General features: G+C 60.2%; 115 protein-coding genes, 1 tRNA gene and 1 riboswitch (1 of these 117 only partly in view). Of the genes, 56 read left to right on the top strand and 60 right to left on the bottom strand.

The features are described 5' to 3' along the window. The 15 genes from urtC to ureG form a co-directional block, all read left to right on the top strand. Positions 1-836, top strand: partial view of an urea ABC transporter permease subunit UrtC gene (urtC, locus tag A6U86_RS34040; protein ID WP_068401489.1) — the 3' portion only. Its footprint begins 325 nt before the window's first position; only the last 836 of its 1161 coding nucleotides appear in the window; its start codon lies off the left edge, out of view; the stop codon is at positions 834-836. Positions 837-840: 4 nt separating this feature from the next. After that, positions 841-1596, top strand: a complete 756-nt coding sequence (gene urtD / locus A6U86_RS34035; RefSeq protein ID WP_068401487.1) for an urea ABC transporter ATP-binding protein UrtD — start codon at positions 841-843, stop codon at positions 1594-1596. An 80-nt stretch (positions 1597-1676) separates the two neighbouring features. Then, the gene (locus tag A6U86_RS34030; RefSeq protein ID WP_068401486.1) at positions 1677-2195 is read left to right on the top strand and encodes a hypothetical protein; all 519 of its coding nucleotides are present in this window, start codon (positions 1677-1679) and stop codon (positions 2193-2195) included. A 15-nt stretch (positions 2196-2210) separates the two neighbouring features. Continuing rightward, positions 2211-2906, top strand: coding sequence for an urea ABC transporter ATP-binding subunit UrtE (gene urtE, locus A6U86_RS34025; protein ID WP_068401485.1), 696 nt, complete (start codon positions 2211-2213; stop codon positions 2904-2906). 163 nt (positions 2907-3069) lie between these two features. Further along, the gene (locus tag A6U86_RS34020; protein ID WP_068401483.1) at positions 3070-3891 is read left to right on the top strand and encodes an urease accessory protein UreD; all 822 of its coding nucleotides are present in this window, start codon (positions 3070-3072) and stop codon (positions 3889-3891) included. A 142-nt stretch (positions 3892-4033) separates the two neighbouring features. Beyond that, the gene (locus A6U86_RS34015) at positions 4034-4336 is read left to right on the top strand and encodes an urease subunit gamma (RefSeq protein WP_068401481.1); all 303 of its coding nucleotides are present in this window, start codon (positions 4034-4036) and stop codon (positions 4334-4336) included. A gap of 7 nt (positions 4337-4343) precedes the next feature. Then, complete coding sequence (locus A6U86_RS34010) at positions 4344-4598, top strand: DUF1272 domain-containing protein (RefSeq protein WP_068401479.1); 255 nt, start codon at positions 4344-4346, stop codon at positions 4596-4598. An 11-nt stretch (positions 4599-4609) separates the two neighbouring features. After that, entirely contained in the window at positions 4610-4915 is a 306-nt protein-coding gene (locus tag A6U86_RS34005) for an urease subunit beta (protein WP_068401478.1), read from the top strand. Positions 4916-4980: 65 nt separating this feature from the next. Next, complete coding sequence (locus A6U86_RS34000) at positions 4981-5370, top strand: lysozyme inhibitor LprI family protein (protein WP_244510156.1); 390 nt, start codon at positions 4981-4983, stop codon at positions 5368-5370. Between the two features lie 17 nt (positions 5371-5387). Next, the gene (locus A6U86_RS33995; protein ID WP_068401476.1) at positions 5388-6011 is read left to right on the top strand and encodes a Urease operon accessory protein; all 624 of its coding nucleotides are present in this window, start codon (positions 5388-5390) and stop codon (positions 6009-6011) included. Between the two features lie 3 nt (positions 6012-6014). Next, positions 6015-7727: an urease subunit alpha gene (gene ureC, locus A6U86_RS33990; protein WP_068401475.1), complete on the top strand. Its 1713-nt coding sequence runs from the start codon at positions 6015-6017 to the stop codon at positions 7725-7727. Between the two features lie 349 nt (positions 7728-8076). Next, the gene (locus tag A6U86_RS33985) at positions 8077-8859 is read left to right on the top strand and encodes a GGDEF domain-containing protein (protein WP_244510153.1); all 783 of its coding nucleotides are present in this window, start codon (positions 8077-8079) and stop codon (positions 8857-8859) included. 79 nt (positions 8860-8938) lie between these two features. After that, positions 8939-9442 carry an urease accessory protein UreE gene (ureE, locus tag A6U86_RS33980; protein WP_068401473.1) on the top strand — a complete coding sequence of 168 codons (504 nt, stop codon included), beginning with the start codon at positions 8939-8941 and terminating at the stop codon, positions 9440-9442. A gap of 60 nt (positions 9443-9502) precedes the next feature. Continuing rightward, entirely contained in the window at positions 9503-10135 is a 633-nt protein-coding gene (locus A6U86_RS33975; RefSeq protein WP_068401774.1) for an urease accessory protein UreF, read from the top strand. Between the two features lie 105 nt (positions 10136-10240). Then, the gene (gene ureG / locus A6U86_RS33970) at positions 10241-10852 is read left to right on the top strand and encodes an urease accessory protein UreG (RefSeq protein WP_068401472.1); all 612 of its coding nucleotides are present in this window, start codon (positions 10241-10243) and stop codon (positions 10850-10852) included. A 62-nt stretch (positions 10853-10914) separates the two neighbouring features. Here ureG and A6U86_RS33965 read toward each other — a convergent pair whose 3' ends face one another. The 7 genes from A6U86_RS33965 to A6U86_RS33935 all read right to left on the bottom strand — a co-directional run bounded on the left by A6U86_RS33965 (position 10915) and on the right by A6U86_RS33935 (position 20034). Next, positions 10915-14262: an efflux RND transporter permease subunit gene (locus A6U86_RS33965; protein WP_068401471.1), complete on the bottom strand. Its 3348-nt coding sequence runs from the start codon at positions 14260-14262 to the stop codon at positions 10915-10917. A gap of 14 nt (positions 14263-14276) precedes the next feature. Further along, positions 14277-15467: an efflux RND transporter periplasmic adaptor subunit gene (locus A6U86_RS33960; protein ID WP_068401469.1), complete on the bottom strand. Its 1191-nt coding sequence runs from the start codon at positions 15465-15467 to the stop codon at positions 14277-14279. A 389-nt stretch (positions 15468-15856) separates the two neighbouring features. Next, entirely contained in the window at positions 15857-16825 is a 969-nt protein-coding gene (locus tag A6U86_RS33955) for an ABC transporter substrate-binding protein (protein WP_068401468.1), read from the bottom strand. Between the two features lie 54 nt (positions 16826-16879). Then, complete coding sequence (locus A6U86_RS33950) at positions 16880-18013, bottom strand: ABC transporter permease (protein ID WP_068401467.1); 1134 nt, start codon at positions 18011-18013, stop codon at positions 16880-16882. Beyond that, positions 18010-18897 (bottom strand): ABC transporter permease, encoded by an 888-nt coding sequence (locus A6U86_RS33945; protein ID WP_068401466.1) that lies wholly within the window; start codon positions 18895-18897, stop codon positions 18010-18012. Before A6U86_RS33945 ends, A6U86_RS33950 begins: the two co-directional genes overlap by 4 nt. Before the next feature lie 2 nt (positions 18898-18899). Next, complete coding sequence (locus A6U86_RS33940) at positions 18900-19235, bottom strand: hypothetical protein (protein WP_068401464.1); 336 nt, start codon at positions 19233-19235, stop codon at positions 18900-18902. A gap of 7 nt (positions 19236-19242) precedes the next feature. Beyond that, on the bottom strand, positions 19243-20034 hold the full coding sequence (locus A6U86_RS33935; RefSeq protein ID WP_068401462.1) for an ABC transporter ATP-binding protein: 792 nt from the start codon (positions 20032-20034) through the stop codon (positions 19243-19245). Positions 20035-20155: 121 nt separating this feature from the next. Here A6U86_RS33935 and A6U86_RS33930 point away from each other — a divergent pair, with 121 nt between their 5' ends. Beyond that, complete coding sequence (locus A6U86_RS33930) at positions 20156-20569, top strand: cupin domain-containing protein (protein WP_068401458.1); 414 nt, start codon at positions 20156-20158, stop codon at positions 20567-20569. A 33-nt stretch (positions 20570-20602) separates the two neighbouring features. On the opposite strand, the gene hydA is transcribed toward A6U86_RS33930, so the two are convergent. Together hydA and A6U86_RS33920 are read right to left on the bottom strand one after the other, a co-directional pair. Next, complete coding sequence (hydA, locus tag A6U86_RS33925; protein ID WP_068401455.1) at positions 20603-22057, bottom strand: dihydropyrimidinase; 1455 nt, start codon at positions 22055-22057, stop codon at positions 20603-20605. Between the two features lie 48 nt (positions 22058-22105). Further along, positions 22106-23359, bottom strand: a complete 1254-nt coding sequence (locus A6U86_RS33920; protein WP_068401452.1) for a Zn-dependent hydrolase — start codon at positions 23357-23359, stop codon at positions 22106-22108. 299 nt (positions 23360-23658) lie between these two features. Between A6U86_RS33920 and A6U86_RS33915 the strand changes: the two genes are divergently transcribed. Then, positions 23659-24303 carry a TetR family transcriptional regulator C-terminal domain-containing protein gene (locus A6U86_RS33915; RefSeq protein ID WP_068401450.1) on the top strand — a complete coding sequence of 215 codons (645 nt, stop codon included), beginning with the start codon at positions 23659-23661 and terminating at the stop codon, positions 24301-24303. Positions 24304-24395: 92 nt separating this feature from the next. Here A6U86_RS33915 and A6U86_RS35985 read toward each other — a convergent pair whose 3' ends face one another. From A6U86_RS35985 to A6U86_RS33895, 5 genes are all read right to left on the bottom strand, one after another. Next, entirely contained in the window at positions 24396-24485 is a 90-nt protein-coding gene (locus A6U86_RS35985) for an SEC-C metal-binding domain-containing protein (protein ID WP_244510155.1), read from the bottom strand. 304 nt (positions 24486-24789) lie between these two features. Then, positions 24790-26103: an NAD-dependent dihydropyrimidine dehydrogenase subunit PreA gene (gene preA, locus A6U86_RS33910; protein ID WP_068401770.1), complete on the bottom strand. Its 1314-nt coding sequence runs from the start codon at positions 26101-26103 to the stop codon at positions 24790-24792. Positions 26104-26116: 13 nt separating this feature from the next. Continuing rightward, on the bottom strand, positions 26117-27475 hold the full coding sequence (locus A6U86_RS33905) for an NAD(P)-dependent oxidoreductase (RefSeq protein WP_068401447.1): 1359 nt from the start codon (positions 27473-27475) through the stop codon (positions 26117-26119). 498 nt (positions 27476-27973) lie between these two features. After that, a complete protein-coding gene (locus tag A6U86_RS33900) occupies positions 27974-28924 on the bottom strand; it encodes a sensor histidine kinase (protein WP_174072339.1) in 951 nt (316 codons plus the stop codon). A gap of 228 nt (positions 28925-29152) precedes the next feature. Next, positions 29153-29947 carry a response regulator gene (locus tag A6U86_RS33895; protein ID WP_068401445.1) on the bottom strand — a complete coding sequence of 265 codons (795 nt, stop codon included), beginning with the start codon at positions 29945-29947 and terminating at the stop codon, positions 29153-29155. A gap of 265 nt (positions 29948-30212) precedes the next feature. On the opposite strand from A6U86_RS33895, the gene A6U86_RS33890 reads away from it, so the two are divergent. Together A6U86_RS33890 and A6U86_RS33885 are read left to right on the top strand one after the other, a co-directional pair. Continuing rightward, positions 30213-30419: a NepR family anti-sigma factor gene (locus A6U86_RS33890; protein ID WP_068401443.1), complete on the top strand. Its 207-nt coding sequence runs from the start codon at positions 30213-30215 to the stop codon at positions 30417-30419. 12 nt (positions 30420-30431) lie between these two features. Then, entirely contained in the window at positions 30432-30983 is a 552-nt protein-coding gene (locus tag A6U86_RS33885; protein WP_068401441.1) for an RNA polymerase sigma factor, read from the top strand. A gap of 98 nt (positions 30984-31081) precedes the next feature. Here A6U86_RS33885 and A6U86_RS33880 read toward each other — a convergent pair whose 3' ends face one another. The 7 genes from A6U86_RS33880 to hemP all read right to left on the bottom strand — a co-directional run bounded on the left by A6U86_RS33880 (position 31082) and on the right by hemP (position 36110). Continuing rightward, entirely contained in the window at positions 31082-31486 is a 405-nt protein-coding gene (locus A6U86_RS33880; RefSeq protein WP_068401439.1) for a hypothetical protein, read from the bottom strand. Positions 31487-31495: 9 nt separating this feature from the next. Beyond that, positions 31496-31846: a DUF883 family protein gene (locus A6U86_RS33875; RefSeq protein WP_068401436.1), complete on the bottom strand. Its 351-nt coding sequence runs from the start codon at positions 31844-31846 to the stop codon at positions 31496-31498. A gap of 169 nt (positions 31847-32015) precedes the next feature. Beyond that, on the bottom strand, positions 32016-32807 hold the full coding sequence (locus A6U86_RS33870) for a heme ABC transporter ATP-binding protein (protein ID WP_068401433.1): 792 nt from the start codon (positions 32805-32807) through the stop codon (positions 32016-32018). 7 nt (positions 32808-32814) lie between these two features. Next, positions 32815-33888, bottom strand: a complete 1074-nt coding sequence (locus A6U86_RS33865; RefSeq protein WP_068401767.1) for an iron ABC transporter permease — start codon at positions 33886-33888, stop codon at positions 32815-32817. Positions 33889-33925: 37 nt separating this feature from the next. Continuing rightward, the gene (locus A6U86_RS33860) at positions 33926-34861 is read right to left on the bottom strand and encodes a hemin ABC transporter substrate-binding protein (protein ID WP_068401430.1); all 936 of its coding nucleotides are present in this window, start codon (positions 34859-34861) and stop codon (positions 33926-33928) included. A gap of 10 nt (positions 34862-34871) precedes the next feature. Next, complete coding sequence (locus A6U86_RS33855; protein WP_068401424.1) at positions 34872-35927, bottom strand: hemin-degrading factor; 1056 nt, start codon at positions 35925-35927, stop codon at positions 34872-34874. 9 nt (positions 35928-35936) lie between these two features. Then, a complete protein-coding gene (gene hemP / locus A6U86_RS33850) occupies positions 35937-36110 on the bottom strand; it encodes a hemin uptake protein HemP (RefSeq protein ID WP_068401422.1) in 174 nt (57 codons plus the stop codon). Between the two features lie 192 nt (positions 36111-36302). Here hemP and A6U86_RS33845 point away from each other — a divergent pair, with 192 nt between their 5' ends. The 5 genes from A6U86_RS33845 (at position 36303) to A6U86_RS33825 (ending at position 39159) form a co-directional block, all read left to right on the top strand. After that, a complete protein-coding gene (locus A6U86_RS33845) occupies positions 36303-36758 on the top strand; it encodes a hypothetical protein (protein WP_068401764.1) in 456 nt (151 codons plus the stop codon). A 5-nt stretch (positions 36759-36763) separates the two neighbouring features. Beyond that, on the top strand, positions 36764-38017 hold the full coding sequence (locus A6U86_RS33840) for a TonB family protein (RefSeq protein ID WP_068401419.1): 1254 nt from the start codon (positions 36764-36766) through the stop codon (positions 38015-38017). 134 nt (positions 38018-38151) lie between these two features. After that, complete coding sequence (locus A6U86_RS33835; RefSeq protein WP_068401417.1) at positions 38152-38550, top strand: DUF2325 domain-containing protein; 399 nt, start codon at positions 38152-38154, stop codon at positions 38548-38550. Continuing rightward, entirely contained in the window at positions 38547-38825 is a 279-nt protein-coding gene (locus A6U86_RS33830) for a hypothetical protein (protein WP_068401415.1), read from the top strand. The genes A6U86_RS33835 and A6U86_RS33830 overlap by 4 nt, the downstream gene beginning before the upstream one ends. Positions 38826-38844: 19 nt before the next feature. Then, on the top strand, positions 38845-39159 hold the full coding sequence (locus A6U86_RS33825) for an antibiotic biosynthesis monooxygenase (RefSeq protein ID WP_068401412.1): 315 nt from the start codon (positions 38845-38847) through the stop codon (positions 39157-39159). 48 nt (positions 39160-39207) lie between these two features. Here A6U86_RS33825 and A6U86_RS33820 read toward each other — a convergent pair whose 3' ends face one another. The 3 genes from A6U86_RS33820 to A6U86_RS33810 all read right to left on the bottom strand — a co-directional run bounded on the left by A6U86_RS33820 (position 39208) and on the right by A6U86_RS33810 (position 41116). Next, positions 39208-39585, bottom strand: a complete 378-nt coding sequence (locus A6U86_RS33820) for a DUF423 domain-containing protein (protein WP_068401409.1) — start codon at positions 39583-39585, stop codon at positions 39208-39210. A gap of 8 nt (positions 39586-39593) precedes the next feature. Then, the gene (locus A6U86_RS33815) at positions 39594-39983 is read right to left on the bottom strand and encodes a group II truncated hemoglobin (protein WP_068401402.1); all 390 of its coding nucleotides are present in this window, start codon (positions 39981-39983) and stop codon (positions 39594-39596) included. An 89-nt stretch (positions 39984-40072) separates the two neighbouring features. Beyond that, a complete protein-coding gene (locus A6U86_RS33810; protein ID WP_068401398.1) occupies positions 40073-41116 on the bottom strand; it encodes a substrate-binding domain-containing protein in 1044 nt (347 codons plus the stop codon). A gap of 135 nt (positions 41117-41251) precedes the next feature. On the opposite strand from A6U86_RS33810, the gene A6U86_RS33805 reads away from it, so the two are divergent. The 14 genes from A6U86_RS33805 (at position 41252) to A6U86_RS33740 (ending at position 54876) form a co-directional block, all read left to right on the top strand. Next, positions 41252-42295, top strand: coding sequence for a Gfo/Idh/MocA family protein (locus A6U86_RS33805; protein ID WP_068401393.1), 1044 nt, complete (start codon positions 41252-41254; stop codon positions 42293-42295). A gap of 4 nt (positions 42296-42299) precedes the next feature. Further along, positions 42300-43193: a sugar phosphate isomerase/epimerase gene (locus A6U86_RS33800; protein WP_068401392.1), complete on the top strand. Its 894-nt coding sequence runs from the start codon at positions 42300-42302 to the stop codon at positions 43191-43193. Positions 43194-43427: 234 nt separating this feature from the next. Next, positions 43428-44693 carry an ABC transporter substrate-binding protein gene (locus A6U86_RS33795; RefSeq protein ID WP_068401391.1) on the top strand — a complete coding sequence of 422 codons (1266 nt, stop codon included), beginning with the start codon at positions 43428-43430 and terminating at the stop codon, positions 44691-44693. Between the two features lie 71 nt (positions 44694-44764). After that, the gene (locus tag A6U86_RS33790; RefSeq protein ID WP_068401389.1) at positions 44765-45670 is read left to right on the top strand and encodes a carbohydrate ABC transporter permease; all 906 of its coding nucleotides are present in this window, start codon (positions 44765-44767) and stop codon (positions 45668-45670) included. 1 nt (position 45671) lies between these two features. Beyond that, on the top strand, positions 45672-46547 hold the full coding sequence (locus tag A6U86_RS33785; RefSeq protein WP_068401385.1) for a carbohydrate ABC transporter permease: 876 nt from the start codon (positions 45672-45674) through the stop codon (positions 46545-46547). Between the two features lie 100 nt (positions 46548-46647). Continuing rightward, a complete protein-coding gene (locus A6U86_RS33780; RefSeq protein ID WP_068401384.1) occupies positions 46648-47736 on the top strand; it encodes an ABC transporter ATP-binding protein in 1089 nt (362 codons plus the stop codon). A gap of 95 nt (positions 47737-47831) precedes the next feature. After that, positions 47832-48395: a TetR/AcrR family transcriptional regulator gene (locus tag A6U86_RS33775; RefSeq protein WP_068401383.1), complete on the top strand. Its 564-nt coding sequence runs from the start codon at positions 47832-47834 to the stop codon at positions 48393-48395. A gap of 19 nt (positions 48396-48414) precedes the next feature. Next, positions 48415-48756 (top strand): multidrug efflux SMR transporter, encoded by a 342-nt coding sequence (locus A6U86_RS33770; protein ID WP_068401382.1) that lies wholly within the window; start codon positions 48415-48417, stop codon positions 48754-48756. Positions 48757-48918: 162 nt separating this feature from the next. Next, complete coding sequence (locus A6U86_RS33765; RefSeq protein WP_068401380.1) at positions 48919-49704, top strand: ThuA domain-containing protein; 786 nt, start codon at positions 48919-48921, stop codon at positions 49702-49704. Positions 49705-49712: 8 nt separating this feature from the next. After that, entirely contained in the window at positions 49713-50756 is a 1044-nt protein-coding gene (locus A6U86_RS33760; RefSeq protein ID WP_068401375.1) for a Gfo/Idh/MocA family protein, read from the top strand. 41 nt (positions 50757-50797) lie between these two features. Continuing rightward, positions 50798-51619 (top strand): class I SAM-dependent methyltransferase, encoded by an 822-nt coding sequence (locus tag A6U86_RS33755; protein WP_068401373.1) that lies wholly within the window; start codon positions 50798-50800, stop codon positions 51617-51619. A gap of 59 nt (positions 51620-51678) precedes the next feature. Then, a riboswitch (Fluoride riboswitch) is annotated at positions 51679-51767 on the top strand. Between the two features lie 114 nt (positions 51768-51881). Continuing rightward, positions 51882-53252: a voltage-gated chloride channel family protein gene (locus A6U86_RS33750; protein ID WP_068401371.1), complete on the top strand. Its 1371-nt coding sequence runs from the start codon at positions 51882-51884 to the stop codon at positions 53250-53252. Between the two features lie 92 nt (positions 53253-53344). Further along, positions 53345-53734: a fluoride efflux transporter CrcB gene (gene crcB / locus A6U86_RS33745; RefSeq protein WP_141683871.1), complete on the top strand. Its 390-nt coding sequence runs from the start codon at positions 53345-53347 to the stop codon at positions 53732-53734. 296 nt (positions 53735-54030) lie between these two features. Further along, positions 54031-54876: an aspartyl/asparaginyl beta-hydroxylase domain-containing protein gene (locus A6U86_RS33740; RefSeq protein ID WP_083197071.1), complete on the top strand. Its 846-nt coding sequence runs from the start codon at positions 54031-54033 to the stop codon at positions 54874-54876. Between the two features lie 85 nt (positions 54877-54961). On the opposite strand, the gene A6U86_RS33735 is transcribed toward A6U86_RS33740, so the two are convergent. The 5 genes from A6U86_RS33735 to A6U86_RS33715 all read right to left on the bottom strand — a co-directional run bounded on the left by A6U86_RS33735 (position 54962) and on the right by A6U86_RS33715 (position 63290). Beyond that, a complete protein-coding gene (locus tag A6U86_RS33735; RefSeq protein ID WP_141683870.1) occupies positions 54962-56677 on the bottom strand; it encodes a flotillin family protein in 1716 nt (571 codons plus the stop codon). Beyond that, positions 56677-57327, bottom strand: coding sequence for an OB-fold-containig protein (locus tag A6U86_RS33730; RefSeq protein ID WP_068401365.1), 651 nt, complete (start codon positions 57325-57327; stop codon positions 56677-56679). The genes A6U86_RS33735 and A6U86_RS33730 overlap by 1 nt, the downstream gene beginning before the upstream one ends. A 5-nt stretch (positions 57328-57332) precedes the next feature. Continuing rightward, positions 57333-58478, bottom strand: coding sequence for a PspA/IM30 family protein (locus A6U86_RS33725; RefSeq protein WP_068401364.1), 1146 nt, complete (start codon positions 58476-58478; stop codon positions 57333-57335). A gap of 271 nt (positions 58479-58749) precedes the next feature. Beyond that, complete coding sequence (locus A6U86_RS33720) at positions 58750-62073, bottom strand: thiamine pyrophosphate-dependent enzyme (RefSeq protein WP_068401361.1); 3324 nt, start codon at positions 62071-62073, stop codon at positions 58750-58752. Between the two features lie 221 nt (positions 62074-62294). Next, positions 62295-63290 carry a sterol desaturase family protein gene (locus A6U86_RS33715; RefSeq protein ID WP_068401359.1) on the bottom strand — a complete coding sequence of 332 codons (996 nt, stop codon included), beginning with the start codon at positions 63288-63290 and terminating at the stop codon, positions 62295-62297. Positions 63291-63423: 133 nt separating this feature from the next. Between A6U86_RS33715 and aac(6') the strand changes: the two genes are divergently transcribed. Further along, positions 63424-63864, top strand: coding sequence for an aminoglycoside 6'-N-acetyltransferase (gene aac(6'), locus A6U86_RS33710; RefSeq protein WP_068401761.1), 441 nt, complete (start codon positions 63424-63426; stop codon positions 63862-63864). A 25-nt stretch (positions 63865-63889) separates the two neighbouring features. Here aac(6') and A6U86_RS33705 read toward each other — a convergent pair whose 3' ends face one another. Both A6U86_RS33705 and A6U86_RS33700 read right to left on the bottom strand, forming a co-directional pair. Further along, the gene (locus tag A6U86_RS33705; protein WP_068401357.1) at positions 63890-64552 is read right to left on the bottom strand and encodes a GNAT family N-acetyltransferase; all 663 of its coding nucleotides are present in this window, start codon (positions 64550-64552) and stop codon (positions 63890-63892) included. Positions 64553-64581: 29 nt separating this feature from the next. Continuing rightward, positions 64582-65265, bottom strand: coding sequence for a pyridoxamine 5'-phosphate oxidase family protein (locus A6U86_RS33700; RefSeq protein WP_068401354.1), 684 nt, complete (start codon positions 65263-65265; stop codon positions 64582-64584). A gap of 94 nt (positions 65266-65359) precedes the next feature. Here A6U86_RS33700 and A6U86_RS33695 point away from each other — a divergent pair, with 94 nt between their 5' ends. After that, positions 65360-66787, top strand: coding sequence for a PLP-dependent aminotransferase family protein (locus A6U86_RS33695; RefSeq protein ID WP_068401351.1), 1428 nt, complete (start codon positions 65360-65362; stop codon positions 66785-66787). A gap of 21 nt (positions 66788-66808) precedes the next feature. On the opposite strand, the gene A6U86_RS33690 is transcribed toward A6U86_RS33695, so the two are convergent. The 5 genes from A6U86_RS33690 to A6U86_RS33670 all read right to left on the bottom strand — a co-directional run bounded on the left by A6U86_RS33690 (position 66809) and on the right by A6U86_RS33670 (position 70606). Further along, positions 66809-67390: a histidine phosphatase family protein gene (locus A6U86_RS33690; protein ID WP_068401348.1), complete on the bottom strand. Its 582-nt coding sequence runs from the start codon at positions 67388-67390 to the stop codon at positions 66809-66811. A 69-nt stretch (positions 67391-67459) separates the two neighbouring features. Then, positions 67460-67666 carry a hypothetical protein gene (locus A6U86_RS33685; RefSeq protein WP_068401346.1) on the bottom strand — a complete coding sequence of 69 codons (207 nt, stop codon included), beginning with the start codon at positions 67664-67666 and terminating at the stop codon, positions 67460-67462. After that, positions 67663-68418 (bottom strand): COG4280 domain-containing protein, encoded by a 756-nt coding sequence (locus tag A6U86_RS33680; RefSeq protein WP_068401344.1) that lies wholly within the window; start codon positions 68416-68418, stop codon positions 67663-67665. Before A6U86_RS33680 ends, A6U86_RS33685 begins: the two co-directional genes overlap by 4 nt. Positions 68419-68515: 97 nt before the next feature. Next, positions 68516-69415: a MurR/RpiR family transcriptional regulator gene (locus A6U86_RS33675; protein ID WP_068401338.1), complete on the bottom strand. Its 900-nt coding sequence runs from the start codon at positions 69413-69415 to the stop codon at positions 68516-68518. Between the two features lie 153 nt (positions 69416-69568). Continuing rightward, the gene (locus tag A6U86_RS33670) at positions 69569-70606 is read right to left on the bottom strand and encodes an LLM class flavin-dependent oxidoreductase (RefSeq protein WP_068401758.1); all 1038 of its coding nucleotides are present in this window, start codon (positions 70604-70606) and stop codon (positions 69569-69571) included. 224 nt (positions 70607-70830) lie between these two features. Here A6U86_RS33670 and A6U86_RS33665 point away from each other — a divergent pair, with 224 nt between their 5' ends. Next, positions 70831-71208: a cupin domain-containing protein gene (locus A6U86_RS33665; protein WP_068401333.1), complete on the top strand. Its 378-nt coding sequence runs from the start codon at positions 70831-70833 to the stop codon at positions 71206-71208. A 61-nt stretch (positions 71209-71269) separates the two neighbouring features. Here A6U86_RS33665 and A6U86_RS33660 read toward each other — a convergent pair whose 3' ends face one another. Further along, positions 71270-72952 carry a phosphoethanolamine transferase gene (locus A6U86_RS33660; protein ID WP_083197070.1) on the bottom strand — a complete coding sequence of 561 codons (1683 nt, stop codon included), beginning with the start codon at positions 72950-72952 and terminating at the stop codon, positions 71270-71272. A gap of 244 nt (positions 72953-73196) precedes the next feature. Between A6U86_RS33660 and A6U86_RS33655 the strand changes: the two genes are divergently transcribed. Then, a complete protein-coding gene (locus A6U86_RS33655) occupies positions 73197-73568 on the top strand; it encodes a response regulator (protein WP_244510152.1) in 372 nt (123 codons plus the stop codon). A gap of 12 nt (positions 73569-73580) precedes the next feature. Here the strand turns inward: A6U86_RS33655 and A6U86_RS33650 are convergent, their stop codons facing one another. Next, positions 73581-74369 carry a phosphatase PAP2 family protein gene (locus tag A6U86_RS33650; protein ID WP_244510151.1) on the bottom strand — a complete coding sequence of 263 codons (789 nt, stop codon included), beginning with the start codon at positions 74367-74369 and terminating at the stop codon, positions 73581-73583. 183 nt (positions 74370-74552) lie between these two features. Beyond that, positions 74553-74930: a VOC family protein gene (locus A6U86_RS33645; protein WP_068401323.1), complete on the bottom strand. Its 378-nt coding sequence runs from the start codon at positions 74928-74930 to the stop codon at positions 74553-74555. A 374-nt stretch (positions 74931-75304) separates the two neighbouring features. On the opposite strand from A6U86_RS33645, the gene A6U86_RS33640 reads away from it, so the two are divergent. Then, positions 75305-75697, top strand: coding sequence for a YciI family protein (locus tag A6U86_RS33640; RefSeq protein ID WP_068401320.1), 393 nt, complete (start codon positions 75305-75307; stop codon positions 75695-75697). 31 nt (positions 75698-75728) lie between these two features. Then, positions 75729-76991, top strand: coding sequence for an RNA polymerase sigma factor (locus tag A6U86_RS33635; protein ID WP_068401317.1), 1263 nt, complete (start codon positions 75729-75731; stop codon positions 76989-76991). 45 nt (positions 76992-77036) lie between these two features. Here the strand turns inward: A6U86_RS33635 and A6U86_RS33630 are convergent, their stop codons facing one another. After that, on the bottom strand, positions 77037-78437 hold the full coding sequence (locus A6U86_RS33630; RefSeq protein ID WP_068401314.1) for an MFS transporter: 1401 nt from the start codon (positions 78435-78437) through the stop codon (positions 77037-77039). 120 nt (positions 78438-78557) lie between these two features. On the opposite strand from A6U86_RS33630, the gene A6U86_RS33625 reads away from it, so the two are divergent. Both A6U86_RS33625 and A6U86_RS33620 read left to right on the top strand, forming a co-directional pair. Beyond that, positions 78558-79553, top strand: coding sequence for a LysR family transcriptional regulator (locus tag A6U86_RS33625; RefSeq protein ID WP_068401311.1), 996 nt, complete (start codon positions 78558-78560; stop codon positions 79551-79553). Between the two features lie 21 nt (positions 79554-79574). Continuing rightward, complete coding sequence (locus tag A6U86_RS33620) at positions 79575-80081, top strand: GNAT family N-acetyltransferase (protein ID WP_068401308.1); 507 nt, start codon at positions 79575-79577, stop codon at positions 80079-80081. On the opposite strand, the gene A6U86_RS33615 is transcribed toward A6U86_RS33620, so the two are convergent. The 7 genes from A6U86_RS33615 to xylF form a co-directional block, all read right to left on the bottom strand. Continuing rightward, positions 80078-80539, bottom strand: a complete 462-nt coding sequence (locus A6U86_RS33615; protein ID WP_068401304.1) for a cupin domain-containing protein — start codon at positions 80537-80539, stop codon at positions 80078-80080. The genes A6U86_RS33620 and A6U86_RS33615 overlap by 4 nt on opposite strands. Before the next feature lie 60 nt (positions 80540-80599). Next, positions 80600-81025 carry a hypothetical protein gene (locus A6U86_RS33610; protein WP_068401301.1) on the bottom strand — a complete coding sequence of 142 codons (426 nt, stop codon included), beginning with the start codon at positions 81023-81025 and terminating at the stop codon, positions 80600-80602. 325 nt (positions 81026-81350) lie between these two features. After that, a complete protein-coding gene (locus A6U86_RS33600) occupies positions 81351-82352 on the bottom strand; it encodes a hypothetical protein (protein WP_068401296.1) in 1002 nt (333 codons plus the stop codon). Positions 82353-82537: 185 nt separating this feature from the next. Then, positions 82538-82614, bottom strand: a tRNA-Arg gene (locus A6U86_RS33595). A gap of 163 nt (positions 82615-82777) precedes the next feature. After that, positions 82778-83560, bottom strand: coding sequence for an ATP-binding cassette domain-containing protein (locus tag A6U86_RS33590; RefSeq protein WP_068401293.1), 783 nt, complete (start codon positions 83558-83560; stop codon positions 82778-82780). A 15-nt stretch (positions 83561-83575) separates the two neighbouring features. Beyond that, positions 83576-84889 (bottom strand): sugar ABC transporter permease, encoded by a 1314-nt coding sequence (locus A6U86_RS33585; RefSeq protein ID WP_068401750.1) that lies wholly within the window; start codon positions 84887-84889, stop codon positions 83576-83578. A gap of 296 nt (positions 84890-85185) precedes the next feature. Continuing rightward, positions 85186-86226 (bottom strand): D-xylose ABC transporter substrate-binding protein, encoded by a 1041-nt coding sequence (gene xylF, locus A6U86_RS33580; RefSeq protein WP_068401291.1) that lies wholly within the window; start codon positions 86224-86226, stop codon positions 85186-85188. A gap of 223 nt (positions 86227-86449) precedes the next feature. Here xylF and A6U86_RS33575 point away from each other — a divergent pair, with 223 nt between their 5' ends. Continuing rightward, on the top strand, positions 86450-87691 hold the full coding sequence (locus tag A6U86_RS33575; protein WP_068401288.1) for an ROK family transcriptional regulator: 1242 nt from the start codon (positions 86450-86452) through the stop codon (positions 87689-87691). 45 nt (positions 87692-87736) lie between these two features. Here A6U86_RS33575 and A6U86_RS33570 read toward each other — a convergent pair whose 3' ends face one another. The 4 genes from A6U86_RS33570 to iolG all read right to left on the bottom strand — a co-directional run bounded on the left by A6U86_RS33570 (position 87737) and on the right by iolG (position 90213). Beyond that, positions 87737-88360 (bottom strand): ATP-dependent Clp protease proteolytic subunit, encoded by a 624-nt coding sequence (locus tag A6U86_RS33570; RefSeq protein ID WP_068401285.1) that lies wholly within the window; start codon positions 88358-88360, stop codon positions 87737-87739. A 47-nt stretch (positions 88361-88407) separates the two neighbouring features. Further along, positions 88408-88764 carry an SRPBCC domain-containing protein gene (locus A6U86_RS33565; RefSeq protein ID WP_068401282.1) on the bottom strand — a complete coding sequence of 119 codons (357 nt, stop codon included), beginning with the start codon at positions 88762-88764 and terminating at the stop codon, positions 88408-88410. Beyond that, positions 88761-89075: a helix-turn-helix transcriptional regulator gene (locus A6U86_RS33560; protein WP_068401279.1), complete on the bottom strand. Its 315-nt coding sequence runs from the start codon at positions 89073-89075 to the stop codon at positions 88761-88763. Before A6U86_RS33560 ends, A6U86_RS33565 begins: the two co-directional genes overlap by 4 nt. A 145-nt stretch (positions 89076-89220) precedes the next feature. Next, a complete protein-coding gene (gene iolG, locus A6U86_RS33555) occupies positions 89221-90213 on the bottom strand; it encodes an inositol 2-dehydrogenase (RefSeq protein ID WP_068401277.1) in 993 nt (330 codons plus the stop codon). A 230-nt stretch (positions 90214-90443) separates the two neighbouring features. On the opposite strand from iolG, the gene A6U86_RS33550 reads away from it, so the two are divergent. Further along, a complete protein-coding gene (locus tag A6U86_RS33550) occupies positions 90444-90704 on the top strand; it encodes a hypothetical protein (RefSeq protein WP_068401274.1) in 261 nt (86 codons plus the stop codon). Here the strand turns inward: A6U86_RS33550 and A6U86_RS33545 are convergent, their stop codons facing one another. After that, on the bottom strand, positions 90705-91166 hold the full coding sequence (locus tag A6U86_RS33545; protein WP_068401745.1) for a hypothetical protein: 462 nt from the start codon (positions 91164-91166) through the stop codon (positions 90705-90707). A 75-nt stretch (positions 91167-91241) separates the two neighbouring features. Then, positions 91242-92249 (bottom strand): LysR family transcriptional regulator, encoded by a 1008-nt coding sequence (locus tag A6U86_RS33540; protein WP_068401742.1) that lies wholly within the window; start codon positions 92247-92249, stop codon positions 91242-91244. Between the two features lie 274 nt (positions 92250-92523). On the opposite strand from A6U86_RS33540, the gene chvE reads away from it, so the two are divergent. From chvE to A6U86_RS33505, 7 genes are all read left to right on the top strand, one after another. Further along, positions 92524-93588: a multiple monosaccharide ABC transporter substrate-binding protein gene (gene chvE / locus A6U86_RS33535; protein ID WP_068401271.1), complete on the top strand. Its 1065-nt coding sequence runs from the start codon at positions 92524-92526 to the stop codon at positions 93586-93588. Positions 93589-93693: 105 nt separating this feature from the next. Continuing rightward, positions 93694-95232: a multiple monosaccharide ABC transporter ATP-binding protein gene (gene mmsA, locus A6U86_RS33530; RefSeq protein WP_068401268.1), complete on the top strand. Its 1539-nt coding sequence runs from the start codon at positions 93694-93696 to the stop codon at positions 95230-95232. Next, on the top strand, positions 95229-96437 hold the full coding sequence (gene mmsB / locus A6U86_RS33525; RefSeq protein ID WP_068401265.1) for a multiple monosaccharide ABC transporter permease: 1209 nt from the start codon (positions 95229-95231) through the stop codon (positions 96435-96437). The genes mmsA and mmsB overlap by 4 nt, the downstream gene beginning before the upstream one ends. 117 nt (positions 96438-96554) lie before the next feature. Continuing rightward, complete coding sequence (gene araD1, locus A6U86_RS33520) at positions 96555-97553, top strand: AraD1 family protein (protein WP_068401739.1); 999 nt, start codon at positions 96555-96557, stop codon at positions 97551-97553. A gap of 66 nt (positions 97554-97619) precedes the next feature. Continuing rightward, positions 97620-99053, top strand: coding sequence for an aldehyde dehydrogenase family protein (locus A6U86_RS33515; RefSeq protein WP_068401262.1), 1434 nt, complete (start codon positions 97620-97622; stop codon positions 99051-99053). A 64-nt stretch (positions 99054-99117) separates the two neighbouring features. Further along, a complete protein-coding gene (gene araD, locus A6U86_RS33510) occupies positions 99118-100863 on the top strand; it encodes an L-arabinonate dehydratase (RefSeq protein WP_068401259.1) in 1746 nt (581 codons plus the stop codon). 306 nt (positions 100864-101169) lie between these two features. Beyond that, on the top strand, positions 101170-102756 hold the full coding sequence (locus A6U86_RS33505) for a serine hydrolase (protein WP_244510150.1): 1587 nt from the start codon (positions 101170-101172) through the stop codon (positions 102754-102756). 24 nt (positions 102757-102780) lie between these two features. Here A6U86_RS33505 and plsY read toward each other — a convergent pair whose 3' ends face one another. The 4 genes from plsY to A6U86_RS33485 form a co-directional block, all read right to left on the bottom strand. Further along, the gene (plsY, locus tag A6U86_RS33500; RefSeq protein WP_068401255.1) at positions 102781-103446 is read right to left on the bottom strand and encodes a glycerol-3-phosphate 1-O-acyltransferase PlsY; all 666 of its coding nucleotides are present in this window, start codon (positions 103444-103446) and stop codon (positions 102781-102783) included. 130 nt (positions 103447-103576) lie between these two features. Beyond that, positions 103577-104401: a transglutaminase family protein gene (locus tag A6U86_RS33495; RefSeq protein WP_068401252.1), complete on the bottom strand. Its 825-nt coding sequence runs from the start codon at positions 104399-104401 to the stop codon at positions 103577-103579. A 12-nt stretch (positions 104402-104413) separates the two neighbouring features. Beyond that, complete coding sequence (locus A6U86_RS33490; RefSeq protein WP_068401249.1) at positions 104414-105355, bottom strand: alpha-E domain-containing protein; 942 nt, start codon at positions 105353-105355, stop codon at positions 104414-104416. A gap of 7 nt (positions 105356-105362) precedes the next feature. Then, the gene (locus tag A6U86_RS33485; protein ID WP_068401246.1) at positions 105363-106772 is read right to left on the bottom strand and encodes a circularly permuted type 2 ATP-grasp protein; all 1410 of its coding nucleotides are present in this window, start codon (positions 106770-106772) and stop codon (positions 105363-105365) included. Between the two features lie 401 nt (positions 106773-107173). On the opposite strand from A6U86_RS33485, the gene A6U86_RS33480 reads away from it, so the two are divergent. Continuing rightward, on the top strand, positions 107174-108067 hold the full coding sequence (locus A6U86_RS33480; protein WP_068401733.1) for a DMT family transporter: 894 nt from the start codon (positions 107174-107176) through the stop codon (positions 108065-108067). Between the two features lie 71 nt (positions 108068-108138). On the opposite strand, the gene A6U86_RS33475 is transcribed toward A6U86_RS33480, so the two are convergent. The 3 genes from A6U86_RS33475 to A6U86_RS33465 form a co-directional block, all read right to left on the bottom strand. After that, positions 108139-109833 carry a DEAD/DEAH box helicase gene (locus tag A6U86_RS33475; protein ID WP_068401243.1) on the bottom strand — a complete coding sequence of 565 codons (1695 nt, stop codon included), beginning with the start codon at positions 109831-109833 and terminating at the stop codon, positions 108139-108141. A 323-nt stretch (positions 109834-110156) separates the two neighbouring features. Then, positions 110157-110471: a hypothetical protein gene (locus A6U86_RS33470; RefSeq protein WP_068401240.1), complete on the bottom strand. Its 315-nt coding sequence runs from the start codon at positions 110469-110471 to the stop codon at positions 110157-110159. 143 nt (positions 110472-110614) lie between these two features. Next, on the bottom strand, positions 110615-112201 hold the full coding sequence (locus tag A6U86_RS33465) for a trimethylamine methyltransferase family protein (protein WP_068401237.1): 1587 nt from the start codon (positions 112199-112201) through the stop codon (positions 110615-110617). Positions 112202-112476 lie beyond the last annotated feature (275 nt).

Raw genomic sequence — 112476 nt, 5'->3', positions numbered from 1 at the left:
CCGACTTCATGGTGTTCCTGAACTGGAAGGATCTGCCGTGGTTCTGGTACGGCTTCGATAATTTCTGGTTCGCCATGCTGATGGTGCTCGTCGCACCCGGCCTGCTTGCCTTCATCTTCGGCTGGTTCGCCTTCCGCTCACGCGTCAATGGCGTCTACCTGTCGATCATCACGCAGGCGATGACCTATGCGCTGCTGCTCGCTTTCTTCCGCAACGATATGGGCTTTGGCGGCAATAACGGCCTGACCGACTTCAAGGATATACTCGGCTTCAACATTCAGGCTGACGGCACCCGTGCCGTGCTCTTTGCCATCACTGCGCTGATCCTGGCGCTGGCGCTGATGCTGTCCTCAGCCATCGTGCGGTCGAAATTCGGCAAGGTGCTTGTGGGAGTGCGCGACGCGGAAAGCCGCACGCGCTTCCTCGGCTACCGCGTCGAGCATGTGAAGCTCTTCGTCTTCGTGGTGTCGGCGATGATGGCGGGTATTGCCGGCGCGCTCTATGTGCCGCAGATCGGCATCATCAACCCCGGCGAATTCGCCCCGGCCAACTCGATCGAAGTGGTCATCTGGACGGCGGTCGGTGGCCGGGCAACGCTGATCGGGCCGATCATCGGCGCTATCCTCGTCAATGGCGGCAAGACTGTTTTCACCGGCCTGTTTCCCAGCTTCTGGCTGTTTGCGCTCGGCGGCCTGTTCGTCGCGGTGACGCTGTTCCTGCCCAAGGGCATCGTCGGAACGATCGGCCCCTACATCGCCAGGAAACCCAAGCCAGTCAGTCCGCAGCCCAAGGCCGCGGAAGACGAAGCCAGCAAGCCCGTACAGGCGGCGGAGTAAGACCATGATCCCGGATATCAAGCCCAACAGCATGCTCTATCTCAACAATGTCTCGGTCTCCTTCGACGGTTTCAAGGCCTTGAATTCACTGTCCATGGTGATCGAGCCGGGAGAGCTCCGCGCCATCATCGGCCCGAATGGAGCCGGCAAGACGACGATGATGGACATCATCACCGGCAAGACCCGGCCCGACGAGGGCGAGGTGTTCTTCAATGGCCAGATCGACCTCACCAAGAGGGATGAGGCCGATATCGCCCAGCTGGGCATCGGCCGGAAATTCCAGAAGCCGACCGTCTTCGAGAGCCATACCGTCTGGGATAATCTCGAACTGGCGCTCAACCGCAATCGCGGCGTCTTCGCAACGCTGTTCTATCGGTTGACGTCTGAAGATCGCGACCGCATCGATGAAATCCTCGAAACCGTGCGCCTATCGCATCGTCGCGACGAGCTGGCGGCCAATCTTTCCCACGGCCAGAAGCAATGGCTGGAGATCGGTATGCTGCTGGCTCAGGAGCCGAAGCTGCTGCTGGTGGACGAACCCGTTGCGGGCATGACGGATGCGGAGACGGCGGAGACGGCCGTGTTGCTGAAGGAGATCGCCAAGACGCGTTCCGTTGTCGTGGTGGAACACGACATGGGCTTCATTCGCGATCTCGGCGTCAAGGTGACATGCCTGGCCGAAGGCTCGGTGCTGGCGGAGGGCTCGATCGATTTCGTCAGCAGCGATCCGAAGGTGATCGAGAATTATCTTGGGCGATGACAATGCAATTTGCGCGTTTATAACGGTGCTGCCAAAATGATCGAAAATACATTCGATTCCAGCAGTATGGGGATAACGCAATGCCTATTTTGGGGGTTCTTGTCGCGGCCATCGTCGGCGCGGCGGTTTGGTACTGGCGGTTGAAGATGGTGCGAGAAGCAGGCAGTGAAATCATCGATAGCGTTGAGCGGATGCGTGGAGCCTTTAAGCGTCGGCAATTCCGCAAGCGCGCCGAGACCGCTCCCCTTGCATCAATCAGGGATCCGGCGATCGCTGCGGTTGCCTTTTTCTCATGTCTCGCCAACGAGAAGCCAATGTTCGTTGAAGCGGCCAGGAATGTGATCCGCTCGCGAATGAGCGGAATCATCGCGGCAAAGGACATGGACGAGGTCATCATCTTCGGCGATTGGGCTGCAAAGGGCGTGATCAATATCGAGGATCCGATCCGGCGCTTCCGCGATTTGTGGTTCAACGCGCTGACGACCGATGAGCGCAGCGAGTTGATAGGCATTGCCGAACAGGTTTCAGCTGTCGGCGGAGAACCAACGGCCGAGCAGTCAAAGACGCTTCAAACTCTGAGGCGTAGCCTGTTGAATTAAGAGAGTGGTGAATTCATGCTGACAGTCGAAAACGCAAATCTGCATTATGGCGCCGCACAGGCGCTGCGCGGCATCTCCGTCAAGGCCGGGATGGGCAAGATCACCTGCGTGCTCGGGCGTAACGGAGTCGGCAAGAGTTCGCTTCTGCGTGCCGTCACCGGCCAGCACGCGCTGTCGGCGGGAACAGTCGCCTTCAACGGCGTGACGCTGAACGGCATGGCGCCCTTTGCCCGCGCCAAGCAAGGTATCGGTTACGTGCCGCAGGGCCGTGAGATCTTTCCTCTGCTCACCGTCAAGGAGAATCTGGAGAGCGGATATGCGCCGCTCCCCCGCCGCGACCGGACGATCCCCGATGATATCTACAGCCTGTTTCCGGTGCTGAAATCCATGCTGTCGCGACGCGGTGGCGATCTCTCGGGTGGCCAGCAGCAGCAATTGGCCATCGGGCGGGCGATGGTGACGCGGCCGAAGATCCTGGTGCTGGACGAGCCGACCGAGGGCATTCAGCCCTCAATCATCAAGGATATCGGCCGGGCGATCCGTTATCTCAGAGACTCCACCGGTATGGCGATCCTGCTGGTCGAGCAATATCTCGATTTCTGCCGCGAGCTTGCCGATTACGTCTACATCATGGATCGCGGCGAGATCGTGCATGAGGGGTTGGCCGAGACGCTGGATACGCCGGAGGCTCGCCGGCATCTGACGGTCTGAGGCGTGCCTTTCTTTTCGGCGTTTGACGAAAAATGAAGCGGCTCACGCCCATGGCAGGCCGCTCCGGCGGGCTATCGCATAAGGCACAGAAATTGCTTGCGTTTATTCCTTGTCGGGTCTCAATGATCCGACATCGGCATGATGTGGTAAACGGAGAGACGGAATGGCGATGGCAGCGGCGAGCACGAGACCGCAGAGGGCGCGGGGTCGCGGCCATCTGGCGGCCAAGTTGCTTGGCGGCCGCACGCGCCTTGCCGAGCTCTTTCAGGAAGGTGCGGCGAAGATCCGGCTGCCTGAAACCTTCGACAGTTCCATGGAGGCGGTCATCATCAATACGGCTGGCGGCCTCACCGGCGGCGACCAGATGGACTGGAGCATCGTTGCAGCACCAGGCACGCGCATCGATGTGACCACGCAGGCCTGCGAGAAGATCTACAAGGCTTCGGCCGACACCGCCACGGTGCAGACCTCCATCAAAGTCGGCGCCGGCGCGCGCGTCGATTGGCTGCCGCAGGAAACCATTCTGTTTGACCGCGCCTCGCTGTCGCGTAAACTCAATGTCGAACTCGACGCTTCAGCCGAATTTCTCGCCGTCGAGGCTATCCTGCTCGGGCGCAAAGCCATGGGTGAAGCAATGGCTGAGGGATTGTTCCGTGATCGCTGGCGTATCCGTCGCGAGGGACGGCTGATCCATGCCGAGGAGCTGCGGCTCGATGGTGATATCGCGGCCTTGACGGCAAGGAGTGCCGTATTGGGCGGTCAGGTAGCCTTCGCGACACTGCTTTATGCCGGGCCGCTCGCGGAAACCTATCTCCACCAGGTTCGGCCGCTCGTCGTAAGCCATGTTGGAGGCGTCAGTCACTGGAGCGACAAGCTTGTGGTGCGGCTTGCCGCCGCCGATGGCTTTGCGCTGAGAAAAATCCTGATCCCGATCATTTCCGCCTTGCGCAATGGTGCGCCTGTGCCGAAAGTCTGGAACCTGTAGTCCCCGGAGCCGGATGATTTCAGGCCTGCTTGACCTGAAATCATCCGGCTACAAAATCGAAGAAGTAGAACATGATGTCGTCCGTAAACTGCTCACACGTTTCGGCATCATGCTCCAAGAACAGCAATCACGTAGGTAGGCGATGAACCTTACTTTGAGAGAAAAAGACAAGCTGCTGATTTCCATGGCGGCGATGGTGGCACGGCGGCGGCTGGAGCGCGGCGTCAAGCTCAACCATCCCGAAGCCATCGCGCTGATCAGTGATTTCGTGGTCGAGGGTGCCCGCGATGGCCGTCCGGTTGCCGAGCTGATGGAGGCAGGCGCTCATGTCATCACCCGCGATCAGGTGATGGAGGGCATTGCCGAGATGATTCACGATGTTCAGGTGGAGGCGACGTTCCCGGACGGAACCAAGCTGGTGACCGTCCACGAACCGATCCGGTAACGCCGCGATGCTGGAGCTCAGACCCAATTGCGAATGCTGCGACAGGAACTTGCCGCCGGAAAGCCTCGACGCGATGATCTGCACCTTCGAGTGCACGTTCTGCGCCGATTGCGTCGGCAATGTTCTCGGCGGCATCTGCCCGAATTGCGGTGGTGAGTTCGTCCAGCGGCCCATTCGCCCGGTGACGCTGCTGGCGAAATATCCCGCTTCGACCAAGCGTATTCTGAAAGCTGAGGGCTGTGCGCCCGTCCGGGCTGCATAAGGAAAAAGATCATGATCCCAGGTGAAGTCATTACCGCAAGCGGCGATATCGAGCTGAACGTCGGGGCCGCCACCGTGATGCTGGAAGTTTCCAACACCGGCGACCGTCCGGTGCAGGTCGGCAGCCACTATCATTTTGCCGAGACCAATGGCGGCCTGGCCTTTGATCGCGACAAGGCGAAGGGTATGCGGCTGGATATTCCAGCCGGCACGGCCGTGCGTTTCGAGCCCGGCCAGACTCGCCAGGTGACGCTCATCCCTCTATCCGGCAAGCGCGAAGTCTACGGCTTTCGCCAACAGATCATGGGCAAGCTCTAGGCTCGGGAGGAGGAGTTATGTCAATGAAATTGTTTGCATCTGCTGCATTCTTTGCAGCGACTTTGATGTGCGGCGCAGCCTTCGCGCAGAGCGACGCGGACGAACCGAATATCGATTGTTCGAAGGCCGAGGCGCAGACGGATCTGAATATCTGTGCGGCGCGCGATTTCGACACGGCCGACAAGGCGCTGAACGCGCAATACAAGAAAACGCGCGCTGCGATGGTCGCGATCGATGCCGATCTGGATAACGATATGAAAGGGGCCGAAAAGGCACTCCTGAAGGCGCAGCGGGCCTGGGTGGATTATCGCGACGGCGAATGCGAGGCGGCAGGCTTCCAGGCGCGGGGCGGATCGATGGAGCCGATGCTGATATCCGGCTGCAAGGCGGACTTGACCAAAAAGCGGACGAAGGAACTGAAGGAACTTGCAGACGGGATCGGAGGCGATCAGTGAGCGCAAGGCGCACGGTGATGATCGTCGGCAATGGTGAGATCGCGGCGGGTGCGGCTGCCATGATCGATGCCGCCGACAAGGTCATCCGCTTCAACGATTGCCGCTCGATGGGTGCCGGCGGCAGCCGCACCGATGTCGTCGCGGTCTGTAATACCGGCCGGCCGGCGCGTGCCATGTTGGGATCTGCCGAATGGCGCAAGAGCCCTGCTGTTGCCTCAGCCTCGGAAATCTGGAGCGTGCGGGATCCAGTCAAATTCGCTGCATTGCGCGGGCCGCTGTCGCTTTCACATCCGGAACTCGATGATTTCTGCGACGACTATACCGACCAATTCACGGCTTTCTGCCAGGCGACCGGTAAACGCCATGTCGTCATCGGCCAGTCCATTCATGAGGGCGTCGATCTGGCGCTCGCTGTCCATGAGCCCGGCTCCTATGTGGTGCCGAGCAGCGGCATGATCGTGATTGCCGAGGTGCTGGCGCACCATCCCGACGACGATATCGCCATTACCGGCTTCAGCCATACGGGTTGGGACGAGCATCCTTTTGCCGCCGAGAAGCGGCTGGTGGACAGCTACGTTTCCTCCGGCCGCCTAAGGCGTCTCGCCGATACGAACCCTATCTCTGCCTCCCAAGGAGACTGATCGATGCCCTACAAGATTTCCCGCGCCGCCTATGCCAGCATGTTCGGACCGACGGTCGGCGACAAGGTGCGGCTGGCCGATACCGAATTGTTCATCGAGGTGGAGAAGGACTTCACCACCTATGGCGAGGAAGTGAAGTTCGGGGGCGGCAAGGTCATTCGCGATGGCATGGGGCAGAGCCAGGTGACCCGGGCTGCCGGGGCCGTCGATACGGTCATCACCAATGCCTTGATTGTCGATCATTGGGGGGTGGTGAAGGCAGATATCGGCTTGAAGGACGGCCGCATCGTCGCGATCGGCAAGGCTGGCAATCCGGATACGCAGCCTGGGGTCAACATCATCGTCGGACCAGGCACGGAGGCGATTGCGGGTGAGGGCAAGATCGTTACCGCCGGCGGCATGGACAGCCATATCCATTTCATCTGCCCGCAGCAGATTGAAGAAGCGCTGATGTCCGGCATCACCACCATGCTTGGCGGTGGCACCGGACCGGCGCATGGGACGCTGGCGACCACCTGCACGCCGGGACCCTGGCATCTGGCGCGCATGATCGAATCTTTCGATGCCTTCCCCATGAATATCGGCCTCTCGGCCAAGGGCAATGCCTCGCTGCCGGCAGCGCTGGAAGAGATGGTGCTTGGCGGCGCCTGTGCGCTGAAGTTGCACGAGGACTGGGGCACGACGCCGGCGGCCATCGACTGCTGCCTGAGCGTAGCCGACGAATATGACGTGCAGGTTATGATCCACACGGATACGTTGAATGAAAGCGGTTTCGTGGAGGATACGATCGGCGCCATCAAGGGCCGTACGATCCATGCTTTTCACACAGAAGGCGCCGGCGGCGGCCACGCGCCTGACATCATCAAGATCTGCGGCCAGTCCAACGTCATCCCGTCTTCGACCAACCCGACGCGGCCCTATACGGTTAACACCATTGCCGAACATCTCGACATGTTGATGGTTTGCCATCACCTGTCGCCGTCGATCCCGGAAGACATCGCTTTTGCCGAAAGCCGTATCCGCAAGGAGACCATCGCCGCCGAGGATATCCTGCACGATATCGGCGCTTTCTCGATCATTTCATCCGACAGCCAGGCCATGGGCCGTGTCGGCGAAGTGGCGATCCGTACCTGGCAGACCGCCGACAAGATGAAGCGCCAGCGTGGCCGGCTCGCTCAGGAGACCGGCGACAACGACAATTTCCGGGTGAAGCGCTATATCGCCAAATATACGATCAACCCGGCCATCGCCCATGGCGTCAGCCATGAGGTAGGATCGATCGAAGTCGGCAAGCGTGCCGATCTGGTACTGTGGAACCCGGCGTTCTTCGGCGTGAAACCCGAGATGGTTCTCCTTGGCGGCTCCATCGCCGCCGCGCCAATGGGCGATCCGAATGCCTCGATCCCGACGCCGCAGCCGATGCACTATCGCCCGATGTTCGGCGCTTATGGCAAGAATCGCACCAATTCCTCGGTGACCTTCGTCTCCCAGGCTGCCTTCGATGCAGGGCTTGCGGCCAAGCTCGGCGTTGCCAAGGCGCTGCTGCCGGTCAGGAACACGCGCGGCGGCATTTCCAAGGCTTCGATGATCCACAATAGCCTCACGCCGCATATCGAGGTGGATCCCGAGACCTATGAAGTGCGGGCCGATGGTGAGCTTCTCACCTGCGAGCCGGCGACGGTGCTACCGATGGCCCAGCGTTATTTCCTGTTTTGACGAAGGCTGTGGAAATCAATTACCAGTGGACGAGAAAGCCCCGGAAACGGGGCTTTCGCCATTTCATGCAGTTAATGCAGCGTTATCAGTGGTTTGTGGAGATAGATCTGCGCCTCACCCTGGATTTCCTGAAAAAGTAGATGCCATCGGCCATCCACGATTGTTCACAAGTTGGGAAATGCACCGCATTTTAATCATTGCGTTAAAGACCTGGAAGCGCCTTCACCCCTATCTCACATGACTGAAACGGTGGCAGGAGAAGGTGAATCGCATGAGACGATGGATTTCGCTGCAAGCTGAGATCGGTAATTTTCAGCATCCGCGTGCGATTTATATTTTCGCGCTTAAGATGAGTTTTGCAGCCGTCATCCTGTCGCTTGTGATCATGATTGCGATGCTTCCCGTGCTGCAATGGTTCGATCTTTTGCCGTTGCCGATCCTCGAGGCAATGCGCTTCGGTGTTCTGCTGGCATGGATCATAGGCGCTACCGTTTCCGGCGCATTGGCGGTGTTCGCCGGGTTTGCGATCCATCGGCTCGCTGTGTCCCGAGCCGAATTCGAACGGCTGAGCCGCACCGATATGCTGTCCGGTCTGCTCAACCGCCGCGCCTTCACCGAAGCCTTGAATGAGGCTGGTCATGACGCCTCGCTGGTGATCTTCGATGTCGACCGGTTCAAGACGATCAATGATCGCTTCGGCCATGCATCCGGCGATGCGGTCATCGCGGCGGTATCGCAGATATTTGCTGACGTCTTCACCGGCGAGGACGTGATTGCCCGTCTTGGCGGCGAGGAATTTGGCGCCATTATTCACGGCGGCGACAATGACGAGCGCATCGCCCGCATCGAGGACATCAAGGAACAGATCGCCAATCATCCGATTGCCGTCGACGGCGGCTCGGTGAAAATCACCATCTCTGCGGGAATTGCGGATATCGGCAAGGATCGAAAGACGGCCGCCGTCTATGCCGCGGCCGACAAGGCGCTCTATCTTGCCAAGACGCTGGGCCGCAATCGCGTCATTCACGAGCGTGAGCGGCTGTCCCAGGTCTGGCATCGTTGCGCGACGGAGCATGAGCACGAAGCCATGACGGATCCTGTGGAACTGCAGCGCTACGTGCAGCGCATGTAGTGTTTGGCAGGCGGCATTGGTGCTTGCACCGGAGGCGACTATTTTGCATGGTCTGGCAGCGTTTTGAATTGGACCTGTCATGCTACACGTAACCTCCTATCTTCCGGCCGGCACTCCTTCTTCCAACCCGATCGATCGTGTCGTACTGCCGCATGATCTACGGCACCTGCGCCGCAAGCTGCTGCATCTCGAAAACGGCGAGATGGTCATGCTCGACCTGAAGGAACCGGTGCTGTTTGCCAATGGCGATCTGCTGGTTCGTGAGGACGGCGAGCTGATCGAGATCGTGGCGGCAGACGAAAAGCTGTTCGAAATCAGGCCGCGCGATCGCCGGCATCTCATTGAGCTTGCCTGGCATCTCGGCAATCGGCATCTGCCGGCGCAGATCGAAGAGGAGCGTATCCTTATCCTGCGTGATCACGTCATCCGCTCCATGCTCGAAGGGCTTGGCGCGACGGTGGCTGAGGTCAGCGAACCCTTCCAGCCGGCGCGCGGCGCCTATCATTCCCATGGCAGCCATTCGCATGGTCACGGCAACGATCATGACCATGGTCACGGGCATGACCACCATTCGCATGATTGAACGATTGTGAGCGAAGAACTGGTATCGGATGGTCGCGATCTGCAGGCGCTTTTGCGCCTGATGGCATGGCTGTCACCCGCTTTTCCGATCGGGTCTTTTGCCTATTCGGGCGGCCTCGAACGCGCGGTGCATGACGGGCTGGTTCACGACAGCAAGAGCCTGAAGGATTGGATCGAGACCATCATCCATCATGGTGCTGTCTGGAATGACGCTGTGCTGCTTGCCGAAGCGCATCATGCTGGAGAAGATGCGCCGCGGCTTGCGGCTGTCGTGGAGCTGGCGGAAGCGCTGGCTGGGTCCAAAGAGCGTCATACCGAGACGATGTTGCTCGGAGAAGCCTTCCTGTCCGCCGCCGGGGCATGGCCGCACGGGATCTTTTCGATCCTGCCGGCAAAGACCGCCTATCCGGTGGCGGTCGGCGCGGTTGCCGGCGCGCACGCTATTCCGGTCGAGAAGGCGCTTGCCGCCTTCCTGCATGCCCTGGCGTCACAGATGCTGTCTGCGGGCATCCGGCTCGGCGTCAGCGGGCAGAAGGACGGAGTTGCCATTCTGGCGGCCCTGGAAGCTGCCATCGCCGATGTGGCGACGCGGGCAGGGCGATCCAATCTCGACGATCTCGGTGCGGCGACGGTGCAGGCGGATATTGCCAGTCTGCGCCATGAAATCCAGAGCACTCGCCTGTTTCGGTCTTGATGCATCGCCCAGGGAAAATCCCGCAATGAAGCAGGATCTACGTCATTCGCCGCTGTGCGGCGGGCGGGCGCTTCGCTATGCTGTTGCTTTATCGGAGTTTTGAGCATGAAATCGAGAAATGGACCTTTGCGCGTCGGCATCGGTGGCCCCGTTGGCTCAGGCAAGACGGCGCTGACGGAGAAGTTGTGCAAGGCGATGCGTGACGACTATTCCGTCGCCGTCGTCACCAATGACATCTACACCACGGAAGATGCGGAAGCGCTGGTGCGCATGCAGGCGCTGCCGTCAGACCGTATCGTCGGCGTTGAAACCGGCGGCTGCCCGCACACGGCCATTCGCGAGGACGCGACGATCAATCTGCAGGCCATCGCCGGCCTCAACGAGCGGCTCCCGGATCTCGACGTCGTCTTCATCGAATCCGGCGGCGACAATCTGGCCGCGACCTTTTCACCTGATCTGGCCGATATCACCATCTACGTCATCTCGGTGTGCCAGGGCGAGGAGATCCCGCGCAAGGGCGGGCCGGGCATCACCAAGTCGGATCTGCTCGTCATCAACAAGAAGGATCTGGCGCCTTTCGTCGAGGTCGATCTCGACGTCATGGATCGTGACGCAACCCGGATGCGGCAGGCTCGCCCCTTCGTGTTTTCCGATATGAAGCGCGGCGAAGGCGTCGGCACGATCGTCAGCTTCCTAAAGGAACAGGGCGGCCTTTGAGCCGCCCTGTCATGATCGGTGTCGTAGCGGCGAGCTGACTGATGTTCAGCTCACGCCAAAGCCTATTCGGCTGCGAGCGGTGGCAAGTTCAGCACGTTCGCGCCGCTTGACCGGCGACCTCTGCCATCCTTGTTCTCAACCATCTCCAGACGCTCCTCGAGAGTGGCCAGCGATTTCCGGTTTTCGTCGATGGCGTTCGCCAGGCTTTCCTTTGTCAGGACTTCGTCATCCGCGTCCTTCTTGCCGACAAGCCTGCCGAAGAGGAAGCCGATCAGGCGCGACAGGTCGTCCATGATCAGGAAGAAGGACGGCACGACCACCAGGCTGAGGACGGTGGAGACAATGATGCCGCCGATCACCGCAATGGCCATGGGCGCGCGGAAGGAGCCGCCTTCGCCAACGCCGAGGGCTGACGGCAGCATGCCGGCCGACATGGCGATCGAGGTCATGATGATCGGGCGCGCACGCTTGCGGCCGGCTTCGACAACCGCTTCCAGCCGCGGCATGCCTTGATGCATCATCTCGATGGCGAAATCGACAAGCAGGATGGCGTTCTTGGTGACGATGCCCATCAGCATGAGAATGCCGATCATCACGGGCATGGACAGCGCATTTCCGGTCAGGATCAATGCCAGCGCCACGCCGCCGATCGCCAATGGCAGCGACAGCAGAATGGTGAAGGGCTGGATTACGTCCTTGAACAGCAGGATCAGCACGGTCAGAACAAGCAGGAGGCCGAGCAGCATGGCATTGCCGAAACTCTGCTGCATTTCCTTCTGCACCTTGGTATCGCCGCTTTCCGCCAGATGCACGGTCGCCGGGATCTTGGCATTGTTGACGATGTTGAGGAAGTGCTCGGAAGCCGTATCCAGCGCCACGCCCTGCGGCAGGTCGGCGCCGATGGAAACGACACGGAAACGGTTGTTGCGCTTGATTGAAGACAGGCCCTCGGAATAGTCGATATCGGCAACGCTTGAGAGCGGCACGGTCGTGGCCGTGGACGCCTGTCCGGTGGTGCCCATGGATGTCTTGATCCGCAACGCACGGATCGCCGCGAGATCGCGACGCATACCAAGCGAGGCCTGAACGCGGATCGGTATCTGGCGATCGTCAAGCGAAATCTTCGCCAGCGAAGCGTCGATATCGCCGATGGTGGCCACGCGCACCGTATCGGAAATCATCTGCGGGGTGATGCCGAGGCGTGCCGCCTCATCCTTGCGCGGATAGATCTGCAGTTCGGGACGCGGCAGGGCACCGTCGGCGCTGACATTGGCGAGCGCCGGATCGGTACGCAGCTTTGCTTCCAGAATGCCGACAGCCTGGTTCAGATCCTTCTCGTTGCGGGAGAGGAAGTTATAGGTCAGGTCGCGGTCGCCACGATCGTTGAGTTTGGTGATGCGGACGTCGGGGATATCCCGCAGCTTTGCAAAGACTTCCTTTTCCACATCCCATTGCGGACGCTCGCGGCCGTGCACGGTGACTTTCGGCAGGTGAGGGCCGATCACGGGCAGCGAGCCGAGCGTGTCGTTCACCAGTTTCTTGACGAGCGACTGATCGAGCTTGCCAAGCGTCAGTGTTACCGTTGCGCGCCGCAGTTCGAGATCGCCCTTCGGCGAAGCGCCACCGAGAACGAAGACGTTCTGGACACCGTTGATTCCCTTGACCCGCCGGTAGATCTCGTTCGTTGCCTTCTCGGTGTCTTCGAGCCGCGCATTCGGCGGCAGTTCGGCAGAGAGCACGATGCGCGAGGAGTCATCCGGCGGGATGAAGCTGCCGGGTACGAACATGACGAGCGCAACAACCGAGGCGATGGAGAAGGCGAAAGCCGCGACCAGCGTCGGATAGCGCGTATACCAGCGCTTCGTCGTTATCCGCACCAGCCAGCTATAGCCGCGCATGAGCCGACCGTCATTGTCGTGGTGATCGTCAACGCCGTCTTCTGCCCGCATGAGATAGGCGGCCATCATCGGCGTGATCAGACGCGCCACAAGCAGCGAGAAGAACACCGAGAAGGCGACGGTGAGGCCGAACTGGATGAAATACTGGCCCGGAATGCCCGGCATGAAGGAGACCGGCACGAAGACCGCGATGATGGTGAAGGTCGTCGCGATGACGGCCAGCCCAATTTCATCGGCAGCATCGATGGCCGCGCGATACGGCGTCTTGCCCATCTTGATATGGCGGGCAATGTTCTCGATCTCGACGATGGCGTCGTCGACGAGAATGCCGGTTGCCAGCGTCAGCGCCAGGAAGCTGATGAGGTTCAGCGAGAAGCCGATCTGCGCCATGATCCAGAATGTCGGAATGGCCGAGAGTGGCAAGGCAACCGCGGAAATCAGCGTCGCTCGCCAGTTCCTCAGGAAGAGGAAGACGACGAGAACCGCCAGCAATGCGCCTTCGAGCAGCGTATGCATCGCCGCTTCGTAGTTGCCGTAGGTGTAGTAGACGGAGTCGTCGATCATCTCGATCGAGACGTTCGGGTTTTCGGTGCGAACCTTGTCCAGCGTGTCGCCGACGGTCTTCGCGACAGTCACTTCGCTGGCGCCCTTGGCGCGGAACACGCCGAAGGTGACGACAGGCGTGCTGTTGAACCGCGAGAACGACTTCGGCTCCTGGTAGGTGTCCTTGATCACGCCGAGATCGGAGAGCTTGACGAAACGGCCGTTAGTGAGCGCGATCGTGGTATCGGCGAGCTGCGCGACATTGCGGGCATCGCCGAGAACGCGGATCGCCTGCTCGCTGCCAGCGACCTGACCACGGCCGGAACCGAGGTCGATGTTGGTGCCGCGCAACTGCTGGCTCACCGACAGAGCGGTAATGCCGTAGGCGTTCAGCTTGTTCGGATCGAGCTCGATGCGGACTTCGCGGTCGGCGCCGCCGTAGCGATCGACGCGGCCGATGCCGGCCTGGCCCTGCAGGGCGCGCTTGACGGTGTCGTCGACGAACCAGGACAGTTCTTCCAAGGTCATGTTCGGCGAGGAAACGGCAAAGCTCTGGATCGCCTGACCTTCGACGTCGACCTTCGAAACGATGGGCTCATCGATCGTGGATGGCAGGTTGCCGCGGATGCGGTCGATGGCGTCCTTGGTATCCTGAACGGCCTGCTGCGTCGGCACTTCCAGACGGAAGATGACGACGGTCTGCGACTGGCCGTCGGTCACGGTCGACTGTATTTCGTCGATGCCGTTGATGCCGGCGACGGCGTCTTCAACCTCTTTCGTTACCTGCATTTCAAGCTCGGCGGGCGAAGCGCCGCTCTGCGTCACGGTGACGTTGACGACAGGTACGTCGATGTTCGGAAACCGGGTAATCGGCAGATTGAAGAAGGCGTGTGCGCCCACCACCATCAGCAGGAAAAAGCCGAGAAGCGGGGCGATCGGATTTCGGATGGACCAGGCTGAGAAGTTCATATTGCCGTTCTCGCTCAGTTGGAGGCTTGCGACGCATCACGCACGGGCGTGATATGGTCGCCATCGCGGACATAGGCGCCGGCCTTGGCGACGACATCTTCACCGGCCTTCAGACCCTTGAGGATCTCGACATAGGCTCCGTCCTGAATACCGGTCTCGACGTTGACGAATTTGACGACGCCGTTTTCGACCTTGCGGGCGGAAGAGCCGCTTTCATCGCTGTTGACGGCCGTCAGCGGCAGGGCAACGCCTTCTTCCTGGCGGATGACGATTTCGGCGCTGCCATACATGCCGGCGCGTGCCTTGTCGCCTTCGTTGATGGTGATATGCACCGCGCCGAGGCGAGTGAGGGAGTCGACGATCGGTGCGACCAGGCGCACGGTGCCGGTCAGCTTTTCGCGGCTGCCCGACAGCGAGATCAGGGCCTTCTGCCCGATGACGATCTTGGTGATGTCGCTTTCGGAAACATCGACCACCAGTTCGAGCTGGCTGTCACGGATGATGGTGAAGAGCGGATCGCCATTGCCATTGGCGATGGCGCCGACGCGAGCGTTGCGCGAGGCGACGGTGCCGGCGACAGGGGTCTTGATGCCGGTGCGGGCGAGCTTCAGGTCGGTATCGGCGATCTGGCTGTCGGTGACCTTGAGGTCGGCCTCGGACACCGCGATTGCCTGTTCTGCGGATCCGACGCGGGCCTTGTTGGCCGCTGCCGCCGCATTGGCCTGTTCGACGGAGGAGGTCGACATCGTGCCCTTGGCACCCATGGTGACGGCGCGGACGCGTTGCAATTCGGCCTCTTCCGCATTGGCGCGAGCCTCGGCTAGCTGCGCATGCAGCTGGGCAAGGCTTGCTTCGCCCTTGGCGCGCGTTGCCTGCATCTGGCTCTTCTGCAGGATCAGGGCGTCTTCGTTCAAGGTGGCGAGCGTGCTGTTCGCCTCGACCTTGTCGCCGACATCGGCGTTGAGCGTGCGGATCGAGAGGCCGTCCACCTGCGGCTGTATGTAGACTTCCTCGACGGCCTTCACCGTGCCTGTCGCAACGACCTTGTCCGTCAGTTTGCGCATCTCGGCGGTGGTGATGACGATTGCGGGAAGGTTCTGCTTCGGCGCGGTAACGACGGGTTCCTCGGCCAGTGCGGCGGGCGCTGCCAGCAGGGAAAGCATGATTGCAGTCGTGCTTAGTAGTCTAAACGGCGTGGAGGCCATGCGTCCGGTTCCAGTTCGGCATTGTGGTCAAAGGGATTTCGCTGTTATCCGTCGCGAACACGGGGGATCAATGCATGCGAGCCGGCTCATCCGGCGGATAAACATCCGTCTGTCATGGCTGCAGGTCCCCAATCCTAAATTCGCTCCTGTACATGGGAGCGGTTTTCAAATCTCGCAAGATCACGAGAAAATGATTTTACGAGTATTTCTACTGATTGCAGCTTTGCGAAGCAATCACGGCATTGTGATGTCAGCATTCCAATAGTTGATAGCTGACGCCTTTTAGGCAAACGCCACGGCAAAGCCAGCTTTTTGTTGCCGCTGTTACAAAATGAAAAAAACGCGCGAAGCCTGGACCTCGCGCGTTTTGATTGCCGTTGCTGCCTGAACTACTTCAGGGCCGCGTCCGTGATCTCATGGGTATAGGCACCCGTCGGCTTCTTGTTGATGATCTTCTGGTCGAGCAGGGCTTCGACGGTACGATCATAGAGTTTTGCGTCGAGCTTGCCGCTGCCGATCAGCTTGGCGACTTCGCTCATCATGCGCTTCTGATGGTTCTCGTCCTGGCCGCCATTGTCCATGACGATTTCAGCGGCTTCATCCGGGTGCTCGACGGCATATTTCCAGCCCTTCATCGAGGCGCGGACGAACTTGACCATATCGGCCTTGAACTTCGGGTCCTTCAGCTTGTCCTCGTTGACATAGAGACCGTCTTCCAGAAGGTCGATGCCAAGCTTGGTGTAGTTGAAGACGGTGAGGTCTTCCGGCTTGAAACCGGCATCGATCGCCTGCCAGTATTCATTATAGGTCATGACCGAGATGCAATCGGCCTGCTTCTGTACGAGCGGCTGAACGTCGAAGCTCTGCTTCAGAACGGTGACGCCGTCCTTGCCGCCATCGGTTTTCAGGCCGATCTTGTGCATCCAGGCGAAGAACGGATATTCGTTGCCGAAGAACCAGACGCCGAGCGTGTGGCCCTTGAAGTCGGCTTCGGTCTTCACCGGGCCGTCCTTCGGGCAGATCAGTTCCAGGCCGGATTTGTCGTAGGGCTGAGCGATGTTGATCAGCGGCACACCCTTTTCGCGGGCGACCAGAGCGCCGCCCATCCAGTCGACGATGACATCGGCGCCGCCGCCGGCGATTACCTGCTCGGGAGCAATGTCCGGGCCGCCCGGCTTGATATCGACGTCAAGACCTTCTTCCTTGTAGAAGCCCTTGTCCTTGGCGACGAAATAGCCGCCGAACTGGCCCTGTGCCACCCACTTCAATTGCAGCGTCACCTTGTCGGCAGCGGATGCTGCCTGCGCGGCGGCGAGCGCCATCGCGCTTGCCATCAATGCAATCATCAGTTTTTTCATGTTCTACCCTTTCCCTCTGAAGTTACGCCTTGATCCCTTGGCCAGGATCTTAGGCTACGTCTTTCCACCACGGATAGACGGATGCCAGAATGTCGTCATCCTCTCGAGAATGGCGACGATCCCGTAGAAGACGGATCCCGCAATCGCTGCAACCGCGATTTCCGCCCAGACCATGTCGAGATTCAATCGACCATTTTCGGTCGAAATACGAAACCCCATACCCGACATGGGTGTACCAAAGAACTCCGCCACGATGGCACCGATCATGGCCAAGGTCGAGTTGATCTTCAGTGCATTGAAAATAAAGGGTGCGGCAGCCGGCAGGCGCAGTTTGAACAATGTCTGCCAATAGCTCGACGCGTAGGTGCGCATGAGGTCGCGCTCGATGTTGCCGGCGGCGGCAAGGCCTGCCACCGTGTTCACCAGCATCGGAAAGAAGGTCATGATGACGACGACGGCAGCCTTGGACTGCCAATCGAAGCCGAACCACATGACCATGATCGGGGCAACGCCGATAATGGGCAGAGCCGAGACGAAATTGCCAATGGGCAACAGGCCGCGACGCAGGAAGGCGAAGCGATCGGCGAGGATGGCGACGATGAAGCCACTCGCACAGCCGATGATGTAGCCGATCAGCACGGACCGGAAGATCGTTTGCTCCACGTCGGTCCACAAGGTTGGAAGCGAGCCGGCAATTCTCGCCCCAATGGAGCTCGGGGGCGGCAGCAAGACCAGGGAGACGCCCGCGCCGCGTGTCACGGCTTCCCAGATGATCAGAATCCAGGCACCGAAAATCGCCGGGATGAGCAACCGGAGGCCATAATTGCCGAGATCGGAGCGTGGGCGGATGGATGAGAGCACCGAGACGCAGCGCCAGGCCAGAAGCCAGCCGGCGGCAATGAGCACGAAGAAGGTGAGCTGCGCTTTGCCTTCATTGCCGGTCAGTCCCGACAACAGCAGCCAGGCAGCGCCATGCGCACCGATGAAAAGCGTTGCAGCCAGCAGAACCGGTCCCAAACCGGTGAAAGAGGCCACGGCGGATGCGATGAGCAGCAGGAAGATGAGGATCGTCATGCCACCAGTAAAGGGGAAGGCGGCATCGGCTGCGAATAGCGGCAGCATGGCGACTGCTGCTGCACAAAGGAGGAGGGCGAGCGCGCCTTGCCAGGAGAAACGAAGAGCCTTCATGCGGGCCGGCCTCCCATCGAATGATTGACGATGCGCGCGGCAATGTTGACGACGGCGACAAGGATTGCTGCCAGCACCGAACCGGCAACGAGTGCCGCCCAGATGTCGATCGTCTGGCTGTAGTAGGAGCCAGCGAGCAGCTTGGCGCCGATGCCGGCGACGGCTCCCGTCGGAAGTTCGCCGACGATGGTGCCGACGAGGCTAGCAGCAATCGCCACCTTCATCGATGTGAACAGGAAAGGGATGGAAGCGGGTACGCGCAGCTTCCAGAAGGTCTGCGATGCGCTGGCATTATAGGTGCGCATCAGGTCGAGATGCATGACCTCCGGAGAGCGGAGCCCCTTGGTCATGCCGACCGTGACGGGGAAAAACGACAGATAGGTGGAAATGAGCGCTTTCGGGATCAGCCCGTCGATGCCCAAGGCACTGAAGACGACGATGATCGTCGGTGCGATCGCCAGGATGGGGATAGTCTGCGATGCAATGATCCAGGGCATCAGACTGCGATCGAGAGCCACCAGATGCACGATGCCGACGGCAAAGAGAATGCCGAGTATCGTTCCGAAGGCAAAGCCAACGGCGGTCGGAGCAAGCGTCACCCAGGCATTGTAGACGAGGCTGCGGTTGCTTGTGGGAGCGCGAAGGAAGGTGTTTTCAAACACATTTTGCGCCACCTGATGCGGTGCGGGCAGGATCGGCTTTGGCTGTGTCAGCGTCTTGCCGATGAATTCGACCGTTGTCGAGGTGACGTTGGCACGGCGGTCGAGATCGCGCTGGAACGGCGCGTTGAGGATGACGGCGAAGACATACCAGAGCAGCAGGATCGCCAGCACGATGGTCGCGACCGGCACGAACTTGTGCTTGAAGAATTGTTCCTTCTCCATGATCACGCCCTCCCTTGTGCCGGAAGCAGCATCAGCGCCATGGCGAGGATGCCAAGCCCGACGCCGGCCAGCTGCGGCAGGCTCAACCGCTCACCGAAGACGATGAAGGCGATGATGTTGACGGCGATGAGCTGGGCGATGGAGGAGGCAGATATTGCCAGACCCAAGCCACCCTCACGCATCAGGCGCACCATCATCAGGTTGCCGATGCAATAGAGAATGAGCGCCAGGATCAGCACTAGTAGGTTGTTGTTGGCGATATAGGCGCGCGAGGCTGTGGCGCCGCTGATGAAGATCGCCATCGCGCCGAGAAGCCAGAGGAGGAATTGCGGGTTCATGGCGATCCTATTCCTCGTAGCTGTGTCCGGCCCGCAAACCGTCGCGGACACGATGGGCGATTTCCAGAAATTCAGGCGTTTCGCGGATGCCGAGCGGGCGCTCGAGCGGCAGCGTCGATTCGATGACATCCGTGACGCGGCCTGGGCGCGGCGACATGACGACGATCTTGGTGGAGAGATAGACCGCCTCGGGAATGGAGTGCGTCACGAAACAGATGGTCTTGTTCGTTCGCTTCCACAGCTTCAGCAGCTGTTCGTTGAGGTGATCGCGGACGATCTCGTCGAGCGCGCCGAATGGTTCGTCCATCAGCAGCAGATCGGCATCGAAGGCCAGAGCGCGGGCGATGGACGCCCGCTGCTGCATGCCGCCCGAAAGCTGCCAGGGGAATTTCTTCTCGAAACCGCTGAGGTTGACGAGTTCGAGCGTCTGGGCAATGCGCTTGGCCCGTTCGCTCTTGGCGTAGCCCATGATCTCCAGCGGCAGGGCGATGTTCTTCTCGATGGTGCGCCAAGGATAGAGGGCGGGGGCCTGAAACACATAGCCGTAGGCACGGGCCTTGCGCGCTTCGTCCGGTGTCATGCCGTTGACGGTGATATCGCCCGAGCTCTTTCGTTCAAGATCGGCGATGACGCGCAGAAACGTGGTCTTGCCGCAGCCGGAAGGGCCGATGAAGGAGACGAAATCGCCCTTGCGAACATCGAGATCGACATTGCTCAGCGCGTGCACCGGCCCGTCGTTGGTATCGTAGGTGAGACAGAGATTCCGCGCGGAGACGACGGAGGGAGCGGATGACGTCATTAACACCTACCAGTCATGTTTTCGCCGCGTGGTCGGGGCGGATTGCGTGTTATCCTGCTTGGCATTGCGGCCTGGATTGGCGAGGGTGCCTTGCGGCCGCGAAATCCAGGGGAGCAATACCATGAGTGTTTCATCGAAGCCCACCTGTCATGTCGTCCGGCCTGGCAGCACCTATGCCGGAAAACAGGGCTTCAACTATTTCGAGGGGATCGCCGCCGAGACGGTGGGCTCGACGGGCATCTGCATGCATCTTCTGACCATTCCGCCGGGCGGCAGAGCCAAGGCGCATCTGCATGTTGCGCATGAGACGGCGATCTATGCGCTTTCCGGCGAGACGCATTGCTGGTTCGGGGATCAGCTCGAGGAGCACGTTATCGTTCACGAGGGCGAGATGTTCTATATCCCGGCCGGCGTGCCGCATCTTCCCGCCAATCTCAGCGATCGGCCGGCGACAGCCATCATCGCCCGCACCGATCCGAACGAACAGGAAAGCGTCGTCCTGCTGCCGGATCTGGAGCGGTATGTGCCGCGCTAAGCGGCAGATGAGCCGAAGCGCTGAGCCCAAGCTTTATACCCCGCTTGCGGGGATGCCGCTACGCTGAACCTTGCGCGGTGCGGTGACTTCTTTCCAGGTCGAAAGCGCCCGGTTGGCAGCGGTAAACGGCTCGCGCTTGACGAACTCGCCGTGGCCTTCCCTGGTCTTCACCGTGCCTTCTTCGATGGCGACGACGCCGCGCGTCAGCGTGTAACGCGGCAGGCCGGTCACTTCCTTGCCTTCGAAGACGTTGTAGTCGATCGCCGACTGCTGGGTCTTGGCGGCAATGGTCTTCGAGCGCTTCGGATCCCAAACGACGATATCGGCATCGGCGCCGACGAGGATCGCGCCCTTCCTCGGGTAGATGTTGAGGATCTTGGCGATGTTGGTGGAGGTGGCGGCGACGAATTCGTTCATCGTCAGGCGGCCGGTGTTGACGCCATAGGTCCAGAGCATCGGCAGGCGATCCTCAAGGCCGCCGGTGCCGTTGGGGATCTTGGTGAAGTCATTGAGGCCGAAGCGCTTCTGCTCCGTCGTGAAGGCGCAATGGTCGGTCGCGACCACCTGCAGCGAGCCGGAGGCAAGACCTGCCCAGAGGCTGTCCTGATGCTGCTTGTTGCGGAAGGGCGGAGACATGACGCGGCGGGCGGCGTGATCCCAATCGGCGTTGGCATATTCGCTTTCGTCGAGTGTCAGGTGCTGGATCAGCGGCTCGCCATAGACGCGCATGCCCTTCTGGCGAGCGCGGCGGATGGCTTCGTGCGCCTGCTCGCAGGAGGTATGGACGATATAAACAGGCGAGCCGGCCATGTCGGCGATCATGATGGCGCGGTTGGTTGCTTCGCCCTCGACTTCGGCGGGGCGGGAATAGGCATGCGCTTCCGGGCCGTTATTGCCTTCGGCAAGAAGCTTCGCCTGCATCTGCGCGACCACATCGCCGTTTTCGGCATGGACGAGCGGCAGGGCGCCGAGTTCGGCGCAGCGCTGGAAGGACGAGAACATCTCGTCGTCATCCACCATCAAGGCGCCCTTATAGGCCATGAAGTGCTTGAAGGTGTTGATGCCCTTGTCGCGGACGATGGCCTCCATCTCGTTGAAGACCTGTTCGCCCCACCAGGTGATCGCCATGTGGAAGGAATAGTCGCAGGTGGCGCGGGTGGACTTGTTGTCCCACATGGTCAGCGCTTCGAGCAGCGACTGGCCGGGCGAGGGGAGCGCGAAGTCGACGACCATCGTCGTGCCGCCGGCAAGGGCTGCACGGGTGCCGCTCTCGAAATCGTCGGAGGAATAGGTGCCCATGAACGGCATTTCGAGATGCGTGTGCGGATCGATGCCGCCGGGCATTACATAACAGCCGGAGGCATCGAGGACTTCGTTGCCCGAGAGGTTCTGCCCGATTTCGACGATCTTCCCGCCTTCGACCTTGACGTCCGCCTTATAGGTCAGGTCGGCCGTGACGATGGTTCCACCCTTGATGACTGTGCTCATGGCGCATGCTCCAGATGTGTGAAGTTCCGATGTTGGCAACCCTGACCGTTAGGCCACGATCTCCGCCGTCTCGACGACTGCGTGGAACAGCACATCCGCACCGGCTGCTGCCCATTCCTTGGAAATTTCTTCCGCCTCGTTATGCGAGAGACCGCCGACGCAGGGGCACATGACCATGGTGGCGGGCGCGACCTTGGCGGCCCAGCAGGCATCGTGGCCGGCGCCGGAGATGATGTTCATGTGGCTGTAGCCAAGCCTTTCGGCCGCGTTGCGCACCGAGGTGACGAGCTTCGGATCGAAGGTCACCGGCTCGAAATGGCCGATGGCCTCCACGGAGCAGCCGACGCCGAGGGCGTCGCAGATCTTCGCTGCCTCGGCCTCGATCTTGGCGCGCATGCGATCGAGTTTTTCCTTGTCGGGCGTGCGGATGTCGACGGTGAAGACCACTTTGCCGGGCAGCACGTTGCGCGAGTTCGGCGAGAAGAAGACCTGACCGACACCACCAACGGCACCCGGCTGGCTTTCCATCGCCACGCTCTGCACCATCTCGACGATCCGCGACATGGCGAGGCCGGCATTGACGCGCAGGTTCATCGGCGTCGAGCCGGTATGCGCTTCCTTGCCGGTCAGGGTGAATTCCAGCCACCACAGGCCCTGACAGTGCGTGACGACGCCGATGGTCTTTTCCTCGGCTTCGAGGATCGGACCCTGCTCGATATGATATTCGAAATAGGCGTGCATCTTGCGGGCGCCGACCTCTTCGTCGCCGAGCCAGCCGATGCGCTTCAGCTCTTCGCCGTAGGTCTTGCCTTCCGGGTCCTTGCGGCCATAGGCGTAATCCAGGCTATGCACGCCGGCAAAGACGCCGGAGGCTAGCATGGCGGGGGCAAAGCGTGCGCCTTCCTCGTTGGCCCAGTTGGTGACCACGATCGGATGCTTGGTCTTGATGCTAAGGTCGTTCATCGTGCGGACGACTTCGAGGGCTGCGAGTACACCGAGGACGCCGTCATATTTGCCGCCGGTCGGCTGGGTATCGAGATGCGAGCCGACGTAAATAGGCAGGGCGTCCGGATCGGTGCCGGCGCGGGTGGCGAACATGGTGCCCATCTTGTCGACGCCGACTTTCATGCCGGCATTTTCACACCATGTCCTGAAAAGGCTGCGTCCCTCGGCGTCGGCATCGGTCAGCGTTTGCCGATTATTGCCGCCGGCAATGCCGGGGCCGATCTTCGCCATGTCCATCAGCATATCCCAAAGGCGATCGCCATTGATACGCATGTTTTCGCCTGGCGCTGCCACCATGATGCAATCCTCACCTGTTTGTCCTGCGGCATGCAAGGCGCATGCCCGATTGTTCCCGTTGGTCTGTCCGAAGCGTCTACTTGTTTTTATCGCCTCGGGAAATCGCCAGTTGCCTTTAGGAGACAACTGACAGATAATTTGACCGATTGGTAAACATTACAACTTCCGTGGCGCGGCTCAAGACGAAAAGCACGAAAAATTCCGATAAAATTTCAGGCGATTGCCTAAATTAAAAGCACTGACAGGGTGAACGAGAGCTCGGCCGAAAGGCTTGGATTTCAAGGAGAAACAGAGCAGACATGGCCATTCCCAGAGCCGCCCGCACCCAACGCCGTACCCGAATTCAGGAAGAAAAAGAGGAAGTCATACTCGAGGCTGCGCTCGACGTGTTTTCCGTGAACGGCTTTCGCGGCTCGACCATCGATCAGATTGCCGAAGTGGCCGGGATGTCGAAGCCCAATCTTCTCTATTATTTCCGCACCAAGGAAGCGATGCATCGCGCGCTGATCGACCGGGTTCTGTTTACCTGGCTGGAGCCGTTGCGTGCCTTCGATGCCAATGGCGATCCTGAAAGCGAGATCCGTTCCTATATCCGCCGCAAGCTGGAAATGGCCCGCGATTTCCCGCGTGAAAGCAGGCTTTTCGCCAATGAGATGCTGCAGGGTGCGCCGCATGTCGAGGATGAGCTGCGCGGCCCGCTGAAAAGCCTCGTCGATGAGAAGGCGGAGGTCATCCGTGCCTGGGCCAAGACCGGGAAGATCGCAAAATGCGACCCCTATCACCTGATCTTCTCGATCTGGTCGACGACGCAGCATTACGCGGATTTCGATGTGCAGGTACGTGCCGTACTCGGGGACGAGCATTCGGGCGAGGGGCGCTTCGAGGATGCTGCCCGCTATCTGGAGCAGCTCTTCGTCGATGGGCTCGGCATTCGGCAGTCCTGAGTGGCGGCGCAAGCCTTGGAGGATCGCGCCGCCTGTGGATGATGACGGAAATCAGCTCCGTTCTCTAAAAGTAGTAATCCCGCTCGATGCCGTCATAGCGGCCCGACTTCAGGCAGCAGCTCTTGAAACCGCCTCCGTGAACCGCAGGGGCAGGGATCGTTGCGGCCGAGTTTTTCGACCAGCTCGACATCGCCCCGGATGAATTGCGAGCCGGTTTTTACCCGGGTTTCCGATGGGAAAGACTTGCGTCGCTTGGACGTGACTTCAAAAGCTCACGTCGTGGAGGGTTTTGGACTTGCGTGACATGGTCGCCTCCTCTGGGTTGCCATTGCTGCATCTATCGGCAGCGCAACTCTCATAGCGCGAACTTCAAGCTTTTGCGAGTGGCTAAACGCTCACTGTGAAAAAGCTGATAGCGAACGTAAAAATGGGCGGCCGCAGCAAGCTGCAACCGCCCGTCCATGTTTGCGCAGATGTTGGTCGGCGTTATTCCGCCGCCTGCTGGGCCATCGGGTTGTTCGGATGGGTCGTCCAGTTGGCGTAGTTCGGGTCGACGATCTTGCCGGTGCGCTTGTCGAGGCTGCCGGCCGGCAGTTCTTCCATGGTGATGCAGTTTTCGACCGGACAGACGCTGACGCAGAGGTTGCAGCCGACGCATTCCTCGTCCATCACCTCGAAATGCCTTGCGCCGTCGACCATGTTGGTGATCGCCTGGTGCGAGGTGTCCTCGCAGGCAATGTAGCAACGGCCGCACTTGATGCAGGCGTCCTGGTCGATCTTGGCCTTGGCGATATAGTTGAGGTTGAGGTACTGCCAGTCGGAGACATTCGGCACCGCGCGGGCGATGATATCATCAAGGCTGCGGTGGCCCTTCTCATCCATCCAGTCGGAGAGGCCCGTGATCATCTCTTCGACGATCTTGAAGCCATAGGTCATCGCCGCCGTGCAGACCTGCACATTGCCAGCGCCAAGCGCCAGGAATTCGGCCGCATCGCGCCAGGTGGTGATGCCACCAATGCCTGAGATCGGCAGGCCGTAGGTTTCGGGATCGCGGGCGATCTCGGCCACCATGTTGAGCGCGATCGGCTTCACCGCCGGACCGCAGTAACCGCCGTGGCTACCCTTGCCGCCGACTGTCGGGTTCGGGGCGAAGTTGTCGAGATCGACGGATACGATCGAGTTGATCGTGTTGATCAGCGACACGGCGTCGGTGCCGCCGGATTTGGCGGCGCGGGCCGGTTTGCGGACGTCGGTGATATTAGGCGTCAGCTTGGTGATGACCGGCATGCGGGTGTATTGCTTGCACCAGCGCACGACCATTTCGATATATTCCGGCACTTGTCCGACCGCGGCACCCATGCCGCGTTCGGACATGCCGTGCGGACAGCCGAAATTGAGTTCGATGCCGTCGGCTTCGGTTTCCTCGACCAGCGGCAGGATCGCTTTCCAGGCGTCCTCGACGCAGGGAACCATGATCGAGGCGATCAAGGCACGATCCGGCCAGTTCTTCTTCACCTGCTTCATTTCGCGCAGGTTGGTGTAGAGGTCGCGGTCGGTGATCAGCTCGATGTTGTTGAGACCGAGCAGGCGGCGGTCCGCGCCCCAAATCGCGCCGTAGCGCGGGCCGTTGACGTTGACGACAGGCGGGCCTTCCTCGCCGAGCGTCTTCCAGACCACGCCGCCCCAACCCGCCTTGAAGGCGCGCTCGACGTTGTAAGCCTTGTCGGTCGGCGGCGCCGAAGCCAGCCAGAACGGGTTCGGGGATTTGATGCCGATGAAATTATTGCGGAGATCAGCCATATCGATTCTCCTTTCAGGCGACTGCAGCGGCCGACTGGGCGGCAGCGAGCGCATTGTTGATGGATTCGGCCGCGTCGCGACCCTGTGCCACGGCGGAGACCGTCAGATCATCGCCGCCCAGCACGCAGTCGCCGCCGGCCCATACGCCTTCGAGCGAGGTGCGGCCTTCGCCGTCGATGGCAATGCGGCCGGCTTCCATGCGCAGCGCACCGAGGCCCGATGCCTCGAAGGTCTGACCGATGGCCTTGAAGATCTGGTCAGCGGCGATGACGCCGATATCGCCGGTGCCGGTCAGCTTGCCGTCGCGCAGTTCGGTATATTCGACCTCGATGCCGGCGACCTTGCCGTCCTTGTCGAGGATGCGCTTCGGAGCGAGCCAATGGCGGATCATCACGCCCTTGGAGGCGGCCAGATCCTGCTCGAATTCCGAGGCGTTCATGTGTTCCTTGCCGCGGCGATAACAGATCGTCACTTCTTCGGCGCCGAGCAGTTTTGCCTGCACGGCCGCATCGATCGCGGTCATGCCGCCACCGAGAACGACGACGCGGCGGCCGATGGCGATATCGGCCTTGTCGCCGGCCTGGCGCAGTTCAGCGATATAGGCGACCGCATCGGCTACGCCGTCAAGATCCTCGCCTTCGGCGCGCAGCGCGTTGACGCCGGCAAGACCGAGGCCGAGGAAGACCGCGTCATATTGCTGGGAAAGGTCGGACAGGCTGAAATCACGGCCGAGTGCCTGGCCGTTCTTCACCTCGATGCCACCAACGGCGAGAACGTAGTCGACTTCCTTCTGGGCGAAATCGTCGACCGCCTTGTAGGTGGCAATGCCGTATTCGTTGAGGCCGCCGGCCTTTGCGCGGGCGTCGAAGATGGTGACGTCATGGCCCTTCACGGCGAGGCGATGGGCGCAGGCAAGACCTGCGGGGCCGGCGCCGATAACGGCGATCTTCTTGCCGGTGGAAGCAGCGCGGGCATAGAACTGCTTGTTCTCGGCCATTGCGGCATCCGTCGCATAGCGCTGCAGCCGGCCGATTTCGACCGGACGCTCTTCGGCAGTATTGCGCACGCAAGCCTGCTCGCAGAGCTGTTCGGTGGGACAGACGCGGGCGCACATGCCACCGAGAATATTCTGGTCGAAGATGGTCTTTGCAGAGCCGATCGGGTTCCCCGTCGAGATCTGACGGATGAACATCGGAATGTCGATGGAGGTGGGACAGGCCGTCATGCACGGCGCGTCGTAACAGAAATAACAGCGGTCGGCGGCAACCAGCGCCTCGTGGTTGTTCAGGCGCGGATGAAGATCGGAAAAGTTAGCATCATATTCGGCGGGCGTGAGCCGGCCCCTATGAATCCCAGTTTCCAGTCGTCCCATTGAAGTTCCCTCTTATAGTAAACGGCCAGTGGCAAGAACGGTAACTCAGGATAAAAAATTTATCAAACGGTAAATTTTTGCGTTTTTCTTTGCTGTATTGCAGCCTGAAATGTGCCGCTGGGACGTGCCAGGGTGGTCCCCGAAAATTATGCAACTGCTTAATTTTGCTGTGATTTTCTGAATATAGCGAGCAATGGCGTCCGAAGCCCGCGAGGCTTTGCCGTCGAAGCGGAGCAGGAGGCCGACTGCGCTGCGGATCATTTTGCCAATGCGGTGCGGGTGAAGAAAAAGCGAATTTTTTCGCCTCGGGATGGAACCAAGGCCCGGCAGCATCGTTATTGGGATGTCCTGTCGATGATCGCATCCCCCTGATGCACGCCCAATAGCATCACAGGACTTCTACTCACGGTCCCCTCCCGATGAGTGCAAAGCAGCCAGTGCGTCGCCCTCGCACTGGCTGTTTTATTTTGCCCTGCGGATCGGCGCCTGTCCGGCGGATCAGCGGCGTCTCAGGATCTCATATTCAGTTTCGGGAATGGTGAGGCGATAGCCGATGCTACCGTCGCCGATGGCGAAGTCGGCGCGGCCATTCATGGAAGTCGGCACGACACGCTCAAGCACAGTGCGGCTGAAGCTGTTGTCCTCGAATTCATGGTCGTTGGGCGCATAGAAACGCTCCGACCATGCCACCTCGATCGCCTTCTTGCCATCGAGTTCGGCTTCCTTGCAATTCAGCGTGATGCTGGTCGCTCCCGCCGAAATGGCGCCATGCGAGGCGGAGTTGACGATCAACTCGTGCAGGGCAAGTCCCAGATGCACGGCGGCATTGGGTGTCAGATGGGCATTGATGCCGTAGATCGGCATGGGTACGCCGGCATCGGGCCAGTAGGGCGCGAACTGCTTTTCCGCAAGTTCGAACAGATAGGCGCCGCGCCAACTGGAATCGGTGATGAGATCCTGCGAATTCGACAGGGATTGCAGTCGTCCACGGAACTTGATCAGGAAGTTGTCGACCGAAAGCGTGTGTCGAGCGGTCTGCGTTGCGATGCCCTGAATGATCGCCAGAAGGTTCTTCGAGCGATGCGACAGCTCGCGCAGTAGCGACTTCAGAACTTTTTCGCGGTGGCGGCTCTCGGTGATTTCCGAGATGACTGACAGGACGCCCTGCGGCTTGCGGCCGCCAACGCGCTCTATCTTCAGCTCATAGATGCGAATGCCGTCACCGCTTGGAATTTCGACTTCCGCGGTGGCTGGCTTGCCGGTTTCGAGCACCCCTCGCTTTAGGCGCAAGAGGTGCTCTCCATCCTTCTCGCCGAACAAATGCCAGTCATTGCCGCCAATCACGAGGGATGGCTGCAGATGATCCGGGAGATTGTCGGCATACCGTATTGCCAGAGCTTGGTCCTGAAACAGAACCCACACGTTGGCGCTCGCAAGCGCCCGCTCCATCAGAGCGGCTTTGCCTTCCAAACTCAAAGGCGCGCCGGGTAATGGTTCAGACGTATTCACCCGCTTGCCTTTCACTCGAATTTCGAGAGCCCCGCCGATAGGGCATTCTCACTCGCAAGAATTCGGACCGACCTATAAAATTACCCGGTATAACAGTCCGTAAACCGGCCGCATTGAATCTCAACGCCCGGCCGTGATCTTTGTTCCTCAGCGGGGTTTCCAATCGAATCAGGCCGCCACCTTTGTGGTTTCATTGAAGAAAAGCGCCTGGCTGATGAGTGCTTTCACCATGTCGGGGTTGAACGGCTTGGTGACCAGGAAGGTCGGCTCCGGTCGCTCGCCCGTCAAAAGACGCTCTGGGAATGCGGTGATGAAAATCACCGGGATATTGGCTGTCTTCAGGATGTCGTTGACGGCGTCGATGCCGGAGCTGCCGTCGGCAAGCTGGATGTCGGCAAGAACCATCCTCGGCTTCGTTGCATTGTAGAGCGCAACTGCTTCAGCGTGGGTGCGGGCAATACCGGTCACGCGATGTCCGAGGCTTTCGACCATCTGCTCGATATCCATCGCGATCAGCGGCTCATCCTCGATGATCATGATTTCCGTGGCTACCTGCCGCGAGATTTCCTGCGACGCGGTGTCCAGCAGATGCATGGCTTCGCTTTCCGAAATGTCCAGGATGTCGGCGATCTCGCCAAGGCGGAAACTTTCGACGGATGCGAGCAGGAACGCCTGACGCGCGCGCGGTGAAACCTTGGAGAGGTTGACCGTGGCGCGCTGTTCCCAGGCGAAGGGCGAGATTGGTTCAGGAATCTGAAGGGATACGGAACCGAATAGCTTGGTGAACAGTTTATAGAGTGCAACGCGGTCGCTGTCGGTATCCGGGAAGATGGAGATGTCGGTGATGATGGCTTCCAAAACCGCAGCAACATAGGCGTCCCCGGAGGTCTGCGTTCCAGTCAAAGCACGTGAATAACGACGCAAATAGGGAAGATGCGGCGCAATGCGTGTGGAAAGTGTCATCAAGGGCTCCCGCCTTTTATAAAATTCTAATTTAAATACAGCACAGAGGGCTGCGATGACTAACAAACGTCAGTTCAGTAAAAAAGTTCCTCTTTGTCGGAACTTTTTTTAGGTAGTCGCATTACAATGCTTACAATCGGCGGGCTTCATCCTTTACGAGTCGTTACGAAGCTGTTTGGACGAGCTGGACTGTTCTCCTGAACGGCGAGGCGGAAAGGCATGTCCTACCCATGAACGCGAGACAATTGAAAAGCGAGCAGGCTAAATGACAGTTCAAAATCACGAGGACGCAGACACCAAGACATCAGACCTGCGCGCAATCGATATCCTCGACCCTAACAATCAGATCGGAAACAGGCTGCGCTCTTTCTATGCTGCGGTGCAGGACGAAGCCATTCCCGATCGCTTCCTTGATCTGCTCGAGAAGCTGGATCAGGCCGAGCGCTTGGCTTCCTCGAACGTCTCTAAATAGGAGGTGGGCGAGATGGAACCGCAATCGAGCTTCAAGCGTGAACTCCTGTCGGCTCTTCCGAGCCTGCGAGCCTTCGCTATTTCATTGACCGGTCGCCATGATCGGGCAGACGATCTTGTCCAGGATACGATCATGAAGGCCTGGGCCAAGCAGGATCACTTCGAGATGGGCACGAATATGAAGGCCTGGCTCTTCACTATCCTGCGCAACGAACTCTATAGCCAGATGCGCAAGAGCGGCCGCGAGGTGCAGGACAGCGACGGCATCTTCACGGAATCGATGGCAACCCATCCATCGCAATATGGTGCGCTCGATCTTCAGGATTTCCGCAAGGCGCTCGATCAGTTGCCGCCGGATCAGCGCGAAGCCATCATCCTCGTTGGTGCTTCCGGATTTTCCTATGAGGAGGCCGCCGAGATTTGCGGCTGCGCAGTCGGCACGATCAAGAGCCGCGTCAACCGCGCGCGCCAGCGCCTCCAGGAATTGCTCGGCATTTCCGGTGAGGCGGACTTCGGTCCGGACGCCACTTCGGCGCCACTGACATCAAAGGCATTTGCTTTCTAAAGAAAAGGGCCCGGTTCAAAACCGGGCCCTTTTCCTATCTCATTCATGTGTGGTAACGGACGTCGCTTCCCTACGAGATTACGAGGGTAGCTGGAATTTCAATCGTCCTCGCTGCTCGTTCCGAACATATTGCCGAACAGCAGGGCCGCGGCGATCGCCGCAGTCATCAACGGCTGCTTTTTTACGAGCCCGAGTACGGTGACCGCGATCGATTCCATTGCAAGGCGACGTTCGCGCGCACGCCGCTGTTCCTGCTTGTCGATGATCGCCATGATGACAAGTACGATCAGGCCGAGCAGCAAGGCTCCCGCGCCGATTAAGAGTGCCGCGGCCGCGGCGCCATATATCGTCGCAAGCCAGATGGCGGCCGCCACGAGAAAGAAGGCATAGGCCGTCAACAGCAAGAGTAACGCAACCGCGATAAAAATACCGTTGCGCTTGGTTCGCGCAACGGTACGGCTCAATTTGCCTGACAGCAGCAGGCCCAGGATCGAGGTCAGCATTCCGCCTCCCTAGCGGCGAGACAGAAGCAGGGCGACCGCCAAGCCGAATGCCGCGGCAGCGCCGATCGTGGCGACAGGATGCTGACGAACGGTTCTGCGAACTTCGCGCGAACCCTTGGTATAGCCGCGTTGCAGTTCCTGCAACAGTTCCTCGCCGCGCACTGTCAGATCGTCCAATCCAGACTCTGCGCTTGCACGCAATTTCTTGCCCTGCTTTGCGCCGTTCTGGCTGATCAGCTTGGCAAAGGCCGCAACTTCGTCGCGCAGCGCTTCGATCTGGTCCTCGATGCTTGCCTCGACGTCTTGCAGGCTGCTGCCATTGCGCTTGCCCCGGGCCGAATGCAGGATGGATGTAGCCATGTCTAGCTCCCTTTGCGTTAAGTGGGCGCCAGTAGAGCGCCTGTTGTTCGCGATGACCGGACGTTATCCGCCACACTAGTTTGTCTGGCGTGCGGAGCATCAATTCCGATCGCTACACCTCAACGCGCGGCTGTAGCAAAAGGTTCCGGAGCAGGTGGCCGAAGAAGGGTCAGTCGACGAGCGCACTATGGGCGAGCACGAAGGGAGCGCCATCGGCGGGAACGCGGTTGACCCGCAGATTGCAGCCGAACACATCCTGAAGATGCTGGTCGGTCAGGGCTTCCCTGACCGAGCCCGCAGTCCGTAGACGACCGCCCTTGAGCAGGACCATGCGATCGGCAAAAAGCGCGGTCAGGTTGAGATCGTGCATGACGGCGATGACGCCTCCGCCACGGCGGCAGAATTGCCGGGCAAGCGTCATGATGGTGAGCTGGTGGCTGATATCCAGGCTGGAGACCGGTTCGTCGAGGAGCAGCCAGCAGGGCTTGCCATCAATGACCGGTTCGAAAATCTGGCAGAGCACACGGGCGAGCTGCACGCGTTGCTGTTCGCCGCCTGACAGTTCCTGGTAGAAACGCCCCTCGAAGCCGGCGAGATCGACAGCGGCGAGTGCCTCGGCCGCCGTGCGATCGGCCTGCTCCGGATGACGATTGCGTCCGCTGGTGAGGCCCATGCGGACGATTTCGCGCACTGTGAAGGGGAAGGAGATCGAGCTTGCCTGCGGCAGCACACCGCGCATTTCGGCGAGTTGCCATGGCTCCAGACCACGGATTTCAGAGCCGTTCATGTGCACCGAGCCCTGATAGGCCACTTCGCCCGAAATAGCTTTCATGGTGGTCGTCTTGCCTGAGCCGTTCGGCCCGCAGATCGCCGTCAGCGTTCCCGGCTCGGCGGTAAAGGAGACGTCCTGCACGATGGTCTTGCCGGCAAGCCGGACAGCGAGATTGGAGACCTGGATCATCGTCGGCTCACAGGCTGAGGCGCGAGCGCTGCCGCAGCAGCATCCACAGGAAGAACGGCCCGCCGACGCCGGCCGTCAGAATGCCGATCGGCAGCTCGGCCGGGGAAACGATGGTTCGGGCAACCACATCGGCCACGATCAGCAACAAGCCGCCCAGCAGCGCCGAGGCCGGTAGGAGGAAGCGATGGTCCGGCCCGATGATCATGCGCAATATATGCGGCACGACGATGCCGACGAAGCCGATGCCGCCGCTGACGGCAACGGAAGCGCCAACCGCCGCCGCCACGCTGATGATCGCGATGTTCTTCAGCCGTTGCACAGCCACGCCCATGTGAAATGCCGAGGCTTCGCCGAGCGTCAGGGCGTTCAGGCCTCGCGCCATGAAGGGAAGGGGCAGAAGCGACAGGATGATGATCGGGCCGGCGCCCATGACCTTGCTCCAGGTCGAGCCAGCGAGCGATCCCATGCTCCAGAAGGTGAGGTCGCGCAATTGCCGGTCGTCGGCCATGTAGATCAGAATTCCCGTCGCTGCCAAAGCGAGAGAGCCGAGAGCGATGCCCGCCAGCAGCAGGGTGGCTATGGACGTCTGCCCGTGCCGGGTCGCCACCTTATAGAGCAGCAGCGTCGTCACCAGGCCACCAATGAAGGCGGCGATCGGCAGGGAAAATATGCCGAAGATATGCACGACCGGAGCCAGCACGCCGCCGCCGAGAACGATCATGGCGACCGCGCCGAGGCTGGAGCCGGCGGAAATGCCGATCAGACCAGGGTCGGCCAGCGGATTGCGGAAGAGGCCCTGCATGACAGCGCCCGAAACCGCCAATCCGCCGCCGATCAGGAAGCCGAGTATCGCGCGGGGCAGGCGTATGTCGAAGATGACGATGCGGTCGCGATTGCTGAGCGCGCTATCGGCGCTGCCCCGCACCATGCTGGCGACAACGTCGATCACGGAGGCGTTGGAGGCACCCATGGTGATCGAGAATGTGAAAGCCGCCGCCGAGATGAGGACGAGCGCGGCAAGCACGAGGAGAGCAAGCGCCGCGCGATCCCCGTTGCGATGACGTGCCGTCGTTTGCGACATTTGCTTCAGCCCCGCCACGGCATCGTTGAATGCCACGTCAGCCTCCGTAGATAGCTGCGTTCAGCTCTCGAATGGCACTGGCTGTGCGTGGACCGAAGCCAAGCAGATGCAGGCCATCCATGCGAATGACTGCCTTGTGGCTGGCTGCGGGTGTCAGCGAAATCGCCGGCTGCTTCAGCAGATCTTCGTTCGACATCGACAATGGACCTTCGCGATCCATGATGAGGATCACGTCGGGCTTGGCTTCGATGATCGCTTCATCCGTCAACGACTTATAGCCGGTAAAACCGGTAATCGCGTTAAGGGCGCCAGAGAGCTTGATGATGCCATCGGCGGCCGTATCGGTGCCCGAAGCGAGGATCTTGCCATTCTGGTTGCTGAGCACGAAGAGCACGCGCTTGCGCTCGACCTCTGGCCGCTTGGCGGCGTCGACGATGGCGGCGTCCAGATCGGCGGCGACCTTATCTTCCAGGGCTTTCGTCTTTTCAGGCACGCCGAGCAGTCCGCCGACAACCTCGATCTTCTTCAGGATGCCGTCGCGGTCATAGGTCTGCGGCACGGTTTCGAAAGGCAGGCTGGCATTGTGCAGCACGGCCAGAGCTTCCGGCGGACCGGAGCCTTCGACGGCGATGATGGCGCTTGGATTGACCGCCAGAATTCCTTCCGGAGACAGCGCGCGCATATAGCCGACATCGGGAAGCTTGGCGGCTTCCTTTGGGTAGAGGCTGGTGGAATCGCGAGCGATCAGCCGTTTCTCCTCGCCAAGCGCGTAAATGATCTCTGTGACGTCGCCGCCGATGGAGACGAGGCGCGTGGTATCGAGCTTCTTGGTCGTCTCGGCGGCGTGGGCGTGGCGCACGAGGCTGCCATATCCGGCAATCGGATTGGCGGGTACGAGCGGCAGGGTCATCACCACCAAGGTCAGTGCGACTTCCCAAGGCTTGATGCGCTTGAAGTTCTTAAACATCGTCATGGGCCACTTCTTATGCAGCGACGCTGGCGCCGGTTCTCGTCAGATTTTCGATGATGACGCGCCAGTCGGGGCGCTCGTCGAAGCCTTCTTTCCGTTTGCCGAAGAACTGGATGATCATCTCGCCCTTGGCGTTGTAGGCTTCCACCGAGCTGACATGCCCATCCTTGGTCGGCTTGCGCACGGCCCAAGCCTCGGCAATGTGATCCTGGCGAAGGTGCAGATGGAAAGTCGGGTCCATGACGTTAATCCAGGGCCCCATGGTCTGGACATTGAAGATCGGGCCGGAGTGGATCTGGACCGTGCCTTCGTTAGCGACGAAGCACATGATCGGCAGGCCTTCGCGCACCGACGCATGCATCATCTCGGCGACCGCGCCGGTCTCCAGCTTCCAGGCATAGTCGTCGCCGACGGTGCGGATCGCTTCCTGACGGCCAATCTTCAGCTTCTTCAGCATGCCGAAGAATTCATGTGTGTCCGTCATCCGGCTCCAGTGATCGCGCAGCTCGTCGCGGCTGACGTCGCCGTCGGTGGCGCCATTGTCATAGCCGGAGCGATCTTCGGCGAATTCCTGCGACTGATCGTCAAGCCGCAGCTCGGCGACCATGGCTTGATAGGCATCGACATTCGAATCAGGGCGCAGATGCACCTTGTGAACGGCGTCGCCGGCCTTGTCGAAAAACTGCAGGCTCAGCTTCTGCTGGTCGCCATCGGTCTTGGTGACGGCGAAGGCATGTGCCCAGCGCTTCGGGAAAATGCGCAGGTCGATATTCTCGCCGAGAACGATCGCGGCGTGGACGCCGGTCTTGATGTTTTCGTAGACGCCGATCTTTTCGTGAACGGCGCTTTCGTTGCGCGACAGGGCCATGACTTCGCCGAGCGAGGCGATCCGCTCCAGAAAGCGGTTGGCGTCAGCGTCGATGCGGATGGCCGAAATACCGACTTCGGCCGCGACCAGGGCGGCTTCGGAAATCTCGAGGCGGGCGGCGATATCGCGCTCTCGCATCTTCGGGTTTTCTGCGCGGAAAGCGCGGATGGCGGCGGGGGTGGGTCTGGTCGTCTCAGTCATCTGTCATGCCTATTTGTTGAGTATGAGCTTGCCTTGGCGCGTGATCTTCATTCGATAGATAACGCCTTCATGCTTGATCATAATTTCGGTCTGGCCCCGGAAAATATCCGTGCTCTCGACAATTCTTACCTGCGGTGCCGTCGTGCTTTGAGCCGGCGGCGTTGGGGTCTTCTCAGCAATCATCCCGTTTAGTTTTGCCTGAAAATTCATCGTGGGCCGAACCCTTGTCCGGCCAAATTTATCTTGACTTGCATACTCATGGTTCCATAAAGACGCAATAGAAGACTGACAAAGTCAAGTTTAAAAATGAGACGATGCACGCCTGAGCGGTTAGCCGGGTCAACAGTCGTCAAAAACATATTCGGAGATATGTCGATGCTGACGAAGACGATCCTGGCGCTCGCTATTTCGGGCATGTTCGCGGCGGCATCCTGCGCCCCGGCTTTCGCCCAGGATGCAAGTGCTGCGCCGGCTCCCGCAGCGGCCAACCACAAGCTCAATGTCGAGCTAAATGCGCTGGCGCCGTCCCAGAAGGGCTGCATGATGACCTTCGTCGCCGAGAACGACATGGCGACGCCGATCAACAAGATCTCCTTCGAGCTTGCCTTCTTCAACGACAAGAATGCGGTCGACCGTGTTACCGTTCTCGATTTTCGCGAATTGCCGCTCGGCAAGAAGCGCGTGCGGCAATTCGACATGCCCGGCGTGAAGTGCGAGACGGTGTCGCGCATCATCATCAACGACACGCCGGTCTGCGACGGCCCGGCGGCGGGCGAGTGCAAGGCCGCGTTGACGACCCGCTCGCAGACCTCCGTTCCTTTTGAAGGCTGACGGCCATGGCGACGCGCTCGGTCAAGGTTTCCATGGAGCGCCGCGCCAGCGGCGACATGAATGACAACAATCCGAGTGTGCTCCCAGGCCACGAGCTTACCGGCCTTGAGGGCATACCGCGCCCGCCCGCCGGTGAGGCGGTGTCTCACTACAGCCGGTTCACACAGATCGCTTCTTTTCCAGAGCATCCGAGCGAGCCTGTGGCGGATGAGGCAGCCGAGCAGCTGCCGATGGACGCGATGCCCGAGAGGGCCGGCAAGACCATCGCGGCACGCGGGACATCGCTGATCTTCTCCGGCATGGGTTCCTGCCTGTTCCACGCGATCGTCGTCGCGATCCTGCTGATCACCTTTGTCGCAACGCCGGAAGAAGCACAGGAAGAAGCGGGCGATACCGTCAGCGTCATCATGATCGGCAACTCCGATACCGACCAGATGGCCGCAGGCGAGGAGAACGAGCAGCCGCAGCCGGAACAGGTTACGGCCGAAGCAGTGCAGCCACAAACGGTTCAGCCGACCGAGGTGATGCCGGAAGAGACACGGGCGCCGCAGCCCGATGTCGTCCAGCCGCAAACCACGGAAGCGCAGCCTGTCCAGACGGCCGAGGCCGTTCAGCCGGTCGAGCAGGCTCCACCCGAAACAGTCGCCTCCGCGCAGCCGCAGATACTAGCGACGCAGGTACCGGCTGAGACAACCGTCGTGCAGCCTGTCGATCCGGTGCAACCCGTCGAGAACGAAGTGGTCGAGGCGCAGCCGGTCGAGCCGGCGCCGGAAGTCGTGACGCCGGTGGAAAAACCAAAGCCCGTCGAGAAGCCGAAGGAAGTCAAGAAACCGGTAGCAAAGATCGTGAAGGCGAAGTCGGGATCGAAAGGCGAGAGCCAGCAGGATTCCAAGAGAGGATCCGTAGACGGCACGGAAACGGCTCAGTCCGACTCAAATTCGCAGCTGAACGCTCGCCGAACCGGTTCAGGCGATGCCGCTATTGCAAACTATAAGGGCAAAGTCCAAACCCGTATTAAGCGCTACGTGCAACGCGTGTCTTCCAAATATGAGAAGGGCCTGACGCTTGTCGTGAACTTGTCGATCGGGTCTGGCGGCGAGCTTCGATCTATTTCTCTGGCGCGCAGTTCCGGGGATTCTGGATTGGATCAAGCCGTGATAGAGCAAATCCGCAATGCAGCGCCTTTTCCGCCATTGCCTCCGGAGTGGGACAAGCCGACTTGGCCGTTCATGCAAGCGGTTCAGGTCGGAGGCCGCTAGCCCTCCGATAGCGCCGCATTAAAATATGATCAAAACTCTCAACTTTATACTTTACTCCAAAACTCATGTTTAATATGGTTGTCTCGTGCTCGATGGAATCGAGCGCGCAAGAGCAACCAGCAAACGGGTGATGTATGGCGCGTAAGGGGAAGAAGGATTTTGGTCGGGATAGCCGCCAGGCACAAGCGCCGGCACCGGCTCCCGTGAAATCCGGTCTCGACATTCGCAGCTTTCTCTATGTTGGCGGCCGTGATTGCCAGGTTGCGCATCTGCGCCAGATCGCCAGCAATTTCGGGGCGGAATTGATCCATCACGATGGTGGTCTGCGCGAGGCGGTATCGCGCATCGATACCGTGTTGCCTTCGGTCGACTGTGTCTTCTGCCCGATCGACTGTATCAGCCACGATGCCTGCCTGCGGGTGAAGACCGGCTGCAAGAAATTCGGCAAGACATTCATTCCCCTGCGCAATGGCAGCAAATCCAGCCTCGAGCGCGCATTGCAGACCATGAAAGAACGAGAAATTTCCCAATGATCGAGAATGGCCCTGACGGGTTCATGCTGATCGGCCTGCATAAGCTGGCCGCGCAGAATGGCGATGGGCTGGTGCCCGAACTTTACGAGTTATTGATGCGTCGAGCAGAAGAACAGCAGCGTGCCGCCAACGTCACGTCCTTCCCTTCATGGAAGGCGCGGCGCCCGGGTGAAATGCCGGACCGCCCACTGGACGAGATCACGCGCGACGGCGCAAATGTCGTTGCCTTTGCGCCGGGCGTGGATAAAACTGTCCCGCGTCGCAAGAAGGTCTGATCGTTCGGACGAGGTCGCCATGTATATCGCCATGAACCGCTTCAAGGTCGTCATCGGTTTGGAGGGCGAGTTCGAAGAGGTTTGGCGAGGGCGCGATTCCCGGCTTTCCGAAGTGCCGGGTTTCCTTGAGTTCCGTCTGCTGCGCGGCAAGGCGAATGTGGACGAAGGCTATACGCTGTTTTCCTCGCACACGACCTGGTTCAGCGAGGAGGATTTCATCAACTGGACGAAATCCGAGCATTTTCGCGCGGCGCACCGCAATGCCGGCGATAACAAGCGTCTCTATTGGGGACCGCCGCAATTCGAAGGTTTCAGCGTGGTTTCAGGGATCTGAGAGGGTGTAGCCCATCGGCCGTTCTGAAGCACCAAGATCGATTGCCCTCTATGCTCTTGTGGCGCCTGGTCTGAAGAAAGCGCCGATCGCTATGACCGCCCAACCCGCGATCATACCCAATCCGCCGATCGGTGCCGCCATTGGAAACAGCGAACTGCCGCCGAAGTGGCGGTTGATCAGATCGCCGGCGAAGATCAGAGTCCCCAATCCCAGCAGCAAGGCCGCGACCGGTGCCGTGCGGATGCGGTCATAGCCGGCATAGAGCGCCAGCAGGGCAGGGGCATGGGCCAGGCACATGGTGGAGGCAGCGCCGAGGAAATGCGTGTCTCCGCCGTGCGTGGCCGCCGCAGCAAGCGCCACTCCACCGCCGCCGAGGATGCCGGCGACAAACAGGGTGGCTGGACGGATTATCGCGCCAAAGCTCATATCTTCTCTCATTCCCTGTTCTGCATGTGGAAGGCCAGCCGTTCGATCGGCTCCCAGATGATGGTTCTCAGCTTTTCGTTTTCGATCGTCTCGTCCATGGCGCGCCGAAAACAGAGCAGCCACTCGTCGCGTTCCAGAGGGCCGATGGCCGCAACGAAATGTCGGCTGCGCAGGCGGGGATGGCCGCGTTTCTCGATATAGAGCTGCGGCCCGCCAAGATAACCGGTCAGATATTCGTAGAATTTCTCCGCCGAGCCCTCGAGGCTCGGCGGATGCACGGCACGGCAGTTGGCGGCTTCCGGCAGCGTGTCCATCAGCTCGTAGAAGCGCGCCGTCAACGCGCGCACTGTCCGGTCGCCGCCGATTGCTTCGTAAAGTGTGATAGTTTCTTCGCTCAAGCCATTGCCCCTGTTTGCGGTGTCTTACATGGCAACTGACGGACGATGCCGCAACCGTGATACGGTCGGTGCGGCGTTTCGGCGCTGCCTTATTTGGCCGCCGTCAGATGGAAGGCATCGCTTTCCCCGGGAACGAGCTCAAGCGGCCAGGTCGTCTGCCGGTTCGTCTTGGGGTAGATATGATTGTAGGCGGGCATGCTGGACAGCAGGATTTCCGCCAATTCGACCCCGAGATCGTGGAGCGAGGTGCGAAAGCAGGTCAACGCCGGCTGCAGGAATTTGGCGCGCGGTGCCTCGCGAAAGCCGACGACTGCAATATCGCGGCCTGGAATGATGTCAGCCTCCATCATCCGCCGATAGAGGCCGATGGCCATCAACTCATAGATCAGGATGACGGCCGTCGGCCTGTCTTCGAGGCGCAGCAGTTCGTCGGCGACCTGATAGCCGCCCTGTTCGCTCGACTTGGCGCGGATCACCAGCGCCGGGTCATAGGCAATGCCGTGCCGCTCCAGCGCGCGGCGATAGCCTTCGGCAAAGACGAAGCCGAGGTTGATATCGCTGGCGGGGGTGCTGATGGCAATGCGGCGGTGCCCATGCGCCACGAGCCTGTCGATCGCGCAATTGGCGACGCCGTCGAAATCGAGATCGGCCCAAGGGTGCTGCGTGCCCGAGAGGCTGCGGCCAAGCGCTGCGAAGGGGATCTTCGCCTTGGCGAGCAGATCGAAGCGCTTGTCGACGCGCTGCGTCTCCGAAATGATCATCGCGTCGGCGATGCGTCGCGCCACCATGCGCTTCAGATACTCGTAGGGATCTTCATCATTCGGGCAGGGGAGCATGATCAGATCGAGGTTGTGGCGCGAGAACACGCTCTGCAGCCCGCCTGTCACCGTCAGGAAGAAATTGTCGCTGTTTTCAACGGTTTCCTTGCTGGACTGGATCATCAGGCCGATGACGTTTGTCGTGCCCTGCCGAAGGCTGCGCCCCGATTGGTTGGCGACATAGCCAAGCTGTTCGGCGGCGGCGAGTACGCGCTTGCGGGTCTCCTCGTTGACGTCGGGCTTGCCGTTCAACGCGCGAGATACTGTGCCGATCGAGATATCGAGATGCTCGGCAAGCTGACGAATTCCCTTCATCGGCCGCGGTGTTCCTCCATGCGCCATTTTCCGTAGTCCTCCTCTATTGACACAGGAAAATCTTTTCGCATAGTATCGTAAACGTTTACGGAGTGCGTGTCATGAGGGGTTAGACACCACCCGCTGGAGGACATCGTGAAATTTAATGCCATTTTGTGCGGGTGCGGAGCTATGTCCAAAGGCTGGCTCAGGGCCATCGCCTCGACGCCGTCGCTTGCCGACTCCATTCAGATCGTGGGCCTGGTTGATCTCAACCGGGCGACCGCGGAGAATCTTGCCAAAGAATTTGCCCTCGACAATGCCGTCATCGGCTCTGATCTGGGCGAGGTCATCGCCGCGACCAAGGCCGACCTGGTTTTCGACGTTGTCATTCCGGCCGCGCGTTTCGGCGTTGTCTCGACGGCGCTGAAAGCCGGTTGCCACGTGCTCAGCGAAAAGCCGATGGCGACGTCGCTCGCCGAGGGTGCGGCGCTGATCGATCTCGCCGCTCAAGCCGGCAAGGTCCATGCCATCATCCAGAACCGCCGCTTCATCTCGGGGATACGCCGCTTGCGGCGCTTCGTGGAGGAGGGGGCGATCGGCGAACTCACGGGCATTCATTGCGATTTCTTCCTCGGGCCGCATTTCGGCGGTTTCCGCGAGGAAATGGACAATGTCCTGCTGCTCGACATGGCGATCCACACCTTCGATGCCGCTCGTTTCGTGTCCGGCAAGGTGCCGGTCTCGGTCTATTGCGTCGAGAAGAACCCTGTGGGTTCCTGGTACAAGCACGGGGCATCGGCGCATGCGCTGTTCGATTTTTCCGACGATGTCGTCTTCAGCTATCGCGGCTCCTGGTGTGCCGAGGGTCGACGCACGAGCTGGGAAAGCCAATGGCGGCTGACCGGCAGCAAGGGCATGCTGACCTGGGACGGCGAAGAGAATTTCGAGGCCAGCACCGCCGGCAATGAGCCGGGCCTGCTGCATGGCTTTACCCCGATCGAGGTTCCCGGCCCGAAGCATGAGGAAGAGACGCATGGCCACGCCAGCGTCATTGCCTCCTTCATCGAAGCGATAAGAACGGGCAAGCCGCCCGAAACGGAAAGCCGCGACAATATTCGCAGCCTCGCCATGGTTCTCGGCGCGATCGAAAGCGCCAAGACTGGCCGGCGCGTCGACATTTCAGCACAAGGACAGTGAGACAATGACCAATCCGGCAAAGGCCATCCGCATCGGCACGATGATCAGGGCGACGAACGAGGATGCCGCCAAGAATATCGCCAAGATCGCCGATCTCGGCTTTGAAAGCTTCGAGCCATTCTTCTGGCAGACCACGAACGGCCAGAACCTGGCGGAACTCGGCAAGCGCAGCCTGGACGCCATCGGCGATCGCGATATCACCATCTCGACCCTCGGCATGTTCGGTAATCCACTTGAAGAGCGCGAACTTGACCTGCAGACGCTGCAGGGCTGGAAGGATTGCATCGACAACGCTCATCATTTCGGCGCCACTTGCGTTGCCGGCTTTACCGGCCGCATCCGCAACAAGCCGCTCACGGAAAGCCTGCCGCGCTACAAGCAGGTGTGGAGCGAGCTTGCCAAGCGCGCTGCCGACAAGGGCATCAAGATCGCTTTCGAAAACTGCGCCATGGATGGCAACTGGGCGACCGGCGATTGGAACATCGCGCATAATCCCGATGCGTGGGAGCTGATGTTCAATGAGACCCCAGACGACAATCTCGGCCTGGAATGGGAGCCGTGCCATCAGATGGTCTATCTGATCGAGCCGCTGCCGCAGATCCGCAAATGGGCGAAGAAGATTTTCCACGTCCACGGCAAGGACGCGACGATCCGCTGGGATGTCATCAAGGAGCACGGCATTTTCGGCAAGGAGAAGTTCGTCTTCATGCGCACGCCGGGCTTCGGCGACAGCAACTGGACCGACATCATCTCCGAACTGCGTCTTGCCGGCTGGTCCGGTTCCATCGACATCGAAGGCTGGCATGATCCGGTCTATCGCGATGCGCTGGAAATGACTGGCCAAGTTCATGGCCTGAACTATCTGAAGAAAAGCCGGGGTGGGGACTTTGTCGAATAGCGCACGTATTTGCGAATCTGCATCGATTTAGGAGGCAAGTTGTGCGTTAATCAGATGCCCGGAGCGGCTGACGCTTCGGGCAAGACGGGCATCCAAACGGAGGAACTGCCGAGCGTCTGCTTCTTGTCTCATGGGAGAGGCGACGCCCGGCAAAAATGAGAGGAAAAGACCGATGGCAGCGCGAGCCATGCCGTCGGACAAACACCGTCACGGTTCGCAGGTGGAGGAGAATATATGAGCATTTTTTCGAAGCTGGCGATCACCGCCGGCATGTCGCTTCTGTTGGCTGCCGGTGTGGCGCAAGCCCAGAGCAAGACATTTAACGTCTGGTGGTACGAACTGCCCGATACGCCTCAGGCTGTCGCCTGGACGAAGGCGCTCGGCGTCTTCAAGGCCAAGCATCCGGACGTAACCGTGAATTTCGAACAGAAGACCTTCGATCAATTGCAGAAGGCCGGCAGTCTCATTCTCAATTCAGACCAGGCTCCTGACGTCCTCGAATACAACAAGGGCAACGCCACGGCGGGTCTCGTCGCATCGCAGGGCCTGCTGACGCCGCTCGACGACCAGTTCAAGGCGCGCGGCTGGGACAAGGTCCTGAACGAAACCAACACGCAGCTCAGCAAATATGATGCGAACGGTGTCTATGGCTCGGGCCCGATCATCGGTATTCCCGCGCTCGGCGAGTTCGTCTCGGTCTTCTACAACATCGACATGTTCAAGGCCGATGGCCTGAAGGTGCCGACGACGCTGGCCGAGTTCGAGGCGACTCTCGATCACTTCAAGCAGAAGGGCATCACGCCGCTTGCCTACGGTACGGTGGATTCGAACGCACAGCATCTGCTCTACACGCTGGCACTGACGCAGGCCGACGACACCTGGGTCAAGAACTATCAGGGCCTCAAGGCGCCGCTCGATACGAAGCCCTTCTTGTTCGCCGCTCAGAAGATCGCCGACTGGGTGAGCAAGGGTTACATCTCCAAGGATTCGACGGGCCTCAAGGGCACGGATGCTGCCAACGTCTTCTCTTCGGGCAAGGCTCCGATGTTCGTCAGCGGCACCTGGAACAATGGCAACTTTGCCAACACTATCAAGACCTTCAAATGGAGCCAGTTCCTTTTCCCAACGCCGAAATACACTGTCGGCTCGACGGGCAGCATGTTCATGGTGCCGAAGAGCGCCAAGAACAAGGATCTCGCCTATGAGTTCATCGATCTGGTGCTGAGCAAGGAAAATCAGAACGAACAGGCAAACCTTGGCGGTGTCGCAATCGATGCCGATCCGGCTGCCATCACCGATGAGGTCGGCAAGCGCAACGTCGAACTCTTCAAGCAGATTTCCGACAAGGGTGGCCTTGGTTTCTATCCGGACTGGCCGGTGCCTGGCTATTACGAACTCCTGATCCAGGCGACCACCGGCCTGGTGAATGGTTCCACGACGCCTGATCAGTTGGCCGCACGGCTGAAGAAGGCCTACGACGACGTGCAGGCGGCCCAGTAACCCATCGGCGACAATCACAACGGCGGGACGGCTTTAAACGCCGCCTCGCCGTATCGGACTGGAGGAATTCGATGGATAAGTCGAGGAGCGCCGGCAGGGCGGGATACTATTTTTACATGATCCCCGGCATGTTGGGGTTTGCGGTCATCGTGCTCATTCCGCTGATTGCCAATTTCGTGATCAGCTTCACGACGTGGAAGGGCGGCGTCATTCCGCCTCGCTATGTCGGCTTTGATAATTATGAGAGGCTGCTGCAGGACGGCGCCTTCTGGGGTTCCATCCAGCACACGCTGCTGTTCATCATCTCGATGACGATCGTGCCCATTCTTCTGGGGCTGGTGCTGGCCGCGGTGCTGTTCGACTATATCAGCGCGCAATTCAACGAGACCTGGTCGAGTTTCTTTCGCGCCGGCTTCTATCTGCCGCAGATCCTGCCGCTGACCGCTGCCGGCGTTCTCTGGGGATGGATCCTCAATCCCATCGGCATCATCAATGCGGTGCTGAAGGCCATCGGCCTCGATTTCATGGCCAAGAACTGGCTGGGGGATGCGAGCTATGCGCTATGGGCGGTTTCCGCCGTTATCGTCTGGGTTCAGGTCGGTTACTGCCTTGTTGTCTTCATGTCCGGATTGGCGCGTGTCGACCCTTCGCTTTACGAAGCAGCAGAGCTCGACAATGCCAGCTGGTTCGGCCGCTTCCGCTCCATCACCATTCCGATGCTGATGCCCGAGATCTTCGTGGTCGCACTGACGACGCTGATCGCCGCCCTCAAGGTTTTTGCGCCGATCTATGTTCTGACATCAGGCGGCCCGGACAATGCGACGACCGTGCCATCCTACCTGTCCTATTACCATTTCTTCACGACGAACCGCGTCGGCTACGCGGCGGCGATTGCAACCTTGCAGACGGTGATGACCATCGTGCTCGGCATCGTGTTCCTGCGCATGCAATCGAAACAATCCGAGGGAGGGCATTGATATGACCGCCACGTCTTCGCTTTCGGTCCCGGTTGTCTCGGCGGATCATCGGCAGAGAAAGGGCTTCGGCCGCTGGGTCGTTCTGGCCATTCTGCTCGTCTTTCTGGCCGGAACGCTCTTTCCGTTCTTTCTGGCGGCCTTCAACGCCATCAAGACGCCGTCGGATTACGCCGCCAATGGCCCACTTGCCTTCCCGAAGACTTTCGATCTGACGGCGCTCAAGAACTTCTGGAATACTGTCAATTTTCCGCGCAAGCTCTTCAACAGCGTCCTGATCAGCGGATGCACAGCCATATTGGCCGTCGTCCTCAGCCTGCTCAATGCCTATGCCATCGGCATCGGCCGGGTGCGTGGCGGCCAGGCATTGCTGGTGATCTTGCTGATTGCCATCATGGCGCCGCAGGAGGCGCTGGTTTACCCCCTCTACTACATGGCCAAGCAGGTAGGCCTGTTCGACTCGATGCTTTCGGTGATCCTCATCATCGGCGTGTTGCATACCGCCTTCGGTACCTATCTTCTCTCATCGGTCATGGCGACCTTCCCGCGCGAGATCATCGAAGCCGCGCAGATCGACAATGCGAGCCGCTGGCAGATCCTCTGGATGGTGATCGTCCCCGTGATGCGGCCGACGCTCGCCGTGCTTGCGACCTTCTTCTTCATCTGGACCTGGAACGAGTTTCTGATCCCTCTGGTGTTCCTGGTCTCCAACAATAATCAGACGGTCTCCGTTGCCATGGGCGTGCTTTCGGGCGCCAATACGCAGGAACCGACCGCGATTGCGGCGGCCTCGTTGCTCGGCATCACGCCAACGGTGATCTTCTTCCTGATTTTCCAGCGCACGCTCACACGGGGCGTGGCTGTCGGTGCGGTCAAATAAACCAATGCGGAAAGTCCCGTCCGGTCGGTCATCATCCGGCAGGACGAGATGCGATGAATGGCAGGTCTGACAAAATTCGAGTTTTCCGCAGGAGGAGAAATTGGCAGGAATCAACATCAAATCCCTCACCAAGCATTTCGGTGCCGTGCAGGTTCTCAACGATATCGATCTGACGATCGAACGTGGCGAGTTCGTCGTTTTCCTCGGTGGCTCCGGTTGCGGCAAGTCGACCTTGCTGCGGATGATCGCGGGTCTTGAGTCCATCACCAGCGGCGAGATCTGGATCGGCGGAAAGCGCGTCGACCAGCTGCCGCCGGGCGAACGCGGCGTATCGATGGTGTTCCAGTCCTATGCGCTCTATCCGCATATGACGGTACGCGACAACATGTCCTTCGGTTTGAGAAATATCAAAACGCCCAAGCATGAGATCGCAAGACGCATCGAGGAAGCCGCAAAGATCCTTGAGATGCCGCACCTGCTCGACCGCAAGCCCTCGGCATTATCGGGCGGCCAGCGACAGCGCGTCGCGATCGGCCGCGCCATCGTGCGCGAGCCGGATGTCTTCCTCTTTGACGAGCCGCTGTCCAATCTCGACGCCGGCCTTCGCACCCGCACCCGCGTCGAACTGGCGCAACTGCATGAGCGCCTGGGCGCGACGATGGTGTTCGTTACGCATGATCAGGTGGAGGCGATGACGCTCGCGGACCGTATCGTGCTGCTCAACAACAAGAAGATCGAGCAGGTGGCGTCACCCGTCGAAATCTATACGCGGCCCGCAACCCGTTATGTCGCTCAGTTTGTGGGCTCGCCGGGCATGAACTTCATCAATATCGCCGGTGTCGGCGAGGCGGGCGGATTGGCAACTGCGACCTTGCCGGATGGTTCGGTCATCAGGACTTCCGTGCCGCTCGACGGCCTTTCGAATTCCGGCTTGACGCTCGGCATTCGCCCCGAGCATCTGGTCGTTGCGGCCGCAGAGAAGGGCGATATTGGCGGGCATGTGGAAACTGTGGAGCGCCTGGGCGACCGATCGCTTGTCCATGTCCGGCTCAAGGATGGCTCGAAGATTATCGGTACGGATCCGGGCATGACGACGGTCGCCACCGGCGCGCCGATAGCGTTTACTGTCGATGCGGCAAAGGTATCGATCTTCGATGCGAATGATGTCGCTTATCATTGCGTGAATTGAGAGGAGAATGGCTTGGATGAGGTTTGGAATTCGTGAGTTTTAGGATCGACGAATAGTTCATTGACGAAACCGTCCAACTGGTATGTTATGCCGCCATGTCTACTGCGCACCATAGGAAGAAGCAGCCTCTGTTCGTCCGCCAGCAACTGCTTGACGTGGCGGCGCGGCTGGCTTCGGAAAAGGGGATGATGGCGGTGACGCTGGATGCCGTTTCCGGCGCTTCCGGTGTCAGCAAGGGCGGATTGCTGCATCATTTTCCCAGCAAGAACATGCTGCTTGAAGCATTGTTCGACAGCCTGCTGGAGCGACTGGATGCGGCGATCGAGGAGGCGATGCGCGCCGATCCGTTGCCGCATGGGCGCTTCACCCGCGGCTACCTTCATGCCTGCCTTGCGCTGCGCGATCAGCCGCAGGGTACGAAGGACTGGGCGCAGGTGACGATGGTGCTGCTCAGCGAGCCGCAATTGCGTCAGCGCTGGCGTGATTGGGTGCGCGAGCGCAGCGAGGAATATGTCGGAACGGACTCCTCGGTGGATGCGGCCATCGTCAGGCTGGCGACGGACGGGCTCTGGCTGGCGGACCTGCTCGGCAGCCGGGATATGGACGAGAGTGCCCGGCAGAGGCTTATCGATCGGCTTGTCGAACTTACACAGCTCTAGGAATATCGGAGAATACGGAATGGCGAACGCATCGGTCTATGCAATGCTGGTGGCTGCGATCGTGCTTGAGGTGATCGGTACGACGGCATTGCAAATGTCGCAGCAGTTCACGCGGCTTGGCCCTACGGTCCTGCTGGTGGTTTGCTACACTGCGGCTTTCTATTGTCTGTCGGTAACGTTGCGGGTGATGCCGGTGGGCATTGCCTACGCCATCTGGAGCGGGCTCGGCATCGTGCTGATTTCGGCGGTCGGGCTGGTGCTTTTCCGCCAGAAACTCGACCTTGCCGCCATCATCGGCCTGGCGCTGATCATCGCCGGTGTCCTCATCGTCAATCTGTTTTCAAAATCCGTGTCGCACTGAAAAGACAGGTGTTTTTCATGGCCATTTTTGCCTTTGTCAAATCGCTTTGGACGCATTATGTCTTGCATTAAATGGTTCAGGAGACCTGAAGTATAGCGTTTTCCCAAAGCGCTTTGGATCGCGTAAACTATTCAATTCCAATGGTATAAGAGGAGTGCCGTAATGACTATTCGTGCCGTCGTTTGGGGCGAGAACATTCACGAACAGACTAACAAGGTTGTCGCCGGGATCTATCCCGAGGGCATGCACAACACCATCGCCAAGGCGCTGAATGTCGATGCCGGTATTGAGGCAACGACTGCAACGTTGCAAGAGCCGGAGCATGGTTTGAGCGAGGCCCGGCTGAAGGATACCGACGTCCTGCTTTGGTGGGGTCACAAGGATCACGGCGCCGTCAAGGACGAGGTCGTCGAGCGCGTTGCCAAGCGTGTCTGGGAAGGCATGGGCCTCATCGTCCTGCATTCGGGTCATTTCTCCAAGGTCTTCAAGCGACTGATGGGCACGCCCTGCGCATTGAAGTGGCGCGAAGCCGGCGAGCGCGAGCGCCTGTGGGTCATCAATCCGCGTCACCCGATCGCGGCCGGCCTCGGCGAGCATTTCGAGCTTGAAAACGAGGAAATGTACGGCGAGCAGTTTTCCGTTCCGGAGCCGCTCGAAACCGTGTTCATCTCCTGGTTCCAGGGCGGTGAAGTCTTCCGCTCGGGCATGACGTGGCGCCGCGGTGCGGGCAACATCTTCTATTTCCGCCCCGGCCACGAGACCTACCCGACCTATCATAACGACACCGTACAGAAGGTGCTGGTCAACTCCGTGAAGTGGGCCCACAACCCGCTCGGCACGCAGGTAAGCATTCATGATGCGCCGAACGTCCCGGTTGAGAAGGCGCTGGAGCCGATCGTCGAGCGTGGCCCAAGACTGCACCAAGCCGGCGAAGCCGGTTATCGCTGAGGTAGAATATGCGTCTCATAGTAGTTGGCACGGGCGGCATGGCGAAGAACCATGTGGAGCATTTCGTCCGTATTCCCGGTGTCGAGATCGTCGGCGCCGTCGATACGGATGCGACAAGGCTCACTGCCTTTTGCGATACGTTCGACATCAAGAACCGTTTTCTGTCGCTGGACGAGGCCATCGCCTGGGGTGAGTTCGATTCGGTGACGAACGTCACGCCGGACAAGGCTCACAATCCGACGACCCTGCCGCTGCTTGCCGCCGGCAAGCACGTTCTCTGCGAGAAGCCTCTCGCGGAGAATTATGAAAAGGCGCTCGAGATGACGGAGGCTGCCGAGAGGGCAGGCGTCGTCAACATGGTCAACCTGACCTATCGCAATGTCGCGCAGCTGCAGAAGGCGCGCGAGATGGTGATTTCGGGCGAGATCGGCACCGTGAAGCATGTGGAAGCCTCCTACCTGCAGAGCTGGTTGGTTTCCAAGGCCTGGGGCGATTGGCGCAGCGAGTCCAAATGGCTCTGGCGCCTGTCGACCGGTCACGGCTCGAACGGCGTTCTCGGCGATATCGGCATCCATATCCTCGATTTCGCCGCCTATGGCGCCGCAACGGATATCGACCATGTTTTCGCCCGCCTGAAGACCTTCAACAAGGCACCGGAAGAGCGCATCGGCGAGTATACGCTCGATGCGAACGACAGCTTCTCGATGTCGGTCGATTTTGCCAATGGTGCGCTCGGCGTGGTGCATGCCAGCCGCTGGGCGACCGGACATCTGAACGAGCTGAAGCTGCGTATCTACGGCGAACGCGGCGGCCTGGAAGTGTCCCACAGCCCGAATGGCTCCGAGCTGCGGGGTTGCCTTGGCGACGACACTGAAACGGCGACGTGGAGGGTCATTGAGGTGCCGCCGGTGCTGACCAACTATCAGCGTTTCGCTGAAGCGGTCATGACCGGCACCAGCCAGGACCCGAGCTTCCGCCACGCGGCCAACTTGCAGCGCGTGTTGGATCTTGCCATGGTGACGGAGACGGAGCGGCGCGAACTGAAGGTTTGAGTTCATAGCGAACCATCAGGCAACGTCTTGGGAGAACATGCATGTCCACCGAGGAAAAAGTTGCCAGCCACTACACCCATGGATCGCTGGAAACGGCGATCCTGAAAACGCTTACCGATAACGGCAGGGATATCGAACTGCTTCGCGTCAGTGACCTTGCCGGCGTCGACGAATTCCATTTGGGGCGGCATGCGGCCACGGTGGAATTCGCGCGCGACCTCACCCTGGCCGGCGGGATGCGGCTTGCCGATATCGGTTCAGGCCTTGGCGGCCCCGCCCGTCATTTTGCCGACTCCTACGGATGCATCGTCTCGGGCATCGATCTCACCGAGGAGTTCGTGCAGGTCGCCAATTCGCTGACCGCTCGCTGCGGTCTGACGGAACTGGTGTCCTTCCGGCAGGGGAGTGCATTGTCGCTGCCCTTCGAGAGTGGTGGCTTCGACCGTGCAACTCTCATCCATGTCGGAATGAACATCCAGGACAAGGCGAAGCTGTTTGCTGAAGTCCGCCGGATCCTGAAGCCCGATGGCCGTTTCGGTCTTTATGAGATCATGCAGATGCGCGAGGGCTCGGTGCCCTATCCGATGCCCTGGGCGATGACGCCGGAGACAAGCTTCGTCTGCACGCCGGACACCTATCGCCAAATGCTCGAAGACGCAGGCTTCGTGGTGGAGCTGGAGCAGGATCGCAGTGCGCTGGCGATCCGCCTGATGCACGAAATGCGAGCCAAGGCTGCTGCGGGCGAAGGGAAGGGCATGGCAACGTTGATGGGGCCGAGGGCCTCCGAGCGCGGCGCCAATGTCAACACGTCGGTGGAAGGCGGCCTGCTCGCACCCATCGAGATGATTGCCAGAGCTGTGTGACGAAATTGGCGGCTTGCCGTTTCGCCGCATTGACAGCAGCGTGCCGGTTTTTGTATTGAAAATCCAACGGTAATGGATTTCTGCCGGGCCATGGTGGCCGAACCGCTGCTCTGAATTTTCCAGGGAAGCTGATGACTCCTACTCAACACGCCCAAAAGGCGAAGGAGTAGAGTCGTGCCTGTTTTTCTGCCGTTATCTTTTCCATCCTTCCTATCCATTGTCCCCGACAGAGCCAATTCCGGTGCTGCGGGAGGGGCGACTGATGTCCGCATCTCTATTCCTACATGATCGTTTTCAGCAATTTCGCAGCCTGTTCAAATGGATCGCGCTTGTCGTGCCGATGGCGGTGGCCGTTGGCTCGCTCTGCGCGCTGTTCCTGTGGAGCCTTGATCGGGCAACGGCGGCGCGCTTCGAGCATCCCTGGCTGATCTTCCTGATGCCGGTCGCCGGCTTCGCCATGGTATGGGTCTATCAGCGCTTCGGTCGCGGAGCGGAAGGCGGCAACAACCTGATCGTCGATCAGATCCACGAGCCCGGCGGCGGCGTGCCGCTGCGCATGGCGCCCTTCATTCTGGTATCGACGGTTCTGACGCATCTGGTCGGCGGCTCTGCCGGGCGCGAGGGGACGGCGGTTCAGCTCGGGGGTAGTGTTGCAAGCGCCTTTGCGAGAATTTTCCGCCTCAGCCATGCCGAGATCCGCATACTCCTCATGGCGGGCATAGCGGCCGGCTTTGGCGCCGTCTTCGGCACGCCGATCGCGGGCGCGGTCTTCGCTCTCGAAGTTTTGACCATCGGGCGCATGCAATATGAGGCGCTGATCCCAAGCCTTGCGGCGGCGATAGCCGCCGACTGGACGTGCCATGCCTGGGGCATCGAGCATATCCAGTATCATGTCGGCTATCTCTCGGGCACGCCGGCGAGCAGCTTCCACCTCGAGCCATTGCTGCTCATCAAGGTTGGCCTGGCCGGCGTGCTTTTCGGCCTGATGGCGCGTTGCTTCAGCGAGGTCTCGCACATGGCCTCCGCAACCTTCAAGCGGTTCTGCGCCTATGCGCCGCTGAGGCCCGTCATTGCCAGCGCGGTGCTGATCGGTCTCGTCTATCTGCTCGGCACGCGCGAATATCTGGGGCTTGGCGTCTGGTCGCCGAACCCGGGCGATGCGACGATCCTTGGCTTTTTCGATCCGGCTCATGTCGATTACTGGAGCTGGTTCTGGAAGGCGGTCTTCACGATCGTGACACTGAGTGCCGGCTTCAAGGGCGGGGAGGTGACGCCACTGTTCTTCATCGGCGCTGCCCTTGGCAACACACTCGCGGCCATTCTCGGTGCGCCGGCCGATCTCTTTGCGGCACTGGGCTTCGTTGCCGTGTTTGCCGGCGCCACCAATACGCCGCTTGCCTGCATGATCATGGGCATCGAGCTCTTCGGCGCGACGCACACCGTCTACCTCGCCGTCGCCTGCTTCCTCGCTTATATCTGCAGCGGCCACACCAGCATCTATCTGTCGCAGCGTCTGGGGATCGCCAAGAATGCGGCTTCCGGCCAGGTCGCCGCCGATGTTCCGCTTCGTCATATTCGCGAGCAGGGATCGAAGGCGCGCGGCAAAAATGCCCGCAAGACCGAAAAGGCTTGACGCGAGACGACCGGTGATTGTCGAAAGTCTTGCAATGCTGATAATCAGGAAGCCTCAGTCGGGATATCGTCCAACCGCAGCAGGAGATTATCGTGATCTATCTTGTCGTTTTTCTCGGTGCTGGATTGGGTGGTGCCTGCCGTCTTGGCATCAATGAGATTGCGGCTCGGCTGCTCGGTGTCGACTTTCCGTTCGGCACGCTCATCATCAACGTCGTCGGGGCATTCCTCATGGGCGTCCTGACGGAGTATTTCGTCTTTCGCGGCGGTATGTCGCAGGAACTCCGGCTGTTTCTGACGACGGGCATTCTCGGCGGTTTCACGACGTTTTCGACCTTTGCGCTCGAGAGCGTCGCGCTCTGGGAGCGAGGCCAATGGATGCCATCCGTCGCCTATGTCGTACTCTCGGTTTTCCTGTCGATAGCGGCGCTTGTCGCCGGATTAGCGATTGTCCGGCTAATAATTTCGGGACAAACTGTCTGAGGAAAAGGCGCGGGCCGCCTTTGCCGTATTTTTGCCGATTATGAGGTGAAATCCTCCGGGAAATCGTCGAAGATTTCTTCCATGAGAAACCAACGCTGATCGCGAATGGGCACTCTTGCGAAATTCGACTATTCAACTCATATAATCGATTATTATGATCATCGCATAACCAAGGAGACGGGCGTCAATCAGGAACGGGCAGGCGGGCATTGATGATGTCGAACCTGTTGCCACCTTGCAATCCTCCTGCAATTCCCAGGTGGCAATGCTTCCTCTCGGACGGCCTTGAGACAGACATGACGGAGAGTCCTTTGAGCGCACCTGCTCCCACTTCCACAGAACCTCATGCTCCGGAACAAACCTTCGGCACCGCCGGGCTTGCGCCGATGGATCGCCCGAGCGCCATGACGCGCTTTTTCATGGGCATCGTTGCCTGGGCTGAAAGCCTCAATCTGAAATATGCCAAGCTGGGCAATCCGCCGGTCTATGACGTCGCGACCTTCCCTTGGGCGGCCGAGATCGAGAAGGATTATCCGGCGATCCGCGCCGAACTCGAAAAGGTGCTGTTGCGCCAGAGCGAGCTGCCGACGTTCCAGGATATCTCCACCGACGTGAAGACCATCTCGACCGATACGCGCTGGAAGACCTTCTTCCTGCTCGGCTTCGGTGTGAAGTCCGAGCAGAACATCAAGGCATGCCCCAATACCTGGGCGGCTGTGCAGAAGATCCCCGGATTGACGACGGCGATGTTCTCGATCTTCGAGCCTGGCAAGCATCTTCCGGCGCATCGTGGTCCCTATAACGGCGTGCTGCGCCTGCATCTCGGCTTGATCGTGCCGGAGCCGAACGAGAAGCTGGCGATCCGCGTCGACAAGCAGATTTGCCACTGGCAGGAAGGCAAGGCGCTGATCTTCGACGACGCCTATGAGCATGAGGCCTGGAACCATTCCGACAAGACCCGGGTGGTGCTCTTCGTCGACTTCGTCAAGCCGCTGAAATTCCCGGCTCGCTTTGTCAACTGGGCCTTGATGAACCTGGCGATCTTCACGCCGTTCATCAAGGAAGGTCTCGACAACCACAAGGAATGGGAAAAGAAGTTCTACGCGGAGGCCGAAGCGCTGAGAAACCGCCCGAAGGCCTGATCCGCGTTCGTCAGCGAAGTTTATGAAAAACCCCGGAATCCGTAGCGGATTCCGGGGTTTTGTTTTGGTCGGTCAGGCGTAATCGTCAGGCAGGCTTGTCCGTCTCTTCGGTGTCGCCGTCATAATTGTCGTTGGACTGGACCACCGCGGGCTTGCTGTCGAGATTGCCGAGCAGCGCCGAGATAGCATTGTCGCCATCGAAACCGGCTTCCTTGAGCAGGCGGTCGAGGATCGGCTTGTTGGCCTGATAGGAGAGAAGCTGACCGGCGAGACCTTCGCCGAGGCCAACGCCGCTGCCGCCGTTCGCACCGTTGCCGCCGCGGCCGAGCATGCCGCCGGTGTCGAAGATGCGGATATCCGAGATCTTCTCGATCGGTTTGACCGCTTCGGCAAGGGCTGCAGGCACGATGCGGATGCGCTCGCGGGTGATCTCGAATTCGATGATGGCGGGGCTGAGCTTGTTGCGTGCTTCGTTGAGCAGCGCTTCGCTCTCGGCCGTGGCCTTGCCGGTTTCCAGAATACCCTTGGCCTTGATGATCGCGGCATCGGCTTCGGCGGTGGCCAGTGTCTTGATGGCATCCGCCTGGTCGGTTGCCGCCTGCTTTTCGGCTTCTGCGGCGATGGTGACAGCCGTTGCCTGGGTCTGTGCCCGCTTCTGTGCATCGATCACGGCGATCTGCTTTTCGCGCTCGGCGATTTCGACGGCCTTGGCGGTGCCGACCTTTTCTTCGGCCGCGATGGCGAGTGCGCGGGCAGCTTCGGCCTTCGCCTTGGCTTCCGACTCCTCGCGGCTCTTGTTGGCAACTGCGATGGCGCTTTCCTGCGCTACGATCTGGTTGTCGCGGCGAGCTTCCGTTTCACGCTGCTGGACCGCACGGGCCGAGTCGATGTTGGCGGACTCACGCACCTGCTTGGCCATGGCCTCACGTTCAGCGATGGCCTGCTCGGCGGCAATGCGGGCTTCTTCTTCCGAGCGCTTGGCGGCCTGTTCCTGCTGAGCGGTTTCGGCGCGGGTGGCAGCGGATTTATTGGCGATGTCGCGCTGCTGATTCAGTTCGGCCTCGCGCTTCGTCCGATCGATGGTCAGCGATTGCTGCCGCGCCTCAAGGTCCTTCTGGGCGATTGCGACTTCTGTATCGCGAACGATTTCGTTGCGTTCCTTCTTGCGGCCTTCAGTGACGCGGGTGAGCGCGGCCAGACCATGGGCATCGAAGAAGTTATTGGCATTGAAATGCTTGATGTCGGTCTGGTCGAGGCGGGTCAGCGACACCGACTCGAGTTCAAGACCGTTGGATTGGAGGTCGGAACCAACGGCTTCCTGCACCGCCTTGACGAAATCCATGCGTTGCTCCTGCAGCGCGTCGAGGTTCATCGTGGCGGCGACGGAGCGCAGGCTGTCGACGAACTTCGCCTCGATCAGCTGGCGCAGCTGCTCAGTGTCGTTGGTGCGGCTGCCGAGCGTCTGTGCGGCAAGGGCGATGGAGGAGGTGTCCGGCTTGACGCGGACATAGAACTCGGCGCCGATATCGACACGCATGCGGTCTTTGGTGATCAGCGCGTCGTTTTCGCCACGTTGGACCTCCAAGCGAAGGGTCTTGAGGTTGACACGGGCGATCGAGTGGAAGATCGGCAGGACGACGGAGCCGCCATCGAGGACGACTTTCTGGCCACCGAGACCGGTGCGCACATACGCCTCGTCGCGGCTCGAGCGGACGTAGAGCGAGGCGAGGACAAAGCCGATCCCGAGGATCAGGACGATGCCGATGCCTGCTGGCAGAAGAAGGTCATATAGGCCGTACATTAGTGTTGCTCCCTGGAGGGTTGTTCAGCGGGACCGACGAGGTCCGATGGGGCAGGAACTGCAATGAAGATATCGGCCTTGTGGTCGACAAGAAGGACCTCGGCGCCGACGCCAAGCGGGCCTTCGCCCTTGGCGGCGCTGGCGCGCAGCTGATGCCAGTTGCCGTGCACGTCCTTGACCGAGACGCGGCCGGGCAAGCCCTGGTCCAGCGGTCCGACAGTGACTTTGGCGGTACGGCCAACGAAATCGCCTGCATCGACGACATAGGTCTCGTCGCGCGGAATGAGCCGCGCGATGGTACGGGTGGAGCCTCTCACCAGCGGTATGGTGAGAAAGGCGGCGGGCAGTACGGCCACCACTGCCGTCAGCGGCGTCCAGACCATGGCGGCCACCGCCTGCACGGCAAAGCCCACGATGGCGAAGATGCCGAGCAGTAGCATGATCAGGATCAACAGCGGCACGCCGCCGAGGTTGATCCAGGAGAGCAGGCCGGAGACAACGCCATCGTGACCATCAAGATGCGGCTTGCCGATCATCTCGCTCAAGGAGAAGCCGAACAGCATGGAAAGGATCTCGATGGCTGTCAGGCCGATCAGGATCATCGCCGCGATGGCAAAGGGCGCACATTCGGGTGCGAGGAAGAGGTGCATGATCGTTACTGATCATTCGCCTTGAAACGGGCAAGGCGCGCTGCGATGGCCTGCTCCCGGTGCAGGCGGTCAAGCTCATCGAGCTCGGCGCTGGTGGCGGGCTCGCCTGCCGGAACGCCGGTGAGGCGGGAGACGGCGGCAGCCGCACGTGCTGCTCCTGCCGCCGGTGTCGCACGCGGCACACCACCGGTTGCTTCTTCCGGCGTGTGGCGGGCTACGCTGCGCTTGAAATCGGCGAGGCGGGCCTCCGCCTCGCGGCGGGTGGCAAGAACGGCCTGCAGCGCCTTCTGTCCTTCATCGATCTGTGCATTTGCATCCGCGAGCGCCTTGTCGAGCGCGGCGATCTGGGATTCGAGATCGATCTGGCGGGCGACGCCGGCCTTGGCGAGGTCTTCGCGATCGGCCGATATCGCAAGCCGGATTTTTGCGTCGAGGGCTGTGAGATCGTCGACGATTTCGGTGCGGCGGCTCTGGATGCGGTATTCCTCGGCGCGTGCCTTGCCGAGATCGGCGCGCGCTTCGTCAGCGGCCGCGTCGATCTCATGGAGCGCCTGTTCTATGACTGCGATCTTGTTGGCGCCTTCCACCTTGTCGACTGCCGCGTTGGCGAGGCCGGCGATCAGTCGTCCCATGCGGGAAAGAATGCCTTCGTTCATCGTCATATTTTCCTCCGTCCGGGGAGAGTTTGGTGTAACCCCGATGTGAATCGCGTAGTGGCCGCCATCGGCGATCAGGTAGGCGGGAAGATTGGTGTCCCACCCCTTGAAGTAACCGGCCACGTCAAACGGCACGGCGATACGGCCGCGCACCGTCGAGATTGTCAGATCCGACGGACCCTTGATGGCAAAGAGCTTTTCGTCGAGCGGCAGGCGGTTTGTGCCCGCTGGCTCGCCCCTGTTGGCCGCAAAATCACGCAGGCCGAGCGTTACGAGGCGCGCGGGCAAAGCGGTGCGTTCGCGGATGGTTTCATAGGCAAGTTCATGAAGCGTAACGAGGTTCGCCCCGGCTCTGTCCGGAACGATCTCTGTGAGCAGCCTCATCATCTGCCCGTATGCAGCGAAGGTCTCGTCCATCGCCTGTCGTGCCGCTGCATCGGGAGCGAGTTCGTATCGCAGATGCGTTGGATGCGATGAAGTGTGCGCCTTCGCCATGCACTTCAAGTAAAGTACCGCTCAGGTGCTTTTCAAGAGATAGTACACGCAAACATGGATGAATTGTAATGAAAGATGGGCAGCATAGGTTGCAAAAACTTGATGCTTCGCGCTCCTAGCACGCGATCGAGGGTATCCGTATCTCGCGCCTCTGTAGCAGCTGCCGCCAAATTGAGCCCAATTGGACGAACGCCTCGCACTTGATGGAACAAGAGCGAGGCGTCGTTATCGGATCGGCGCGGCTGCAAGGACGGCGGCTACGCTATGATTGTTATTTTATCGTGCGGACGATCGCAGCGCCCGCCGTCATGCCGCCGCCGAAGGCGACGAGGCCGAGATTGAGCGGCTCGGAGCGTTCATTGACGACGTGATGCATGGCAAGCGGGATGCTCGAAGAGCTGGTATTGCCATAATTCTCGATGACGCTCAGAGCCGGGCGGCCGCTGCGCTTGGCGATCGTGTCGATGATGCGCTGGTTGGCCTGATGTGGCACCAGCAGATCGAGATTGGCGAGCTCAATGCCGGCATCGACGCAGGCGTCCTCGATCGAGCGGGACATGGAATGCACTGCTTCCGTGAAGACCGAGCGTCCGTTCATGGCGATGACGCCATCATCCGGCAGCGGAACGTAGAGCAGATCCCCTGGTTCCGGCCGGCCGCTGACGATCGGGCGGCTCGCCGTAAACAATGGATTGCGCGCCATGTCGCGCGTGGTCACCAGGCTTGCGGTAGCCGCGTCGCCGAACAGGATCGCGGTGGAGAAATCCTTCATGTCGAGCAGTGGCGACAGCACCTCGGAGGTGACGATCAGCACCTTGGCATCGTTCTGCTGCGCGATGAAATCGTGGGCTTGCTGCAAGGCGTAGAGATAGCCGGAGCAGGCAGCGCCCATGTCATAGGCGGCAAGCGACGGCCGAACGCCATCTTCCGCGACGGCCACTGCAACGCGGCTTGCCAGAGACGGCGTGGCGATATCTGGCGTTCCCGTCGCGGCAATCACCAGGTCGATATCGTGAATCGACATCTCGGTCTGGCGCAGCAGATCGCGAACGGCCTTTGTCGCGAGGCTCAGCGTGCCTTCGCCCGGACCGATCCAGAACCGGCTCTTGATGCCGGTGAGCGCGAAGATCTCTTCGGCCCGACGGTTCGGCCAATGATGGATGATGTCCTCGTTGGCGACGCGGCGGCCGCCGGTGGCAATGCCGAGGCCGCTGACGGCGATTTCCGAGAAACTGCCGGAGTGGCGGCGCAACGCCGGAATGGAATGTGACTTCAGGCGACGAAGTACGAACTTGTTCTGTATTTCGGAGGCGAGCGCGAAGTTCTGCTCTGCCATGTCGCGGTTGGCGTCGACGGTCAGAAGCGGGCTGTCGGTCGCGACCTGGTCGCCGATCCGGACAAAAACCTCCTGCACCACGCCACCGATATTGGCGCAGATTTCGACCGAAGCCTTGGTGGCTTCGACGACGGCAACCAGCTGACCGACTTCGATCGTGTCGCCTGGCTTCACCAGCAGATCGGTGATCAGCACGTTTTCGTCGGCGGGGCCGGAACCGATCGCCTTGATGGCGGCCGTCGGGCCGTTGTCGTCTTCCTTATGCCAGGTGACCTCGCATTCGAGGACCTCGGCCATCAGGTCGACCAGCTTGCTGTAGGACGGCAGCGTCTCGAGCTGATTGCGGAAATTGAAGGGCACGTGCGCGTCGGACCGGGCAAGCCTGCGGACGACGACAGGCACGTCGGTCTTTTCCGTGACGGTGGCGACGATTTCCGCGCCCATGCCCACGGTGCGGTTGTCCTCATGGACGACGATCAGGCGGCGGGTGCGCCGGGCGCTCGCCAGCACTTCCTTCTCGTCCCACGGCGAAATCGAACGCAGGTCGATCACTTCGACGGAAAAGCCCTGGGCTTCGAAGGCGCTGGCCGCCTTGGCACAGAGAGAGACCGTGTTGCCATAGCTGACCAGCGTCAGGTCGCGGCCGCGGGCCACGTGACGCGACAGGCCGGGATGGACGAAATGCTTGTCGAGGTCGGTCGAAGTGCGACCGTCGGAATTGTTGAGCACAGCCTTCGGATAAAGAAAGACGGTGGGGCGGCGCGATTCGAATGCGGCATTGAGCAGGCCAGCCGCATCGCCTGCACTGGAGGGCATGACGACGTCAATGCCTGGTGTGTGCGCCAGCATGCCTTCGAAGCTTTGGGCGTGGAACGGCCCGAGGCCCGGCTTGTAGCCGCCACAGCTTACCATGAGGATGACGGGCGATTCCCAGGCACCATTGGTGCGCCAGTACATGCTGCCCATTTCCGAAACGATCTGGTTATAGGCAAGCGGCAGGAAATCGGCGAATTGCAGGAAGGCCACTGGCCGTTGACCGGCGAGCGCACGGCCGACGGCGGTTCCGACAATTGTGGATTCGCTGAGAGCCGCGTTATGGACGCGCTCGGGATATTTGGTGCTGAGACCGCGGGTAACGCCGAAGACATCGCCCTTCGGGTCCTCCACGTCCTGTCCGAACAGCACGACTTCTGGGTTGGCGGCCAGTTGCTTGTCGAGCACGTTGTTCAACGCCTCGCGCATCGTCAATGTGGCTTCGCGTTCATTGCCGCGATATTCCGTCGCCTTGCCGAAGGAAGCGGGGTAGGGCGCCTTTGCCTCCGTCTCGACCTTGGGCGCATCTTCCCTGCGGGCGAGAGCGGCTTCGGCCTGTACTTCGGCCGTCAGTTCCTGCTCGATCTTCTCAAGCGCATCGGCATCGACACCAGCCTTGTGCAGCATCGCCCGCAGGTTCGGAAGCGGATCGCGCGAGGAGCCGGTCTCGATTTCCAGCAGGGTGCGATAGGTCTTCTGATCGTCGGCATTCGTATGGTCGGACAGGCGCTCGACATTGAGGAGCACGATGCTCGGCACGCGATTGTTCCGGCTGTGGCGAACGGCCTTGCGGAAGGCTTCCCGCGACGAGGTAAGGTCGGCCCCGTCGGTGCGGATGATATCGACGCCATAGAAAGAGGATGCGGGACCACCAGGCAGGTCGAAGAAGGTTTGCTTGCTCGTGCGCGTCGAGATCGAGAAACTGTTGTCTTCGATGACGAAGACGACGGGATACTGGCCACGAACGGCCTCCGCGACGGCCTCGACGAATTCGCCTTGTTGGGTGGTGCCATCACCGACGCAGCAGATGGCGATCGGCAGGCCGGCCTTATGCTTCAGCGCCGCGCCGACGCCCGCTGCGTGCAGCGCGTTGTTGCCGACAGGGCCGACAATGGACGTGATGTTGAGCGCGCGGGAGGATAGATGGGCGCTCATCTGCCGTCCGGCGGAATGGGAATTGGCCGTTGCGAGCAGGCTTGAGAAAAACTCACGAATGGGCATGCCGCGGGCCAGCATCAGGGCCTTGTCGCGATAATGCAGATGCAGCCAGTCGTCGTCATGGAGGAATTCGTTGAGCAGCGCGGTCGACTCATGCCCTGCGCCGGAGACATGAAAATGTGCTATGCCTTGCTTGATGAATTCTCGCTCAAGGCGATCTATTTCTCTAGAAATGAAAAATATTCTATGAAGCTGCTTGAGGTATTCTGTGCTAAACCTCCCTTCCATATCAATAATTTTCCTAATCTTTCATCATGATAATTTGTGTGGACCTAGGTAATCCCCTGGGATGCCTTTTTCAATACACGTTAAATGACAATATCTTCCCGCTTTGAAACGGAATTACGTGCATTGTCGGGTCGAAACTTTTCAGAATATTTCTGTCCACAGCGCAAGCGCGGCAGGGGCACCCGGTCACGGTCTTGACGGGTGCCCAGGCAGAAGCATTTTCAGCTGCTTTTGCGGATCGGCGCATCGTTGCGCCGCCGCGCGGCCGCCGCCTTAGCCGCCTGCTCCTCCTTGAGGATCAGTTCTTTCGGCTTCTTGCCGATGATTTGCTTGCGGCCAGTCTTGGAGAATGGCTGCACGATCTGGGCGAGGAAGCTGTCGGCGACCTTGCCCGTGATGCCGATGTCGGTGGATGAGGGGCGCGGCGGATTATAGTAGGTGCCGAGAAGCTGGTCCCAGATCACGAGATTCTCGCCGTAATTGGTGTTGCCTTCGGCAAGCAGCTTTGAATGATGCCAGCGGTGCAGACGCGGCGTCGACAGGATCCAGTCGAGCGGGCCTGTGCGCACATCGATGTTGCAATGCGTGAGCAGACCGATGAAGGCTGTCACCGCGCCGATCCACAGGAAAACCGGCAGCGGCGCGCCGAGCAGATAAAGCGGGATCTGGCTGAGCGCGATCTTGAACAGGCTGTCGATAATGTGGAAGCGCCCGGTATTGATGACCCACAGGCGCTCGACGCTGTGATGCAAGGCATGAAAACGCCAGAGCGACAGGTGCTCATGTGCAAGTCGATGGGCGAGATAGAGACCAAGTTCGGCAATGACAAGGCCGAGCACGACCTGCACGGCCATCGGCCATTGCTCCGGCCAGATATCCGCTTTGTGGCTCAGAAAAGGCTGCGCCACCGTGGCCACCGCCATTGGAAACGAAGCGCCGATGGCCGCGGCAATCTGCACCGCCCCCTTGCTTAGAAGCGTGTGGGCGATGTTGTTGAACGTCTCGCCGTCGGGATCGAGCCAGGTTTCCTCATAGGGCATGAGCCGCTCGAAGAGCGCTATAGTCACAACTACGGAGAAATAGACGACATTGAACCACAGCAGATGCATCTGGGAATTGAAGGCAAAATAGGAGCCCACCAGCCCGGCGCAAAAGATGGCCGGCCACAGCAGGGATGAAACAGCAGCGTAAAGACGCGAACTGCTTTGAAATCTCATTCCATCGTCCTCAGATTTGGATCATCGAAGAATTTGTGCGCGAGTAAACGCGATATGTAGCGTGATGATTGTGGAGTCGAAAGTGAAATTTTTCGCCAAGCGGGCGAAGGATGAGCCATTGAGAGGAATAAGCATGCGTATTGAGGAAGCTGGAGACGAACAACTGGATGCATGGGTGCTTTTGCGCTCCGAGCTTTGGCCCGGCGATTCGATCGAGCATCACCGATCCGAGCTTGAGCAGCTTCGTTCCGATGAGGGCGCTATTGGGTTCGTGGCGATTGATGCTGCCGGTCATGTCGTTGGTTTTGCTGAAGCGACATTGCGGCATGATTACGTCAATGGCTGCGACACATCGCCCGTCCTGTTTCTCGAGGGCATCTATGTTCGCCATGAGCATCGCCGGCAAGGTATCGCGCAGGCGCTTTGCCAGGCCGTTGCCGGCTGGGGACGGGCTGCCGGCTGCGTCGAATTTGCATCCGATGCGCGGATCGACAATCTTGACAGCCACGCCTTCCACCACGCGCTCGGTTTCGTGGAAACCCAGCGCGTGGTTTATTTTCGCAAGTCTCTCTAAACTGGAGTCCGGAGAAGTATCCGGCCTATCCGAATGTCAGCATGGTTTTCTGCTGTCCTGTCGCGTCGAAATTCTCAGGCGCGAGCCAACGCTCGTAACCTGCCTTCAGGCGGGGCCAGTCGGCATCGATCATCGCAAACCAGGCGGTGTCGCGGTTCTGGCCCTTCGCAACCATGTGCTGGCGGAAGATGCCTTCGAAGGCGAAGCCGAAGCGTTCGGCCGCCCGCTTCGACGGTTCGTTGAGATTGTTGCATTTCCATTCGAAGCGGCGGTAGCCGAGCGTATCGAAGACATAGGATGCGAAAAGGAAGAGAGTTTCGGTCGTCACTGGGCTGCGCGCGATCGCCGGCCCCCACAGGATGCTGCCGATCTCGATGACACCATGCGTATTGTCTATGCGCATTAGGGCTTGTCGGCCTTCGGCGCGTCCCGTCCGCTTGTCGATCGTTGCGAAGAAAAGAGGATCGGTGCCAGACGCCGCTTTCTCAAGCCAGGGAGTAAAGGCGGGGTAGTCGGCGGGCGCGCTTTCGAAAAGATAGCGGAAGCGGTCTTCAGCGCCGGGCTGCTGGGCGGAAGCATAAAGGTCCTCGCCATGGCGCGCCGGGTCGAGAGGCTCGATCCTGACATAGCGGCCTTCGAGGGTGGTTCGTTCGGGTCGCGGCACGCCGCTCCAATTGGCAAGATCCATTTCAAAATCCTTTGGTCATCAAATGCAGCTTAGCGAAGCCTGCCGGATTGTATCAAGTCCGTGAGCGATTGCGGCAGCTCTATCCCGTCAGGCGTGCCGGGCGCGGCTTCCGCCTGAGCCAGATGACTCCTCATCGGCAAGACGCCGGCCCAGACCGGATGGTGAGCCTCGTCCATATCGCCCGGTGGACCGTTGCGGATCTTGGCGGAGGCCTCGTCGATCTTCATCCGCATCACCGATGTCGCCTTTACTTCCTGCTTGGTCATCGGCCTCAGGCTCTCCCAGCGGCCGGGAAACAGGTCCTCGACCAGACGTCGCAACGCCTCGGTTTTTTCGTCGATATCATCGACCAGACGGGCGGTGCCGAAGACCATGGCGGAGCGGTAGTTGACCGAATGGTTGAAGGCGGAACGGGCGAGCACATAGCCGTCCATGATGCTGCAGGTGAGGCACACCGGCATATCTTCCGCCGCGCGCAGAAAGCGGCTGGCCGACGAGCCGTGCCAATAGACATAGTCGCTTTCGCGCCAGTGCAGGGTCGGCGTCACATAGGGTGCGCCATTGATGACATAGCCGACGTGACAGAGTGGTGTGGCATCGAGAATGGCATGGACGTCGGCATGGGCATGGCTCCCACGTTTTGGGCTGCGCCGGACGCGGGTGCGCTCGGTGGTCGGGTAGTCCCCTGTGTCTGGCGGGTAATGATCGGCCATGTCGTCCTCGTGGATTGATCATTGATCTCTGCCAACAAAGAGGTAGGCTATAAATAGCCAGTTCTTCAATTTCTAACAGACCAGTTGAAGTGTCATGACAATAGTTGCACAGTGGCCGGCGCTCGATCGTGTTTCGGGCGATCTGGAAGGGCAGGTCTATCGGCTGATGCGCGATCGTATCCTGCGGGGGCAGATGCCTGCAGGTCAGCGTGTCCCGTCAACGCGGGGATTGGCGATTTCGCTCGGTGTCGCACGCTCGACCGTCGTCAGTGCTTATGAGCGCCTGAAGGAAGAGGGTTATCTGCAGTCGACGACGGGTGCGGCAACCCGCGTGGCGGCTTTCCCTTCGCCGTCTCCATTTGGCCAGCCCGCAGCGCCACTACCGAATGCGCCCCGCATTACGGAATTCAAGAGGGGTGGATTGTTCGAGCCCGGAGTGCCTGACGTCTCAACCTTTCCCCATGCGGCCTGGGCGCGATGTCTCGGCGCCCGTGGCCGGTCCCTTCGCGTTCATGATCTCGGCTATGGCGCCCAGAACGGGCTTCCTGAATTGCGCGCGGCGATCCTCGATCATATCTCGGCGACGCGTGGTGTCGCCGCCCGGCCCGAGCAGGTGCTGATCGTGCCGTCAACGGGCGCGGCCATCGGCTTGCTCGCCAGCGTGCTGCTTCGGGCCAACGGCTCAAACGACGACATCGCCTGGATCGAGGATCCGGGCTATGCGACGGCGCAGGCACTGTTAAGGGTGGCAGGGGCCAACCTCGTGCCCGTGCCCTGTGATGAGGAAGGCGTCGATATTGGTCGCGCGGCCGGGCCGCCGCCGCGGCTGATCTATGTCACGCCCTCGCACCAGTATCCGACCGGTGTCACCATGAGCCTGCCCCGCCGCCTGGCGCTGCTCGAATTCGCCCGCGCCACCGGAGCCATCGTTCTGGAGGATGATTACGATAGCGAGTTCCAGTATGCGACCCGCCCGATCGCCGCCTTGCAGGGCATTGATCGTGGCGAAGTGGTCGCCTATCTCGGCACATTTTCGAAGACGTTGGCGCCGGGTATGCGGGTCGCCTATGCCGTGGTGCCTTCCAGGCTCGTGGCGGCCGTCGAGGTGGCGCAGCGGCTAAGAGGGGCGATCGTGTCGATCCATATTCAGGCGGCCCTTGCCGATTTTATCAGTGAAGGCCGGTTTCGTGCACATCTGCGCCATATGAATGCCGTTTATGCGGAACGCATGGCGGCGGTCGTCTCCGCACTCAAGCATCACTGCGGCCAGCACCTTACTCTCGGCGAGGGCAGTGGCGGGCAGCAACTGGCGAGCTGGTTTCGGGACGCCACGGTCAATGATGTCGCCGCCATGCGCGCCATCAATTCGCACGGCTTCGCATTGCGCGCCATGTCCTCGCTGCACCTCGGAGAGTCGCGGCCGGGACTGCTGTTCGGCATCGCCCGCATGGAAGCCCACGCAGCGGATGCGGCGGCGGCAAAGATTGCGGGATTGCTCGATGATCCGGCGACGTTCTCCTGACGAGGGAAGCAGGCTTGCCCTTCAGATCTGGTTCCAGCGACGGATGACCGGCTCGGATATATCGTGTTCGTAACCGAGCACGCTGATGCTCGTCGTGTCGAGCACCAACCGTGCGCCGTCTTCCGGCGGCAGGCCGACCCAGCGGGAGGCGAAGACGCGCAGGAAGTGAGCGCTGGAGAAAATCAGCACCGAGCCATTGATGGTGCGAAGTTCGCCGATGATCCGGTCGGCGCGTGCGCCGACATCGGCGGCCGTTTCGCCATTCGGGCAGCCGTCGCGAAAGACCTGCCAGCCTGGGCGCTCGGCCAGGATCGCCTTGGTGGTGATGCCCTCATAAGCACCGTAATCCCATTCCGCCAGATCGTCCTTGACGACCCGGCGGTCGCCGAAGCCGGCAAGCGCGCAGGTATTCTGGGCCCGCTGTGACGGGCTCGACCAGACGGCAGCGAAATCGATGGCAGGCAGGCGGTCCGCAACCTTGCGGGCGGCTTCCTCGCCGGCTGATGTCAAGGGAATGTCAGTCCGGCCGGTATGCCTGCCGGACAGGCTCCATTCCGTCTGCCCGTGCCGCACCAGATAGATTTCGGGATGGGCGCTGCTCATGTGACCGTTTCTCCATTTCGCCGATGCTGCCGAATTCTTCGCATCTGCGAGGGAGCGTGTCGAGGGGCGTTATCGCTTCACGGCGCGGCGGACGCTGTAGAGCAGAATGGCGAGGCAGCCGAGCAACAGCAGAACGGCTCCGGCAAGCGGCGGCACGGCGAGAAACTCGACCGCGCCCGCGATTGCGAGGATGAGGATGAGGCAGAGCGTGGCGAGGCTGCCATCATCGATGAACATGCCGATGAACTCGGAGAGCGCGATGCGGAGAACGGTCATTGGGCTGCCTTTGCTGTCGGGGTGCCGGCGGAGCCGCGCAGGCCACGGAGGATGGCGTAAGAGGCAAGCGAGACGATGGCGAAGATAGCGATCAGGGAGAGATCCGCGCCCGGCCATTGCGCGCCAATGCCTTCGCCTGTCCAGAAAATCCCGAAGCTTGTCAGCATCAGGCCAACGGCGAATTTGAGGGTATTTTCCGGCACGGTTGCGAGCGGGCGATGCACCAGCAGCCCAATCAGCATCACCAGAATGAAGGCGGCGAGAGCGCCAAGGCCGGCATAGAGTGTCAGGCCATGCGCACCGCCGACGGCGACGACGATGAACACCACCTCGACGCCCTCAAGCAGCACCGCCTTGAAGGCCGCAAGGCCGGCAAGATAATCGGCGCGGCGATCGGCCGATTGCGCCTGCAGGCTTGCGGTTTCCTTCGAGAAGGCGGCTTCCTCGTCATGCAGGGCGATGACACCGAGCGAGCGGAGGATGGCCTTGCGCAGCCAGCGCATGCCGAACAGGATCAGCAGAACGCCGACGACGAATTGCAGCGTTTCGATCGGCACGAGCGCCAGCAGCGGACCGAAGATGAGGACGAAGGCGGCAAGCACAGCAAGCGCAAGTGCGGCTCCGGTCAGCGCCGGACGCCAACTCCGGGTCACGCCGACGGCGAGTACGATAGTGAAAGCTTCCACGACCTCGACGAATGAGCCGAGAAAGGATGCCGTCACGGTAGAGAGAATGGGTGTGAGGCTGTTCATGAAATGATTCCCGAATGACGGTTAGGGCTTTGATTTTGCATGGTCTTGTTCGGCAGATTTTCTTCATGTTCCAGGTGAGCTTGCGCCGCGTCGGCATTCATTTCCGCTTTCGCGTGCCGCGTTTGGCCCAGGCCTTGTCGAGAGAACCGCGCAGCGTGCTCAGTTGATCGAGGCTGTCGATGGCCGCATCCTTGTTCTTTGCCGCCAGCGCAACGATCATCGCTTCGATCAGCACCATCGTGCCGCCATGCATGGCAAGATGATCGGCATTGCCGCGCGGCACCGGCAGGATTTCGGCCACCTTGTCGGCAACTAGCGGGCCGAGATCGTCACTGATCAATATGACCGGTGCATCCTGCTGGGCTGCGTGTTCGAGCAGGATCTCGACCTCGCGGTAGAGCGGCGCATAGGCCATGATCAGCACTGCGTCACCCTTGCCGATCCACAGAAGGCGGTCGGCGAGCGCGATACCCGAGGCGGAGAGGGCGTTTGTCGGCAGGCCGATGCGGTTGAATTGCAGGCTGGCATAGTCGGCTATCGCGCCGGATGGGCCGATGCCGAAGACATGACGGCGAGGTGCGCCAACCAGAATATCGATGCAACGCTCGAAGCTTACGGCGAACTGCTCATGCCGCAGCGATTCCAATGCCTTGTCGTGAATGCCCATGACATGGCGCAACGCATCGCCGGCATGGCCACCCGTTTCGGCAAGGGTTCGCTCCATTCGCGTGCCGGGCGACGGCATTCCCGTCAGCTCCGCAAGCAGGGCGGCTCGCAGCGTCGACAGGCTTTCGAAGCCGAGGGCGCGGGCAGTGCGCACGACCGTCGCGTCACTGGTGCCGGCCAGCTGGGCGATCTGGGCAGCCGAATTGAGCAGGACCGCCTGCTTCTGATCGATGAAGAAGCGGGCGATGCGCTGCTCTGCGGGTGCAAGCGTATCGAAAGCGGCGAGAACCCGGCTTTCGAAGGTCGGCAGCTGTTGCGTCCTGTCTGTCATCCCAGGTTCCATCTTCGTAGTAAATGCTACTTGTATGGATATAAGTAGCATTTACTACGAACGAATGACAACAAAATTCAACGGATGCCTTGCCGTCTGGCGAGACATCCGCTGTTTCAGTCGGTCATGGAGACCGCCTTGGTCGACCCCGGACTATGCCGCCAGAGCGGCCCGCACCGCCGGGATAACCTTCTGGCCATAGAGCTCGATGCAACGCATCATCTTCTCATGGCCGAGCGCACCGGCGCTATACTTCAACTGGAAGCGGCTGATGCCGAGCGTCTTGACAACCGGCGCGAGCTTGGCGGCGACCGTTTCCGGCGAACCGACATAGAGTGAGCCCTTTTCGATCTCGTTATCGAACTCTGCCCGCGTCATGGGCGGCCAGCCGCGCTCGCGGCCGATGCGGTCGCGCATCGCCTTGAAGCAAGGCCACAATTCCTCGCGCGCCTGTTCGTCCGTCTCGGCGATGTAACCCGGCGAATGGATGCCGATCGGCCGCACGGGCTTGCCCAGTTGCTCGAAGGCCCGATGATAGAGATCGACATAGGGCTGAAAGCGGTAGGGGCTGCCACCGATGATCGCCAGCATGAGCGGCAAATCGTAATGGGCGGCACGGACAACCGATTCCGGGCTGCCGCCGACGCCGATCCATGTCTTCAGATGGCCGCTCTCGATGGTCGGGAAGACCTTCTGGTTCTTCAAGGGCGGACGGATGCTGCCCTGCCAGGTCACCGGCTCGTTGGAGAGCAGTGCTGCGAAAAGATCCAGCTTTTCCTCGAAGAGCTTTTCATATTGCGAGAGCTCGAAGCCGAACAACGGGAAGGATTCCGTGAAGGACCCACGGCCGAGGATGACCTCGGCACGACCGTTCGAAATAGCGTTGACGCTGGAGAAGCGCTGAAAGACCCGGATCGGGTCATCCGAGCTCAGCACCGTCACTGCCGATCCGAGATGGATCTTCGATGTGCGGCTGGCGATGGCGGCCAGAATGGTTTCGGGTGAGGAAACGGCGAAGTCTTCGCGGTGATGCTCGCCGATGCCGAAGAAGTCGATGCCCAGCTGATCGGCCAGGACGCCTTCTTCGACGACGTTGCGCAGAACCTGCGCGTGCGGCAACGGCGTGCCCTTGTCGTCAAAGGTCACGTCGCCGAAAGTATCCAGGCCGAATTCGACATTGTTTGTCGTCATGATTTTTCCTGTCATGTGTCGAAGTGATGTTGAGCAAGCATGTAGTGTCGTTCCCGATCGGCAACTACCCGGAAAGTTTCGGCCGAAACCTTCGAGGAATTCGATATGCGATGACAATCCAGGGTATGCGCCAAAATATGCGGCAAGGATGACGTTGCGTTCGGCAACGCCTCCGCCAATATTAGCTCTGCTATCAGCCCGACGGGGCCAGAGGGAGGAAACACATGGTTGCACTGAAAAAGGTCAATCTTACCAAGGCTTTTGCCGCTTTTGACGAGACGTGGAGCCCGCGTGTCGGCGGCGACATCAACGATTTTCAGGTGAAGCTCGTCAAGCTGGATGGCGCCTTCCATTGGCATCATCATGAAGAGGAGGATGAGCTGTTCTTCGTCGTCAAGGGCACGCTGCGCATGAAGCTGCATGAGGAGAATGGCGGCGATATCGTGCTTGGCCCGGGCGAATACATCATCGTGCCGCATGGCGTGGAGCATTGCCCGGTCGCCGAGCCGACATGCGAGGTCGTGCTCTTCGAGCGGAATACGACGCTCAATACCGGCAATGTGGAAAACGAGCGGACCGTCAGACAGCCAAAGCGGCTTTGAGCAATCCCGATTGCTTGGCAGCCCCGCCGGAACGGGGCTGCCGGTTACTGCGTGGCGCGTGTCAGTTCTGCGCCAGCTTGTTTGACGGTGTACGGCAGGCGGCAAACACGTCCAGGCTGGGATCATAGACCTTCGTCGAGACGTCCATCATTCCAAGAACACTGTGGAAGATGTTGTCGTGGGAGTGCGTGCCGGTGGCTGCATTCTTGGACAGGCAGGCCATGTCGTAGCCGCCCGTCTTTGCCAGATCGTCAGCCATCCACACGAGCATCGGCACGTGCGTCTGCTGTGCCGGGGCGATGATATAGGGCGTGCCGTGCAGGTAGATGCCGTTCTCGCCGAGCGATTCGCCATGATCGGAGAAGTAGAGGACGGCGCCGGATACGGAGTTCGAGCGAGCCTTCAGCTTGTCTATGACCATCGAGACGATGTGATCCGTATAGAGGATCGTGTTGTCATAGGCATTGGTGATCTCTTCCTGCGAGCAGGAGCTGAAATCGTTTGAACGGCAATCGGGCTTGAAGCGGCGGAATTCTTCCGGATAGCGCTGATAGTAAGCCGGGCCATGGCTGCCGAGCTGATGCAGCACCAGGACGCTATCTCCCTTTACCTTGTCGAGCCAGCCATCGACCTTGTCGACGAGGATTTCGTCCTTGCATTCGCCGTCCTTGCAGAAGCGCGGATCGGCCGAAGGCGGCAGATAGGTGTAGGAAACGCGGTCGGTCACATTGTAGCTGCCGGTATCATTGTCCAGCCAGGTTACATCGACCTTGGCGTGGGTCAGCACGTCGAGCAGGTTTTCCGTCTCCAGCCCCTTGCGATGGTTATATTGTCCTCGTGTGTAGACCGAGAAAAGACAGGGTATCGAGGTAGCAGTCGCCGTGCCGCAACTGCTGGTGTTGGGGAAGTAGACGACATTGCGCTTCGCCAGTTCCGGGTTGGTTTCCTTGCTGTAGCCGCCGAGCGAAAAGTTCTGCGCACGGGCGGTCTCTCCCGCCACGATGATCGTTACGCGCGGCTTGCCGTTGTCGACCGCGCCGACCTTGCGGGCGTCCGTCCCGAGAGGGCCGGCGACGACGTTGGCGTTCCTCTGCATGTCGATGCCGTAGCGCACCACGCTGGCGATCGGCACTACGGGATTGAGGGTATCCAACAGGTCGCGATGCGCGCGGCCGACACCGGCATAGGTCTTGTAGAAGGTGGTGCCCGCGGCGACGAAGACGGCGGCACAGGCGAGAATGACGGCGGTGTTATAGACGAGCTTCCAGAGGATGGGGCGATGGATGATCCGCACCCATATGATCACCAGCGCCGGCAGAACACCGGTCAGTAGCACATGCATGGCGAAGCGCGTCGTGATCAGGTGCCCGGCTTCCGCGCCTGTCGAGACGGCGGCATTGCGGATCATTTCCTTGTCGATGATCACGCCGAACTGGTCGTTGAACCAGGAGGATACCGATGCCACCAGCACGAAGAATATCAGGGCCGGCTTGGTGATGTATTTTGCCGAAAATAACGTGAAGAGCGCAAAGATCGCAGCGGAAATGCCCGCCACGAAGGCGACGAAGGCAAGGGGCTCCGAGGTGATGAAATAGACATAGGCCTTCGCCCAGAAGGTCTGGTTTGTCACAAGAAGTACATAAAGGGTGGTTATAAGGCACAGTGTGACGCTGCCGATGGCTGGCCTGACGAAACGTCGGCCAGATGAAGCGTTATTATCGTTCAATGGTTTTCTCCGAAGCATGTGCTGTCGGCGGGACCGGAATACCCCTGCCGCAGGGCGCAGCTTTGATTACTAAAGCCGTCTACCGTGGCGACCATTCCTGACATTTACCTGAACGACGGACGCTTGAACACAGCTGTTTGCGCGCCGGCTTATATTCGCTTTGCTTTTTGTGGCATTGCCGGCTGAATTTCAGGTCGTCGTCAGAAATCCCGATCATAGGTCCGTGATTGCAACCGGGGGCGCAACCGTGCGGGTTTTATTGGTGGAGGACGATCCAACGATCGGCAATGCCGTGCAGGATCACTTGCGCGCGGAAGGCTGGTCGGCCGATTGGTCGATGACGCTGGAATCGGCTTTCGCCGCGGTCGTCCATGAAGGCCATGATGTCATTCTTCTTGATCTCCGGCTGCCCGATGGAAGCGGTCTCGACTTGCTGAAGCATATGGAAACGCTTGGAAATTCGACGCCGGTGATCGTAATGTCGGCCTATGATCAGCTATCGGACCGGATGACGGCCGTCGGTATCGGTGCCGTCGACTATCTCGTGAAGCCCTTTGGACTTGCGGAGATGACCGCTCGTGTGCGCAAGGCAGGCAAATGGGGAGCGCGCGTCAGGCTGCGCAATGCCGGATGAACCCTACCGGTCTCAGGCCCGGGTGGATGATGCCGATCGCATGAAATCGATAACCGCCATGGCCGCGGCAAAAACCACCAGCGACAGAAGCCAGCCGAGAACGGCGTCCGACAGGTAATGAGCGCCGGTGAACACGCGCATGAACGGCATCATGATCGAGAGGGCGGCAAGGGGAATGCCGACCGGAAAACGCAGGCGCGGCGGCAAGAGCAGCACGAGACAGAGCAGCCAGCCGCCGGACGATGCCTCACCGGAAACGAAGGAGCAATTTCCGAGGCATTTGCCGGCAAAGGAGCCTGCCTGGACAAAATCCAGTCCGCCGCCGAATAGATCGGTGCTGCGTGGCCTTGGTCTGCCGGAATAGCCTTTCAGCAGCGTATTGACGATGAGGCCGCAGCCAATGGCAAGGGAGAGCAGGGCGGCAATGTATTGATCCGTCTTGAGTGTGCGCCAAGCCGCGCCGTGTCGACGCCACGACATCACCAAGGTCGCCAGCAGGGAGACAATGGCGATGTAGGGCAGCGCCAGGGTTATGCCCCGCAAGATCTTTAGAATAGGGTTCTTGGCAAGGGCAAAGGTGCCGCAGATTTCGCCCACGCGGGTCGATGACGCACAAGGTGACGCGGTGAACGTGCTTTGGGCGACGGAAAGATCGATGCCGGGGAAGCGATTGAAGAAGAACAGCAGCAGCCACCAAAGTGTGAACAGCGCAAGAAACGCTATAAGGGATCTGCTGACCGGGGCCGTTCGCTTTGCATATGCTGCGTCATTGTAATTATCGAACATCGGAACGCCGGCCATTGTCTGAATAAATCCGAGACAAGCGTCCGCTGGTGTTCAAAAAACTGGAACGGCTGCTGTCAGGCGTCCTCTACGACAGAAGCCTGACAGCAGCCTGAAAGATAAAATGCCCAATGAAATTAACGAATTGTCCGGTAGCCGCCGGGCAAGGCCCAGCGGTCCGGTCAGGTCGCGATATTGCGGCTATTCACCGGTCTTGAAATAGGCTTCCAGCCGATAGCCATCGGGATCGATGACGAAAGCTGCGTAGTAGAACTGGCTGTAATCCGGCCTGATGCCGGGCGAGCCATTGTCTTCGCCGCCATTGGCGATGCCGGCGGCATAGAAGGCATCGACGGCTTCCCGGCTCGGCGCGACGAAACAGAAATGCAGGCCCGAGCCGCGATCGGCGGGCACCGGATGCTCCACTTCGCTCACCCAGAACTGGGCGCGTTCCGGGCCATACCCGACCGTGCCGTCGAAATTGGTCAGGCGCTCATAGCCAAGTGGCGAAAGTGCCGCGTCATAAAATTGCTGCGCCCGCGCCAGGTCTTTGACGCCGATCGAGATGTGGTCGAACATAGAAACGAGCTCCCGCCGTGTTGTCTGCGAAACCTTGTGGAAGACCGTGCCCCTGGGGGAAGCGCCGGATAGTCCAAAATCCGCAGGTCCAATTCGGCCCCACCATCTTGCAAGGATTGTGGGAAGTCAACAAAGCCGATCCGGCAGTTTGAGAAGCCCTGAATGCGAGGGGATTCGACATCTTTCTTGATGTTGCCTCCGCCTTTTCGATGCTGATAAATTGGGGCGGCGGCAGGATTTTTGCCGCGTTCTGGAAGCGATTGCGATTTTTTTCACAGTGCCTGTCGATTTTAAGCTGCCTGCTTCGTCGTCGATATGAGCGGGATGATCGCGCTGCAATGGTGCAAGCGGCTCGCTTTCAAAGGAACAGCCCCATGCGTTTCATGTCTATCGTCACTGCCACCGATTTCCTGCAGCCTTCGCCAGAGCTTGCTGCGGCCATCAACAAGCTTGCCGACCGGGAGATCAAAGCCGGCCGGATGCTCGACACGGCGGGCCTGATGCCGCTTGCGACCGGCGCGCGTGTCACCATCAAGGATCGGGAACTGCGTGTCATCGACGGGCCTTTCGTCGAGGCCAAGGAAGTCGTCGGCGGTTATGCGATCTTCGAGCTGCAGAGCAAGGAAGAGGCCGTGGCGCTGGCGGTCGAATTCATGCAGCTGCACAAGGATTTCATGCCCGGCTGGGAGGGAACATGCGAAGTGCGCGCCTATTTCGAGCATGGCACGGAAGCAGTCTGCGATCCTCTTGCCGATGCCGCCCTTTGAGGCTGACGACTAGCGACCGGGACAGGCGGTCGTGACGGCCGCCGCCACCCATCGGGCGATCCTCGCCGTATGGCGGATCGAGCAGCCCAGGCTGATCACCAGCTTGGCAAGGATGCTGCGCGATGTGCCGCTGGCCGAAGATCTGACGCAGGAGGCTCTGATTGCAGCCCTGGAACGCTGGCCGCAAGCGGGAATTCCCGAACGGCCCGGTGCCTGGCTAATGGCGACGGCCAAACGCCGGGCACTCGATCATCTGCGCCGTCGCCAGATGCTCGAGCGCAAGCACGACATGATCGCCCGGGACATGGAAGAGGATCAGCAGGCCATGCCGGATCTCGACGCTGGGCTGGACGACGATATCGGCGATGAGATGCTGCGCCTGGTGTTTACCGCCTGCCATCCGCTGCTATCGCGCGAGGCGCGCGTGGCGTTGGCCTTGCGGATGGTTTGCGGACTGACGACCGAGGAAATAGCCCGCGCCTTTCTTCTCCCGGAAGCGACGATCGCCCAGCGCATCGTTCGCGCTAAACGGACGCTTTCAGACTCGGGATTGTCTTACGAAACACCGCATGGCGAGGAACTGTCGCAACGGCTGGCTACAGTGCTGGAGGTCGTCTACCTGATCTTCAACGAAGGCTATACGGCGGCGCGCGGCGAAAACTGGCTGCGGCTGCAGCTCTGCAACGAGGCACTGAGACTGGGGCGGGTGCTGACATCGGTGGCTCCACGGGAGCCGGAGGCCTATGCGCTGCTTGCCCTGATGGAATTGAACGCTTCGCGCGCGGCGGCGCGGACGGATGCTGCCGGCGACCCGATCCTGCTGCTCGATCAGAACCGCGCGCTCTGGGACCAACTGCAGATCCATCGCGGCTTACAGGCGCTGGTGCGGGTGCGGGAGCTTGGCGGCTCGGGTGGCGCCTATGCCCTGCAAGCCGCAATCATTGCCTGCCATGCTAGGGCGCCGACGGCGAGGGAAACCGACTGGAGGGGCATCGCCGATCTCTATGCGGAGCTTGCGGCCGTCCTGCACTCGCCCATCGTCGAGCTCAATCGTGCGGTTGCCATCGGCATGGTCGATGGTCCGGCGGCGGCATTGGAAATCATAGAGAAGCTTGCGCATGAACCGGCATTGAAGACCTATCATCTCCTGCCCAGCGTTCGGGGCGATCTTCTCTACAAGCTTGGTCGTTATGATCAGGCACGCTGTGCCTTCGAGGCGGCGGCGGCACTTGCCGGAAATCAGCGGGAGCGCGATCTGTTGATGCGTCGGGCCGCCGAGGCGGCATCCACCTGAAAAGAATGGACCCGCTCATTGACGAGCGGGTCGCGATCTTGGGGCCTATTCGGCGGCCTGGTAGTTGACACCTCTTGCAGCCGATGTCCGCGGGCCGACGGCGGCCAAGAGCGTTATGGCGGCGGCTAGGATCGTCACGAAACCGATGCCGGCGATATAGGGGTTCCAGCCATAGCTCGGCGCTGCGCTGAAGACGGCCGAGGCTGCCGCCAGGATGATGCCGCCGCCAATCTGGAAGGAGGCAAACAGCATGCCTGAAGCGAGACCCGACTTGTCCTCTTCGATATCGGAGAGGGCTGCGACCTGAATGGACGGATAGGTCATGGCGTAGCCGACACCAAGCAGCAGCTGCGAGACGGCGACGAGCAGGATCGTATCGATCTGGCCGGCAGACAGCGCCCAGAAGAGATAGCTGATGGCCTGCAAGCCGACGCCGAAGGTCATCAGCAGGGTCGTGCCGCGAGCCTGCCCGATGGCGGCGAAGCGCGGGGCAAGGAACATGACGCAGACGCCGCCGATGGCAAAGGCGAAGCCGGTAGCGAAGGCCGACCAGCCGACGACGGTCTGATAGTACAGCGTCGCAATGAACTGGAAGCCGACATAGGCCCCCTGGAACAGCGCGGCGATGGCATTGGCATGGCTGAGCTTGGCGCGGCGGAACATGGCCAGCGGCACCATCGGATCGCTATGGCGCGATTCGACCAGCAGGAAGAGCAGGATCAGCACCAGGGCTGCCACCAGCGACCCCCAGGTTGCAAATGCCTGCCAGCCGTCGACGGCGGCATTGGTGACGCCGAAGACGAAGAGCAGCAGTCCGGGGGTGATGGTGATGGCGCCGGCCCAGTCGAAGCGGGCGCTCGGGCCGGTTCGCTTGGGGTCCGGCGGCAGGACGAGGGGGGCGACGATCAGCGCGAGGATGGCGACGGGTGCACCCATGACGATGGTTGCCCGCCAGCTGATGATCGTTGCCGCACCGCCGAGCACCATACCGAGCACGAAGCCGGCGGCACCCGTCGAGGAGAATACGCCGAGCGCCTTGGCGCGGGCTTTGCCGTCTGCGAAGACGGAGAGCAGCAGTGCAAGGGCTGCCGGCGCGGTGAAGGCGGCGGCGATGCCCTTGACCAGGCGCGCGGCGATCAGGGTCGGGGCGCTATCGACGAAGCCGCCGGCAATGCTGGCGGCGGCAAAGACGGCAAGCGACCAGAGAAACACGCGGCGGTGGCCGAAAAGATCGGCGACGCGGCCGCCGAGCAGCAGGAAGCCGCCATAGCCAAGCACATAGGCGCTGACGGCCCATTGCAGCGAAGTGGCCTGCATGCCGAGCTCTTTCTGGATCGCGGGCAGGGCCACCCCAATGGTGGAGACGTCCATGGCGTCCAGGAAGTTGGCGGCGCATAAAAGCAGCAACGCCAATCCGGCCCCGCTTCGGGTTTGGGAAGAAGTCATCGGGATCGTTCCTTTCTATGCTGTCGCCTCTTGGGAGGTTGAAAGCGGCAGGGAACGAGAAAATGTACATCTTCAAACCCTATTGCAAATTGATAGTAACCATGTCAGGTATTACTGGCGATGATGAATGATGCGACACTTCGAAAAATCGATCTCAATCTGCTGCTCGCCTTTTCCGTGCTGATGCAGGAGCGGAATGTCAGCCGCGCGGCCGAGCGTCTGTTGCTTGGTCAGCCGGGTCTTTCCGCCGCGCTTCGTCGGCTACGCGAGACGCTGGACGACGAATTGTTCGTGCGCGTCGGCCGCGGTCTGCAGCCGACGCCGCGGGCGCTTTCCATTGCGCCGGCGATCGAGGATGCGCTTTCCGGTATCGAGCGTGCCATTCGCCCGCCGGCCGCCTTCGATCCGAGGGATTGGCAGGGCGAGTTCCGCCTCGGCATGTGCGACAATCTCGAATCCTCCTTCTTCGGGCCGCTGGTGGCAAGGCTGCGGCAGGAAGCGCCGAATGCGCGGCTGGTCAGCGTGGCTTTCGACAGGCGCGATGCCGCGCGCCTGCTGGACGAGGGCGCCTACGACTTCAGCATCTCCGTGCATGATGAGCCTGCTTCCTGGCATGTTCGCGCGCCGCTGTTCGAGCAGGCATCGCTCTGCATCTACGACCCTCGCCATCTGAACTGCACGGCACCACTCAGCCTGAAGCATTTTGCCAATGCGCCGCATGTGATCGTCTCCATCGAAGGCACCATAGCCACGAACGTGGATGCCGCTCTCGCGCGCCTCGGCCATCGTCGTCAGGTGGTGGCGACTGCGCCGCGTTTCTCGGCTCTGCCGATGACCCTGCAGGCCATTCCGGCGATTGCAACCGTGCCGGAATCCGTCGCCCGCTGCATGGCGAAGCTGCACGATCTGGCGATTTCGGTGCCCCCGCTCGATCTGCCGGCCGACCCCGTGACCATGCTCTATCGACGTGTCGACCAGGCCGACAGCCGCGCAGTGTGGCTGCGCCGCCTGTTCGTCGAGGTGGTGACGGATGCGCTGAGAGCAAGCGGCTGCAGCATGGGTGTCTCCACCGATGCTTGCTGCTACGATCCGCCTGTCTTGGCCGAGGCGGTCTAGCCCTTTTCGAAGGCGTTCCTCATGGTTCGGCATACACAACGACTGTCTCTGCGTGCGCCGGAAGACCGGGATCTCCCTTTCCTCACCGAGCTGTTTTCCCGCCCGGAGCTTGTCGTTCACCGGCCGAACCCAACGCCTGATTCACCGGAAGAGAGCGCCCGGCGCCTTGTCCGCGACAAGGCACATTGGCGCGTGCACGGGTTTGGCCGCTGGGCAGTCGAGGCCGAGGGGCGGCTGATCGGGTTTGGTGGCGTCACCGTCTCGACGGAGTTCGAGGGGCTCAACATGTCCTATCACCTCCATCCCGATTGCTGGGGAAGCGGCTACGCGACAGAACTTGTCAGAGGGGCATTGGCCTTCTCATTTAGCGATTTGAACGCCAGGCGGGTGATCGGCCTCGTTCGCCCCGTCAACTTGGCCTCACGCCGCGTGTTGGAAAAATGCGGCTTCGGTTTCAGGCGGGAAGTGATGCTGCATGGCGCGCCGACGCATCTGTTCTCCTGCGGGCCGGAAGCGCTCTCGGCCTAGCCGTCTGGATAGGGCATGCCATCCTTGTGCACGAACCGGCCATCCGTGCTGGAACTCATCATGTCGATATCGGAGCAGGTGATGAGATCGGTCGGCGAGCGGGAGCCGGCTTCGAGATAGATGGCTGTTGTGTCCGACTTGTTGATCAGGTGATGCCCGTTTCCGGACCCCTTCGGGAAAGCCGCGCAATCGCCGGCGCGCAGCACCGTCTCGCCGCCATCCTCGATCAGCGTCAGCTCGCCCTCCAACACATAGACGAACTCGTCCTCCTCCGAATGCCAATGCCGCTGGCTCGACCAATTGCCCGGCGGCAGCCGCATGAGATTGACCCCGAAATCCGTGAGCCCGCCTGCATTGCCCAGCCGCTGCCGAATGCGCTCGGCACAGGGATCGTTGAATGGCGCGGGATAACGGGTGCCCTTGATCTTCGGGACTGCTGCAACATCGATCTTTGGCATGAGGGTGCCTGTGATTTGTTTGGGAGAGAGGTGGTCATTCATCGCTGGATCTAAGCCCGTTCACAACCGGCTCAAAGCCTTCCGTGCGACAAATAGGAACAATAGTGCGGCGAGTGCGAAGCACGCCACGCCAACACTCCCGGTCTCCACAGTTGCGCCAAAAATGTTTATTTTAGACGCAGCATCGTCTCCGCGAAGTGTGACGAGATAAAGCCCGCCACTAACTAGTAGAATTAACGCGATAAGAGCCATAAGTGTAATGGCAGAAATATGTTTTTGTTTGCTCACTGCAATTGTCTCCGACGAATAGCTCGCCGCAGCCCACAGGGCGATTGATACAAAATGTGAGACCATACCTTGCGCGTCTCCCGGGAGATCAGCAATCTTTTCTTGCAGAAACCGTAGGCGATCTTCAGCTGGAACGTGTGGCATTTCCCTTAGAATTTCATCGCTGATCTTACGCCATTCCTCTTTGTTGGAATTCATTACGGCGCTCTGTAAATCAACTCAACGTCTCTTCCCAGGACGACGTTCTGATATTTGTCTGAGCTGTCATCAAAGACCTTGCTCGGTATCTCAGTGACGCTCTGGTATTCCGCTAGGCCGACACCTGTTTCTTGAGAACGTATTCTATATATGGCGTTCAACTTCCCGGAGCCAACGAGTCGAGTAAGCTCTTCGTTAAGGGCAGAAACAGTTGGTGCATCGACTATTTCAAAAACACGCTTAAAGGGATATTCGACAGGACGACCGCTCCGGTTCATTTCTGAGACCAGAGTTCGCAGCCGATCCTTCCAAGCCGTTCTCAAATTCATTTGTTGTTCTCTAGAACCGATCCGAGAATATAATCATACTCCGTTTTGGACACTTTAGCAGTAATGGCAAACTCATTCGCTTCGCCGCTTACGATCAGCCCGACGGACCGACTTAGAGCTTCACTTCTCTTGACTGTGACGCTCGCGCGCTCGCAATGAGCATGATTATCTTTTTGAAGAAAGCGATCAACACTGGCTACGACATCTGTATCATCGTACATACTAGCGCCCGGTGCTCCGGCAGCTGCCGTTAGCCTCGTGCCGTCTTTATTACTGTGGAGTGTCTGGCGAAGACCAAAGATTTTCATCAATTCATTGCGTTTTTTGTCGTCTAGCAAATTGCTTTTAAATCGGTCGAGCTTCTGATCTTTCCAGTCAAGTCGGTCAATAATAGGCTTGAGCGTGTTGAACACGGCTTCCGCTAGGCCACCATAACTGATCGCATCCTTATGCGACTGTAATCGAATTTCAGCACGACCGTCTTCTGAGATGCGCATCAGATTTACCGCCCGGTACGGGACTTCGGCATACGTTACGACAAGCTGCCCGTTTCCTGTCTCGTCCGAAAGCTTTTCAAAGAAAGCTCGCTTTTCAACGATCTTGAAAGTAAACGATCGGATGCCGTCGAATTCTTCCCGGACCTCCACTACAGACGGAACCTTGGGCATATCAATAATTGAGGTACTTCCAAGGCTTGGAAAGCAAGCGGCTTTGAGACGCTGCGGCAGCTCACCATCGAAGAGGCTACTTAGGTTTCTTCCATCGACGAGCTGAAAAAGGAAAATGTGTTGAGCACCATACTCTTCAGTCTGCCGCAATAAATCAACAAGATCGTTTTCATCGAGAGCGCCTTTCTCGACGCTTGGTCGAAGACGCAAATCAATCATGTCTCTCCAAGACCCACCTGAAAAAGGTAGCGAACGTTGGCGAAGAAAGTTGCTGACCTGCTCCAGCGTGCCTTGCCGCTCGATCAATTTGAACAGGGTCTCATAATCCAATGGTGAGTCTCCAAAATCGTACTTCTACAACTTAGAGCATGTTGAAATCTGATGGTCCAGCCGGAAACAAAAATCTGCGCCGATATTCACTTTCTGTAGTTGCGGAAAGTTTGATGTTACTTCTTATGCGCTTTCTGCAGATTCTCTTAAAGCTTGCGAATGGCTCACAACTACTTGGAATTAAGTGGCGCACCCGACAGGATTCGAACCTGTGACCTTTGGAATCGGAATCCAACACTCTATCCAGCTGAGCTACGGGTGCATGCCTGAGGCGGGTTGAATCGCCTGTCCGATGGCTGGTTCTTAGCCTAGGAAGCGCTTGGCATCAATGCGGAAAATTCAGGAAAGCGCAGATCGGTGGTTTTGAATGAAAAAGGCCGCGGGCTTTTGGCGCGCGACCTTGTGTTGTCTGCTGGCGTTTCGGCCTATTCGCGCATCGCGCCGGGGCCGGGGATGGCCTTAGGCGGCACCTTGCCGAGGATGATCATGCCCAGCACTTCGTCTTTGGTGACGTCTTCGGTGCGGGCGTGGCCGACGACCTGGCCGTTTTTCATGACCGAGACGCGGTCAGCGAGGTCGAAGACGTCGTGGATGTCGTGGCTGATGAGGAAGATGCCGATGCCTTCCTTCTTCAGCTGCTTGATCAGCTCGCCGACCTGCGCCGTCTCCTGAGGCCCGAGCGCTGCCGTCGGCTCATCCATGATCAGGATGCGGGCGTCGAAGAGGATGGCGCGGGCGATCGCGACCGACTGGCGCTGGCCGCCCGAGAGCGCCTTCACCGGCTCCTTGAAGCGCTTGAAGTTGGGGTTGAGGCGCCCCATCACTTCGCGGGCCTTGGCTTCCATGGCGACGTCGTCGAGCGTGCCCCAGCGGGTCTGCAGCTCACGGCCGAGATAGAGGTTGGCGGCGGCGTCGACATTGTCGGCAACGGCGAGCGTTTGGTAGATCGTCTCGATGCCGTATTTCTTGGCGTCGCGCGGGCTGCGGATATCGGCGGGTTCGCCGTTGATCAGGATATCGCCGCTGTCGCGCTTGTAGGCGCCGGAGAGGATCTTGATCAGCGTCGACTTGCCGGCGCCGTTATGGCCGAGAAGGGCCACGACTTCGCCGGGGTAGAGGTCCACCGAGGCGTTGTCGACCGCGTGGATGCCGCCGAAGGAGATGGAAATGTTCTTCATTTCCACAAGCGGAGTGGTTTGATCCGTCATGGTTCAGAATTCCTTTTACTTGGCGCGCGAGCGATAGACGATGTCGAGCCAGACGGCGATGACCAGCACGACGCCGACGACGACGTTCTGGATCGGTGTATCGACATTGGCCAGGCCCATGCCCGACTGCAGCGATTGCATCACCAGGGCGCCGAGCATGGCGCCGGCGATCGTGCCGCTGCCGCCGGCAAGCGAGGTGCCGCCGATAACGGCTGCGGCGATGGTGAAGAGTTCGTAGGTCGTGCCCTGCGAATTGGCGGCAGCGTTGAGGCGGGCGGTGGAGATGGCCGCGGCGACGGCTGCGAGCAGGCCCATCAGCGCGAAGATGCGCACCGTCACCCAGCGGGTCTTGATGCCGGCGAGTTCGGCTGCTTCCGGATTGCCGCCGATGGCGAAGACATAGCGGCCGAAGCGCAGGCGCGTGGCGATGAAGGTCATGACAATGCCGATGCCGACGGCGATCAGCACGGGTACGGCGATGCCGTAGGGGATGTCGAGACCGGTTTCTGGCCAGGGAATATTGTGTTCGGTCGCGTATTTCTTGGCGATGCCGATAGGCCAGTAGTAGATGCTGAAGATGTAGATCGTGCCGAGCACGAGGGCCGAGCCGAGGATGGCAAGGAAATATTCAGCCCAGAGCGGCCGGCGCGGGAAGTTGAAGCGCTTGCGCTGATGGCGCTCGCCGATAATGCCGAGAACGATCATCAGGCAGGCAAGAATGCCGAGGATCCAGCTCCATGTCGCGCCGATCGAGCCTTCGGCGCCGCCGCCCATGATGCGGAAGGTGGCGTCGAGCGGAGCGACCGTCTGGCCGCTGGTGACATACCAGGCAAGCCCGCGCCAGGCGAGCAGGCCGCCAAGGGTGACGATGAATGAGGGTACGTTGAAGAAAGCGATGATGACGCCCTGGAACGTGCCGAGCAGGGTTCCGATGAGCAGGCCGCAGATCAGCGTGATGACCCAGGTCCACGAGCTGTCGAAGCCGAGATATTGCGGCAGCCACTTGGCCTGAATGACGCCCATGATCATGGCGACGAAACCGAGCAGCGAACCGACCGACAGGTCGATGTTGCGGGTGACGATGACCAGCACCATGCCGGTCGCAAGCACTGCGATCTCGCAGGTTTGGACGGAGAGGTTCCAGAGGTTTCTGGGGGTCAGGAACAGGCCGCCGGTATAGACGTCAAAGCCGATCCAGATGATCAGCAGCGCGCCGATCATGCCAAGCAGGCGCGTATCGATTTCGGTGGCGCGCAGGAAGCGCGTAAATGCGCCTTCCTCCGATTTGCGCGGACCGCTCGATGTTGTGGAATGTGTCATGTCGGCCATCGCTTTGCCGTTCTCCCACTTGTTGGGCGCAGGCCCGCGAATGCTTTCTTGTCTTTCGCTGGCAGTATCCGCGCTGGTCTTAATCGACGTCATCGCCCGCCCACCCGGTTTTTCCGGTTCCACGGCCGCCATCCGGCAGGCCGATCGGATATGCGATGACGCAACTTAAATACGGGAACCGACATTTCCGCTACATGCGGACTTATGTCTGCTTCCTATCCGCGTTCGACGCCGCAATGGAAAGTCCCTTGCGGCGTCGGCATTACATTCGGGTCAACCCGTCAAAGGTCTCGTGCTTACTTGCAAGCAGCAACGCTGCCGGCCTTTACGCCCTGGCAAGCTTCAGCCTTGGAGATCCAGCCGGCGTCGATGACGACGTTCAGATTGTCCTTGGTGATAGCAATCGGGGTCAGGAAGACGGACTTCATGGCAACATGCTTCGGGCCGCCGTTGAAGGTCTGGACGCCGTCGATCTGGTCCTGGGTCTTGCCGCCGGCAAGAGACAGGGCGATTTCAGCGGCGCGCTTGCCGAGTTCACGCGAGTCCTTCCAGACCGAAACGGTCTGCGTGCCGAGCGCGATGCGGTTCAGGGCAGCCTTGTCGGCGTCCTGGCCGGAAACCGGAACGGAGCCAGCCAGACCCTGGGCGTCGAGAGCGGCAACAGCGCCGCCGGCGGTGCCGTCGTTGGAAGCGACGACCGCGTCAACCTTGTTGTTGTTGGCGGTCAGGAACTGTTCCATGTTGCGCTGTGCGTTCTGCGGCAGCCAGCCGTCCGTGTAGGCTTCGCCGACGTTCTTGATCTTGCCGGCGTCGATGGCGGACTTCAGCACTTCGATCTGGCCGGAGAACAGGAAGTCTGCATTCGGGTCGGACGACGAGCCCTTGATGAAGACATAGTTGCCTGCCGGCTTTGCCTTCAGGACTTCGCGAGCCTGCATGCGGCCCACTTCCTTGTTGTCGAAGGTGATGTAGAAGGCGGCCGGATTTTCGATCAGGCGGTCGTAACCGACGACCGGGATGCCTTCGTCGGCAGCCTTTTCAACGGCCGGGCCGATAGCATCGGAGTCCTGAGCGAGGATGATGAGCGCGTTGGCGCCCTGGGAAATCAGGGATTCAACGTCGGTCAGCTGCTTGGAAGCGGAAGACTGCGCATCGGCGGAAATATATTTGGCGCCGGCTGCTGCGAGTGCCTTCTTGATGGCGGCTTCGTCGGTCTTCCAACGCTCTTCCTGGAAGTTCGACCAGGAAACGCCAACGACCAGATCCTTGGCAAATGCCGCGGTCTGCATGGTCAAAACGATGGCCGCGCCCGCAGCCAGCTTAACAAAAGCTTTCATATTATCCTCCCGAGTGAATGCGACCGCGCGTGTCCTGAAGCTCCCGTCGGCCGCCGCGATAATGCTGACGAGGAAAGATTTGGATTATTTTCTCGACAGTCGAGAAATTTAGTGTCAGAGATTTTTTGAACTGTCAACACCCGCACTGCCAGGTTTCATCGGCCATCCGAAAAGAGCCACCTGGAGATGCGGAGGGAGGGTGGAATGAGTAGGAGGCTTGACGATGCTGGCCAAATCGAGCACCGAATTGGTCCGTCAGAGAAACAGTGCCCTGGTGCTGTCGGCGCTGCGCCGGCACGGCCCTCTCGCCCATACTGAACTATCTGATTTCACAAAGCTTTCATCTGCGACTGTATCCGTTATCACCGCCGATCTGGAGCGGGCGCAGATCATCGAAAAGGCCGAGCAACAGGCGGCCAGCGGCCGCGGGCGGCCGCGCGTCTTGTTCTCGCAGCGGCGGGATTGCGGCTATCTCATCGTCGTCGTCATCTCTTCGGATGCCGTGCAATATTCGCTTGTGGATTATACCGGGCGGTTGATCGACCGCTTCAGCGAAGACCGGCCACAGGAAGTCTCCGGCGTCAGCTCATTCATAGTGGGTCTACGCGAGGCATTGAACCGGATCGTCGCCCGTTCGCAGCTTTCGCGCGACAAGGTTTTGATGATTTCGATCAGCAGCAAGGGCCTGGTGGATGCCTCCGGGCCAGTGCTGCGCTGGTCGCCGATCTTCGGTCGTGACGAGATCGATTTTGCCGCTGTGCTGCGCGACGAGTGGCCGGCGAAGATCATTCTGGGAAACGAGACGCTGCTGGTCGCGGCTGCGCTGGGGCAGCAGGAGGAGAACAGGGCCGGGTCGGATTTTCGGGCATTGACGGCTCTGTCGCTCGGCCACAGCATCGGCCTTGGCATCGCGCGGCGCGACGATGAAGGTGGCCACCAGATATCGGCGCCGAACTTCGGGCATATGATGCATGTGCCCGGCGGCGCGCTCTGTCGCTGCGGCGCGCGCGGATGTATCGAGGCCTATGCCGGTTTTTATGCAATGCTCCGCACGGCCTTCGACGTGCCGCTCGATACCATTCCGGCAAAGTTCGTTCCTATTGCCGAGCTGGACAAGATCGCGGCCAGTGCGCGGCATGGCGGGCGGCGCAACGTGCTGGCGTTCCGCCAGGCGGGGCTGGCGCTCGGCAATGGCCTGTCGCGGGTGCTGAGCCTGCATGAGCGCATGCCGATCGTCATCACCGGCCCGGGCGTGCGTTACTACGATCTGCTGATCGAGGGCATAGTCGAGGGATTGGCGGAATCGCATGTCGTGCGCATGGAGGGAATGCCCGAGTTGCGCGTCGTCGCCGATGAGCAGACCCTGGTCTTCGAAGGGCATCTCAACCGCGCCCTTTCGATCATCGACAATGATATCGTCAGGAAGGGGGCTACGGTCATCGAACTGCGTGGCGAAGCCGGTTGAGGAACCGCTATGGGGCAGGTCGCGGTCACGCGGCCGCCATTGCGATCAATTCGCCAGAGCCTCGGTCTGCTCTTCCTTGCGAACATGCAGGATGCGGTCGATGAGGCCCCATTCCAATGCCTCTTCCGCCGTCATGAAGTAATCCCGGTCCATGGCGCGCTCGAATTCCTCATACGAGCGGCCGCAATGCTCGGCGTAAAGTCGCGTCATGCGGTGTTTGGTGCGCTTGATTTCCTCGGCGTGGATGAGCATGTCGGAGGCCTGGCCCTGGAAGCCACCCAGGGGCTGATGGATGTGTATGCTGGCATTGGGCAGGGCGGTGCGCTCGCCCGGTTCGCCTGCCATTAGCAGGAAGGATCCCATCGAGCGGGCGGTCCCCATGCACAGCGTGTGCACCGGCGCACGGATGTGGCGCATGGTGTCGTACATGGCAAGGCCGCTGGTGACGACGCCGCCCGGCGAATTGACATAAAGGCTGATCGGTTTTTTCGGATTTTCCGCCTCGAGAAACAGCAGCTGTGCGCAGACCAGGGCCGAGACGGCATCGTTCACCTCGCCATTGAGGAAGATGATCCGCTCGCGCAGAAGCCGGGAATAGATGTCGAAGGACCTTTCCCCGCTGGTGGATTGTTCTACGACCATGGGGACGAGTTGCATCGCTTCGCGCATTGGCGAACTCCAATCTTTCAGAATTGTCGTGTGAGAGCTTCGTCGCGTCAGGCGGCGAGCATGAGCGGGCCGTTGCTGTTTGCCGCGGCGCCCGTCATCCGGTCGAACCTTGCGTCGGTAAGCCTGTGGCTGATTCGCAAGCTCGTTCCGCCTGATGAGTTCGGGGTAACGGTGAACGTCACGGTACTTTCAAGGAATGGCGGGGCATTGTCCCTCATCCGGTAGCGAACTTCCTGGCCGGGCGTGATCGAGGTCGCTTCAGGATCGGCCAGAGCGTCGCCCGGCAGCCAGCTTTCCCGAAATTCGGGGATGCTGATGGCGCGCCAGACCTTTTGCGGCGGTTCGTCGAAGTCGTATTCGAGCTCGATGTCGTGTTCGCGTTTTTCGGTCTTTCCGTCGTTCATTGATCCATATCCTTCAGCAAGACCTTGAGAGCTTCCATGCGCGCGGGCCAGTAGGCACGATATATCGCCAGCCATTGGGCGATCAGCGCCAATCCTTCCGGATCGACCTGATAGTTCACGAAGCGCCCCTGTCGCTCTTCCCTGACGAGACCGGCACCGCGCAGAACGGAGAGGTGCTGGGACATCGCCGGCTGGCTGATCTCCATGCCCTCACGCAGGGTGCTGGCGTTCATGCCGCCTGTCGCCAGCTTCTCGAAGATCGCGCGACGGGTGGGGTCCGCCAAAGCTCGGAATATCTCATTTTCGATCATGGAGACAGATAAGCATGCGCTTATGTGATTTGCAAGAGCTATTCGTTCGAAATCCAGCAGGCAGGATCAATAGAAAAGCCCGCCGCAAACGATTTGCGACGGGCTTTTGCGATTATGCATGTTTGGAGCGGGGCCAAGCCCTGGCTCAACCGACTTTCACCAGCCGGCCTTCCTTGACCGATTGCAGGGCCGCATCCGCCAGCTTCAGAGCTGCGAGGCCGTCGGCGCCGGATGGTGTTATGGTGCCGCCCTTTTCGACAGCGGTGATAAAGCTGGCGATTTCGTTGGCATAGGCTTCGGTATAGCGGGTCATGAAGAAATCATGCAGCGGCGGGCGGGTGTAGCCGTCGCCATTGGCGACTTCGATCGAGAAGGGGCGCTGGTTTTCAGCCGCGACCATTCCCTTCGAGCCGTGGATTTCGATGCGCTGATCGTAGCCGTAGGTGGCGCGGCGGGAGTTGGAGATGATCGCCTGCTTGCCGGATGCCGTCTGGAGGATGACGGAAACGCTGTCGTAGTCGCCGGCTTCGCCAATCGCCTTGTCGACCAGCACGGCGGCGGTCGCGGTGACGGCCACAGGCTCCTCACCGAGCAGGAAGCGGGCCATGTCGAAATCATGGATGGTCATGTCGCGGAATATGCCGCCGGAACGCTTGATATAGTCGACGGGCGGGGCGCCCGGATCACGCGAGGTGATCGTCACCATTTCGACAGTGCCGATGCGGCCTTCGTCGATCGCCTTCTTGACTGCCATGAAATGCGGGTCGAAGCGGCGGTTGAAGCCAACCATCAGCTTGCCCTTGGTTTGCTCCACAACCTTGATGCAGGCTTCAACGCGGGCAGCGTCGAGATCGACGGGTTTTTCGCAGAAGACCGCCTTGCCGGCGCGGGAGAAGCGCTCGATGAGGTCGGCATGGGTGTCGGTCGGCGTGCAGATCACGACGGCGTCGATATCCTTGGCCGCTTCGATCGCCTCGATGGTGCGCACTTCGCAGCCATAGGCAGCGGAGATCGCTTCGGCAGCCGCCGGAAATGCATCCGCAACCGCGACGAGCTTGGCGTTGGCGTCACCGCTGACGGCCTTCGCATGCACCTTACCGATACGGCCCGCACCCAGCAGTCCAAATCTGACAGTCATTTTTACCTCCCTGGATTCGAAATAAATAAACCGAATGATGATCTATATGGAATTTTCATTCCATCTTCTAAGGGCGGCGTCAAGCCGCCTGTTCTTCACAATTCCGAAAATGATAATGGCATACCGCCTTATCCGGAATTTGCCCACGCCACCTTATTTTATTCAAACCGCTTCACAGTTTTCCCGATCATGCGCTAAGACAGGTTTTCTTGAACAGGCAAAAGAGACCCATGCAACTGATCGATCCCAGCCATCCCATCTACAAGCCGCTTTGGGTGCGGATTCTGATCGTTGCTGTCTGTTTTGGGTGGGCGGGCGTCGAAACGCTCGGCTCGCAACCCTTCTGGGCCATGCTGTCCGGTGCGCTGGGGGCCTACGCAGCCTGGATGCTGCTTTTGAATTTCAAGCCGCAGCCGCCTGCGGCAAATGTCGAAGCACCGCCGCAGGACGATGCCGACGAAGACGACACGCCAATCGACGAGAAGAAATGATCATCGCGTGAGGCGGCGTATGGCTTCGTCGATCAGTTGATTGGCGAGTGTCATGCGGGTGGTCGCCTGCTCACGGAAGGGCGGCTCCACGCGGTCAGGGTGGTTGGCCTTGGCGAAGTTGCGGCGTTTTTCGTGGAGAGCATGAAGGCTTGTGTCCGAGGTGATCGCCAGGTCTGCCGCCACGTCTTCCCGCGAGGTCCGCGACAGATGCGCCGGCATGACGGGCGGCTCCGGCTCTTTCGGCGCAGGTTCCGGTTCGGGCTGGGTGATCGGATCGCCAAGATTGTCACGGTAGGCCGCGTCAGCCCGATACGCCTCGGGCGTCTCGCCGCCAAGCACCGTTGCCGCAAAGCTGACATTCAAGCCGCGGATTCGATGAGCAGACTCCTCGTCTTCCGAGGTTTCCTCTTCGGAATCGAGTCGGTCGAGCACGGATTGAAATAATGATTGCTTGAACAGCATTCCAGCCTCCAGGCCCATTTCCATAGGAGCGGGAGTTGGCGTGGAGCTTGTGGCGCCCAATTTCGCGGGCGTGCTCTATAGCAAGGAGAGGTTCTTGCTCTCTTCCAGGATCATGTCGTGCAGCAGCCTGGCGCTTGGTGGCATGGCGCGCTCGCGAGCGGTGATGAGGCTGTAGGGCCTGACATCGATATCGAAATCGATCGGCAGAATGCTGGATTCGCCGGCCTGCGACGACTGCCCGCATATGAATTGCGCCATGTCGAGCGCGATGGGGGCGATCGCATCCGTCTTGCACACCACGGCAAGGGTCAGCAGCAAGGATGAGGTATTGACGACGTTTTCCGGCAGCGGCACGCCGGCGGTCAGGAAGATGTCTTCCACCTTGCGGCGGAGCAATGTGCCCGGCGGCTGGAAGACCCAGTCGTAACCGGCGAGGTCCTCTAGGCTTGCAACGCCCTTTGCGAGCAGCGGATGCCCGTTGCGCACCACGAGGCAGGCCTTTTCCACACCGATCTCATGGGCCAGGAAAAGGCGCGGGTCGAGGTCATCGGGGATGCGGCTGATGATGAAATCGTGGCGGGCGGCCAGAAGCTCGCGCGCCAGGACATTGCTGTTCTCGACTTCGATGTTGATCTCGATACCGGGATAGGCGCGCGTCACCCGCTGGATCGCCGGCACGACAAGGCTGATGGCCGGGGCGGTGACGGCGCCGAGGAAGACCGCGCCACCCTTGCCGGTGCGCAAGGCGCCAAGCTCGCGTCCGGCCTCGCGCAACTCCAGCAGGATCTTTCGCGCACGCTTGGCCAGAGCAAGGCCGAAAGGGGTCAGCACGACGCCGCGGGCGACTCGCTCGTAAAGCGGACTTTTGACGATCGACTCCATTTCGGAAAGCATGCGCGAAGCCGCAGGTTGTGACATGTTCATGGTCTCGGCGGCCGCCGAAATCTGTCCGTGATCCTCGATCGTGACGATCATGCGCAGGTGGTTCAGTTTCAGACCGGCTTTCAGCAGCGTGTCGTCGCGAAAATTGTCGGAATGAATCTCAATGCCTTCGCTGAAATAATCGTTATATATTTTCTCCATGACGGCCAATTTTCCCATTCGTCGGCAAAAAAGTACTATTTTTTAACATTATACCAAACCTGGTATATGTTTTGCCAGTTATTCTATTTGACAGTTATACGAAATCGTACGAGTTTGCCGATCGTGCGCTGGTTGCAGATCATAACACGTGAGAGCGTGGAGGAGACCTACTTCGTTTCTCACAATCGGAAGTAAAGCATTCCTTCTACGGAACCTGCCGCAGTTTCGGGCGGGCGTTTTTTCGTCCGCGATATTAACAACAAGGGAGAGAGTAATGAAATCCATTATCTCATTGATGGCCGGCGCTGCGCTCGGCGTCGCTACGCTCGTCACGCCTGCTTTCGCAGCTGACAAGGGCACGGTTGGTATCGCAATGCCGACCAAGGCTTCGGCCCGCTGGATCGATGACGGCAACAACATCGTCAAGCAGCTCCAGGCTGCCGGTTACGGCACCGACCTGCAGTATGGCGATGACGACATTCCGAACCAGCTTTCGCAGATCGAAAACATGGTCACCAAGGGTGACAAGGTTCTCGTCGTCGCTTCGATCGACGGCACGACGCTGTCCGACGTTCTGCAGAAGGCTCATGATGCCGGCATCAAGGTCATTGCCTATGACCGCCTGATCCGCAACAGCGGCAATGTCGACTACTATGCTACCTTCGACAACTTCAAGGTCGGCGTTCTCCAGGCTGGCTCGATCGTCGATGCTCTCGGCCTCAAGGACGGCAAGGGCCCGTTCAACATCGAACTGTTCGGCGGTTCGCCTGACGACAACAACGCCTTCTTCTTCTACGACGGCGCAATGTCGGTTCTGAAGCCTTACATCGACAGCGGCAAGCTCGTCGTAAAGTCTGGCCAGATGGGCATGGACAAGGTCGGCACGCTGCGTTGGGACCCGGCAACGGCCCAGGCTCGTATGGATAACCTCCTCTCGGCCTACTACACCGACGCTCACGTCGACGCCGTTCTGTCTCCTTATGACGGTCTCTCCATCGGTATCCTCTCCTCGCTCAAGGGCGTTGGCTACGGTACCGGCGGCGTGAAGCTGCCTGTCGTCACCGGCCAGGACTCCGAAATTCCTTCGGTCAAGTCCATCATCGCTGGCGAACAGCACTCCACGATCTTCAAGGACACCCGTGACCTCGCAAAGGTCACCGTCGACATGGTCAACGCTCTGATGGAAGGCAAGACGCCTGAAGTCAACGACACCAAGACCTACGACAACGGCGTCAAGGTTGTTCCGTCCTACCTGCTGACCCCGGTCGCAGTTGACAAGACCAACTATGAGAAGATTCTCGTAGAGGGCGGTTACTACAAGGCTGACCAGCTGAAGTAATTTTCCGATATACCGGTCAGGGCTCGCCGAAAAGCGAGCCCTGACTCTGATATTTAAGACGATCGCCCGGTCTGCTATGTTCGGTCGCGGCGTTGGATACAGACAATGGACAATACCATCCTCGAAATGCGGAGCATTACCAAGTCGTTCCCCGGTGTGAACGCTTTGGAAAATGTCAATCTGAAGGTCCGTCAGGGCGAAATTCATGCTTTGGTTGGGGAAAACGGGGCCGGCAAGTCCACCCTGATGAAGGTGCTTTCGGGCGTCTACCCGGCTGGCAGCTATGACGGCGACATTTACTATGACGGCGCGGTCCGCCAGTTCAAGACCATCAAGGACTCCGAAGAAATCGGCATTATCATCATTCACCAGGAGCTGGCGCTCGTGCCGCTGCTGTCGATTGCCGAGAATATTTTCCTGGGCAATGAGGTCGTCGCCAATGGCATGATCAATTGGCAGGAAACCTTCACCCGCACCAAGCAGCTCCTTTCCAAAGTGGGCCTCAAGGAATCTCCGAATACGCTCGTGACCGATATCGGCGTCGGCAAGCAGCAGCTCGTCGAGATCGCCAAGGCCCTGTCGAAGAGCGTCAAGCTGCTCATTCTCGACGAGCCGACGGCATCGCTCAACGAAAGCGATTCCGATGCGCTCCTCAATCTCCTCATCGAGTTCCGCAATCAGGGCATCACCTCGATCATCATCACGCACAAGCTCAACGAAGTGCGCAAGGTGGCTGACGAGATCACGGTGCTGCGCGACGGCAAGACGGTGAAGACGCTGAACTGTCACGAGGAAGAGATCAGCGAAGACATCATCATCCGCAACATGGTGGGCCGCGAGCTGGCCGACCGCTATCCGCCGCGCTCGGTTCCGATCGGCGAGACGATCTTCGAAGTGAAGAACTGGAACGCCTTTCACCAGCAGCATCGCGATCGCCAGATCCTGCACGACATCAACGTCCATGTGCGCAAGGGCGAAGTTGTCGGCATCGCCGGCCTGATGGGGGCGGGACGCACGGAATTCGCCATGAGCGTGTTCGGCAAGTCCTACGGCCACAAGGTCAGCGGCGAAGTCTTCCTCGAAGGCAAGCTTGTCGACACCAGCACCGTGCGCAAGGCGATCGACGCCGGTCTTGCCTATGTGACCGAAGACCGCAAGCAACTCGGTCTCGTCCTGTCGAACAGCATTCTGCACAATACGACGCTTGCCAATCTTCTTGGTGTTTCCAAGGCGACCGTCATCGACGACGTGCGGGAGCTGCAGGTGGCGACGAACTATCGTTCCAAGCTGCGCATTCGCTCGGCGGGCGTCTTCCAGGAGGCGGGCAACCTGTCCGGCGGCAACCAGCAGAAGGTGGTGCTGTCGAAGTGGCTGTTCTCCGATCCGGACGTGCTCATCCTTGATGAGCCCACGCGCGGCATCGACGTCGGCGCAAAATACGAAATCTATTCCATCATCAACCAGCTTGCCGCCGACGGAAAGGGCGTTCTGATGATTTCATCGGAAATGCCCGAGCTTCTCGGCACTTGCGACCGCATCTACGTCATGAACGAGGGTCGCATCGTCGCCGAACTGCCAAAGGCAGAGGCGAGCCAGGAGAGCATCATGCGCGCTATCATGCGCTCAGGGGAGAAGCATCAATGAGTTCGGCCAACCCAGCCACGGAAACAAGCCACGTCGTCTCCGTTGGCGATCATATCCGCAACAATATTCGCGAATACGGCATGTTGATCGCGCTCGTGGTGATCATGCTGTTGTTCCAGTGGCTGACCGGCGGCGTGCTGTTCAGGCCGCAGAACCTGACCAACCTCGTTCTACAGAACTCGTTCATCGTCATCATGGCGCTGGGCATGCTGCTTGTTATCGTGGCGGGACATATCGATCTGTCGGTGGGTTCCGTCGTCGGCTTCGTCGGTGCCGTGGCCGGCGTTCTGGTCGTGCAGATGCACATGAACCTAGCGCTCGCGACGGTCATTTGTCTTCTGATGGGGGCCGCGGTCGGCGCCTGGCATGGATATTTCATCGCCTATCACCGCATTCCGTCGTTCATCGTGACACTGTCAGGCATGCTGGTTTTCCGCGGACTGACCTATGCGATCATCAACACGACCGGCAACGGCAGCAGTATCGGCCCGTTCCCGCCGGCGTTCCAGATCGTCGCGACCGGCTTCATTCCTGACTTTACGGATATGGGTGGCATTCACTCGACGTCGATCTTGCTGACCGTCGCCATCCCGATCGTTATGTTCTTCCTGTCGTGGCGCCGCCGCAGCGTGAACGAGAAGCATGGTATCGATGTCGAGCCGTTCAGCTTCTTTGTCGGCCAGAATCTGGTGGTTGCAGCTGCGGCCATCTTCATCGGCTACCAGATTTCTTCCTATAGAGGCCTGCCGAACGTTCTGATCCTCATGCTGCTGCTGATCGCGCTCTATGCCTTCGCTACGCAGCGCACCACGATCGGCCGTCGCATCTATGCGATGGGCGGCAATGAAAAGGCGACGAAGCTCTCGGGCATCGATACCCGCCGCCTGACGTTCTACACCTTCATCAACATGGGCATTCTTGCCAGCATCGCCGGCATCATCATCGCCACGCGCCTGAATTCGGCAACCGCCAAGGGCGGTGACGGTCTTGAGCTCGACGTGATCGCGGCCTGCTTCATCGGCGGCGCGTCTGCTTCCGGCGGCGTCGGCAAGGTGACGGGTGCCGTCATCGGCGCCTTGATCATGGGTGTCTTGAACCAGGGCATGTCGATCCTCGGCTACCAGACGGATTCGCAGAAGATGATCAAGGGCGCCGTGTTGCTCGCTGCCGTGTTCATCGACGTCTACAATAAGAACAAGGGCTGATCGCTCAAGCGACCGGCCGAAACTTTAAAACCAAATCCATGACAGAGTCCGGCTCTCGCTGAGAGCCGGAACGGTAAACTGCATCCGTTCTCTGTCTGATAGGAAAGGATGAAAGACATGCTCATCTCGCAGATCAAGGGTTCGAACGGCGAGATCGTCGTGGCGGTCCGCAACGGACCAGGCGAAATTGCCAAGGCTGTCGTCAATGGCGGCAGCGTCTACAAGCTTGCCCTGGAAGCCGCCGATAGCGGCAAGTCGCTGGCATCCGTCATCGAGGCGCATGGTCTTGGCGAAGCGATCGATCTGGAAAAGATCTATGCCGAAGGTCGCTTTCTACCGCCGATTACGCATCCGGACGCTGCCCACCTGCATCTGACGGGCACGGGTCTCACGCATCTCGGCTCGGCCGCGACGCGCGACTCCATGCACAAGAAGACCACGGAAGCTGCTGAAGAGACGCTGACCGACTCCATGAAGATGTTCAAGATGGGCATTGAGGGCGGCAAGCCTAAGGACGGTGAGAAGGGCGTGCAGCCGGAATGGTTCTACAAAGGCAACGGCTATGGCGCCGCAGCACCGGGTGCAGCACTGGTATCGCCTTCCTTTGCGCTCGATGGTGGTGAAGAGCCTGAAATGGCCGGTATCTATGTCATCGCCAAGGACGGCTCGCCGTTCCGCATCGGCTTTGCGCTGTCGAACGAATTCTCCGATCACGTTACCGAGCGGATCAACTATCTCTACCTTGCCCATTCCAAGCTGCGCCCGGCAAGCTTCGGTCCGGAAATCCGCATTGGCGCGGCGCCGGAGGATATTCGCGGCAAATCGCGCATCAAGCGCGGCGACAAGGTGATCTTCGAAAAGCCGTTCCTTTCGGGCGAGGCGAACATGTCGCATACCTTCGCAAACCTCGAATACCACCACTTCAAATACGGACTGTTCCGCGCCCCCGGCGATGTACATGTGCATATGTTCGGCACGGCGACGCTCTCCTTTGCCGAGGGGATCAAGCCGGAAGCGGGCGATGTGTTCGAGATCGAAGTCGCGGAGTTCGGCCTGCCGTTGCGCAATCCGCTGGCGGTTGCCGCCGAAGAGGAAGTGGCTGTTCGCCAGCTGTAATTCGTCGAAGCCCGGCCACAGGGATAGGCCGGGCATTTCCAACACGACCCAGGAAGGCATGACGCCATGACCATTCATCAGAATCTGATCGCCGGCGAGTGGACCGGTTCCGCCGGTGCCGAAAACATCAACCCGTCCGACACCAACGAGGTTGTCGGCCTCTATGCCAGCGCCAGCGTGCAGGATGTTGCCGATGCGATTGCTGCCGCCAAGGCCGCATTCCCCGCATGGTCCCGCTCCGGTATTCTCGAGCGTCATTCCATCCTGAGGAAGACCAGCGACGAGATCCTGGCCCGCAAGGACGAACTCGGCGCGCTGCTCGCCCGCGAAGAGGGCAAGACGCTGCCGGAAGCGATCGGCGAGACCATCCGCGCCGCGCAGATCTTCGACTTCTTCGCCGGCGAGGCGCTGCGCCTCGCAGGCGAGGTACTTCCCTCGGTGCGTCCTAACATCGGCGTCGAGATCACCCGCGAGCCGCTCGGCGTCATCGGCATCATCACGCCCTGGAATTTCCCGATCGCCATCCCGGCCTGGAAGATCGCGCCGGCGCTCTGCTACGGCAACACCATCGTCTTCAAGCCGGCCGATCTCGTGCCCGGCTGCTCCTGGGCGATCGTCGATATCCTCCATCGCGCCGGCCTGCCGAAGGGCGTGCTGAACCTCGTCATGGGCAAGGGCTCGGTCGTCGGCCAGGCGATGCTCGATAGCCCGGTTCTGTCGGGTCTCACCTTCACCGGCTCGGTCGGCACGGGAAAACACGTCGCACTGTCTTCCGTCGAGCATGGCCGCAAGTACCAGCTCGAAATGGGCGGCAAGAACCCGATGGTCGTGCTTGACGATGCCGACCTGACGGTGGCTGTCGAGGCGGCTGCCAACTCCGCCTTCTTCTCGACCGGCCAGCGCTGCACGGCCTCGTCGCGCCTGATCGTGACCGAGGGCATTCACGACAGGTTCGTGGCGGCGCTGACGGAGAGACTGAAGACGCTCAACGTCGACAATGCCATGAAGTCGGGCACCCATATCGGCCCGGTCGTCGATGCCAAGCAGCTGAAGACCGACACCGACTATATCGAGATCGGCAAACAGGAAGGCGCCAGGCTTGCCTTCGGCGGCGAGCTCATCAGCCGCGACACGCCCGGCTTCTACCTGCAGCCGACGCTCTTCACCGAAGCGACGAACGAGATGCGCATCAGCCGCGAAGAGATCTTCGGACCGGTTGCCTCCGTCATCCGCGTCAGGGATTACGACGAGGCGCTCGCTGTCGCCAACGACACGCCGTTCGGCTTGTCTTCCGGCATTGCCACGACGAGCCTGAAGCATGCGACGCATTTCAAGCGCAATGCGGAAGCGGGCATGGTGATGGTCAACCTGCCGACGGCCGGTGTCGACTTCCACGTGCCATTCGGCGGCCGCAAGGGCTCGTCCTTCGGTCCGCGCGAGCAGGGCAAATATGCCGCCGAATTCTTCACCACCGTCAAGACCGCCTACACGCTGGCCTGACGATCGACTTTCAAGGCCCGGGCGCGACGAGGCGGCCCGGGCGACGCAAAAGGTACCTGAGACTATGAAAAAGAAAGCTGAATGGCCGCGCAAGCTGCGATCCTACGACTGGTTCGGCGGCACTGGCAAGAACGCGATCATGCACCGCTCCTGGATGAAGAACCAGGGTCTGCCGGCCGATACGTTCGACGGCCGTCCGATTATCGGCATCTGTAATACCTGGTCGGAGCTTACGCCCTGCAACGCGCATCTGCGCGATCTTGCAGAGCGCGTGAAGCGCGGCGTTTATGAAGCGGGCGGTTTCCCCGTCGAATTCCCGGTCTTCTCCGTCGGCGAAAGCACGCTGCGCCCGACGGCCATGATGTTCCGCAACCTCGCGGCCATGGACGTCGAAGAAGCGATCCGCGGCAATCCGGTCGATGGCGTCGTGCTGCTCGGTGGCTGCGACAAGACCACGCCGAGCCTGCTGATGGGCGCTGCCTCCGTCGATATCCCCGTCATTCTCGTCTCCGGCGGTCCGATGCTGAACGGCAAGTGGCGCGGCAAGGATGTCGGTTCGGGCACGGCGATCTGGCAGTTCTCGGAAATGGTCAAGTCCGGTGAGATGTCGCTGGACGAGTTCATGGATGCGGAGCAGGGCATGGCCCGTTCTGCCGGCAGCTGTATGACCATGGGTACGGCCTCGACCATGGCGTCGATGGCCGAAGCTCTCGGCATGACTTTGCCGGGCAATGCCGCCATCCCGGCCGTCGATGCGCGCCGTCGCGTCATCTCGCAGCTGTCAGGCCGCCGCATCGTCGACATGGTCAAGGAAGATTTGAAGCCCTCTGACATCCTGACCAAGGAAGCCTTCGAGAACGCCATCCGCGTCAATGGCGCCGTCGGCGGCTCCACAAATGCCGTGCTGCACCTCCTCGCGCTTGCCGGCCGCATCGGCGTCGATCTTTCGCTCGATGATTGGGATCGCCTCGGCCGCGAAGTGCCGACGATCGTCAACCTGCAGCCCTCGGGCAAGCACCTGATGGAAGAGTTCTACTATGCCGGCGGCCTGCCCGTCGTCATCAAGGCTGTGGGAGAGATGGGCCTGCTGCACAAGGATGCGATCACCGTGACAGGCGAAAGCATCTGGGCCGGCGTCAAGGATGTCGTCAACTACAATGACGACGTCATCGTTCCCAGAGAGAAGGCGCTGACCCAGTCGGGCGGTATTGCGGTCCTGCGCGGCAATCTCGCGCCAAAGGGTGCTGTGTTGAAGCCGTCAGCTGCTTCGCCGCATCTGATGCAGCACAAGGGCCGCGCCGTGGTCTTTGAGAGCATCGAGGACTATCACGCCCGCATCAACCGTGACGATCTCGATATCGACGAGAACTGCATCATGGTTCTCAAATATTGCGGCCCGAAGGGTTATCCGGGCATGGCCGAAGTCGGCAATATGGGTCTGCCGCCGAAGGTGCTGAAGAAGGGGATCACCGACATGATCCGCATTTCCGATGCACGCATGTCGGGCACCGCCTACGGCACCGTCATCTTGCACACCGCTCCGGAAGCCGCCGATGGCGGACCGCTGGCGCTCGTCCAGAACGGGGACATCATCGCTGTCGACGTTCCAGCCCGCACGATCCAGCTCGAGATCTCGGACGAGGAAATGGCCAAGCGCCGCGCGGCCTGGGTTTCCCCGGTCAAGCCGCTCAATGGCGGTTACGGCGGTCTCTACGTGAAGTCGGTCATGCAGGCCGACACCGGCGCCGACCTCGACTTCCTCGTCGGCCCGCGCGGCTCGGAAATCCCGAACAATCGCGACAGCCACTGAGATTGACGTCTGGAATTTTAGAGGGGCGGGACGGAAATTCCGCCCCTTTATCGTGCGCGAATATCTCTTGCTCGAGAAATTGATCGCATGGCTTCGAACGTTGCGTTTGTTTTTTGCAGCGGCAAGCGTCTGGCACTTCAGAGTCATTGATTTTGTTGCAAAGACCGGGATTTTCCAACTGTCTGTCGGTGGCGTGCCGTAGCATCACGATGCGCCAAAAATCCACTTCTATTCACTTCCACGGTAATTGCCGCGTGATATAGTCGCCCGCGCGAGGGGGTAGTCTTTGTGTAGTCGGAGACTATCATGGGCATGCAAGTCAAAACGCGCTTGGTTTTGAGCGCGATACTGAGCCTATGCGCTCTGCTGGCATATCTTGGCCCGGCACCAGCCGGCGCGCAGGACGCGGGCCAATCAATCTTGCCGACCAAGGAATGGCTGACGTCCACGCCGGAAGAGCAGGGTATGGACTCGGCGGCTCTTGCCAAACTCGTCGCCTATGGCGCGCGCAACAGCTTCGACAGCCTCCTCGTCGTACGTCACGGGCGGATTGTCACCGAGGCCTATTACGCTCCCTACACCGGCGATATCTCGCACAACCTGTTCTCTTCGACGAAAGCGATCACTGCCACCCTTCTCGGGATGGTCTATAAGGATGGCCGGCTCGATAGCCTCGATCATCCGGTGCTGGATTTCTTCTCCGATCGCCAGATCGCGAATGTCGACGACCGGAAGAAAGCCATCACGGTCCAGAATCTTTTGGACATGACCCCCGGGCTCGATTGGGACCAGGGGTTCGAAGGCGGCAAGCAGCAGACGATGTTCGACCTGGCGCGAAGCTCCAACTGGACCCAGTTCATTCTCGATCGTCCCATGGCGCACGCGCCGGGAGAGGTTTTTAACTATAGCAACGGCAACCCGGATATTATTTCGGCAGTTATCACCAGGCTGACCGGCAAGCCCGCCGAGGACTATGCGAGGGAAAGGCTTTTTGCGCCGTTGGGCATTGTTGACTGGCATTGGGAGCGCGATCCCCAGGGCCTCTCAAAAGGCGAGGGGATGCTTTATCTGCTGCCGCGCGACATGGCGAAGATCGGCTACTTGTATCTGCGGCATGGCGAATGGGAAGGAAAGCAACTGCTTCCATCGGGCTGGGCGGATATTCTGGATCACAGGCTTGTCAATGTGCATGCGTCGGACGATCCCAACGAAAGCTATACGAATTTCATTTGGGTCTTTCCCGACAGGCACGCCTATATGGCGAATGGCAAGAATGGCCAGTTGATCATGGTGTTTCCGGATCTGGATGCCGTGGTGGTGACCACCGCTAGAAAGCAGGTTGACTACAAGGCCCTCATCAATGCGGTTTCACGCGCGGCCAAGTCCGATGTGGCGCTATCGTCGAACCCGGGTGCCGCGGCGCAGCTTGCCAATGTCATCGGAGACGTTGCCGTCGAAAAACCGACGCCCGTCAACCCAACGCCCGAGATCGCAGCCGGGATCTCCGGAAAGACCTACGCATTGTCGGAAAATGCGTTTGGTTTGAAGTCGTTCATGCTCGATCTGGCGCAGCCTCACCCGCATTTCGATGTCGAGTTCTCGTTGTACTATCCCGCTGGCTCATCGGTCAGGTACAGCTTTCCGATCGGACTGGATGGATTTTATCGCAAAGGGCCGCCGAAGTCCTCCGAACCTGCCATTGGCCACATCACCGAAGCCAAGGGAACATGGCTCGATGCACAGACCTTCGTCATCGACGTGCCGATTTTGGGATATGGCGAGCAACAAAAACTCGTCCTGACGTTTAATGGCAGGAAGCTGCATTTTCTGCGCACCGTCGCTGTGGGTGAGGGCGAGGATATATCAGTGGATGGCGAGCAGGTAGCCAACTAGGCGTCCGGTTGGCGGCGATGGTGTTTAAGACGGGCTAGTTTGCCCGAGGCGTGGCTCGGTCCCTGCCAGTAGCCGCCGGATGTTGGCGTGGTGGCGTGCAACCACGTAGACGCCGCCGGCAATCACCAGCAGGCGATAGGGCAACGGCTGATCCAAGGCGCAGATGAGGGCAATCGCGGTCAACGCCGCGAGGATCGAACCAAGGGAAACAATCCGGAAAATAGCCAGCATCACGCCAAAAACCGCAAGTGCACCCAAACCGACAGGCCAGGATATAGCCAGCACCACGCCGAGCCCGGTTGCGACGGATTTTCCGCCTTTGAAATTCAGCCAGATCGGACGGCTATGCCCCAGCAACACGGCGAGCCCGGCCAGACAAACAGCCCAAGGCACCCAGATTTGCAGATCGAGCGCTGGTGGTAGCGTGGCTGACGGCGATGCAGAGAACCAAGGATAAAACCAACGGGCAAAGACAACCGCCGCGGCGCCTTTCAACACATCCACCAGGAGAACCACCAGGGCAGGCCATTTCCCCAGGGTCCGCAGTACGTTGGTTGCCCCTGTAGATCTCGATCCATGTTCCCGGATATCGATGCCCTTGAGCAGCCTACCAGCCAGATAGCCGGTGGGGATGGAGCCTAAGAGGTAGGCGATTGCCAACCCAAAAACACTCGCGATCCAGAAAAGCATGGGAACCACCTCGGCGTTCTATCTGCAGACAACGATCACTTAAGCGTCCACGTCGCCGACGGCCATTCTGCTTTTTGTCGTGTCACGGTCGAAGCCTGAAGTTTTCCCTGCTCGCGAACTTCGCTGGCAATCAGCTTTGACTCTGAGTCTGGCTCTGCCCCTGGTTTGCGACCGTCACCTTGACCGAAAGACTTTCGCCGGGCAGGCCGACTCGCATGCCGGAGACAGGGGCGGCGTCGCGGTAGCAGAGGCCGGTGGCGATGCGGACGTAGCGCTCGTCGGGACAGACGTCATTGGCAGGGTCGAAGCCGACCCAGCCGAGGCCCGGAATATGGGCTTCGGCCCAGGCGTGGGTGGCGGCCTGCTCGTTCTTGCCTTCCATCATCAGATAGCCGGAGACGTAGCGCGCCGGAATGCGCAATGCGCGGGCGGCGGCGATGAAGATATGGGCGTGGTCCTGGCAGACGCCACTCTTCTTTTCCAGCGCTTGTTCGGCTGTTGTTTCCGTGTCGCTGGTGCCGGGCCTGTATTCCACCGTCTGATGGATAGCGCTCATCAGCGCGTGCATTCTGCCGAGTTCATTGTCTCCGGAGACACCACGCAGCATCTCCTTCGTCAGCTTGCCGGCCTTGGTGCGTGGCGTATCCCGCAGGAAGAGCCAGAGCGGGCCGAAGCCGCTGTGCAGGCCGGTGACGCCGTTGAGATCCTGCGTTTCGATCTCGCCGGTGGCGACGATCCGGGTCGAATCCTGTTCGCCATCGAGCGAGACGAGCGTCACGCGGTTGGCGAACTGGTCGTCGTACTCGACTTCCGGACGGGCGCCCTCGACCGTGAGTTTCCAGTCGAGAACGGTCTGGCCGGCGCCGGTCAGCGGCGTCAGGCGCAGGCGCTGCAGCGAGAATTGCGACGGTTCATCGTAGCGATATTCGGTGATGTGGCTGATCGTCAGTTTCATGATGTCGCCCGCTTACTGATAGAACCGGTAGCCGTCGGAAATTTCCGCGCCGAGCTTGTTGTTGCGCAGGACGAAATCCTCCAGGAATTCATGCAGGCCCTGATCCATGATGTTCTTGATCGTGAGCTTCTGCAGCATCTGGCGAATGGCTTCCGCCGTATCGTGCGCCGGCAGCCGCTTCTCGTAATCGGCGGTCAGAAAGGTGATGTTGCCGACGATCTTCTCATAACAATAGGCCAGTGAACGTGGCATCTGACCGTTGAGGATCAGGAAGTCGGCGATGTTGGCCGGCGTATATTCGGGATCGTAGGCCCACTTGTAAGCCCGGTGCGCCGAGACCGATCGCAGGATCGATTCCCATTGGGCGTTGTCGAGCGATGAGCCGACATAGGAGACGGACGGCAGCAGGACGTAATATTTCACGTCGAGGATGCGGGCCGTATTGTCGGCGCGCTCGATGAAGGTGCCCATGCGGGCGAAGTTATAGAGCTCGTTGCGCAGCATCGAGCCGTGAAAGGCGCCACGGATCAACCCGGCACGGCGCTTGATGACGTCGATCATCTCGGGCAGTTCCGCGGTTTTCAGGCGCTTGCCGAGCATCGCCTTCAGCTCGATCCAGCATTCGTTGGTCGCTTCCCAGGTGTCGCGGGTCAGCGCCGTGCGCACCATGCGGGCATTGTTGCGGCCATATTCGATGCAGGACATGACGCTCGACGGATTGGAGCGATCACGCATCAGGTAATCGATCGCATCCGCTCCTGTGAGCTTGCCGTGCACTTCGTCATAGGTGTCGCGCACGCCGGCGCTTTGCAGCACGCCGTCCCAATCGTCATCCACCGCGTCGCTGCGCGTCAGCGACATGCGCTGACCGGCGTCGACGAGGCGGGCTATGTTTTCTGCTCGCTCGATGTAACGGAACATCCAGTAGAGGCCATTGGCGGTTCTTCCAAGCATGTCCGTCTCAGTCCTCCAGAACCCAGGTGTCTTTGGTGCCGCCGCCCTGGCTGGAATTGACCACCAGCGAGCCTTCCTTCAAGGCTACGCGGGTCAGGCCACCGGGGATGATCCGCACCTTGTCGGAGACCAGCACATAGGGGCGCAGGTCGACATGGCGTGGCGCGATGCCCTTGTTGACGAGGATCGGGACGGTCGACAGCGACAGTGTCGGCTGAGCGATGTAGTTGTTCGGCCTGCTCTTCAGCTTCTCGGCAAATTCCGTCCGCTCGCGCTTCGAGGCGGTTGGTCCCACAAGCATGCCATAGCCGCCGGAGCCATGGACTTCCTTGACGACGAGATCGGCGAGGTTGTCCAGCACATATTTCAGGCTGTCGGGCTCCGAACAGCGCCAGGTCGGCACATTCTCGAGGATCGGCTTGCGTCCGGTGTAGAATTCGACGATCTCCGGCATGTAGGAATAGATCGCCTTGTCGTCGGAAATGCCGGTGCCCGGCGCATTGGCGATGGTGATATGGCCGGCGCGATAGACATCCATGATGCCGGGGATGCCGAGTGCGGAATCCGCGCGGAAGGTGAGGGGATCGAGGAAATCGTCGTCGACGCGGCGATAGAGCACGTCGATGGCCTCGTAGCCGCGCGTGGTGCGCATCTTCACCTTGCCGTCGATGACGCGCAGATCCGAGCCTTCCACCAGTTCCACGCCCATCATGTCGGCGAGGAAGGAGTGCTCGTAATAGGCAGAATTGTAGATGCCTGGCGTCAGGACGGCGACGCGCGGCTTGCCCTTGCAGCCGGGAGGGGCGAGCGAGGCGAGGCTCTGGCGCAGCTGCAACGGATAGTCCTCGACCCGCCGCACCTTGTTCTGGTGGAACAGCTCCGGGAACATCTGCATCATCGTTTCGCGGTTTTCCAGCATATAGCTGACACCGGACGGCGTGCGGGCATTGTCCTCGAGCACGTAGAACTGGTCTTCGCCGGTGCGCACGATGTCGGTGCCGACGATATGGGTATAGACGCCGCCCGGAGGACGAAAGCCGATCATCTCGGGCAGGAAGGCATCATTCCGCTCGATCAGCTCGCGCGGAAGACGGCCGGCGCGGATGATTTCCTGCTTGTGATAGATGTCATAGAGGAAAGCGTTGAGGGCGATGACCCGCTGTTCGATGCCCTGGGCGAGCTTGCGCCATTCGCTGCCTGATATGATGCGGGGGATGATGTCGAAGGGGATGAGCTTTTCGGAGGAGTCTGCGTGTCCGTAGACCGCGAAGGTAATGCCCGTTTTTCGGAAGATGTTTTCCGCATCTCGGGATTTGGCAATGAGGTGGCCTCTATCCTGGCCGGAGTACCACTCGAAGTATTTCTCGTAAGGTTCGCGCGGACTTTCATCCGCAGTAATCATTTCATCAAATGCCAAAGGCGCGGTCCCCGTGTTTTTACCCATTTGAATACAACGGTTTTTACAATGCAAGAAGTATGCGCAGTTGGCGGTACGAATTTCACTGCGCCGGAAAATGCCGGATTTGCAGGCATTTAAGATTAACGCAATTGTTGTTGGCCGGTTATTGCCGCAATGTGCGGATCAAAATTTGAGCATCTGCTTCTTTTGCGGTCCGGCTACTTCACTGGTACCGGAAGCTCCAGCATAGGGAGCGGTGGTTCGCCGCCCGGTGAAGAAAAATTGATGGCTGCTTTCAGCAGATGGATTTTGACCGTGCCGTCGCCATCGGCTATCAGCCTTCTGCCCCTCCGCGCGACATTCCGAGTTCGATCCCGATTCCGGCTCCGACGCGCCAAACACATATCGGTCCGCTTTCCATGTCCCTCGATAAACTCGCGCCGGCGATCTTCGTCCTTCTCTGGTCCACCGGCTGGATCGTCGCCAAATATGCCTCGCAGCATTCTGGGCCGTTCACCTTTCTGATGATCCGCTACAGCCTGTCGGCTCTGGCATTCGTCATGCTCTGTTCGTTCACGGGTGCGCGGTGGCCGCGCGATTGGTCGAGCGTGTTTCGGGCCATCTATTCCGGCATCTTCCTGCACGGCATCTATCTGGCCGGTCTCTGGTGGGCGATCGCCCAGGGCGTGCCGGCCGGAATTTCCGGCATCATCGCAGCCCTGCAGCCGCTGATGACCGCGATGGCGGCGCCGTTCCTCGTCAACGAACGCCTACAACCCATCCAGCGCGTCGGTCTGCTGCTCGGCTTTGTCGGCATCGCGATCGCCATCTCGCCAAAACTGCTGACGTCGGGGACCGCCGATCTCTGGCAGGCCGCGGTTCCGCTCGTCGTCAACCTGCTGGCGATGGTATCGGTGACCTATGGTACGCTTTACCAGAAGCGACACCTGCAGACTGGCGATCTCAGGACCATCGCGACACTGCAATATGTCGGCGCGCTGATCGTTACCGTGCCGCTGGCCTTCATATTCGAAGGATTGCGTTTCGATGGCACGCAGACGGCAATCCTCTCGCTTCTCTGGTCGGTCTTCGGCCTGTCGATGGGTGCGGTCGGTCTGTTGCTTTATCTGATCCGCCGTGGACAGGTCTCGCGGGCGGCATCGCTGATCTACCTGATGCCACCCGCCGTCGCCATCGAAGCAGCGATTGCCTTCGGCGAACCGCTGACGCTGCCGATCATCATCGGCACGGCGGTCGTGGTGCTTGGCGTCTATCTCACCAATCGGCGCACGGCGGATATCGTGCCGGAATAGGGTGTCATCATGAAATGAAAAAAGGGGGCCAATCGGCCCCCCTTCTGTTTTATCGTACAGCTTTTATCTTATTAGGCACGTTCGCGACGCTGGCCGCCATTGCCGGGGCCGCGGCGCTTCATGCCGCCGTTGCCGCGATCGTTGCGCTGTTCGCCCTGGGCGTTCTGGCCACGGTCTTCATGGCGACCCGTGGGGCGGCCGTGAGCGTGACGAGGGCCGCGCTGACCGGCTTCATGGGCTGCGCCATTGGCGTTCGCCGGACCGCTGTGATGCGGCTTCTTGGCCGGACGGAAATCCGAGGTCGAAGCGAGGTCGTTGTCCACTTCCGGACGCGGCGTGCGTTCGTCGCGGCGCTGACCACGGAAGTCGGCATTGCGGTTGTTTTCGCGCTGCGGACGGCGCTCCTGGCGCTCGCCGTTGTGAGCGCGGCCTTCGCCGGCTTCACCTTCGCGGTGAGGACGACGGGCCGGGCGAGCCGGGCGGCCTTCCGCACGTCCCTGGCCTGCGCCACCACGACCCTGGCCCTGACCGCCACGGCCTTGACCGCCGCCACGGTTGTTACCACGGGTCGGACGGGCGCGATCGGCAGGAGCTTCGCCGCTGGCGACGGCAATTTCGATGCCCATCAGGCGCTCGATGTCGCGCAGCAGGCGAATTTCGTCCGGAGCGCAGAAGGCGATGGCGATGCCGTCGCGGCCGGCGCGCGCGGTGCGGCCGATACGATGGACGTAGGCATCCGGCACCTCAGGCAGGTCGTAGTTGTAGACATGCGAAACGCCGGGGATGTCGATGCCACGAGCGGCGACGTCGGTGGCGACGAGAACGCGGATTTCGCCGTCACGGAAGCCCTTGAGGGCTCGTTCGCGCTGACCCTGGCTCTTGTTGCCGTGGATGGAGGCGGCGGCAAAGCCGACGTGCTCGAGATGCTTCATCAGCTTCTCGGCGCCGTGCTTGGTGCGCAGGAACACCATGGCGCGGCCATCCGGATTGGCGGAGATCGTTTCTTTCAGGATCTCGGTCTTGTGGTTCTGGCCGGACACGAAGTGGACATACTGCTCCACCTTGTCGGCAGCCTTGCCGGGAGGCGAGACTTCGACCTTGACCGGGTTGGTCAGGTAGTCGGCGGCGAGATCGGCGATCGCCTTCGGCATTGTGGCCGAGAACAGCATGGTCTGGCGCTTGGCCGGGACCATCTTCGAGATCTTGCGCAGATCGTGGATGAAGCCGAGGTCGAGCATCTGGTCGGCTTCGTCGAGGACGAGGTAGCTGACCTGGCCGAGCGACAGGGCGCGGCGGCTGATGAGGTCGAGCAGACGGCCTGGGGTGGCGACGAGAATGTCGGTGCCGCGCTCAAGCTGCAGTTGCTGCTTGTTGATCGAGGCGCCGCCGACCACGACGTTGATCCGGAGCGCCGTCTTGCGGACGAAGAGCTTCAGGTTGTCGGCGATCTGGTTCACCAGTTCGCGGGTCGGCGCGAGGATGAGCGTGCGGACGGTGCGGTTGTCCGGGCGCTTGGCGTCCTTCAACAGCATTTCGATGATCGGCAGGCCGAAAGCGGCCGTCTTGCCAGTGCCGGTCTGGGCGAGGCCGACGAGATCGCGGCCCTGGAGAACAAGCGGAATAGCCTGCGCCTGGATCGGCGTCGGGGTGGAGAAGTTGTTCTGCGACAGCGTATCGACGATCTGCTTGGAAAGACCAAGCGAGTGAAAATCGGTCAATTCAATACCTTTCGGGGGCGCCAAAGCAAATAGGCCGGATCGCACCATGCGGTCCGGTCTGTCTCTGGCGTCAAGAACCCCGCGTGAAGTGGGAACTTGTAAGTTGGAAAAAGCTTTCCAGCGCATCTGACCGCCTTGGGTGCGGTCTCGTTATATAAAGCGCTTTTGTCCCTCTCTTGCGTACGTCTAAGTCCCGCAGGGCACGCTCACGCGGCGGCCGGAAGGTGAAAGCTGAGGCGCATTTGGTCTTATTCGCGACCAAAGTCAAGGGGTGGCGGGTGCTTTCCTTCATAGATGTGCATATGCCGCCGGAAATCCGGCGGCATCCTTGATCCCGAAATTTCGGAAGGCGGGTTGCCGCGCTCTAAACTCTAGCGGCAGACCTCGACACGATATGGGCGACCCCAGCCATCGTGACGCCATGCCCAGTAGCAGCTCGGATAGGGGCGCACATAGACGCGCTCATAGGCGGGGCCGGCATAATAAGCGGGGTATGCAGGGTAATAGGCCGGGTATGCCGGCCTTACTGCTTCGGCCGCGAGCGCGCCGCCGACAATACCGGCAGCAAGGCCGCCGAAGATGGCGCCGCGCTCGGAGGCGGCGGCATTGTTGGTGGTTACGGCGGCAGCGCTGCCGAGTGTCAGCGCGATCAAGCCGGCCGTTGTTAAACTACGAAGCACAGACATTGACATCCCTTTCCCAAACACTGGCTTCCCAGCCGAAGCCGAGCCTCACGGTGCGCGGGAATCGGGGCGAACTCGCGGCTAAAAAGAGGGCCGCAACATTAAATTTCGTTCATGATCAAATGAGGTAAGCTTTTGATTTCCCTTTAGAAATCCGTAGGAACTCCGCCCTCTTTCTTGCGCCTGGCGACAAAGGCGTCGAGCTCTTCCTCGACTGCGGGATCAAGTGGCGGCTGTTCGTAACGCGCAAGCGTTTCCTTGAAGATGCGGTTGGCATGATCGTAGGTTGTGGGCCGCCCTGCCTCTGTCCAGGTCTCGTAATTTCGCCAGTCGGAGAGGATCGGTGAATAGAAGGCGGTCTCGTAGCGCGCGAGCGTATGCGCGGTGCCGAAATAATGCCCTCCCGGGCCGACATCGCGCACGGCGTCGAGCGCCAGGGCATCCTGGCTCACATCCAGCGGCTTCAGGAATTCAGCGACCATCTGCAGCATGTCGACATCGAGGATGAACTTCTCGAAGGAGGCGGTGAGGCCCCCTTCGCTCCAGCCGGCCGCATGCAGCACGAAATTGCCGCCGCCCTGGGTCATGGCCCAGAGAGAAAGCGCCGATTCGTAGGCCGCCTGCGCGTCGAGCGTGTTGGAGGCATTGGTGTTGGAAGTCCGGTAAGGGATGCCATAGCGGCGGGCGAGCTGGCCGCCGCAGATAACGGCCTTCATATATTCCGGCGTGCCGAAAGCCGGTGCTCCCGTCTTCATATCGACATTCGAGGTGAAGCCGCCATACATGACCGGCGCGCCCTTGCGCACCATTTGGGTGAAGGCGATGCCGCACAGCGCCTCGGCATTTTGCTGCACCACCGCGCCGGCGATCGTCACCGGCGCCATGGCTCCCGCCAGTGTGAAGGGCGTGACGACGACGACCTGGTTTCGCGACGACATCTCGATGATGCCCTGCAGCATCGGCCCGTCCAGGCGCAACGGCGAGGAGGAGTTGATGATGGTGAAGAGCGAGGGCTCGCGCTCCATCTGCTCCATGCTGATGCCGCGGCCGATGCGAGCGATCTCGATCGCGTCGAGATTACGCTGCTGGCCGAGCGAATAGCAATGGAACGCCTTGTCCGTGAGTTTCACGATGTCGGAGAGGCAGTCGAGATGGCGCACCGAGGCATGGATATCGATCGGTTCGACGGGGTAGCCGCCGGTCATGTGGATGACGTCGAAGGACTGGGCAAGCTTGATCAGCTTGCGGAAATCTTCCTGATTGCCCGCTCTTCTGCCGCCTTCGCGATCGGCGACGAAGGGGGCGGAGGCGACCTGGGCGAAGACGAGATTGCGGCCGCCGATCTCGACATTTCTAAGGGGATTACGGGCGTGCAGGGTGAAGGTCGAGGGAGCGGAGGCGATCAACTCCATGATCATGTTGCGGTCGAAGCGGACGCGCTCCTTGCCCGGCGTGACATCGGCGCCGGCCGCCTTCATGCGCTCGCGCGCTTCCGGCAGGATGATATCCATGCCGATTTCTTCGAGAATGGTCAGCGACGCATTGTGAATATCATCAAGGGCTTCGGGCGACAGAAGCTCCGTGTGGGAGAGGTTATTGACCAGGTTCAGATACTTCGCACTGCTCGGCTTGCGGCTGCGCTCTGCGCCTCGTCCCCCGGCGCGCCGACGTCGTTCGGCCGGTACCGCCGCTGTTTCCAGTTCGCCCAGGGCCAGGTTTCCTTCGTCGCTCATCGCACTCACTCCCGATTATCCGCTGGAGGATTCTTGGCAGAGATCGAGCGCGAATACCGTCGTCGTTTGCGACCAAGACATGACCGTTATAGGATAGTCCGTAGTCTGAACGCGACGCTGCGGGGTTGGTTAATCATGGTTACAATGTCAGCCCAGGAGAGCTGATCCATGGTTTCTGTGTTGATTTCCGCTGAGATCTGATCCGGGGAGATGCGGACGAAAACTTGGACGACCAGGAGGTAGTTCATGTATTCCCATGCAGACAGACTTCGCGC

This window comes from Rhizobium sp. AC27/96, from assembly GCF_001692325.1.
In the GTDB taxonomy this organism is placed as follows: Bacteria; Pseudomonadota; Alphaproteobacteria; order Rhizobiales; family Rhizobiaceae; genus Rhizobium.
The sequence above is the reverse complement of the archived record's forward strand: the minus strand, read 5'-3'. Positions and strand labels throughout refer to the sequence as shown.

Excerpts from the sequence above, each read along its gene's own strand:
- A6U86_RS33870 (WP_068401433.1), bottom strand. The coding sequence starts at position 32,807 with ATGATCCAGGTCTCCAATCTCGCTGTCCGGCTTGCCGGCAAGACCATC.
- A6U86_RS34015 (WP_068401481.1), top strand. The coding sequence starts at position 4,034 with ATGAACCTTACTTTGAGAGAAAAAGACAAGCTGCTGATTTCCATGGCG.
- A6U86_RS33610 (WP_068401301.1), bottom strand. The coding sequence starts at position 81,025 with ATGAATTCCAACAAAGAGGAATGGCGTAAGATCAGCGATGAAATTCTA.
- A6U86_RS33740 (WP_083197071.1), top strand. The coding sequence starts at position 54,031 with ATGACGGAGAGTCCTTTGAGCGCACCTGCTCCCACTTCCACAGAACCT.
- A6U86_RS33835 (WP_068401417.1), top strand. The coding sequence starts at position 38,152 with ATGGCGCGTAAGGGGAAGAAGGATTTTGGTCGGGATAGCCGCCAGGCA.
- A6U86_RS33625 (WP_068401311.1), top strand. The coding sequence starts at position 78,558 with ATGATGAATGATGCGACACTTCGAAAAATCGATCTCAATCTGCTGCTC.
- A6U86_RS33465 (WP_068401237.1), bottom strand. The coding sequence starts at position 112,201 with ATGAGCGACGAAGGAAACCTGGCCCTGGGCGAACTGGAAACAGCGGCG.
- A6U86_RS33915 (WP_068401450.1), top strand. The coding sequence starts at position 23,659 with ATGGCCATTCCCAGAGCCGCCCGCACCCAACGCCGTACCCGAATTCAG.
- araD (WP_068401259.1), top strand. The coding sequence starts at position 99,118 with ATGAAAAAGAAAGCTGAATGGCCGCGCAAGCTGCGATCCTACGACTGG.
- A6U86_RS33855 (WP_068401424.1), bottom strand. The coding sequence starts at position 35,927 with ATGACTGAGACGACCAGACCCACCCCCGCCGCCATCCGCGCTTTCCGC.
- A6U86_RS34020 (WP_068401483.1), top strand. The coding sequence starts at position 3,070 with ATGGCGATGGCAGCGGCGAGCACGAGACCGCAGAGGGCGCGGGGTCGC.
- A6U86_RS33775 (WP_068401383.1), top strand. The coding sequence starts at position 47,832 with ATGTCTACTGCGCACCATAGGAAGAAGCAGCCTCTGTTCGTCCGCCAG.
- A6U86_RS33565 (WP_068401282.1), bottom strand. The coding sequence starts at position 88,764 with ATGAACGACGGAAAGACCGAAAAACGCGAACACGACATCGAGCTCGAA.
- ureE (WP_068401473.1), top strand. The coding sequence starts at position 8,939 with ATGCTACACGTAACCTCCTATCTTCCGGCCGGCACTCCTTCTTCCAAC.
- A6U86_RS33640 (WP_068401320.1), top strand. The coding sequence starts at position 75,305 with ATGCGTTTCATGTCTATCGTCACTGCCACCGATTTCCTGCAGCCTTCG.
- A6U86_RS33765 (WP_068401380.1), top strand. The coding sequence starts at position 48,919 with ATGACTATTCGTGCCGTCGTTTGGGGCGAGAACATTCACGAACAGACT.
- A6U86_RS33860 (WP_068401430.1), bottom strand. The coding sequence starts at position 34,861 with ATGACGATGTTTAAGAACTTCAAGCGCATCAAGCCTTGGGAAGTCGCA.
- ureG (WP_068401472.1), top strand. The coding sequence starts at position 10,241 with ATGAAATCGAGAAATGGACCTTTGCGCGTCGGCATCGGTGGCCCCGTT.
- A6U86_RS33685 (WP_068401346.1), bottom strand. The coding sequence starts at position 67,666 with ATGACCGTTCTCCGCATCGCGCTCTCCGAGTTCATCGGCATGTTCATC.
- A6U86_RS33700 (WP_068401354.1), bottom strand. The coding sequence starts at position 65,265 with ATGGCCGATCATTACCCGCCAGACACAGGGGACTACCCGACCACCGAG.
- A6U86_RS33495 (WP_068401252.1), bottom strand. The coding sequence starts at position 104,401 with ATGAAACTGACGATCAGCCACATCACCGAATATCGCTACGATGAACCG.
- A6U86_RS33725 (WP_068401364.1), bottom strand. The coding sequence starts at position 58,478 with ATGGCGAAGGCGCACACTTCATCGCATCCAACGCATCTGCGATACGAA.
- A6U86_RS33890 (WP_068401443.1), top strand. The coding sequence starts at position 30,213 with ATGACAGTTCAAAATCACGAGGACGCAGACACCAAGACATCAGACCTG.
- A6U86_RS33470 (WP_068401240.1), bottom strand. The coding sequence starts at position 110,471 with ATGTCTGTGCTTCGTAGTTTAACAACGGCCGGCTTGATCGCGCTGACA.
- hemP (WP_068401422.1), bottom strand. The coding sequence starts at position 36,110 with ATGATTGCTGAGAAGACCCCAACGCCGCCGGCTCAAAGCACGACGGCA.
- A6U86_RS33695 (WP_068401351.1), top strand. The coding sequence starts at position 65,360 with ATGACAATAGTTGCACAGTGGCCGGCGCTCGATCGTGTTTCGGGCGAT.
- ureC (WP_068401475.1), top strand. The coding sequence starts at position 6,015 with ATGCCCTACAAGATTTCCCGCGCCGCCTATGCCAGCATGTTCGGACCG.
- A6U86_RS33650 (WP_244510151.1), bottom strand. The coding sequence starts at position 74,369 with ATGGCCGGCGTTCCGATGTTCGATAATTACAATGACGCAGCATATGCA.
- A6U86_RS33755 (WP_068401373.1), top strand. The coding sequence starts at position 50,798 with ATGTCCACCGAGGAAAAAGTTGCCAGCCACTACACCCATGGATCGCTG.
- A6U86_RS33665 (WP_068401333.1), top strand. The coding sequence starts at position 70,831 with ATGGTTGCACTGAAAAAGGTCAATCTTACCAAGGCTTTTGCCGCTTTT.
- A6U86_RS33505 (WP_244510150.1), top strand. The coding sequence starts at position 101,170 with ATGGGCATGCAAGTCAAAACGCGCTTGGTTTTGAGCGCGATACTGAGC.
- A6U86_RS33895 (WP_068401445.1), bottom strand. The coding sequence starts at position 29,947 with ATGACACTTTCCACACGCATTGCGCCGCATCTTCCCTATTTGCGTCGT.
- A6U86_RS33480 (WP_068401733.1), top strand. The coding sequence starts at position 107,174 with ATGTCCCTCGATAAACTCGCGCCGGCGATCTTCGTCCTTCTCTGGTCC.
- A6U86_RS33560 (WP_068401279.1), bottom strand. The coding sequence starts at position 89,075 with ATGATCGAAAATGAGATATTCCGAGCTTTGGCGGACCCCACCCGTCGC.
- A6U86_RS33645 (WP_068401323.1), bottom strand. The coding sequence starts at position 74,930 with ATGTTCGACCACATCTCGATCGGCGTCAAAGACCTGGCGCGGGCGCAG.
- A6U86_RS33715 (WP_068401359.1), bottom strand. The coding sequence starts at position 63,290 with ATGAGATTTCAAAGCAGTTCGCGTCTTTACGCTGCTGTTTCATCCCTG.
- A6U86_RS33975 (WP_068401774.1), top strand. The coding sequence starts at position 9,503 with ATGGCATGGCTGTCACCCGCTTTTCCGATCGGGTCTTTTGCCTATTCG.
- A6U86_RS33540 (WP_068401742.1), bottom strand. The coding sequence starts at position 92,249 with ATGGAGAAAATATATAACGATTATTTCAGCGAAGGCATTGAGATTCAT.
- xylF (WP_068401291.1), bottom strand. The coding sequence starts at position 86,226 with ATGAAAGCTTTTGTTAAGCTGGCTGCGGGCGCGGCCATCGTTTTGACC.
- A6U86_RS33750 (WP_068401371.1), top strand. The coding sequence starts at position 51,882 with ATGTCCGCATCTCTATTCCTACATGATCGTTTTCAGCAATTTCGCAGC.
- A6U86_RS33790 (WP_068401389.1), top strand. The coding sequence starts at position 44,765 with ATGGATAAGTCGAGGAGCGCCGGCAGGGCGGGATACTATTTTTACATG.
- mmsB (WP_068401265.1), top strand. The coding sequence starts at position 95,229 with ATGAGTTCGGCCAACCCAGCCACGGAAACAAGCCACGTCGTCTCCGTT.
- preA (WP_068401770.1), bottom strand. The coding sequence starts at position 26,103 with ATGGCTGATCTCCGCAATAATTTCATCGGCATCAAATCCCCGAACCCG.
- A6U86_RS34005 (WP_068401478.1), top strand. The coding sequence starts at position 4,610 with ATGATCCCAGGTGAAGTCATTACCGCAAGCGGCGATATCGAGCTGAAC.
- A6U86_RS33680 (WP_068401344.1), bottom strand. The coding sequence starts at position 68,418 with ATGAACAGCCTCACACCCATTCTCTCTACCGTGACGGCATCCTTTCTC.
- iolG (WP_068401277.1), bottom strand. The coding sequence starts at position 90,213 with ATGACTGTCAGATTTGGACTGCTGGGTGCGGGCCGTATCGGTAAGGTG.
- A6U86_RS33900 (WP_174072339.1), bottom strand. The coding sequence starts at position 28,924 with ATGGAGCGGGCGCTTGCGAGCGCCAACGTGTGGGTTCTGTTTCAGGAC.
- A6U86_RS33965 (WP_068401471.1), bottom strand. The coding sequence starts at position 14,262 with ATGAACTTCTCAGCCTGGTCCATCCGAAATCCGATCGCCCCGCTTCTC.
- A6U86_RS33770 (WP_068401382.1), top strand. The coding sequence starts at position 48,415 with ATGGCGAACGCATCGGTCTATGCAATGCTGGTGGCTGCGATCGTGCTT.
- A6U86_RS33630 (WP_068401314.1), bottom strand. The coding sequence starts at position 78,437 with ATGACTTCTTCCCAAACCCGAAGCGGGGCCGGATTGGCGTTGCTGCTT.
- A6U86_RS33840 (WP_068401419.1), top strand. The coding sequence starts at position 36,764 with ATGGCGACGCGCTCGGTCAAGGTTTCCATGGAGCGCCGCGCCAGCGGC.
- A6U86_RS33985 (WP_244510153.1), top strand. The coding sequence starts at position 8,077 with ATGAGTTTTGCAGCCGTCATCCTGTCGCTTGTGATCATGATTGCGATG.
- A6U86_RS33690 (WP_068401348.1), bottom strand. The coding sequence starts at position 67,390 with ATGAGCAGCGCCCATCCCGAAATCTATCTGGTGCGGCACGGGCAGACG.
- A6U86_RS33935 (WP_068401462.1), bottom strand. The coding sequence starts at position 20,034 with ATGACGTCATCCGCTCCCTCCGTCGTCTCCGCGCGGAATCTCTGTCTC.
- A6U86_RS33995 (WP_068401476.1), top strand. The coding sequence starts at position 5,388 with ATGATCGTCGGCAATGGTGAGATCGCGGCGGGTGCGGCTGCCATGATC.
- A6U86_RS33760 (WP_068401375.1), top strand. The coding sequence starts at position 49,713 with ATGCGTCTCATAGTAGTTGGCACGGGCGGCATGGCGAAGAACCATGTG.
- A6U86_RS33945 (WP_068401466.1), bottom strand. The coding sequence starts at position 18,897 with ATGGAGAAGGAACAATTCTTCAAGCACAAGTTCGTGCCGGTCGCGACC.
- A6U86_RS33930 (WP_068401458.1), top strand. The coding sequence starts at position 20,156 with ATGAGTGTTTCATCGAAGCCCACCTGTCATGTCGTCCGGCCTGGCAGC.
- urtD (WP_068401487.1), top strand. The coding sequence starts at position 841 with ATGATCCCGGATATCAAGCCCAACAGCATGCTCTATCTCAACAATGTC.
- A6U86_RS33795 (WP_068401391.1), top strand. The coding sequence starts at position 43,428 with ATGAGCATTTTTTCGAAGCTGGCGATCACCGCCGGCATGTCGCTTCTG.
- A6U86_RS33615 (WP_068401304.1), bottom strand. The coding sequence starts at position 80,539 with ATGCCAAAGATCGATGTTGCAGCAGTCCCGAAGATCAAGGGCACCCGT.
- A6U86_RS33950 (WP_068401467.1), bottom strand. The coding sequence starts at position 18,013 with ATGAAGGCTCTTCGTTTCTCCTGGCAAGGCGCGCTCGCCCTCCTCCTT.
- A6U86_RS33730 (WP_068401365.1), bottom strand. The coding sequence starts at position 57,327 with ATGCACCTCTTCCTCGCACCCGAATGTGCGCCCTTTGCCATCGCGGCG.
- A6U86_RS33825 (WP_068401412.1), top strand. The coding sequence starts at position 38,845 with ATGTATATCGCCATGAACCGCTTCAAGGTCGTCATCGGTTTGGAGGGC.
- hydA (WP_068401455.1), bottom strand. The coding sequence starts at position 22,057 with ATGAGCACAGTCATCAAGGGTGGAACCATCGTCACGGCCGACCTGACC.
- A6U86_RS33670 (WP_068401758.1), bottom strand. The coding sequence starts at position 70,606 with ATGACGACAAACAATGTCGAATTCGGCCTGGATACTTTCGGCGACGTG.
- A6U86_RS33490 (WP_068401249.1), bottom strand. The coding sequence starts at position 105,355 with ATGCTTGGAAGAACCGCCAATGGCCTCTACTGGATGTTCCGTTACATC.
- A6U86_RS33660 (WP_083197070.1), bottom strand. The coding sequence starts at position 72,952 with ATGCTTCGGAGAAAACCATTGAACGATAATAACGCTTCATCTGGCCGA.
- A6U86_RS33575 (WP_068401288.1), top strand. The coding sequence starts at position 86,450 with ATGCTGGCCAAATCGAGCACCGAATTGGTCCGTCAGAGAAACAGTGCC.
- plsY (WP_068401255.1), bottom strand. The coding sequence starts at position 103,446 with ATGCTTTTCTGGATCGCGAGTGTTTTTGGGTTGGCAATCGCCTACCTC.
- A6U86_RS34010 (WP_068401479.1), top strand. The coding sequence starts at position 4,344 with ATGCTGGAGCTCAGACCCAATTGCGAATGCTGCGACAGGAACTTGCCG.
- urtE (WP_068401485.1), top strand. The coding sequence starts at position 2,211 with ATGCTGACAGTCGAAAACGCAAATCTGCATTATGGCGCCGCACAGGCG.
- A6U86_RS33865 (WP_068401767.1), bottom strand. The coding sequence starts at position 33,888 with ATGTCGCAAACGACGGCACGTCATCGCAACGGGGATCGCGCGGCGCTT.
- A6U86_RS33550 (WP_068401274.1), top strand. The coding sequence starts at position 90,444 with ATGCAACTGATCGATCCCAGCCATCCCATCTACAAGCCGCTTTGGGTG.
- A6U86_RS33940 (WP_068401464.1), bottom strand. The coding sequence starts at position 19,235 with ATGAACCCGCAATTCCTCCTCTGGCTTCTCGGCGCGATGGCGATCTTC.
- A6U86_RS33705 (WP_068401357.1), bottom strand. The coding sequence starts at position 64,552 with ATGGATCTTGCCAATTGGAGCGGCGTGCCGCGACCCGAACGAACCACC.
- A6U86_RS33515 (WP_068401262.1), top strand. The coding sequence starts at position 97,620 with ATGACCATTCATCAGAATCTGATCGCCGGCGAGTGGACCGGTTCCGCC.
- A6U86_RS33830 (WP_068401415.1), top strand. The coding sequence starts at position 38,547 with ATGATCGAGAATGGCCCTGACGGGTTCATGCTGATCGGCCTGCATAAG.
- araD1 (WP_068401739.1), top strand. The coding sequence starts at position 96,555 with ATGCTCATCTCGCAGATCAAGGGTTCGAACGGCGAGATCGTCGTGGCG.
- A6U86_RS33955 (WP_068401468.1), bottom strand. The coding sequence starts at position 16,825 with ATGAAAAAACTGATGATTGCATTGATGGCAAGCGCGATGGCGCTCGCC.
- A6U86_RS33885 (WP_068401441.1), top strand. The coding sequence starts at position 30,432 with ATGGAACCGCAATCGAGCTTCAAGCGTGAACTCCTGTCGGCTCTTCCG.
- A6U86_RS33800 (WP_068401392.1), top strand. The coding sequence starts at position 42,300 with ATGACCAATCCGGCAAAGGCCATCCGCATCGGCACGATGATCAGGGCG.
- A6U86_RS33475 (WP_068401243.1), bottom strand. The coding sequence starts at position 109,833 with ATGGTGCGATCCGGCCTATTTGCTTTGGCGCCCCCGAAAGGTATTGAA.
- A6U86_RS34030 (WP_068401486.1), top strand. The coding sequence starts at position 1,677 with ATGCCTATTTTGGGGGTTCTTGTCGCGGCCATCGTCGGCGCGGCGGTT.
- chvE (WP_068401271.1), top strand. The coding sequence starts at position 92,524 with ATGAAATCCATTATCTCATTGATGGCCGGCGCTGCGCTCGGCGTCGCT.
- A6U86_RS33720 (WP_068401361.1), bottom strand. The coding sequence starts at position 62,073 with ATGGAAGGGAGGTTTAGCACAGAATACCTCAAGCAGCTTCATAGAATA.
- A6U86_RS33810 (WP_068401398.1), bottom strand. The coding sequence starts at position 41,116 with ATGAAGGGAATTCGTCAGCTTGCCGAGCATCTCGATATCTCGATCGGC.
- A6U86_RS33920 (WP_068401452.1), bottom strand. The coding sequence starts at position 23,359 with ATGGTGGCAGCGCCAGGCGAAAACATGCGTATCAATGGCGATCGCCTT.
- A6U86_RS33545 (WP_068401745.1), bottom strand. The coding sequence starts at position 91,166 with ATGCTGTTCAAGCAATCATTATTTCAATCCGTGCTCGACCGACTCGAT.
- A6U86_RS33785 (WP_068401385.1), top strand. The coding sequence starts at position 45,672 with ATGACCGCCACGTCTTCGCTTTCGGTCCCGGTTGTCTCGGCGGATCAT.
- A6U86_RS33570 (WP_068401285.1), bottom strand. The coding sequence starts at position 88,360 with ATGCGCGAAGCGATGCAACTCGTCCCCATGGTCGTAGAACAATCCACC.
- A6U86_RS33905 (WP_068401447.1), bottom strand. The coding sequence starts at position 27,475 with ATGGGACGACTGGAAACTGGGATTCATAGGGGCCGGCTCACGCCCGCC.
- A6U86_RS33960 (WP_068401469.1), bottom strand. The coding sequence starts at position 15,467 with ATGGCCTCCACGCCGTTTAGACTACTAAGCACGACTGCAATCATGCTT.
- A6U86_RS33845 (WP_068401764.1), top strand. The coding sequence starts at position 36,303 with ATGCTGACGAAGACGATCCTGGCGCTCGCTATTTCGGGCATGTTCGCG.
- A6U86_RS33880 (WP_068401439.1), bottom strand. The coding sequence starts at position 31,486 with ATGCTGACCTCGATCCTGGGCCTGCTGCTGTCAGGCAAATTGAGCCGT.
- A6U86_RS33735 (WP_141683870.1), bottom strand. The coding sequence starts at position 56,677 with ATGTACGGCCTATATGACCTTCTTCTGCCAGCAGGCATCGGCATCGTC.
- A6U86_RS34000 (WP_244510156.1), top strand. The coding sequence starts at position 4,981 with ATGTGCGGCGCAGCCTTCGCGCAGAGCGACGCGGACGAACCGAATATC.
- A6U86_RS33585 (WP_068401750.1), bottom strand. The coding sequence starts at position 84,889 with ATGGCCGACATGACACATTCCACAACATCGAGCGGTCCGCGCAAATCG.
- A6U86_RS33820 (WP_068401409.1), bottom strand. The coding sequence starts at position 39,585 with ATGAGCTTTGGCGCGATAATCCGTCCAGCCACCCTGTTTGTCGCCGGC.
- A6U86_RS33875 (WP_068401436.1), bottom strand. The coding sequence starts at position 31,846 with ATGGCTACATCCATCCTGCATTCGGCCCGGGGCAAGCGCAATGGCAGC.
- A6U86_RS33590 (WP_068401293.1), bottom strand. The coding sequence starts at position 83,560 with ATGACGGATCAAACCACTCCGCTTGTGGAAATGAAGAACATTTCCATC.
- A6U86_RS33620 (WP_068401308.1), top strand. The coding sequence starts at position 79,575 with ATGGTTCGGCATACACAACGACTGTCTCTGCGTGCGCCGGAAGACCGG.
- mmsA (WP_068401268.1), top strand. The coding sequence starts at position 93,694 with ATGGACAATACCATCCTCGAAATGCGGAGCATTACCAAGTCGTTCCCC.
- A6U86_RS33675 (WP_068401338.1), bottom strand. The coding sequence starts at position 69,415 with ATGACAGACAGGACGCAACAGCTGCCGACCTTCGAAAGCCGGGTTCTC.